This is a genomic window from Mycolicibacterium arabiense (genome assembly GCF_010731815.2).
In the GTDB taxonomy this organism is placed as follows: Bacteria; Actinomycetota; Actinomycetes; order Mycobacteriales; family Mycobacteriaceae; genus Mycobacterium; species Mycobacterium arabiense.
This window is the reverse complement of sequence record NZ_AP022593.1, coordinates 3,038,251-3,151,016: the sequence shown is the minus strand read 5'-3', so window position 1 is coordinate 3,151,016 and position 112,766 is coordinate 3,038,251. Positions and strand designations below refer to the sequence as shown.

Annotated in this window: 110 protein-coding genes and 2 pseudogenes (2 of these 112 only partly in view); 54 read left to right on the top strand and 58 right to left on the bottom strand. The window is 68.6% G+C overall.

Annotated features, from left to right (window positions below):
• Positions 1-560: the 3' portion of a GGDEF domain-containing protein gene (locus G6N61_RS16870; RefSeq protein WP_163919549.1), read on the top strand. The gene continues 553 nt to the left of window position 1, outside the view; the window shows 560 of its 1,113 coding nt (coding positions 554-1,113); the start codon falls outside the window, past its left edge; the stop codon is at positions 558-560.
• Positions 561-564: 4 nt separating this feature from the next.
• Here the strand turns inward: G6N61_RS16870 and G6N61_RS16865 are convergent, their stop codons facing one another.
• From G6N61_RS16865 to G6N61_RS16845, 5 genes are read right to left on the bottom strand one after another with little or no spacing between them, the layout of a single operon-like run.
• Positions 565-1,221, bottom strand: coding sequence for an enoyl-CoA hydratase-related protein (locus G6N61_RS16865; protein ID WP_163919548.1), 657 nt, complete (start codon positions 1,219-1,221; stop codon positions 565-567).
• 32 nt (positions 1,222-1,253) lie between these two features.
• The gene (locus tag G6N61_RS16860) at positions 1,254-1,874 is read right to left on the bottom strand and encodes a TetR/AcrR family transcriptional regulator (protein WP_163919547.1); all 621 of its coding nucleotides are present in this window, start codon (positions 1,872-1,874) and stop codon (positions 1,254-1,256) included.
• A gap of 48 nt (positions 1,875-1,922) precedes the next feature.
• The gene (locus tag G6N61_RS16855; RefSeq protein ID WP_163919546.1) at positions 1,923-2,624 is read right to left on the bottom strand and encodes a 2OG-Fe(II) oxygenase; all 702 of its coding nucleotides are present in this window, start codon (positions 2,622-2,624) and stop codon (positions 1,923-1,925) included.
• Positions 2,621-3,211, bottom strand: coding sequence for a methylated-DNA--[protein]-cysteine S-methyltransferase (locus tag G6N61_RS16850; protein WP_163919545.1), 591 nt, complete (start codon positions 3,209-3,211; stop codon positions 2,621-2,623). Before G6N61_RS16850 ends, G6N61_RS16855 begins: the two co-directional genes overlap by 4 nt.
• On the bottom strand, positions 3,208-3,690 hold the full coding sequence (locus G6N61_RS16845; protein ID WP_163919544.1) for an RNA polymerase sigma factor: 483 nt from the start codon (positions 3,688-3,690) through the stop codon (positions 3,208-3,210). The genes G6N61_RS16850 and G6N61_RS16845 overlap by 4 nt, the downstream gene beginning before the upstream one ends.
• Positions 3,691-3,849: 159 nt before the next feature.
• On the opposite strand from G6N61_RS16845, the gene G6N61_RS16840 reads away from it, so the two are divergent.
• Complete coding sequence (locus tag G6N61_RS16840; RefSeq protein WP_163919543.1) at positions 3,850-4,332, top strand: hypothetical protein; 483 nt, start codon at positions 3,850-3,852, stop codon at positions 4,330-4,332.
• Here the strand turns inward: G6N61_RS16840 and G6N61_RS16835 are convergent.
• The 4 genes from G6N61_RS16835 to G6N61_RS16820 all read right to left on the bottom strand — a co-directional run bounded on the left by G6N61_RS16835 (position 4,329) and on the right by G6N61_RS16820 (position 9,094).
• On the bottom strand, positions 4,329-5,300 hold the full coding sequence (locus G6N61_RS16835; RefSeq protein WP_163919542.1) for a helix-turn-helix domain-containing protein: 972 nt from the start codon (positions 5,298-5,300) through the stop codon (positions 4,329-4,331). The two genes, G6N61_RS16840 and G6N61_RS16835, sit on opposite strands and share 4 nt — an antisense overlap.
• A 209-nt stretch (positions 5,301-5,509) precedes the next feature.
• Positions 5,510-6,526: a YihY/virulence factor BrkB family protein gene (locus G6N61_RS16830; RefSeq protein ID WP_163919541.1), complete on the bottom strand. Its 1,017-nt coding sequence runs from the start codon at positions 6,524-6,526 to the stop codon at positions 5,510-5,512.
• 163 nt (positions 6,527-6,689) lie between these two features.
• Positions 6,690-7,628, bottom strand: coding sequence for a DUF808 domain-containing protein (locus tag G6N61_RS16825; protein WP_163919540.1), 939 nt, complete (start codon positions 7,626-7,628; stop codon positions 6,690-6,692).
• A gap of 53 nt (positions 7,629-7,681) precedes the next feature.
• Positions 7,682-9,094, bottom strand: coding sequence for an NCS2 family permease (locus tag G6N61_RS16820; RefSeq protein ID WP_163919539.1), 1,413 nt, complete (start codon positions 9,092-9,094; stop codon positions 7,682-7,684).
• A 52-nt stretch (positions 9,095-9,146) separates the two neighbouring features.
• On the opposite strand from G6N61_RS16820, the gene G6N61_RS16815 reads away from it, so the two are divergent.
• A complete protein-coding gene (locus G6N61_RS16815) occupies positions 9,147-9,818 on the top strand; it encodes a hypothetical protein (protein ID WP_163919538.1) in 672 nt (223 codons plus the stop codon).
• Between the two features lie 6 nt (positions 9,819-9,824).
• Here the strand turns inward: G6N61_RS16815 and G6N61_RS16810 are convergent, their stop codons facing one another.
• On the bottom strand, positions 9,825-10,289 hold the full coding sequence (locus G6N61_RS16810) for an acyl-CoA thioesterase (protein WP_163919537.1): 465 nt from the start codon (positions 10,287-10,289) through the stop codon (positions 9,825-9,827).
• 151 nt (positions 10,290-10,440) lie between these two features.
• On the opposite strand from G6N61_RS16810, the gene G6N61_RS16805 reads away from it, so the two are divergent.
• The 4 genes from G6N61_RS16805 to G6N61_RS16790 all read left to right on the top strand — a co-directional run bounded on the left by G6N61_RS16805 (position 10,441) and on the right by G6N61_RS16790 (position 14,971).
• Entirely contained in the window at positions 10,441-11,448 is a 1,008-nt protein-coding gene (locus G6N61_RS16805; RefSeq protein WP_163919536.1) for a LacI family DNA-binding transcriptional regulator, read from the top strand.
• Positions 11,449-11,483: 35 nt separating this feature from the next.
• A complete protein-coding gene (locus G6N61_RS16800; protein WP_163919535.1) occupies positions 11,484-13,274 on the top strand; it encodes a putative bifunctional diguanylate cyclase/phosphodiesterase in 1,791 nt (596 codons plus the stop codon).
• A gap of 23 nt (positions 13,275-13,297) precedes the next feature.
• Positions 13,298-14,164, top strand: a complete 867-nt coding sequence (locus G6N61_RS16795; RefSeq protein ID WP_163919534.1) for a LysR family transcriptional regulator ArgP — start codon at positions 13,298-13,300, stop codon at positions 14,162-14,164.
• A gap of 129 nt (positions 14,165-14,293) precedes the next feature.
• Positions 14,294-14,971 carry a TetR family transcriptional regulator gene (locus G6N61_RS16790; protein WP_163919533.1) on the top strand — a complete coding sequence of 226 codons (678 nt, stop codon included), beginning with the start codon at positions 14,294-14,296 and terminating at the stop codon, positions 14,969-14,971.
• 36 nt (positions 14,972-15,007) lie between these two features.
• On the opposite strand, the gene G6N61_RS16785 is transcribed toward G6N61_RS16790, so the two are convergent.
• The gene (locus G6N61_RS16785) at positions 15,008-16,237 is read right to left on the bottom strand and encodes a fatty acid desaturase family protein (protein WP_163919532.1); all 1,230 of its coding nucleotides are present in this window, start codon (positions 16,235-16,237) and stop codon (positions 15,008-15,010) included.
• A gap of 9 nt (positions 16,238-16,246) precedes the next feature.
• Positions 16,247-17,377 (bottom strand): ferredoxin reductase, encoded by a 1,131-nt coding sequence (locus G6N61_RS16780; protein ID WP_163919531.1) that lies wholly within the window; start codon positions 17,375-17,377, stop codon positions 16,247-16,249.
• A 149-nt stretch (positions 17,378-17,526) separates the two neighbouring features.
• Between G6N61_RS16780 and G6N61_RS16775 the strand changes: the two genes are divergently transcribed.
• The 3 genes from G6N61_RS16775 (at position 17,527) to G6N61_RS16765 (ending at position 18,883) form a co-directional block, all read left to right on the top strand.
• Entirely contained in the window at positions 17,527-17,958 is a 432-nt protein-coding gene (locus G6N61_RS16775) for a VOC family protein (RefSeq protein ID WP_163919530.1), read from the top strand.
• 62 nt (positions 17,959-18,020) lie between these two features.
• Entirely contained in the window at positions 18,021-18,191 is a 171-nt protein-coding gene (locus tag G6N61_RS16770; RefSeq protein WP_163919529.1) for a hypothetical protein, read from the top strand.
• Positions 18,192-18,214: 23 nt separating this feature from the next.
• Positions 18,215-18,883 carry an NAD(P)H-binding protein gene (locus tag G6N61_RS16765; protein WP_235887152.1) on the top strand — a complete coding sequence of 223 codons (669 nt, stop codon included), beginning with the start codon at positions 18,215-18,217 and terminating at the stop codon, positions 18,881-18,883.
• 102 nt (positions 18,884-18,985) lie between these two features.
• On the opposite strand, the gene G6N61_RS16760 is transcribed toward G6N61_RS16765, so the two are convergent.
• Positions 18,986-19,441 carry an STAS domain-containing protein gene (locus tag G6N61_RS16760; protein WP_163919527.1) on the bottom strand — a complete coding sequence of 152 codons (456 nt, stop codon included), beginning with the start codon at positions 19,439-19,441 and terminating at the stop codon, positions 18,986-18,988.
• 123 nt (positions 19,442-19,564) lie between these two features.
• Positions 19,565-20,812: a DNA polymerase domain-containing protein gene (locus tag G6N61_RS16755; RefSeq protein ID WP_163919526.1), complete on the bottom strand. Its 1,248-nt coding sequence runs from the start codon at positions 20,810-20,812 to the stop codon at positions 19,565-19,567.
• 81 nt (positions 20,813-20,893) lie between these two features.
• On the opposite strand from G6N61_RS16755, the gene fadD2 reads away from it, so the two are divergent.
• Together fadD2 and G6N61_RS16745 are read left to right on the top strand one after the other, a co-directional pair.
• Positions 20,894-22,678, top strand: coding sequence for a long-chain-fatty-acid--CoA ligase FadD2 (gene fadD2, locus G6N61_RS16750; RefSeq protein ID WP_163919525.1), 1,785 nt, complete (start codon positions 20,894-20,896; stop codon positions 22,676-22,678).
• Positions 22,679-22,743: 65 nt separating this feature from the next.
• Entirely contained in the window at positions 22,744-23,532 is a 789-nt protein-coding gene (locus G6N61_RS16745) for an SDR family NAD(P)-dependent oxidoreductase (protein WP_163919524.1), read from the top strand.
• An 18-nt stretch (positions 23,533-23,550) separates the two neighbouring features.
• Here the strand turns inward: G6N61_RS16745 and G6N61_RS16740 are convergent, their stop codons facing one another.
• From G6N61_RS16740 to G6N61_RS16700, 9 genes are all read right to left on the bottom strand, one after another.
• Entirely contained in the window at positions 23,551-24,321 is a 771-nt protein-coding gene (locus G6N61_RS16740) for a 1-acyl-sn-glycerol-3-phosphate acyltransferase (RefSeq protein ID WP_163919523.1), read from the bottom strand.
• Positions 24,322-24,365: 44 nt separating this feature from the next.
• On the bottom strand, positions 24,366-24,563 hold the full coding sequence (locus G6N61_RS16735) for a ferredoxin (RefSeq protein WP_163919522.1): 198 nt from the start codon (positions 24,561-24,563) through the stop codon (positions 24,366-24,368).
• 2 nt (positions 24,564-24,565) lie between these two features.
• Positions 24,566-25,873: a cytochrome P450 gene (locus tag G6N61_RS16730; RefSeq protein ID WP_235887151.1), complete on the bottom strand. Its 1,308-nt coding sequence runs from the start codon at positions 25,871-25,873 to the stop codon at positions 24,566-24,568.
• A 117-nt stretch (positions 25,874-25,990) separates the two neighbouring features.
• A complete protein-coding gene (locus G6N61_RS16725; RefSeq protein WP_235887646.1) occupies positions 25,991-28,258 on the bottom strand; it encodes a thiamine pyrophosphate-binding protein in 2,268 nt (755 codons plus the stop codon).
• A 90-nt stretch (positions 28,259-28,348) separates the two neighbouring features.
• Positions 28,349-30,139, bottom strand: a complete 1,791-nt coding sequence (locus G6N61_RS16720; RefSeq protein WP_163919521.1) for an FAD-dependent monooxygenase — start codon at positions 30,137-30,139, stop codon at positions 28,349-28,351.
• 3 nt (positions 30,140-30,142) lie between these two features.
• Positions 30,143-30,829 (bottom strand): VOC family protein, encoded by a 687-nt coding sequence (locus tag G6N61_RS16715; RefSeq protein WP_163919520.1) that lies wholly within the window; start codon positions 30,827-30,829, stop codon positions 30,143-30,145.
• Positions 30,830-30,844: 15 nt separating this feature from the next.
• Positions 30,845-31,804, bottom strand: a complete 960-nt coding sequence (locus G6N61_RS16710; protein ID WP_163919519.1) for a fumarylacetoacetate hydrolase family protein — start codon at positions 31,802-31,804, stop codon at positions 30,845-30,847.
• Between the two features lie 100 nt (positions 31,805-31,904).
• A complete protein-coding gene (locus G6N61_RS16705; protein ID WP_163919518.1) occupies positions 31,905-33,215 on the bottom strand; it encodes a PucR family transcriptional regulator in 1,311 nt (436 codons plus the stop codon).
• The gene (locus G6N61_RS16700) at positions 33,212-34,534 is read right to left on the bottom strand and encodes a cytochrome P450 (protein ID WP_163919517.1); all 1,323 of its coding nucleotides are present in this window, start codon (positions 34,532-34,534) and stop codon (positions 33,212-33,214) included. The genes G6N61_RS16705 and G6N61_RS16700 overlap by 4 nt, the downstream gene beginning before the upstream one ends.
• Before the next feature lie 151 nt (positions 34,535-34,685).
• Between G6N61_RS16700 and G6N61_RS16695 the strand changes: the two genes are divergently transcribed.
• The gene (locus G6N61_RS16695) at positions 34,686-35,294 is read left to right on the top strand and encodes a TetR/AcrR family transcriptional regulator (RefSeq protein WP_235887150.1); all 609 of its coding nucleotides are present in this window, start codon (positions 34,686-34,688) and stop codon (positions 35,292-35,294) included.
• Between the two features lie 14 nt (positions 35,295-35,308).
• Here the strand turns inward: G6N61_RS16695 and G6N61_RS16690 are convergent, their stop codons facing one another.
• The 9 genes and pseudogenes from G6N61_RS16690 to G6N61_RS30880 all read right to left on the bottom strand — a co-directional run bounded on the left by G6N61_RS16690 (position 35,309) and on the right by G6N61_RS30880 (position 44,204).
• Positions 35,309-35,533, bottom strand: coding sequence for an acyl carrier protein (locus tag G6N61_RS16690; RefSeq protein ID WP_163919515.1), 225 nt, complete (start codon positions 35,531-35,533; stop codon positions 35,309-35,311).
• Positions 35,534-35,666: 133 nt separating this feature from the next.
• Complete coding sequence (locus G6N61_RS16685) at positions 35,667-36,683, bottom strand: aminotransferase class IV (RefSeq protein ID WP_163919514.1); 1,017 nt, start codon at positions 36,681-36,683, stop codon at positions 35,667-35,669.
• A gap of 22 nt (positions 36,684-36,705) precedes the next feature.
• Positions 36,706-38,208: an APC family permease gene (locus G6N61_RS16680; protein WP_163919513.1), complete on the bottom strand. Its 1,503-nt coding sequence runs from the start codon at positions 38,206-38,208 to the stop codon at positions 36,706-36,708.
• Between the two features lie 98 nt (positions 38,209-38,306).
• Positions 38,307-39,008 (bottom strand): LysR family substrate-binding domain-containing protein, encoded by a 702-nt coding sequence (locus tag G6N61_RS16675; RefSeq protein WP_235887149.1) that lies wholly within the window; start codon positions 39,006-39,008, stop codon positions 38,307-38,309.
• Between the two features lie 51 nt (positions 39,009-39,059).
• Positions 39,060-39,215, bottom strand: a pseudogene (locus G6N61_RS31145) (helix-turn-helix domain-containing protein); the annotation flags it as partial.
• Positions 39,216-39,340: 125 nt separating this feature from the next.
• Positions 39,341-39,778 (bottom strand): thiol-disulfide oxidoreductase DCC family protein, encoded by a 438-nt coding sequence (locus G6N61_RS16670; RefSeq protein ID WP_235887148.1) that lies wholly within the window; start codon positions 39,776-39,778, stop codon positions 39,341-39,343.
• A gap of 80 nt (positions 39,779-39,858) precedes the next feature.
• On the bottom strand, positions 39,859-42,051 hold the full coding sequence (locus G6N61_RS16665) for an acyl-CoA dehydrogenase family protein (RefSeq protein WP_163919511.1): 2,193 nt from the start codon (positions 42,049-42,051) through the stop codon (positions 39,859-39,861).
• Positions 42,052-42,105: 54 nt separating this feature from the next.
• Positions 42,106-43,071 (bottom strand): 2-hydroxyacid dehydrogenase, encoded by a 966-nt coding sequence (locus G6N61_RS16660; protein WP_407666241.1) that lies wholly within the window; start codon positions 43,069-43,071, stop codon positions 42,106-42,108.
• Positions 43,068-44,204, bottom strand: a complete 1,137-nt coding sequence (locus tag G6N61_RS30880) for an alpha/beta hydrolase (RefSeq protein ID WP_235887147.1) — start codon at positions 44,202-44,204, stop codon at positions 43,068-43,070. Before G6N61_RS30880 ends, G6N61_RS16660 begins: the two co-directional genes overlap by 4 nt.
• A 98-nt stretch (positions 44,205-44,302) precedes the next feature.
• Here G6N61_RS30880 and G6N61_RS16655 point away from each other — a divergent pair, with 98 nt between their 5' ends.
• Entirely contained in the window at positions 44,303-44,869 is a 567-nt protein-coding gene (locus tag G6N61_RS16655) for a VOC family protein (RefSeq protein ID WP_163924884.1), read from the top strand.
• Positions 44,870-44,871: 2 nt separating this feature from the next.
• Here G6N61_RS16655 and G6N61_RS16650 read toward each other — a convergent pair whose 3' ends face one another.
• Entirely contained in the window at positions 44,872-45,507 is a 636-nt protein-coding gene (locus G6N61_RS16650; RefSeq protein ID WP_163919509.1) for a TetR/AcrR family transcriptional regulator, read from the bottom strand.
• 83 nt (positions 45,508-45,590) lie between these two features.
• Here G6N61_RS16650 and G6N61_RS16645 point away from each other — a divergent pair, with 83 nt between their 5' ends.
• From G6N61_RS16645 to eccE, 13 genes are all read left to right on the top strand, one after another.
• A complete protein-coding gene (locus G6N61_RS16645) occupies positions 45,591-46,484 on the top strand; it encodes an oxygenase MpaB family protein (protein WP_163919508.1) in 894 nt (297 codons plus the stop codon).
• A gap of 115 nt (positions 46,485-46,599) precedes the next feature.
• The gene (locus G6N61_RS16640; protein WP_163919507.1) at positions 46,600-47,511 is read left to right on the top strand and encodes a class I SAM-dependent methyltransferase; all 912 of its coding nucleotides are present in this window, start codon (positions 46,600-46,602) and stop codon (positions 47,509-47,511) included.
• 132 nt (positions 47,512-47,643) lie between these two features.
• On the top strand, positions 47,644-49,455 hold the full coding sequence (eccA, locus tag G6N61_RS16635) for a type VII secretion AAA-ATPase EccA (protein ID WP_163919506.1): 1,812 nt from the start codon (positions 47,644-47,646) through the stop codon (positions 49,453-49,455).
• Positions 49,452-51,035, top strand: coding sequence for a type VII secretion protein EccB (gene eccB / locus G6N61_RS16630; protein ID WP_163919505.1), 1,584 nt, complete (start codon positions 49,452-49,454; stop codon positions 51,033-51,035). Before eccA ends, eccB begins: the two co-directional genes overlap by 4 nt.
• 30 nt (positions 51,036-51,065) lie before the next feature.
• Entirely contained in the window at positions 51,066-55,073 is a 4,008-nt protein-coding gene (eccCa, locus tag G6N61_RS16625; RefSeq protein WP_163919504.1) for a type VII secretion protein EccCa, read from the top strand.
• Complete coding sequence (locus G6N61_RS16620) at positions 55,070-55,378, top strand: PE family protein (RefSeq protein ID WP_163919503.1); 309 nt, start codon at positions 55,070-55,072, stop codon at positions 55,376-55,378. The genes eccCa and G6N61_RS16620 overlap by 4 nt, the downstream gene beginning before the upstream one ends.
• A gap of 1 nt (position 55,379) precedes the next feature.
• Positions 55,380-56,963 carry a PPE domain-containing protein gene (locus G6N61_RS16615; protein ID WP_163919502.1) on the top strand — a complete coding sequence of 528 codons (1,584 nt, stop codon included), beginning with the start codon at positions 55,380-55,382 and terminating at the stop codon, positions 56,961-56,963.
• 67 nt (positions 56,964-57,030) lie between these two features.
• Positions 57,031-57,324 (top strand): type VII secretion protein EsxS, encoded by a 294-nt coding sequence (locus G6N61_RS16610; RefSeq protein ID WP_163919501.1) that lies wholly within the window; start codon positions 57,031-57,033, stop codon positions 57,322-57,324.
• A 31-nt stretch (positions 57,325-57,355) separates the two neighbouring features.
• Complete coding sequence (locus G6N61_RS16605; RefSeq protein ID WP_163919500.1) at positions 57,356-57,649, top strand: WXG100 family type VII secretion target; 294 nt, start codon at positions 57,356-57,358, stop codon at positions 57,647-57,649.
• A gap of 21 nt (positions 57,650-57,670) precedes the next feature.
• Positions 57,671-58,567 (top strand): ESX secretion-associated protein EspG, encoded by an 897-nt coding sequence (locus G6N61_RS16600; protein WP_163919499.1) that lies wholly within the window; start codon positions 57,671-57,673, stop codon positions 58,565-58,567.
• On the top strand, positions 58,540-59,991 hold the full coding sequence (eccD, locus tag G6N61_RS16595) for a type VII secretion integral membrane protein EccD (protein WP_163919498.1): 1,452 nt from the start codon (positions 58,540-58,542) through the stop codon (positions 59,989-59,991). Before G6N61_RS16600 ends, eccD begins: the two co-directional genes overlap by 28 nt.
• Complete coding sequence (gene mycP / locus G6N61_RS16590; protein ID WP_407666240.1) at positions 59,988-61,370, top strand: type VII secretion-associated serine protease mycosin; 1,383 nt, start codon at positions 59,988-59,990, stop codon at positions 61,368-61,370. Before eccD ends, mycP begins: the two co-directional genes overlap by 4 nt.
• A complete protein-coding gene (gene eccE / locus G6N61_RS16585) occupies positions 61,370-62,311 on the top strand; it encodes a type VII secretion protein EccE (protein ID WP_163919497.1) in 942 nt (313 codons plus the stop codon). The genes mycP and eccE overlap by 1 nt, the downstream gene beginning before the upstream one ends.
• A gap of 11 nt (positions 62,312-62,322) precedes the next feature.
• Here eccE and G6N61_RS16580 read toward each other — a convergent pair whose 3' ends face one another.
• Together G6N61_RS16580 and G6N61_RS16575 are read right to left on the bottom strand one after the other, a co-directional pair.
• On the bottom strand, positions 62,323-63,531 hold the full coding sequence (locus tag G6N61_RS16580) for an alpha/beta hydrolase family protein (protein ID WP_163919496.1): 1,209 nt from the start codon (positions 63,529-63,531) through the stop codon (positions 62,323-62,325).
• A 22-nt stretch (positions 63,532-63,553) separates the two neighbouring features.
• Positions 63,554-64,433: pseudogene (locus tag G6N61_RS16575) on the bottom strand (amidohydrolase family protein).
• Between the two features lie 82 nt (positions 64,434-64,515).
• On the opposite strand from G6N61_RS16575, the gene G6N61_RS31245 reads away from it, so the two are divergent.
• A complete protein-coding gene (locus G6N61_RS31245) occupies positions 64,516-65,958 on the top strand; it encodes a serine/threonine-protein kinase (protein ID WP_163919495.1) in 1,443 nt (480 codons plus the stop codon).
• 36 nt (positions 65,959-65,994) lie between these two features.
• Positions 65,995-66,759: a trans-aconitate 2-methyltransferase gene (locus G6N61_RS16565; protein ID WP_163919494.1), complete on the top strand. Its 765-nt coding sequence runs from the start codon at positions 65,995-65,997 to the stop codon at positions 66,757-66,759.
• 10 nt (positions 66,760-66,769) lie between these two features.
• Here the strand turns inward: G6N61_RS16565 and cysC are convergent, their stop codons facing one another.
• The 4 genes from cysC to G6N61_RS16545 all read right to left on the bottom strand — a co-directional run bounded on the left by cysC (position 66,770) and on the right by G6N61_RS16545 (position 71,803).
• Entirely contained in the window at positions 66,770-68,659 is a 1,890-nt protein-coding gene (cysC, locus tag G6N61_RS16560) for a sulfate adenylyltransferase subunit CysN (protein WP_163919493.1), read from the bottom strand.
• A complete protein-coding gene (cysD, locus tag G6N61_RS16555; RefSeq protein WP_163919492.1) occupies positions 68,659-69,576 on the bottom strand; it encodes a sulfate adenylyltransferase subunit CysD in 918 nt (305 codons plus the stop codon). The genes cysC and cysD overlap by 1 nt, the downstream gene beginning before the upstream one ends.
• On the bottom strand, positions 69,573-70,373 hold the full coding sequence (stf0, locus tag G6N61_RS16550; RefSeq protein ID WP_163919491.1) for a trehalose 2-sulfotransferase: 801 nt from the start codon (positions 70,371-70,373) through the stop codon (positions 69,573-69,575). Before stf0 ends, cysD begins: the two co-directional genes overlap by 4 nt.
• 65 nt (positions 70,374-70,438) lie before the next feature.
• Positions 70,439-71,803, bottom strand: a complete 1,365-nt coding sequence (locus G6N61_RS16545) for a sulfatase family protein (protein ID WP_163919490.1) — start codon at positions 71,801-71,803, stop codon at positions 70,439-70,441.
• A gap of 258 nt (positions 71,804-72,061) precedes the next feature.
• On the opposite strand from G6N61_RS16545, the gene G6N61_RS16540 reads away from it, so the two are divergent.
• The gene (locus G6N61_RS16540; RefSeq protein WP_235887146.1) at positions 72,062-73,501 is read left to right on the top strand and encodes an HNH endonuclease signature motif containing protein; all 1,440 of its coding nucleotides are present in this window, start codon (positions 72,062-72,064) and stop codon (positions 73,499-73,501) included.
• 14 nt (positions 73,502-73,515) lie between these two features.
• On the top strand, positions 73,516-73,908 hold the full coding sequence (locus G6N61_RS16535) for a YchJ family protein (protein WP_163919489.1): 393 nt from the start codon (positions 73,516-73,518) through the stop codon (positions 73,906-73,908).
• On the opposite strand, the gene G6N61_RS16530 is transcribed toward G6N61_RS16535, so the two are convergent.
• Together G6N61_RS16530 and G6N61_RS16525 are read right to left on the bottom strand one after the other, a co-directional pair.
• Positions 73,905-74,387 (bottom strand): hypothetical protein, encoded by a 483-nt coding sequence (locus tag G6N61_RS16530; protein WP_163919488.1) that lies wholly within the window; start codon positions 74,385-74,387, stop codon positions 73,905-73,907. The two genes, G6N61_RS16535 and G6N61_RS16530, sit on opposite strands and share 4 nt — an antisense overlap.
• A gap of 51 nt (positions 74,388-74,438) precedes the next feature.
• Positions 74,439-76,094, bottom strand: a complete 1,656-nt coding sequence (locus tag G6N61_RS16525; protein ID WP_163919487.1) for a purine-cytosine permease family protein — start codon at positions 76,092-76,094, stop codon at positions 74,439-74,441.
• Between the two features lie 42 nt (positions 76,095-76,136).
• Here G6N61_RS16525 and G6N61_RS16520 point away from each other — a divergent pair, with 42 nt between their 5' ends.
• Complete coding sequence (locus G6N61_RS16520) at positions 76,137-76,811, top strand: phosphatase PAP2 family protein (RefSeq protein ID WP_235887145.1); 675 nt, start codon at positions 76,137-76,139, stop codon at positions 76,809-76,811.
• Here the strand turns inward: G6N61_RS16520 and G6N61_RS16515 are convergent.
• Positions 76,765-78,252, bottom strand: coding sequence for a bifunctional phosphatase PAP2/diacylglycerol kinase family protein (locus G6N61_RS16515; RefSeq protein ID WP_163919486.1), 1,488 nt, complete (start codon positions 78,250-78,252; stop codon positions 76,765-76,767). The genes G6N61_RS16520 and G6N61_RS16515 overlap by 47 nt on opposite strands.
• A 58-nt stretch (positions 78,253-78,310) precedes the next feature.
• Here G6N61_RS16515 and G6N61_RS16510 point away from each other — a divergent pair, with 58 nt between their 5' ends.
• From G6N61_RS16510 to G6N61_RS16500, 3 genes are read left to right on the top strand one after another with little or no spacing between them, the layout of a single operon-like run.
• Entirely contained in the window at positions 78,311-78,895 is a 585-nt protein-coding gene (locus tag G6N61_RS16510) for an ArsR/SmtB family transcription factor (protein ID WP_163919485.1), read from the top strand.
• 11 nt (positions 78,896-78,906) lie between these two features.
• On the top strand, positions 78,907-79,713 hold the full coding sequence (locus G6N61_RS16505) for an SRPBCC family protein (RefSeq protein WP_235887144.1): 807 nt from the start codon (positions 78,907-78,909) through the stop codon (positions 79,711-79,713).
• Between the two features lie 33 nt (positions 79,714-79,746).
• Positions 79,747-80,400 carry a L,D-transpeptidase family protein gene (locus G6N61_RS16500; RefSeq protein WP_163924879.1) on the top strand — a complete coding sequence of 218 codons (654 nt, stop codon included), beginning with the start codon at positions 79,747-79,749 and terminating at the stop codon, positions 80,398-80,400.
• A gap of 18 nt (positions 80,401-80,418) precedes the next feature.
• Here G6N61_RS16500 and G6N61_RS16495 read toward each other — a convergent pair whose 3' ends face one another.
• A complete protein-coding gene (locus G6N61_RS16495; protein WP_163919484.1) occupies positions 80,419-80,880 on the bottom strand; it encodes a nuclear transport factor 2 family protein in 462 nt (153 codons plus the stop codon).
• 45 nt (positions 80,881-80,925) lie between these two features.
• Here G6N61_RS16495 and G6N61_RS16490 point away from each other — a divergent pair, with 45 nt between their 5' ends.
• Both G6N61_RS16490 and G6N61_RS16485 read left to right on the top strand, forming a co-directional pair.
• Complete coding sequence (locus G6N61_RS16490; RefSeq protein ID WP_179973470.1) at positions 80,926-81,672, top strand: DUF3159 domain-containing protein; 747 nt, start codon at positions 80,926-80,928, stop codon at positions 81,670-81,672.
• 91 nt (positions 81,673-81,763) lie between these two features.
• Positions 81,764-83,530, top strand: coding sequence for an Hsp70 family protein (locus tag G6N61_RS16485; RefSeq protein ID WP_163919483.1), 1,767 nt, complete (start codon positions 81,764-81,766; stop codon positions 83,528-83,530).
• A gap of 3 nt (positions 83,531-83,533) precedes the next feature.
• Here the strand turns inward: G6N61_RS16485 and G6N61_RS16480 are convergent, their stop codons facing one another.
• From G6N61_RS16480 to G6N61_RS16440, 9 genes are all read right to left on the bottom strand, one after another.
• A complete protein-coding gene (locus G6N61_RS16480; protein WP_163919482.1) occupies positions 83,534-84,514 on the bottom strand; it encodes an ABC transporter ATP-binding protein in 981 nt (326 codons plus the stop codon).
• Positions 84,511-85,512, bottom strand: a complete 1,002-nt coding sequence (locus tag G6N61_RS16475; protein ID WP_235887143.1) for an ABC transporter ATP-binding protein — start codon at positions 85,510-85,512, stop codon at positions 84,511-84,513. Before G6N61_RS16475 ends, G6N61_RS16480 begins: the two co-directional genes overlap by 4 nt.
• Positions 85,509-86,471: an ABC transporter permease gene (locus G6N61_RS16470; RefSeq protein ID WP_163919481.1), complete on the bottom strand. Its 963-nt coding sequence runs from the start codon at positions 86,469-86,471 to the stop codon at positions 85,509-85,511. Before G6N61_RS16470 ends, G6N61_RS16475 begins: the two co-directional genes overlap by 4 nt.
• A gap of 1 nt (position 86,472) precedes the next feature.
• Positions 86,473-87,510 (bottom strand): ABC transporter permease, encoded by a 1,038-nt coding sequence (locus tag G6N61_RS16465; protein ID WP_163919480.1) that lies wholly within the window; start codon positions 87,508-87,510, stop codon positions 86,473-86,475.
• Positions 87,511-89,157 (bottom strand): ABC transporter substrate-binding protein, encoded by a 1,647-nt coding sequence (locus G6N61_RS16460; protein ID WP_163919479.1) that lies wholly within the window; start codon positions 89,155-89,157, stop codon positions 87,511-87,513.
• A 141-nt stretch (positions 89,158-89,298) separates the two neighbouring features.
• Positions 89,299-90,378: a DNA cytosine methyltransferase gene (locus G6N61_RS16455; protein WP_163919478.1), complete on the bottom strand. Its 1,080-nt coding sequence runs from the start codon at positions 90,376-90,378 to the stop codon at positions 89,299-89,301.
• Between the two features lie 46 nt (positions 90,379-90,424).
• Positions 90,425-91,174: a type II restriction endonuclease gene (locus G6N61_RS16450; RefSeq protein ID WP_235887142.1), complete on the bottom strand. Its 750-nt coding sequence runs from the start codon at positions 91,172-91,174 to the stop codon at positions 90,425-90,427.
• 9 nt (positions 91,175-91,183) lie between these two features.
• Complete coding sequence (locus tag G6N61_RS16445) at positions 91,184-91,627, bottom strand: hypothetical protein (protein WP_163919476.1); 444 nt, start codon at positions 91,625-91,627, stop codon at positions 91,184-91,186.
• Positions 91,618-92,178 (bottom strand): RNA polymerase sigma factor, encoded by a 561-nt coding sequence (locus G6N61_RS16440; protein WP_163919475.1) that lies wholly within the window; start codon positions 92,176-92,178, stop codon positions 91,618-91,620. Before G6N61_RS16440 ends, G6N61_RS16445 begins: the two co-directional genes overlap by 10 nt.
• Positions 92,179-92,352: 174 nt before the next feature.
• On the opposite strand from G6N61_RS16440, the gene G6N61_RS16435 reads away from it, so the two are divergent.
• The 6 genes from G6N61_RS16435 (at position 92,353) to G6N61_RS16410 (ending at position 95,080) form a co-directional block, all read left to right on the top strand.
• Complete coding sequence (locus G6N61_RS16435; protein ID WP_163919474.1) at positions 92,353-92,826, top strand: Asp23/Gls24 family envelope stress response protein; 474 nt, start codon at positions 92,353-92,355, stop codon at positions 92,824-92,826.
• Positions 92,827-92,831: 5 nt separating this feature from the next.
• Positions 92,832-93,119: an Asp23/Gls24 family envelope stress response protein gene (locus G6N61_RS16430; RefSeq protein ID WP_163919473.1), complete on the top strand. Its 288-nt coding sequence runs from the start codon at positions 92,832-92,834 to the stop codon at positions 93,117-93,119.
• Positions 93,120-93,428: 309 nt separating this feature from the next.
• Positions 93,429-93,608: a hypothetical protein gene (locus G6N61_RS16425; RefSeq protein WP_163919472.1), complete on the top strand. Its 180-nt coding sequence runs from the start codon at positions 93,429-93,431 to the stop codon at positions 93,606-93,608.
• Positions 93,601-93,996 carry an Asp23/Gls24 family envelope stress response protein gene (locus G6N61_RS16420; RefSeq protein ID WP_163919471.1) on the top strand — a complete coding sequence of 132 codons (396 nt, stop codon included), beginning with the start codon at positions 93,601-93,603 and terminating at the stop codon, positions 93,994-93,996. The genes G6N61_RS16425 and G6N61_RS16420 overlap by 8 nt, the downstream gene beginning before the upstream one ends.
• On the top strand, positions 93,993-94,517 hold the full coding sequence (locus tag G6N61_RS16415) for a DUF6286 domain-containing protein (protein ID WP_163919470.1): 525 nt from the start codon (positions 93,993-93,995) through the stop codon (positions 94,515-94,517). The genes G6N61_RS16420 and G6N61_RS16415 overlap by 4 nt, the downstream gene beginning before the upstream one ends.
• Positions 94,514-95,080, top strand: a complete 567-nt coding sequence (locus G6N61_RS16410; RefSeq protein ID WP_163919469.1) for a hypothetical protein — start codon at positions 94,514-94,516, stop codon at positions 95,078-95,080. Before G6N61_RS16415 ends, G6N61_RS16410 begins: the two co-directional genes overlap by 4 nt.
• A gap of 8 nt (positions 95,081-95,088) precedes the next feature.
• Here G6N61_RS16410 and G6N61_RS16405 read toward each other — a convergent pair whose 3' ends face one another.
• Positions 95,089-96,894 carry a diguanylate cyclase gene (locus G6N61_RS16405; protein WP_163919468.1) on the bottom strand — a complete coding sequence of 602 codons (1,806 nt, stop codon included), beginning with the start codon at positions 96,892-96,894 and terminating at the stop codon, positions 95,089-95,091.
• Positions 96,895-97,608: 714 nt separating this feature from the next.
• Here G6N61_RS16405 and G6N61_RS16400 point away from each other — a divergent pair.
• The gene (locus G6N61_RS16400) at positions 97,609-98,412 is read left to right on the top strand and encodes a hypothetical protein (RefSeq protein WP_179973469.1); all 804 of its coding nucleotides are present in this window, start codon (positions 97,609-97,611) and stop codon (positions 98,410-98,412) included.
• A 143-nt stretch (positions 98,413-98,555) separates the two neighbouring features.
• The gene (locus G6N61_RS16395; RefSeq protein WP_179973468.1) at positions 98,556-99,239 is read left to right on the top strand and encodes a VldE C-terminal domain-containing protein; all 684 of its coding nucleotides are present in this window, start codon (positions 98,556-98,558) and stop codon (positions 99,237-99,239) included.
• 15 nt (positions 99,240-99,254) lie between these two features.
• Here G6N61_RS16395 and G6N61_RS16390 read toward each other — a convergent pair whose 3' ends face one another.
• Both G6N61_RS16390 and G6N61_RS16385 read right to left on the bottom strand, forming a co-directional pair.
• Positions 99,255-99,413, bottom strand: coding sequence for a hypothetical protein (locus G6N61_RS16390; RefSeq protein ID WP_163919466.1), 159 nt, complete (start codon positions 99,411-99,413; stop codon positions 99,255-99,257).
• A gap of 125 nt (positions 99,414-99,538) precedes the next feature.
• A complete protein-coding gene (locus G6N61_RS16385; RefSeq protein ID WP_163919465.1) occupies positions 99,539-101,290 on the bottom strand; it encodes a PGRS repeat-containing protein in 1,752 nt (583 codons plus the stop codon).
• A gap of 217 nt (positions 101,291-101,507) precedes the next feature.
• On the opposite strand from G6N61_RS16385, the gene G6N61_RS16380 reads away from it, so the two are divergent.
• From G6N61_RS16380 to G6N61_RS16355, 6 genes are all read left to right on the top strand, one after another.
• Complete coding sequence (locus tag G6N61_RS16380) at positions 101,508-102,011, top strand: helix-turn-helix domain-containing protein (protein WP_163919464.1); 504 nt, start codon at positions 101,508-101,510, stop codon at positions 102,009-102,011.
• Positions 102,012-102,578: 567 nt separating this feature from the next.
• Entirely contained in the window at positions 102,579-103,433 is an 855-nt protein-coding gene (locus tag G6N61_RS16375) for a glycoside hydrolase family 26 protein (RefSeq protein WP_163919463.1), read from the top strand.
• Positions 103,430-104,671, top strand: coding sequence for a PP2C family protein-serine/threonine phosphatase (locus G6N61_RS16370; protein ID WP_163919462.1), 1,242 nt, complete (start codon positions 103,430-103,432; stop codon positions 104,669-104,671). Before G6N61_RS16375 ends, G6N61_RS16370 begins: the two co-directional genes overlap by 4 nt.
• Positions 104,668-106,644: a glycosyltransferase gene (locus G6N61_RS16365; protein WP_163919461.1), complete on the top strand. Its 1,977-nt coding sequence runs from the start codon at positions 104,668-104,670 to the stop codon at positions 106,642-106,644. The genes G6N61_RS16370 and G6N61_RS16365 overlap by 4 nt, the downstream gene beginning before the upstream one ends.
• Positions 106,644-106,979 carry an STAS domain-containing protein gene (locus G6N61_RS16360; protein WP_163919460.1) on the top strand — a complete coding sequence of 112 codons (336 nt, stop codon included), beginning with the start codon at positions 106,644-106,646 and terminating at the stop codon, positions 106,977-106,979. The genes G6N61_RS16365 and G6N61_RS16360 overlap by 1 nt, the downstream gene beginning before the upstream one ends.
• Entirely contained in the window at positions 106,972-107,376 is a 405-nt protein-coding gene (locus tag G6N61_RS16355; RefSeq protein ID WP_163919459.1) for an ATP-binding protein, read from the top strand. Before G6N61_RS16360 ends, G6N61_RS16355 begins: the two co-directional genes overlap by 8 nt.
• A gap of 7 nt (positions 107,377-107,383) precedes the next feature.
• On the opposite strand, the gene G6N61_RS16350 is transcribed toward G6N61_RS16355, so the two are convergent.
• Positions 107,384-108,367 (bottom strand): glycoside hydrolase family 26 protein, encoded by a 984-nt coding sequence (locus G6N61_RS16350; protein WP_163919458.1) that lies wholly within the window; start codon positions 108,365-108,367, stop codon positions 107,384-107,386.
• Between the two features lie 36 nt (positions 108,368-108,403).
• Here G6N61_RS16350 and G6N61_RS16345 point away from each other — a divergent pair, with 36 nt between their 5' ends.
• The gene (locus G6N61_RS16345; protein ID WP_163919457.1) at positions 108,404-108,781 is read left to right on the top strand and encodes a hypothetical protein; all 378 of its coding nucleotides are present in this window, start codon (positions 108,404-108,406) and stop codon (positions 108,779-108,781) included.
• A 124-nt stretch (positions 108,782-108,905) separates the two neighbouring features.
• Here G6N61_RS16345 and G6N61_RS16340 read toward each other — a convergent pair whose 3' ends face one another.
• Together G6N61_RS16340 and G6N61_RS16335 are read right to left on the bottom strand one after the other, a co-directional pair.
• A complete protein-coding gene (locus G6N61_RS16340) occupies positions 108,906-110,000 on the bottom strand; it encodes a zinc-dependent alcohol dehydrogenase (RefSeq protein ID WP_163919456.1) in 1,095 nt (364 codons plus the stop codon).
• Positions 109,993-111,024 carry a Gfo/Idh/MocA family protein gene (locus G6N61_RS16335; protein ID WP_264076648.1) on the bottom strand — a complete coding sequence of 344 codons (1,032 nt, stop codon included), beginning with the start codon at positions 111,022-111,024 and terminating at the stop codon, positions 109,993-109,995. Before G6N61_RS16335 ends, G6N61_RS16340 begins: the two co-directional genes overlap by 8 nt.
• A gap of 51 nt (positions 111,025-111,075) precedes the next feature.
• Between G6N61_RS16335 and G6N61_RS16330 the strand changes: the two genes are divergently transcribed.
• Positions 111,076-112,116, top strand: coding sequence for a glucosyl-3-phosphoglycerate synthase (locus G6N61_RS16330; protein ID WP_220101427.1), 1,041 nt, complete (start codon positions 111,076-111,078; stop codon positions 112,114-112,116).
• Positions 112,113-112,766 carry the 5' portion of a glycosyltransferase gene (locus tag G6N61_RS16325; RefSeq protein WP_163919454.1) on the top strand. Its footprint extends 507 nt past the window's final position, so 654 of the gene's 1,161 nt are visible here — the first part of the coding sequence; the start codon lies at positions 112,113-112,115; the stop codon falls past the right edge of the window. The genes G6N61_RS16330 and G6N61_RS16325 overlap by 4 nt, the downstream gene beginning before the upstream one ends.

Sequence of the window (112,766 nt, the reverse complement as noted above, 5' to 3'; positions counted from 1 at the left end):
GGCTGATCGCCCACGATGCCGCGCACGGCGACCTCGAGCCGGTCACCGGTCTGCTGAACCGCGACGGCTTCTACGAGCAGGTCGCCGGTCTCATCGGCGCCCGGAGTCGCGACGACGACCGGCGCCTCGTCGTGCTGGTGGTCAACCTCGACGGCTACTCGCTGCTGGCCAGTGTGCGGGGCCCCGCCGGGGTGGACAGTGCCCGGGTCGCGATCGCCCGCAGCCTGCGCGAGACCGCGCGTCGCGATGCCGTCATCGCCCACACCGGCGACGCCGAGTTCTGGATCGCAGACCTGTTCACCAATGCCGACCCCAACCCGCTCGCCGAACGCGTCCGCGGCGCGATCGCCAGTTCCCCACCCGCGCTGACCGCCAGCGTGGGCGTGGTCTGTACGCCGCTGGTGCCGTTGGCCGCCGCACCCGCGTACGACGCCGTCGAGGAGCTGCTCACCATCGCCGTCACCGCGATGTTCGAGGCACGCGCAGCCGGTGGCAATCAGACGCGCGCCGCCATCGACCCGGCGCTCAGCGTGTTGAGGAGCCCGGCCCGCGACGACTGAGGGCCTACTGCTCGACGCGCAGCGCGTCGGTCACCGCCGCATACATGGTGGTCTTGATGGCGCCGAGCGTGCCCTGATCCTTCCCGAGAATCGGCTGCACTCGGTCGACGGCAGCGCCGACCAGGTCGGCCTCCGGTGCGGTTCCGTCGACGATCCCGGCGACGTGCGCCTCCTCGCCGCCGTAGCGGTGGCCGGTCGTCATGGCGGTGACCGCGGTCTGCGGTAGCAACTTGGCCTGGATGAGGGCGGCCATCCCCGGAGTGAAGGGGATGTTGATGTCCACCTCGGGGAAGCAGAAGTAGCCGCGGTCGTTGCGCATGAACCGGTAGTCGTGGGCCACGGCCAGCATCGACCCCGCGCCGAAGGCATGGCCGTTGATGGCAGCGACCGTGGGTAGCGGGAACGTCAGAATCCGGGAGAACAGACTCTGCACCCGGCCGACGTACCACTGCAGTCGGTCGCCGTGGGCGCCGAGCCACTCGAGGTCCAGGCCGTTGGAGTAGAACTTTCCGACGCCGGTGGTGATCAGTGCCTGCGCGTTGGCCACGACGTCGTCCAACTGCGCGTCGACGGCGTCGAGCCAGTCGGGGGAGAAGCGGTTCTCGTCCTCGCCGAGGGTCAGCACGGCGATCGTGTCCTGGTACTGCAGGGTCGAGGTCATGTCGGTTCCTTCTGGGTCGTGATCGGTCTGGTCTAGCGGGTGGACGGCGGGATGGTCAGTACTGCGCGGACTGCCGCGGCGAGCCGGTCTCGTGCTGCGCGATCGCCAATCCGGTTGCCCCGCAACAGCAGTGCGGTGGGCAGGTGGACGACGCAGTCACGGACGAGTGCGAGGGCGCGCTTGTCCTCGCGGTCCCAGAGACGAAGCGCCAACCCGACGAAGATCGCACCGAGCGCGTCGTCGAGCCTGCGTAGCTCGTCGGCGACGTCGGCAGGCACGTCTCCCGACCGGAGGAGTTCCTCGCGCCGAACGGTGAGCAGGAATCGAGCCGACGTCGGGTTCTGCTCGAGGAACCACGCGGGACACAGCGCGGCGGCGACGACGGCCTCCGTTGCATCCCCGTCCGTGTCGGCTTCGCCCAGGGCCTGCTCCACGGCGGTGCGTTGGAGTTCGAGGAACCGCTCCGCCGCTCGCACCCACGCCCGGCCGAGCAGGCCCGCCCGCGTCCCGAATGCGTGATAGAGCGCGCCGTTCGACACCGAGGTCGCTTCCGACAGCGCGCGGATCGTCACGGCGCCAGGCCCTTCGGCGACTGCTAGTCGCTCGGCGACGTCGAGCACGTGCTCGAGGTCGTGCACCCGCGGCCGTGGCATCGCAGAACCATAACAGAGCGGGTGCTCTGGAATGGCGGCCCCGGTGGGTCAGGCGGCGTCGTGGAACACCAGCCCGAGCGTGAACCGCAGGCCGGAACGCACCGTCGACACGCCGTGACGTACCGGGGCCGCCGACCATCCGCGACTGGACCGCACTGGCCGCTCACGGGTGGTGAACACGAAGCCGTGGCCGCGGGGAATCGTGAACGACGATCCGCGTGATTGCGCGCGGGGGCGCTGCTCGAGGAGCAGGAACTCCCCGCCGGTGTGGTCGACGCCCGGTTCGCTCAGGTTGACGACCACCTGCAACGGAAAGATCATGTCGCCGTATAGATCTCGATGGAGTGCGTTCCAGTCTCCCGGACCGTACTTCAGCAGGATCGCCGTGGACTTCGTCTGCCCGGCCGCATGGCAGGCGGCCAGCCAGCCGTCGAGGTGATCGGGCCACGGCGATGGACGCCCCAGCCTGGCCCACCAGTCCCTGGCGATGGGCAGCAGGCGCGGATAGAGCGCCTGCTTGAGCCGCTCGAGCGGCTCTGGGTAGGGCGTGGCGAAGTACTTGTATTCACCCGAGCCAAACCGGTAGCGCGCCATGTCGACGGTGCTGCGGAACCGGTCGGCCTCGTACTCGGCGCGCAGCTCGGCGGCCTCGGACGGCGGCGGCAGCAGGGCTCCGCCGTGTTCGTCGACGTCGGCCGTGATCGCCTGCCAATCGGCGTCGGCAACCCGTTGCGCCCACGCGTCGGTCATGCCGCCCGCTCCAGCGTCAGCAGTGTGGTCTTGGCTTGCGGTCCGCCCACGTAGCCGCCGAGGCTGCCGTCGCTGCGAAGCACGCGATGGCACGGCACGACCACCGGCAGCGGGTTGGTGGCGCATGCGCTGCCCACCGCGCGGACGGCCTTTGGATTCCCGACTGCCGCCGCGACCTCGCCGTACGTGGCGGTGTGGCCGTAGGCGATGTCGGGCAGCCAGCCCTGCACGGTTCTGCGGAATCCTGCGGACAGGGCGTGGTCGAGGCGTAGGTCGAACGCCCGTCGGTGGCCGGCGAAGTACTCGTCGAGCTGGCGGGCTGCGTCGTCGAGTCGCGCCGGGCTGCGCAGGATCCGGGGGCTCAGCCGCTCGGCGAGGGTGCCGAGCACCGCGTCGAAGTCCTCGCGCTCGTAGGCGACCCGCACCAGCCCGGCATCCGTCGCTGCGAGCAGCAGGGGGCCCACCGGCGTGTCGACGGTGCGGTAGGCGACGTCGAGTAGTCCGTCGCGTCGGGCGGCCTCGACCACCCGGTCGTGCAGGGCGTCGAGTGCCCGGGGATCGATGGGGAACAGTTCGGTGGCGTTCATGGCGTGTCCTTCGAGTGGTCGGCGAGTGCGCTTCGCAGCGCCTTGATGCCGTCGGCGGCGGCACGGCGTACCGCTGCGGGCGTGCTGCCCGTCAGCTCGGCCGTCTCGGTGTGCGGCAGTCCGCCGAGATAGTGGTAGGCGACGGCAAGGCGCTGTCGCTCCGGCAGTTTCGCGACGACGTGCCACACCTCGGCGTCGTCGGTGACGGTGGGCTCGCGGTCCGGGACCGCCGCGCTGGGGATGGCGCGGCGTGCCCGTGCGCGGATGACGTCGACGGCCTTGCGCTGCGCGACCCGGACCAGCCACGCCTCGACGTTGGTGTCGTCGGCGAGGTCCGGCCACCGCCGCAGCGCGGAGAGGAACGCCTCGGAGTAGGCGTCCTCGGCGTCGGGGCCTGGTCCGAGCACCGCGGTGCACACCCGCAGCACGGTCGGCCCGTGGTCTGCCATCGCCCGCTCGAACGGAATCTTCGTCGTCATCACCCCGTAGACGCACCGGCCGCCCCGAACGTGAGGTGGACGGCGTCAGGATATGCGCGCGGTGTCGGGCGCCGGACGTGTGCACCGGAGGAAACGAAGGCATCGCGGTTCGGTATCAACGCTCGCGTAACCGGACCGTCCGTGGTCTGGTGGACGGTGATGTCTTGCTTCCGAATTCCCTTGGCCGCCGCGGCGGGTCTGACCCTTCTGGCGCTCGGTGTCCCCTCCGCAGCCGCGGCGCCGGACTTCGACGATCAGGGCTACCTCGATTCGACGGCCCGGTGCAGCTCGACGAACACCGCGATCGAGTTCGGCAGCACCGAGGCCTCGCGCGTGGCGATCTGTGCGGGCCCCGATGGGGACTATCAGTACCGCGGCGTGCGGGTGCGCGACGGCGCGAGACTGATCCTGTCCGCCGAGCGGACCGACAGCGGGGCGTTCGTCGCGGAGAACGAGGGCGTCGAGTACACCGTTGCCGCGAAGTCCTTGATCATCAGCATCGGTGAGAAGGTCATCCGCGAGGAACCGTGGGTCGACTTCCACACCCCGGGCAGCACCACCTCTACGACACCCTCGACGTCGCCGACCAAGACCGCGCCGCTGCCCCCACCGCTGCCCGCCGAGGAAGGTGGCGGCGGCTAGGCCGAGCGCTCGGCGAAGCAGTTGCGATAGTCGCTCGGCGTCGTCTTCACGCTGCGTCCGAAGTGGTGGCGGTAGGTCACGGGTGACTCGAACCCCACCCGCGCGGCGACCTGCTCGATCGACAGCGACGACGACTCCAGCAGCGCCAGGCTGGCCTGAATGCGTTGCTCGATCAGCCACTTGATCGGCGTGGTGCCGGTGGCACTGGCGAACTGGCGGAGGTAGGTCCGCCTCGACATCGACGAACGGCCGGCCATCTCGTCCAGGGTGATCGGGCGATCGAGGTGTTCCAGCGCCCACTCCATGCTGGCCGCGATGCGGCCGTCCGTCGTCGGCTCGGGCACCGGGCTGTCGACGAACTGGGCCTGACCGCCGGCCCGGTGCGGCGCGACCACCAGGCGCCGCGCCACGTCGTTGGCCACCTTGGCCCCGTGGTCCGATCGCACCAGATGCAAGCAGAGGTCAAGTCCCGCAGCACATCCCGCGCTGGTGAGCACCGATCCCTCGTCGACGTACAGCGGTGCGGGATCGACGGTCACCATGGGGTGGCGCGTCCTGAGCAGGTCGGCGTAGATCCAGTGGGTGGTGGCCGAACGCCCGGCGAGCACGCCCGCGGCGGCCAGTGCGAACGCGCCGGAGCAGATCGACACCAGCCGGGCGCCGCGGTCGTGCGCCGCGCGGATCGCCTCGAGCAGCTCCGGTGAGGGCGGCACGTTCACGTCGCGGACGCTCGGGATGATGACGGTGTCGGCGGCCGCGAGGTCCGACAGTCCGTACGGAGTCGTCAGCGTCGCGCCGCCGATCATCCCGATCTCGGGCGTCTCGGCGCACAGTCGCACGGTGTACCAAGGCCGCGCGATGCCTGCCGAGAACGCCTCGGACAGCTCGGTCATGCCGAAGATCTCCGCGGCGAGACCGGATTCGAAACCCGACATCCGGTCGTAGGCGAGGATCGACACCGTGTGCATGGCACTATCTTAGCGATACGCGGCGCTAGGGCCACTCGTTCACGCGCTCCAGCAAGGCAAAGCTGGAGTCATGCTCAACGAAACCCGCCTCGTGTCCTTGCGCCGCAACGCGCTACGAACCATGGTCCGCTTCGCCGCTGGTGTTCACGCCGCGAACGGGGTGGCACACGGCGTGCCGCCGACTCCAGGCTCGCCTGCAAGCGCGCCGATCACTTCGACGGATCGGCCGTCTCGGCGTCGTGCTGCACCGCGTCATCCGTCGACACCGGGTCGCGCTGCGGATCGAAGCGCACGCTGACACGCTGAAAGCCCTTGACGCGCTCGGCTTTTGCCTTGCGCGCGTAGGTCTTGCGGTCGGCCGGCGTGAGGTCGACGTGATCGGTGAACGGGGTCAGCAGCGCACGCGGGTGTAGCCGGTCGACCTTCACCACGTTGATCTCCGCGCACATGACGAGGCTCACCGAGACCAGGAACAGGAACGCCAGCAGGCCAAGCACCAACGCGAAGACGCTGTTGGTGGCGCTGGCGTTCTTGGTGACGTGCGAGACGTAGCTCGCGCCGAACGACTGGAGCAGCTGCCAGATCACCGCGGCCGTCAGCGCACCCGGCAGCACCTGGCGGTAGGTCAGGTGGCGCGCGGTGGTCACCCGGAAGGCATACAGGCAGATGACCGCGTTGATGGCGACCGCCGCCACGATGAGGACCGCCTTGCCGAACCAGCCGAGTGACTCCGTCGCGCGGCCTGCCGCCGACAACCCGGTTGCGGTGAAGGCGGCCGTGCCCAGGACGAGGAGCAGCACCAGGCTGCGCAACCGCGACCGGATCGGGTCGCGCCGGTCGTTGCGCGGCACCGCCCACACCGTGTCCATGGCGTTCTGCACGGCCTGCCCGACGCCGAGGCCGCCGTAGATCGCGCCGGCGATGCCGACGACGACGGCGACGGTGCCGCCGCTGAGCTGCTCGGGACGCTCCAGCTGACTGCCGATGACGGGGAACTGCGTCAGCGCCGTCTGCAGAACCTGCTGCTGCAGGTCGGGGTGGCCGGCGAGGACGACGCCCAGGGCGGTCGTCAGGAGCAGGAGCAGGGGGAACAGCGAGACGAACGCGTAGTAGGTGATGAGCGCGGCGAGATACCCGCCCTGATCGTCGACGTACTTGTACACGACTCCGACCGCGAAGCCGATGCCGCGGTGTCGCCGCTGCAGCCTGTCGAGCCACTCCACCACGTCCGGCGCTCCACTTCCGAGGTGCCTCGATTGGCGGAACCGCTCAATCGCGCCCGAAGTACCCCGCATCAGCCTCGCTCAATCGCGAGCGTGGGGGCTGTGCACGCAAAACGGGCCGCACGCGTGCACGAGGCCCACGGTCGCGGTGCGCGCGGCGATCCCGCTAGTGCTTGGCCTTCTTGCCGAACGGCAGCACGTGCACGATCGCGACGACGATGGCGCCGACGACCAGGCCGATGACGGCCGAGACCCCGGTGTTGAGCAGCCACGCCAGCACGCCACCGACGCCTTCGACGGCGTGGTGGACGCCTTCCTCCCAGTGGTGGACCGTGCCGTACGGCCAGTGCCAGCCCAGCTTGTCGGATTGCACCAGCAGGATGTGGCCGCCGACCCAGAGCATCGCGACGGTGCCGATCGCCGAGAGCGCGGCCAGCACCTTGGGCATCGCGGTGACCAGACCGCGGCCGAACTTCTGCGCGAACGTCGACGACCGCTGCGCCAGGCTCAGCCCGACGTCGTCCATCTTGACGATCACGGCCACCACGCCGTACACGGCAGCGGTGATGACGATGGCCACGACGATGAGGATGACCAGCCGCGACCAGAACGCCTGATCGGCTACCTCGTCGAGTGCGATCACCATGATCTCGGCCGACAGGATGAAGTCGGTGCGGATCGCGCCCGCCGTCATGGTCTTCTCGGCGTCCTCGCCGGCGACGGCTGCGGGCGCGGCATGCGCGTCGTGGCCCCGGATCCGGCCCCACACCTTCTCCGCGCCTTCGAAGCACAGGTAGGTGGCGCCGATCATCAGGATGACCGGGAGCAGCCAGGGCGCGAACTGACTCAGGAGCAGCGCCGCGGGGAGGATGAACAGCAGCTTGTTGCGCAGCGATCCGATCGCGATGCGCCTGATCATCGGCAGCTCGCGGTCCGCCGTGATGCCCGAGACGTACTGCGGCGTGACCGCCGTGTCGTCGATCACCACGCCGGCCGCCTTGGCGGTCGCCCGCCCCGCGGCGGCGCCGATGTCGTCGACGGATGCCGCCGCGAGCCGGGCCAACGCCGCTACGTCGTCGAGAAGCCCGAACAGACCCGCACTCATGGCCGGAAGGCTACCCGCACAGCGAACTCTCAGTCGCGGTCAGAGCTTCGGATTCACAACCCGATGAGCGATTCGATCCACCCGCGGGCGAAGTAGACCACGAAGCCTGCCGTCACGATCCACAGCAGCGGGCTGATCTCGCGGGCCTTGCCCGTCGCCGACCGCGTCACCACCCAGGCGATGAACCCGATGCCGATGCCGTTGGCGATCGAGTAGGTGAACGGCATCGCCGCGACCGTCAGGACGACCGGCAGGGCGACGGAGAACTCGGAGACGTCGATGTGGCGCAGCTGCGACACCATCATCACGCCGACGATCACCAGCGCCGCCGCCGCGACCTCGGTGGGCACGATCGACGCCAGCGGCGAGATGAACATCGCGGCGAGGAACAGCGCGCCGGTGACGAGGTTCGCCAGACCGGTGCGTGCGCCCTCCTCGATGCCCGCGCCCGATTCGATGAACACCGTGTTCGAGGACGCGGACGTCGCACCGCCGACGGCGGCGCCCGCACCCTCCACGATCAGTGACGCGCGCAGCCGCGGGAAGTTGCCCTGTTCGTCGGAGAGGCCGGCCTCCCGGGACAGGCCGGTCAGCGTTCCCATCGCGTCGAAGAAGTTCGCGAACACCAGCGTGAAGATCAGCATGACGGCGGCGAGGGCACCGATGCGGCCGAAGCTCGACAGGCTGAACTCGCCGACCAGCGACAGGTCGGGCAGCGCGAACGGCGAGCCCGTCAGCGTGGGCACCGACAGGCTCCACCCACCGGGCTTGTCGACGGCCGAGCCGAGGTGCCAGATCGCCTCGATGATCACGGCGACGATCGTCCCGGTGACGAGGCCGATCAGGATGCCGCCACGCACCCGGCGTACCACCAGCACCCCCGTGATCAGCAGGGTGAAGACGAAGACCAGCACCGGCACGGTGGTGATCGACCCGACGCCACCCGTGCCGAGGCCGACGGGAGGCGACGGGTTCCCGGTGGAGCCGACGAAACCGGCGTCGACCAGCCCGATGAACAGGATGAACAGGCCGATGCCCGCGGTGATGGCGAGCTTGAGCGCCATCGGCACCGCGTCGAAGACCAGCCGTCGCAGGCCCGTCGCGGCCAGCACCACGATGATCAGCCCGTTGATCACGACCAGGCCCATCGCCTCCGGCCAGGTGACCGTGCCGACCACCGTGGTGGCGAGGAACGAGTTGATCCCCAGCCCCGCCGCGAACGCGAACGGTAGCCGGGCGATCACGCCGAACAGGATCGTCATGACACCGGCGGCCAACGACGTCGTGGCCGAGACCTGCGCGAAGTCGAGCGTGTTGCCCTCGACGTCCTCGGAGCTGGACAGGATGATCGGGTTCAGCACGATGATGTAGGCCATCGCGATGAACGTGACGAGGCCACCGCGGATCTCGGTGCCGAACGTCGACTCCCGGGCGGTGATCTCGAAGTAGCGGTCCAGACGATTCATGCGTCGACCCTAAGTTCGCGGCGGCGATCGCGGGCGGTGGCATGCTGGAAACGTGGGCATTCTGTTCCGGTTGGCCGAGCTGCTGCTCATCCTCGTGCCGCTGGCAGGGGCGCTCTATGCCGGCTGGCGGACGTTCCGGCGCGTCGGCGGTCAGCGGGACGAGATTCCCGGCGACGACGCGCCTGCCGCGCGACCGCTACCCGACGCCGACGCCGGCCGCGACCGGACGGTGCTGTGGCGAACCATCGTCCGCACCGTCGACGAGCACGACCGCATCGATGCGCGCTGGCTCGACTACGAACTCGATGCGGCCAAGCTGCTGGACTTCCCGTTGATGACCGACGTCGGGGACCCGAAGGTGATGGCCTTCCACAAGGCCAAGCTGCGTGCCGATTTGCTGCGGCCTGCGCGGGCAGAGGACCTGCTGGACGACCGCCAGTCCGCCGCGGAGTACCTGAGCGCCGTCGAGGACTACGTGACGGCCTTCAACGCCGCCGAAGCCGAGGCGCAACGCTTGCGCCGCAGCGACTTCTCACGCGAGGCGCAGCAGCGGATGTCGCGCGCGCAGAACCTGTTGCGGGTCGCAGCGGATCCTTCTGCGACGCCACGCGAACGCGCCCAGTCGCTCGAACTCGCCGACCGCGAACTCCAGGGTCTGGTCGTGCTGCCGCAGGCCACCCGACTCGGCATCGAGCGCGGCATCGCGGGCGAACTCGGCCGCTAACGAGCGTCAGTCCGCTGCGGTGAGTCCGAGCGACGCGAGCCGTTCGCGGGCCTCGTCGGGGATCGGCGTCGGGCCGTCGTCGTCCAGCGTCACCAGGACGGTGTCGCACAGGCTCACGCATTCCTCGGCGACGAACAGCGCGGTGGACGCGACGTACGACGTGCGTCCGATCCGGCCGACCCCGATGGCCGTGCCGATCCTCGCCGGCCAGTGCGCCTCCCGCACGAAGTGCACGACGGTGGAGGCGGTGACGATGCGGATCCGACGGCTGGCGAGGTCGTACACGCCGGGGAACACCGTCCGGTTCAGCGTCGCGCGACAGTTCTCGTGCAGTGACGCCAGCGCGAGGTTGTTGAGGTGTCCGTTGGTGTCCATGTCGCCGTAGCGGGCGTCGATGGCGTCGTGCACCGGGTAGGTCTGCGGGAGCAGTCGTGCGGGGTGCGGACGCGGCGCCGTGCCGACCAGACTCATCTGGTCAGCGTAGGACGCACGTAGTCCGGCATCGAGGTGAACCCTGCCTCGGAGGCCAGATCTCAACGGCGGAGCCGAGTTCCGAGCAGAGGGCCAGTTCGGAGCCGCTCGTGGTGCCGCCGATCCATTGGAACGTTCTAAGGTGGGAGCCGTGCATACCCGGCCGACGCTGGACGACGTGGCGCGTCGCGCGGGTGTCTCGCGCGCACTGGTGTCGATCGTCATGCGCGAGGCGCCAGGCGCGAGCGACGCGACCCGCGTCCGGGTTCGCGCCGCAGCCCAGGAGATCGGATATCGCCCCGACCCGCGGGCGCGGCGCCTGCGGCAGTTGCGCACGCGCCTCATCGGGGTCATGTTCGGCGTCGGCCAGGAATTCCACGCCGAACTCGTCGACGGGGTGTACGCGGCTGCCCGGGAGACCGACTACGACGTCGTGCTCAGCGGTGTCACCCCGCATCACGACGAGCGCCGGGCGTTGCACGCGCTGGTCGACGATCGCTGCGAGGGGATCGTGCTCCTCGGCCCTGGCACGTCGGCGCGCGAGTTGGTCGAACTCGACACCCGCGTGCCGGTGGTCTCGGTTGCGCGGCGCATACGAGGCGTCGACGCGGTGCGCAGTGACGACGTCGCCGGCGCAGCACTGGCCGTCGATCACCTGATCGCGCTGGGGCATCGCAGCATCGTGCACCTCGACGGCGGGCGTGCCCCCGGCGCGGCCGAACGCCGTCGCGGGTACGGAAACCGCATGCGGGCAACGGGTTTCGAACCGATTCTGCGCGCCGGAGGCCTGACCGAGCGTGACGGCGCTGCCGCCGCCACCGAACTCCTGGAGTCCGGCGTACCGCTGCCATCGGCGATCTTCGCGTTCAACGACCGCTGCGCGCTGGGTGTTCTCGACGTGCTCGTCCGTGCCCGCGTCGACGTGCCGCGGCAAGTCTCGGTAGTCGGGTTCGACGACAGCCCGTTGGCTCGCCTGGCTCACGTCGACCTGACCACCGTCCGGCAGGAGGCACACGTGCTTGCCCGTACCGCCCTCGCCCGACTGGTCGAGCGGTTGGACGGCGGCGAGACCGGCGCGGCCGCCGTGGACGTCGTCGTCCCGCCCACGCTCGTGGTTCGCGGCAGTACCGCGCCGCCGAACCGAAACGCTGAGATCTAGCCTCATCGCCGACTTTGCCAGGCTACAGTGGCAACGTGGGGTGGGATCCTGGGGGATGGACGGCGCTGACGCGCGTCGACATGTGGCCGGGTATTGCGACGCCCCTGTTGATGACACGCATCGGTGGATCATGCTTCCTGTTCGGAGGCGTGTTGGTGGTGCTGATGACCAGTCTCGCACCGTCGAGTTTCACGAACACCTCCGTGCAGTGCGGCAACGCGGCCGTCGCAGGCGTCGTCGGGTTGGCGGTGTTGCTGTGGGGTGAGCGGCTGCGGTTGTGGCAGTTCCATCTGATGGTGCTGACGGCGACTCTTCAGATAACCGTGTCGGTGTACGAGTCGGCGAACCCGTCGGTGGCGGTCTCCTTCGCCACCCTCTACGTCTTCATCGCCTGCGCGGCGTTCTTCGTCGCCTGGCCCGCGGCGGCTCTGCAGTTGGGCGCGTCGCTGGTGTGCTGCACGACGGCCATGGCGATGACGTCGACCGTGCCGTGGTGGTCCGGTCTGGTCGCATCGGGCACCACGGTGGCCATCGGGATAGTGATCGCCATCCTCGGACGGCTGGTGTTCAACGCCGAACTCGACGACGTCACCGGCCTGCTGAACCGCCGCGGGTTCGATCGAGTCCTCGGCGTCGCCGTTCGACGAGCACGGACGGGCGGGCTTGCGCCTGCGGTCGTGTTCGTCTGTATCGACGGCTACGGCGCCATCCACGACCAATTCGGTGGCCGGGTTGCCGACGAAGTCATGCAGGAGATCGTCGCGGCGTGGCGGAACGTGCTCGAACCCGAACACGTCCTCGCGCGCCGTGGCGCCGACGAGTTCACTGTGCTACTGCCCAACGGCACGGACCAGCAAGCGGTTTCGCTCACCCACCGACTGCGCGACGCAGTGTCGATGGGGTGTTCGGCAGGCGTCACGACGTGGCAACCAGGCGAGTCGGTGTCGGTCGTGGTCGCCCGTGCCGACACCGCGCTACGCCGGGCCAAGCGCAGTGGCCGGAACCGGACGATGGTCGAATCCGCGAACCTGCCACCCGTGGCGGTCGAACTGAGCGACGCGCTCGCCGCCGAGGCGCTCGACGTGCGATATCAGCCCGTCGTGGCGCTCTCGGATGGCGATCTGGTGGGCATCGAGGCGCTGTTGCGCTGGTCGCCGCCGTCACGTCCCGATCTGTCGCCCTACGAGGTGATCCGGGTGGCGGAGGAGAACAACCTCATCGCCGCGCTCGATCACTACGTCCTGCGCCGCGCGTGTCTCGATGCGCAGCGGATCCGAGGCGACGCCCCACACTCGTCGATGTGGTTGAGCGTCAACGTCTCTGGCCTCGAATTGGTTCAAAAGGGCTACGCCAATCAGGTGTTCGATACTCTCGCCGAAACCGGTTGGCCCGCCCAACGTTTGGTGCTCGAGGTCACCGAGAGCGTTATCGACGTCGACCGGCCCTCGGCGCTGGAAGCCCTAACGGCACTGCGCCGGGGCGGCGTGCAGGTAGCCATCGACGACTTCGGCACCGGCTACTCGTCATTGAGCAGGCTGCAGGCCCTGCCCACCGACTTCTTGAAGCTCGACGCGTCGTTCGTGGCGGTGGTGACGCCCACGTCGTGCGAACCGCCGCCGCTCCTGCGGGCAGTCGCGGCACTCGCCGACGCGCTGCACCTGACGGTGATAGCCGAAGGCGTCGAAACGCCGCAGCAGGCGTCGGTTCTGCGGCGTCTCGGAGTCGAGTTCGCGCAGGGCTTCTACTTCGGGAAGGCCCAGCGTCCCGCCGAACTGCTCGACGTCATGGCCCCGGCACCGTCGTGGCGTCCCAACCTCCTGCGTTGAGCCACGTCACATAGCATTTCGACGTGGCGCTCGACGGTGAACAGCTGGCAGCACTCGCCGCCGTCGTCGAGACCGGATCGTTCGACGCCGCGGCGGCGTCGCTGCACGTCACGCCGTCGGCGGTGAGCCAGCGCATCAAGGCGCTGGAACAGCGGGTGGGCCAGGTGCTCGTCCGTCGCGAGCGTCCGTGCACGGTCACCCCGGCGGGGGTGCCTCTGCTGCGCCTGGCGGCGCAGACCGCCCTGCTGGAGGCGGAGGCGCTGGCCGAGGTGGGCGGCGACCAGGTCCCGGCCCCGCGAATCGCGTTGGCCGTCAACGCCGATTCGATGGCCACGTGGTTCCCATCGGTGTTCGAGCGCCTGGACTCCGTCCTGTTCGACCTACGCATCGAGGATCAGGACCATTCGGCGCGACTGCTCCGCGAGGGCGTGGTGATGGGGGCCGTCACGACCGAGCGGGCGCCGGTGCCCGGGTGCCGGGTACAGCGGCTCGGCGTGATGCGGTACGTGCCGACGGCGTCGAGCTCCTTCATGGACCGGTACTTCGGGACCGGTTTCACCGCTCGTAACGCCGCCTCCGCGCCGCACATCGCGTGGAATCGCGACGATGCACTGCAGGAGATGTTCCTGCGCCGAGTGTTCAAGCGGCCGATCGCGCCGCCGACCCACTACGTCCCGACCGCCGAGGGATTCGCCGCCGCCGTCCGCGCCGGTCTGGGGTGGGGGATGTTCCCCCAGCCGCTGGCCGGAGCCGATCGGGAATTGGTCCGCATCTCCAACGCACATCTCGACGTCCCGCTGTTCTGGCAGTGCTGGAAGCTCGACAGTTCCCTGGTCGCGAGGCTGACGGATGCCGTGTGCTCAGCGGCGAACGCCGGCCTGCAGGGCTGATTCGCACCGGCCCGCTCGTACGGGCTGTGATCAACGTCGCTAACCCTGGCGGCTCTGTTTTGGTACGGTGAGTAAACACTCGTACACCGAAAAGCGGTGTCGACCTGCCTACTGGAAGAAGCCAGACACGTGAACACGACGATCGATGACGGTGGACGCCCGTCGGAGAAGCGCGTGCAGACGAGGTCTGTCGTAACGCGTCGCCGGATCGTGGATTCGGCGATCCGATTGTTCGCCGAGCAGGGTTATCCGGCGACCGGGACGCGCGAGATCATCGCCCAGTCGGGGATGACCGGCGGCGCCTTCTACCACCACTTCGGAGACAAGGACTCAGTCGCGAAGGCCATCCTCGCCGAGGCCAACGCCAGGGTCCTTGCGGCGTTCGTCGCGACCGACGCGGGCGGTCCGGCCGTCGAGGCCGCGATCCGGGGTACGTTTGCCGTCGCGTCGCTGCACGTCAGTGATGCGGGTGTGCGCGTGGGATCGCAGCTTCTGCACACCGTCGGCCAGGCGACGGGTCAGGCGGGGCGGTACTTCGCGGCGTGGTCCGACGCATTGGGTGCACAGTTCGACAGGGGGCAGCGCCAAGGCGACGTCCGCAACGATCTGGACCCCGAGGTCGTCGGCCGATCGGTCGCGTCGGCGTCGTACGGTGCGTGGGCCGTTGCCGGTCTGACCCCTGGCGACTCCGACGTGGTCACCCGAATGGCCGACCTGTGGGACGTCATGCTGCCCGCCATCGTCGTTCCCGAGGTGGCCCCACGCTTCCTCGGCTACCTCCGCGAGCAGCGTCGGCAACCCAATTAGTGAACGGCCGTACCGACGCCGAGGCCGAGGCGTCGGCTACGCCGCTCCGGCCGTCTGCAGTTCCCGGATTGCGGTCCGCAGTCCACGGCGCCGCCCCGTAGCGGGATCGACGTAGGCGTTCCGTAGCCGACCCGCTCGGGTGAACTTGCGCTCCGAGTTCGTCTCCGGCGCATCGTCGGACGTCGCCTTGAGGTACTTGTCCGGTAGCGCCAGCTTCGCGATCGTCACGAACGACTGGCCGTACTGCCGCAGGAGGGGCCCCGTCGTGTAGGGCAGGTCGTATTTCTCGCACAGCGCACGCACCCGGACCGCGATCTCGGCGTAGCGGTTGCTCGGCAGGTCGGGGAACATGTGGTGCTCGATCTGGTAGCAGAGGTTGCCACTCATGAACGCCATCAACGGGCCGGCGTTGAAGTTGGCCGAGCCGAGCATCTGACGCAGATACCACTCGGCCTGGGTCTCGTTCTCGAACTCCTCCTTCGTGAACTTCTCTGCGCCGTCGGGGAAGTGGCCGCAGAAGATCACCATGTACGACCAGTAGTTGCGGATCAGGTTCGCCACCGCGTTCGCGCCGAGGGTGTGCTTCCACCCCGGTCCCGCGAGGGCCGGGAAGACGACGTAGTCCTTGCCGACCTGCTTTCCGACCTTCTTGCCGATGATCTTCAGGTCCTTGCGGACCTCGGCCATGGACTTCTCGCCCTTGCGCCACTTGGTGGTCTCGACCCCGTGCAGGGCGACGCCCCACTCGAACAGCGTGCCGAGCAAGATGTTGTAGATCGGGTTGCCGATCATCCACTTCTCCCAGCGCTGGTCGCGCGTGAGACGCATGATGCCGTAACCGATGTCGTCGTCGAGACCGACGATGTTGGTGTACTTGTGATGGATGAAGTTGTGCGACTTCTTCCAGTGCTCCGTGGGTGACGTCGTGTCCCACTCCCATTCGGTGGAGTGGATCTCGGGATCGTTCATCCAGTCCCACTGACCGTGGGTGATGTTGTGGCCCAACTCCATGTTCTCGATGATCTTGCCGGTGGCGAGCATGGCGGTGCCCAGAGCCCAGGCATACCGGTTGCGGCTCGCCATCAGGACCACGCGGCTGCCGACCACGAGGCCGCGCTGCAGCTGGATGGTTCGACGGATGTAGCGGGCGTCGCGCTCGCCGCGCGACTCCTCGATGTCGACTCGGATCGTGTCGAGTTCGCGCCCCAGCTCCTCGACGTCCTCTGCGGACAGGTGGGTGTACTGCTTGATGTCGCTGATGGCCATGTCGTCGCCTTAGATGTCGATGGTGCAGTCGCCGGATGCGGTGGAGATGCAGGTCTGGATTCGGTCGCCTTCGCCGTGCTCGTTGCCCGACCGGATGTCCCGGACGTAACCGGATTCCAGTGGCAGAACGCAGGATTGGCAGATGCCCATGCGGCACCCGAAGGGCATCTGGATGCCGGCGTCCTCGCCGGCCTGCAGCAGCGTGGTCGCGCCGTCCACCTCGACGCTCTGGCCGGACTTCTTGAACAGGACCGTGCCGCCCTCGCCGCCCTTGTCGGTGCGGGCGATGGTGAAGCGCTCGGTGTGCAGGGAGTCCCGAATCCCGGCCCGGGTCCAGGTGTCCTCGGCGGCGTCGAGCATCTCGGTCGGGCCGCATGCCCATGCGGAGCGGTCGGCCCAGTCGGCGACGACCTCGTCCAACTCGGCGAAGTCGATCTTGCCCATCTCCGCCGTCAGCTGGAGGTGCAGGCGGTAGTTGGGCTGCTCCTGCTCCAGCGTGCGCAACTCGTCGTGGAAGATCACGTCCTCGGCGGTGCGGGCGCTGTGGATGTGCACTATGTCTGGCCGTTCGCCGCGCGCCTTGAGCGAACGGAGCATCGCCATGATCGGCGTGATGCCGCTGCCCGCCGTGATGAACAGCAGTGACGGTGGCGCCGGATCAGGCAGCGCGAAATCGCCCTTGGGCGTGGCCAGCCGGACGACGGTGCCCGGCTGCACGCCGTTGACGAGGTGGGTGGACAGGAAGCCCTCGGGAGTGGCCTTGACGGTGATCGATACGTGGCCGCCGTCCTGCCGCGGAACCGAGGTCAGCGAGTAGGAACGCCAGTGCCATCGGCCGTCGACCCGAAGGCCGATGCCCAGGTACTGGCCTGGGAGGTAGTTCCCGCTGAAGCCCCAGCCCGGCTTGATGACGACGGTCGCCGAGTCCTCGGTCTCGCGCCGGACGTCCACGACGACGCCCCGCAGTTCCCGTGCCGACCAGAGCGGGTTGATCAGCTTCAGGTAGTCGTCGGGAAGCAGCGGTGTGGTCGCCCTGGCCGCCAGTCCCCGCAGGACGTTCACCTTCGGCGTGGTCGCCGTCTCGACGTCTCGCGCCGGAGCCACGCTCCACCGCGTCAAACTGCGCAACTTGCCGCCCATGCGTCGCTGCCTCTCCGACCGCGCGTGTGCGGTACCTCACACCACAGTGCCCGTTCCGTCGCGGCGCGACACCTGTATCCGCAGAACATTCGAGGGCAATGTTTTAGGGGTGCTAGCTGCGCGTTTCCTGAAAGCGGAGGATGGCTGACATGACCGTTTTCGAATCACCGATCCCGAGGTTCCACTTGGCCATGCCGGTCGACGACCTGGCTGCCGCACGTCGCTTCTACGGCGAGGTGCTCGGTCTCGAGCAGGGACGCAGCTCGGAGTCGTGGGTGGACTGGAACCTGTTGGGTCATCAGTTCGTCACGCACCTGGCGCCGGGCCGGGTGCGGCCGATCCGCAATCCCGTCGACGGCCACGACGTTCCGGTGCCGCACTTCGGACTGATCCTCGGCGTCGCGGACTTCCACGACCTCGCCGAGCGGCTGCGCATCGCCGACGTCGAGTTCGTGATCGAGCCGTACGTCCGCTTCGAAGGTCAGGCGGGCGAGCAGTGGACCATGTTCCTGCTGGATCCTGCGGGCAACGCCCTGGAGTTCAAGGCATTCGCGGACGACTCCCAGGTCTTCGCATCGTGATGACCCGAAGCCGGCATTAAACGGGGCATCTCGCGGTTGCACTGATCATGATGACGATCCCCATGACCATGACCAAGAGGGACTTCGGCGAGTTCTTGGGAACGGCACTGATGTGCGTCGTGGTGTGCCTGGTGGCCCTCGCGGTCGGCTTCACGGCGCTGCTGATCACGGACTCCGTGTCGAACACGGGTGTCTTCTCGCCCCACGGGCCCACTGGCTCATCGGCCACCTGATGACCGGGCCTACTGTGGGACGGGTGAACAAACACGTGGTCATCGCCGGCGGGCACGGCAAGATCGCCCTGCACCTCGAGCGGCTGCTGAGCGACCGGGGCGACTCGGTCGCGGGATTGATCCGCAACCCCGAGCAGGCGTCCGACCTCGAGGCCAACGGTGCGCGCGCACTCGTGGTGGACCTCGAGAACGCGGGGGTCGACGAGGTCGCCGAGCACCTACGCGGTGCCGACGCCGTCGTGTTCGCCGCCGGCGCGGGCCCCGGTAGCGGCGTCGAGCGGAAGGACACCGTGGATCGGGCCGCAGCCGTGCTGCTGGCCGACGCGGCGATCGCTGCGGGCGTGCGCCGCTACGTGATGGTGTCTGCGATGGGGGCCGACGAGGCGCCAGAGGGTGACGGCGACGACGCGGTGTTCTCGGCCTACCTACGGGCCAAGGCCGCAGCCGACCGTGACGTCCTGGGTCGTCGCGAACTGGCCACGACCATCGTCCGGCCCGGAATGTTGACCGACGAGCCGGCAACGGGTCAGGTGACGGTGGCCGAGAAGACGGGTCGCGGCAGCGTGTCCCGCAGCGACGTGGCTGCCGTGTTGGCGGCGGTGGTCGACGACGACGGGACCGCGGGTGTCACGTTCGAGGTGATCGGCGGGGAAACCCCCATCGCGATCGCCGTCGCGTCGCTGGTGAACTAACTACGGGTGTGCGTGGCCTACGGCTGCGTGATGCCTGCGCCGACCGCGCAGCAGATGGGCCAACCAACGAACGTCGAGCAACATGGTTTCTATCCTTCTCGACTAAGCGGACTTGGTGAGGATGGGCAGGAGGCGCCGACGCTCGTCGGCGACGTCCGAGAAGTGGTGCAGCGCTTCGGGAACCGAGCGGGTGATGGGCAGCTGCGGATCCTGGGCATGCGAGCGCAGGACGCGGGCCAGTTCCTCGTCGGCTACCAGTGACCACTCCACGCCTGCGTCGTAGCAGGCCTGGTCGATCGCGTCGAGCAGTTCGACGCCCGCCTTGGCGAACGACTCCACGCCACTGAGGTCGAGGATGAACGCCTTCTCCGGGATGACGCAGTGCAGAGCACGGTCGACGAGGCAGGCGACATTGGTCGCATCGACGGCACCGGTGATGGACATGACCGAGGCCATCTGCCTGCAGAGCGTGTGAACTTCTGCGCCCTTGCAGTCGATCGTCGGGTTGCCGTACCGGAACGGGGATTTCGAAGCCGGAACGTGGGTGGTGATGCCCATGACCAGTCTCCCTTCGATGCTTGGTCGAAGAGGTCTTCGACGTAGTACCGAAGTTATGGGCCGAAGTTAAGGTACTGGGGAGTCAGCACTAAACAGTTGCTAAGAACTCCCGCGCCGCCCGGATCAGGGCCGTCCCTGCGGTCCGGTGTAGTTCTCCCACGGCGAGTAGTCGGCCAGCAGCGCCTCCTGCGGCGGGCGCTCGTCCTTGGGTACGTGCTGGAGGTTGATCCTGATGCGGTACCAGATCGAACTGGGCCCCCGCATGCCGTCGACGAGCACGTCGACCGGTTTCAGCCGATCCGCGGCCGCGGGGTATTTGCCCTTCCAGGTGTCGAGGGCGGCCATCGCCTCGTCCTTGGTCTTGGTCCGGGCGATCTCGATCAGCGGCATGGGCGAGGTGCGACCGCCGGCGCCGTTCGCGCGCCGTGCGCCGCGCGGTGCCTTCTCGGCCGGGCCGAGTTCCTGCGCGCGCTCGAGGAGTTGGTCGAGGCCGCCGGGCGCGTCGTCCATGCCCTCCCACGGGTCGCCGAGATCGGCGTAGCGGGCAGGCACCGACCGAACGGTGAACTCCTCGGGTCTGCAGGTGGGCACCTCGTCCCACCGCAGCGGGGTGGACACCCTGGCATCGGGTCGCGAACGCACCGAGTAGGCCGATGCGACCGTCCGGTCCTTGGCGTTCTGGTTGAAGTCGACGAACACGCCCTCGCGCTCCTCCTTCCACCATCGGCTGGTGGCGAGGTCCGGCGCGCGCAGTTCCACCTCGCGGGCGATGGTCTCCGCCGCAAGGCGCACCTGCTTGTAGGGCCAGTGCGGCGCGATCCGCGCGTATACGTGGAAGCCCTTGGACCCTGACGTCTTGGGCCAGGCGGTGAGGCCGAAGTCGGCGAGCACGTCGCGGACGACCAGGGCGACGTCGACGATCTGGGGCCACTCGACCCCCGGCATCGGATCGAGGTCCACGCGCAGCTCGTCGGGATGCTCGAGGTCTTCGGCCTGCACGGGGTGCGGGTTGAGGTCGACGCAGCCGAGGTTGACCGCCCACACCAGGCCGGCCGTCTCGCGCAGCACGGCCTCCTTGGCCGACGTGCCCGAGGCGTACTTCAACTCCGCGACGTCGATCCAGTCCGGCCGGTTCTCGGGCGCGCGCTTCTGGAACACCGCCTCCTCGGTGATGCCCTTGACGAAGCGCTTCAGGATCATCGGTCGGCCCGCGACCCCGCGTAGCGCCCCGTCGGCCACCGACAGGTAGTACTGGATCAGGTCGAGCTTGGTGACGCCGGCGTCGCCGTCCTGGCCGGGGAAGACCACCTTGTCCGGATTGGTGATCTTCAGCGTGCGCCCACCGACCTCCAGGGACAGCGCGTTCGCCATGTCGCCATGGTAGGCGCGCAACGGCCAGGAATGGGTCACGGATCCGGCCTCGGCGCGACGCGCGTCACATAGGCTTGCGGCATGGTGAACATCACTGACCTGTCGACGTTGGTGCGCGAGTCCGCCGGGCGGTACGTGGAGCGCGGCGCTGCCGAACTGCACTACGCCCGCAAGATGTTCGAGGCGGGTGCGCTGAAAGTCGAACCGCCGCAAGCCATGGCGGCGATGTTGGCGGACATCCGGCGGTGGGGCGAGTTCGGGATGATCCCGGCGCTGAACGCGCGCCGGTGGCCGCACCGCAAGGCCGTCATCGACGACGACGGCGATCTGAGCTTCGCCGAACTCGACGACGCCGCCAATGCCGTCGCCCATGGACTCCTGGCGAAGGGCGTGCGCAGCGGTGACGGCGTGGCGTTGCTGATCCGCAACCACCGGTGGTTCCCAATCGCCTTCTACGGCGCAGCCCGCGTCGGCGCCCGCATCATCCTGCTGAACAGCGAGTTCTCGGGCCCGCAGATCAAGGAGGTGTCCGAACGCGAGGATGCCAAGCTGATCATCCACGACGACGAGTACACGAAGGCGGTGTCGGCGGCCGATCCCGAGCTGGGCAAGCTGCGCGCGCTGCCGACCAACCCGGACAAGTCCGACAGCGCGGATCCATCCGGCGAACAGCCCCACGAGAGCAACGACGACACGCTCGCCGACCTGATCGAGCGCAACGCCGATGCAGGCCCGGCGCCGAAGGCCGACAAGCACGCGAAGATCATCATCCTGACCAGTGGCACCACCGGCACCCCGAAGGGCGCCAACCGCAGCACTCCTCCGTCACTGGCGCCGATCGGTGGGGTGCTCTCGCACGTGCCGTTCAAGGCAGGCGAGGTGACGTCGTTGCCCGCACCGATGTTCCACGCGTTGGGCCTGCTGCACGCCACCATCGCGGCGATGTTGGGGTGCACGCTGGTGCTGCGCCGCCGGTTCAAGCCCGACACCGTGCTCGCCGACATCGAGAAGCGCAAGGTGACGGCCATGGTCGTGGTGCCGGTGATGCTGTCCCGCATCCTGGACACCCTCGACGGCATGGAGAAGAAGCCGGACCTGTCGAGCCTGCGCATCGTGTTCGTCTCCGGCTCACAGCTCGGCGGTGAACTGGCCACCCGCGCGATGAAGACGCTCGGCCCGGTCGTCTACAACCTCTACGGGTCGACCGAGATCGCCTACGCCACGATCGCGCGGCCGCAGGACCTCGAGATCAATCCCACGACCGTCGGCCCCGTGGTCAAGGGCGTGCGAGTGAAGCTCTTCGACGAGAATGGCCAGGAAGTGCCCCAGGGCGAGGTCGGCCGGATCTTCGTTGGCAACACCTTTCCGTTCGAGGGCTACACCGGGGGCGGGCACAAGCAGATCATCGACGGACTGATGTCATCGGGCGACGTCGGCTACTTCGACGAGCACGGGCTGCTCTACGTCAGCGGCCGCGACGACGAGATGATCGTCTGCGGCGGCGAAAACGTGTTCCCCGCCGAGGTCGAGGACCTGATCAGCGGTCACCCCGAGGTCGTCGAGGCCACGGCGATCGGCGTCGAGGACAAGGAGTGGGGCCACCGTCTGCGGGCGTTCGTGGTCAAGACCGACGGCGCCAGCATCGACGAGGACGCGGTCAAGGCCTACGTCAAGGAGAACCTGGCGCGGTACAAGGTGCCCCGTGAGGTCGTCTTCCTCGACGAGCTGCCGCGCAACCCGACCGGCAAGATCCTCAAGCGCGAACTCGCCAAGCACGAGGTCGACGGCCAGCCCGGCCAGATCGACAACGAGACGGTGCAGCCCGACGACAAGGGATCCGACCCCAAGGGATCCAACGCGGAATAGTCGGGGTCACGCGGTGGTAGTAACGACTCGGCGGGCAGGAGCGAAGCGACAAGGGGAATCACCGGGTGGACATCGACCTCTCAGGCAAGACCGCACTCGTCACCGGCTCGACCCAGGGCATCGGGTATGCCATCGCCGAGGGGCTGGCAGCTAGCGGTGCCCGCGTCGCGGTCAACGGCCGCTCGGCTGACCGCGTCGACGCCGCGGTCGCGGAACTGCGCAAGACGGGCGCCGACGTCGTCGGGGTCGCGGTCGACGTCAGCACCGCCGACGGCGTCGACCACCTCCTGCGCGAACTGCCCGACGTCGACGTCCTGGTCAACAACCTCGGGATCTTCGGCGCCGTGCCCGCCCGCGAGATCACCGACGAGCAGTGGCGGAACTTCTTCGACGTCAACGTCCTCGCCGCGGTCCGGCTGATCCGCACGTACCTGCCGGGAATGGTCGAGCGCGGGTGGGGCAGGGCCATCCAGATCGCCAGCGACTCCGCGGTCGTCATCCCGGAGGAGATGATCCACTACGGCGTCTCGAAGACGGCGCTGCTTGCGGTGTCGCGCGGATTCGCCAAGGACGCGGCGGGTACTGGCGTGACGGTCAACTCCGTGATCGCGGGGCCGACGCACACCGCGGGTGTCGAGGACTTCGTCTACGAACTGGTCGACAAGGACCTGCCGTGGGATGACGCGCAGCGCGAGTTCATGCGCAAGCATCGCCCACAGTCGTTGCTACAGAGGCTGATCGAGCCGAACGAGATCGCCAACATGGTGGTCTACCTGGCGTCGCCGCTGTCGTCGGCCACCACCGGGGGCGCCCTGCGCGTCGACGGGGGCTACGTGGACTCGATCCTGCCCTGACCGTGGCCGGGCGCTCGATCAGCCGATGACGGGTGTGCGACCGGCGGTCAGGGCGTCGATGCGAGTCTGCATGGCGTCTCGGACGCGCTCGGCGAGGTCTTTGTCGGATTCGTGGTCCTGCGACACCATCCCCGGCATGACCGCGGTGACGAGTTTCGTGGGCAGTGGCAGATACGGCACGAGGCCGACCACCCCGAGGTTCAGGCCCCAGGGAATCGAGACGCTGACTGGAAGTGACTTGATTCGCAACAACTTCGGCAACCGGAGCGCCCGTGCGGTTGACTGGCCGTCATTGAGGACCAGAAGCGACTCACCGGCGCCTGCCGTCACGACCGGCACCATCGGAACCCCGTGGTCCTGGGCCAACCGAGCGAATCCCGAGCCGTGGAACGTAATCCTGTTGCGGTGGCGCCACGACTTGCCGGCGTCCACGTCGCCTCCTGGGAAGACGAGGACGTCGTGGCCGGCCGCCAGAGCCTCGTCGGCGGCTGCGCGGCTGCCAGGGGCGCCGCCGAGTCGTTCGACCAGTGAGCCGGCGCCGAGCGTCCACGCGATCTGATGCACCATCGCGGTCACGGGCCGCGTGACCCCCGCGGCCTGCCGTGCTGCGACGAAGGCCGCGACGTTCAGATCGATCACCCCACCGAAGCCGTGATTGCAGACGAACAACACGGGTCCATCGGGTACCGGAGCGTCGATGCGAACCTCGTGCCGGTGGTACACCCTGAGGTAGGTCTGCACTGCCGCCGACAGCCAACCGGGTGGCGTGATCGCCGGCTCGTCACTCATGTAGGCAGATTACGGTGACCCGAGACGTCGTCGGGGACTCGTGGTCAATCCCGTATGCGCAGGGCGGCAACGGGGCACGCCGTAGCCGCTGCCGAAGCCTGCTCGTGCAGGTGGCTCGGGACGGGTTCGTCCTCGTGGGTGAAGGTGAGGTTTCCGTCGTCGTCGAGATCGAACATCTCCGGGGCACGCTCGACGCACAGAGCGTGGCCTTCGCACCGATCCCAGTCGACGTCTACGTGCATGATCAGCACTCCTGTTCTCGAGACTCGGTGGCCGCGGATCGGCGAGGGGTGAGTTCCACCGGCAGTGACTCCCAGCGGTATATGACGTTGTTGATGGCCCTGCGTCCGGTGCCGATGCGGCGGATGCGCTCGACGCGATCGAGCAGGGCGGACAGGATGGCGGCGGTCTCCATCCGGGCCAAGCCCTGGCCGCCGCAGGTATGGGTTCCGTAGCCGAAACCCAACTGGCCGGTGGTGTCGCGGTGAATGTCGAATTCGTCGGGTTCGGGAAACACCGTCTCATCGCGGTTGGCCGAGGCGAAGAGCACGAGGAGCTGCGAACCGCCCGGAATGGTGTGTGTGGCCAGTTCGGTCGCGTGGTGCACGCGACGGGTGAAGGCGCGCAACGGGGAAGCGTGCCGTACCACCTCGTTGACCGCGTTCGGCATCAGCCGGCGGTCGCGGCGCAGTTCCTCGAACTGCTCGGGATGATCGGCGAACAGTTGAACGGCGGCGGCGATGATGCTTGCGGTGGTGTCGATGGAGGGAGCCAGCACGTCGATGAGCAGCAGCGCGCACTGCGACTTCGTCAACGCACCGGAGTCGACGGCCTCGAGCAATTCGGCGGCGATACCGCCGGGCATTACCTCGCGTGTGCGCACCAGCCGTGCGACGAACAGTCGCATCGCGATGACGCCGGGCAGTGATCGCAGGAACAACCGGTTCGCCGGGCCGGCGTAGTCGAATGCCGCCACGCCCCAGGGCAATAGGTGACCGCGTGCGTGCTGCGGCCAGCCCATCATGTCGGGAACGACGGTCAACGGCATCGCCAGAGCCATGTCGGCAACCGCGTCGATGCGGCCCTTGCGCACGGCGCCGTCGACGATTTCCACGGCCATCGCTTCGACGTCGGGCTTGAGGGACCTGAGCGCGCGGGGCGTCAGACGTGACGTGACCAGCTTGCGCCGCGCCAGATGGGCCTCGCCGTCGCACACTATGGTCGTCTTGCGGCCGGTGAGCTGCGCCAGCCGGGTGATGGCCACGGCATCCCCCGACCGGAACGTCTCGTCGTCGGCAAGGGCGGCGCGCGCAGACTCGAACCTCGGAGCGGCGTACATCCGGTGTTTGCTCAACCACACCACCGGTCCCAGCGCCCGCATCGCCGCATAGTGTGGATGGGGGTCGGCAATCGCCGCGGGGGAGTAGAGGTCCTCGTCGTAGACGGGCACCGGTCGTGTCGAGACCAGCCGCGGCGCGGCGGACACTTCGGCTGGGGCACTGGACGAATGCGGACAGTGCGTCGCCTGCATGTCGCGGTGATCGTCGGTCATCGACTCATGAAACCGCTCGCCGGCACGTGGTGTCCTGGACTGCGAGACCAAATTCCCCACTGCGGATTGGACTCGAGTCCGACCGTTGCGGGCTGCCGTCGCCGTGCCGATGGCCGGCTAGCTGCAGACGTCGAGCGCTGCCCGCACGATGCCGTCGGTGTCGATGCCGTGGTGGCGGTACACCGAATCGAGGTCACCCACCTGTCCGAAGGCGTTGACCCCCAACGACTTACACCGGACCCGGTTGACGGTCGCCAGAAAGGTGAGGGTGTGGGGGTGCCCGTCGAGCACGGTGACCATCGGCGCGGCGCGATCGGCGGGGAAGACCTGATCGATGATCCACGACGGGGCTTCGGCGAGCCCGTCCCGGCTCTGCACGGCGCGGTAGAGCAGGTCCGGGCTCGTCACGCAGACGACCTCGGCCTCGACACCCATGTCGGCGAGCCGGTCCGCCGCCAGGACGGCTTCGGTGACCAGTGCGCCCATCGCCACGATGCACACCGCGGGCTTGGTGGCCGACTGCAGTGTGTACGCGCCGGCGAGCACGTGTCGACGGCGGCGTTCCCGAGCGGCGGCATCGGACGGGACGCGGGCCAGTTCCTGCCGTACCGGCCGCGTCGACAGCCGGAGATAGGACGACGTGCCGTCGGGGCGGCCCAGTCGGCTGATGCAGTGCAGCAGAATCCATTCGACCTCGGCGGCGAATGCCGGCTCGTAACTGATGCAACCGGGCTGCTCGAGTCCGATGGACGGCGTCTTGATCGATTGATGCGCACCGCCTTCGGCGGACAGAGTGACCCCGGACGGGGTGCCCACCAGGATCGACTGCCCGCCGGCGTAGATCCCGAAGGACCACGGTTCCAGCGCACGCTCGACGAACGGGTCGTAGAGCACGCCGATCGGGAACAGCGGCTGGCCCCAACGACTCCAGGTGGCGCCCAGTTCGCCGAGCAGCCCGACGAGGTTGACCTCGGCGATGCCGAGTTCCATGTGCTGACCGGTTGGATGTTCGCGCCAGTGCATCAGCGTGTCTCGGTCGTCGGCGAACCAGTCGGGCCGCTCCGACGGCGACCACACACCCACCTTGTTCAGCCATCCCGCCAGGTTCGTGCTGGAGCTGACGTCGGGGCTCACGGTGACCACGCGCTTCGCGACATCGGGTGCGTCCCTGGACAGGTCGAGCAGTGTGCGTCCGAGTGCACTCTGGGTGTTGGACACCGCGGGCGGGGTGCGTCCGATGTCGGTGGGAACCCGTGGCGGTTCGGAGAGGCGAACGTCGTCTCGGCGCAGCCGCTCGGCGACCTGCAGACAGAGCCGGCCGGGTGGGGACTGCGGATCGAACCGTTGGAACGGCTGCTGCGGGTCCTCGCCGAGCGTCTCGGCCAGCTGGACGAATTGCTCGTCGGTCAACAGTGAGGAGTGGTTCTGCGGATGGCCCTGGGTCGGTAGGCCGTAACCCTTGATCGTGTAGGCGAGGATCACCGTGGGGCGGGTGTCGTCGATCTGCCCGTACGCCTCCTGCAGCGTGGCGATGTCGTGGCCGCCGAGATTGCCGATCGCTTGCAGAAGCGTTGCGTCGTCGAGGTCGGCGATCACTGCCGCCACACCGTCTGCGTCCTCGCCGTCACCCGGTAGCCGCGAGCGCAGGTCCTCGGCGGAACAGCGCAGCAGTCGTTGATATTCGGGGTTGGGCATCGTCACGATTCGGGTGCGCAGCGCGTCCCCGCCGGGACGGGTGAACAGCTCCTCGAGCACCTTGCCGAACTTCACCGTCAGCACCTGCCATCCGGCCGCCGCGAACATGTCCTGCAGCCGCCCCGAGGCGATGTGGGGAACGACGCGGTCCAGAGACTGCCGGTTCATGTCGACGATCCAGACGACTTCACCCAGTTCTTGCACCGTGGGGTCCATCACCGCTTCCCAGACGGCGCCTTCGTCCAGTTCGGCGTCACCGACCAGGGAGTACTGACGTCCGGCTCCGGTCCGTCCGAAGGCGGTGTCCACGTAGCGACGTGCGAAGCTCGCCCAGATCGGGGCGGTTGCCCCGATGCCCACCGATCCCGTGGAGTAGTCGACGGGATCGGGGTCCTTGGTGCGACTCGGGTAGCTCTGCAGACCGCCGAACTCCCGCAGAGTCGTCATGTAGCGCTCGTCGAGGTAGCCGAGCAGGTAGTTGATGCCGTGCAACACCGGAGAGGCGTGGGGTTTCACCGACACTCTGTCCCCGGCCTGAAGCTGGTCGAAGTACAACGACGTCATGATGCCCACCATCGATGCCGACGATGCCTGGTGACCGCCGACCTTCATACCGCTGGGATTGACGCGAATCCGGTTGGCATGGTGCACCATTGCGGCCGACAGCCACAGTACGCGGGACGCGATCAGATCGAGATCCGAGCCGGTCGCCGGATGTTCACCAGCCCCAGCGGGCGACGAGGGGTGGGGAACCGTCACGGGTGTCACGCGTCCTTCTGGCTAGGCGATGTGTGGGCTGGCGTCGGCGCTCGCATGCGGATAGACATCCTTCCAGCAGTGTTCGATGAATGTGCGCAGACGGTCGACCGCCGATGGGCCGTTGGTGGTGCGCCATACGACGTGGCCATCGGGTCGCACCACGACGGCACCCTCGTCGCCGACCTCGAACACGTCGATGACGGGTTGATCGTCGTCGCGGGCCAGGGGTACCACCGTCAGCGGAACCGGCATCGGCGTGCGCGTGATCGCCGCGGTCCAGCCGTGCGGATCGGCGGTGAACACGGTGAGTCCCCTGCGCGCGATCGCATCGTGCGTCGACGAACCAGAGGCGTCCTCGCCCCGAATGATCGCGTGCGGCAGGCGAGCGCCAGGGTGGGTGGTGGGTTGATACAGGGCGACGTCGCCCTCTGGGCAACGGCCCTCCGAGGTGTCGATGAGCCGGCTGGCGTAGCCGTAGCCGAACTCCAAGCCGCTGGCCACGAAGTGCTCTTCCTGCCCAGGGATGGCGCAGGCCATCCGTTCTCGCAAACGCCTGCTGCGGGCGCCCTTGCGAAGCAGACGCCTCGTCCGCGACGTCTGAGCGATGGTCAATGCGTCCGCGACTCGGGCGATCACCGGGTCGGGCACCCAGTCCAGGGGCAGCTTGCCCATCATCTCGGTGGCCTGGTGCAGTGAGCGGTTGGTGATGCCCAACGGCCTCGTGACCTCGTCGAGCGTGAAGTGGTTGTGGGTGCTCTGCTCGGCGAACCGCGTGACGACGGGCCGCCTCTCGGCCTCGTAGGTGTCCAGCAGGGAATCGGATGCCCCGTCCTGCACGATGGCCGCTAGCTTCCAGGCGACGTTGTGGGCGTCCTGCACGCCGCTGTTGAGACCGAAGCCGCCGGTGTGGGGGAATCGGTGCGCTGCATCCCCGACGAGTAGCAGCGGCCCCTGGCGGAACCCATCGGCGATCTGCTTGGTCATGGTCCAGGTTCCGGTCGACCGAATGCGGTAGTCGGCGGACCCGATCACCTGCGGGAGAATGCCATTCCAGTAGCGTCGGCTGTCAGCCGCAATCGACTGAGCGGCATGCAGATACGGCGTCATCAGCACGTAGTCGTCATCGGCATGGGCGATCATGACCCCACTGAACCGCGGATGGTAGATCCAGCTGAGCAGGGGTCGGCAAGCCCCATCCGAATGGAGATCGGGTGCGTGGAAGAACACGCTGCCCATGTTCGCCAGTACCGGCCCGGTCATCGTGATGCCCGCAGCGTCGCGCAAACGGCTGTTCGCCCCGTCTGCGGCGATGACGAACCGCGGCGAGACGACGGTCGTCTCGCCGCCCGCCGACCGCAGTGCCAACTTCTCGCCGTCGAGATCGGCACGCCAGCCCCGCCGGAAGTCGATCAGGGGCTCGTCCTCCAACTCCTTCCACAGCACCGGCATGAGCAGATGCTGACCGATGTGGGAGATGAGATGGGAACTGTGCGTGCGCACTTCGGCGAGCCGCTCCGGTTGCGACAACAGGTCGATCTCGCCGATGGGGTCTGACCGCACGTCGGTGCACCAGCGGATGACGTTGACGGTGTCGATGGGCGGGGTGATCGATTCCAGCGCACGTCCCAGGGTAGGAGAGGCCTGGTTCCAGATCTCGAGGGTCCGGGCGTTGATCACGTGCGCGGCCGGATGGACTCGAGTGTTCAGGCGTTCCTCGATGACGGTGCTCGGGATGCCGTAACGAGCCAGCAACAGGGCCAGTGTGGATCCCGAGGCACCGGCGCCGACGATCATCGTTGATTCAGTGAGCATGCCTCACAACGTCTTCCATGTGATGGCCCGCTTGTTCGATCGGGGTTTGGTCCCGGGGCGGGTTCCGGCGCCGCGCTTGAGCAGCTGATCGCGGTCGGTGCCGGCGCGAAGCCGTTCGAGCAGATAGTCGGGATCGATGTCGATGCCGATCGGGTTGTCGTCGAACTCGGCGCTGTTGAAGTACTCCGCGGTCTGCTGGGCGGTGGGGAAGTTCTCCGTCTGGAATTCCAGCCGAATGCCCTCCGGGTCTTCGTAGTACAAACTCGTCGTCGGTCCGTGGTTGATGGACCACACCGGGGTGATGCCCACCTGCTTGAGCCGTTCGTAGGTCAGCAGCAATCTCTCGATCGAGGTGAACGTGAAGGCGAGATGGTCGATGCCGTAGGTCTTTCGCCGCCAGCGCGCCAGCGGAAAGACGTGCCGGAGGGGCGCTGGAAGCTTCACCAACGCCAGCCGGTGGCTTTCGTGGTCCCAGGTGAGGAAGGCGATCTGGCTGTCCTCGTGTACGACGCGGGCACCGAAGACGTGCCCGTACCAGTCGATCATCTCGTCGCTGCGCGCAGTCTTGACCACCCAGTGGGCGATGAAGTCGGGTACGAGGCGATCGGGGAGGTCGTCGAGGTTGGGTGCTGTCGTGGTCTCGGCGTCGTTCGAATCGGGCGGTTGTAGGGGACTGGGTGTAGCACTCATGGCTGTGCTCTCCTCTCAGGGGTTCGCGGCGACGATGGTGTTCCGCTGGGTGCCCAGGTCGAGAGTCCCGGCGGCATGTCGGATGGAGGCGGTGACGACGTCACCGGGCTGCAGATAGGGCTTGCGCTGGTTGAGCTTCACGAAGGCTGCCCACAGCTTGTCCTCGGGGAGCAGCGCCGTGGCCAGTCGACGGACGAACGCCGGGGGCGAACCCGCCACGATGCCGTGCGGGGTCCCGGTCAGCAGGACGTCACCGGGGTCCCAGTTGCAGAATTCGCTCAGCTCGGTCAGCGTTTCGGCAGGCTTGTAGAGCATGTTCGCGGTGCTGTCGGTCTGCCGCAGTGACCCGTTGACCTCCAAGCGGAGTTCGAGGTCGTCGAGCAGGCGTACGTCGTCGGGTTCGAGCACCGCCAGCACGGGCCCCAGTGGGCAGAAGCCGCGGTAACTCTTGCCCTTGAGGAACTGGCCCTGTGGCAACTGGACGTCTCGCGCCGAGAGGTCGTTGCCGATCGTCACGCCGAAGACGTACTCGTGCAGATTTTCGTTGGTGACCGTCGTCGGCTCGGTCACCGTCCCGCGCAGGACCAGGGCCAGCTCGATCTCGTAGTCCAGCAGGGTGACGTGGGCCGGACGGGTGACCGGATCTCGGGGGCCGGTGACGGAGGCATCCGTCTTGTCGAAGAACAGGTTGAACGCACGTGCGTCGGGGTTCATCCCGGACTCGATGGCATGTTGGCGGTAGTTGGCGCCCTGACACATCACCCGGCAGGCAGTGGTGACCGGTGAGAGCAACTGGACATCGGCCGCCGAGACGTCACCGGCGCGCGCTGCCGCAGCGATCCAGTCGGCTCGGCCGTGCTCGATGAGGTCGGCGGTGCGGGGATATTCGCCGTCGAGAGGCGAGATGAGGTCACCGGCGAGGACGCCCCACGACGTTCGCTCGTTGTGCTCGTATCTGACGAGGTGGACGACCATCGACTACTCCACGTCTGCCGGTCGTTCGACCGGCTCAGTGCCTCAGTCAACTGTGTGGCGACCGTCCCGGTCCTGGTCCTCAGTCCAGTTTCGGCGCTACTTACTTGGCATCGGGTCCAACCGAGACGTCGGGCGATCGCAGAACCGCGTCACCGAGTTCTTCGGCGAGGACGAGGGCGGCGTGCAGCTGCAGGCGGCGAACCGTCGCCGGTCGACCACGAAGTCGTTCGGCGCGCTGCACGCGGTAGGCGACGGTGTTGCGCGCGACGTGGAGATCGACGGCGGCTCCGGCCAAGCTCCTGTCGTGGTCGAGGTAGCGCTTCAGCGTGTGGCGCACGGCGGTCACGGATTCCGTGCTGCCGGCCAGGTCTCCGAGTTCGCGTGCGACGAACTCGCGGGCGGCGGGCAAGTCGGTGCTCAACATCGCGACGATGTCGAGATCGTCATAGCGGAACGACCACACGTCACGCGTCGACATGGTGCCGATGCGCGCCGCCTCGGCCGCCTGATGATGACTGTGCCGGAACCCCTCGACACCGGAACCCGCCGTTCCGATCGCGATGCGGACGCCCGGGGCCGGTGGCGTCGCGCCGTCGACCGGTTCCGGTGGGCTCGACGTCCGAGAACCCCAGGCCCACACCCGGTGGGCTCCCACCGGAAGCACCAGCGTCGAGGTGCACCCGGCGGCGGCGAGGGCATCGGACGCCGCGGTTCTCAAGTGCACGGGTTCGGCGGGCGTGGTCGTCGCGGTCCAGACGATCACTGCCAGGTGCCTGCGGCTCAGGTCGTAACCCAGGATCCGGGTGGCCCGGTCCATGGGCACGGCGGTGCCATGCAGCAGGTCCTCGACGATCTCGGCGCGCAGCGCCACCGAGCTGGTCAGCCACGCGTCGTGTGCGCGCGCGTACTCGTCGGCCATCCGTTCGGTCAGGACGCTCACGATGCCGAACAGTGCGTCGTTGATGCGTCTCATCTCGTCGAAGCGCCGGGACGGGGGCACGACTCGTTCGGCGGCGTCGAGCAGCACGCCGGTGGCGGTGCCGTGGGCGACGTGGATGCTGCGCAGCATGTGCTCGATGCCGATGCCGCGCGCCACCACTTCCATGGGTCCTCCCAGTATTTCGGGCATCTCCGCGAGGACCACCTGGTCGTCGAACGCGATCGCGGCCAGAGCGCCAAGGGCTACGGCCTCGCAACCCTTGGCGACCTCGTCGGCGACGCCGTCCACCGCCAACTCGGGGATCGCAGCGATGATGTTCGCCGCCATCGACGCACCCAGTTCGACGGCCCAGCCCGCGGGGCCGGGTCCCAACGACTCCGCGAGCGCTTGCGCGCGGTGAGGCAGCACGGAGTGGTTGGAAAGTCCCCGACGCTCAGTGGGTTCGAGGTCGGCGAACCAGGGACGCGTCATCGGCCGTGTTCGTCACCGCGTCGGTGGACGACGGCGATCGCCCCGGCTGCCGGGGCGTTGGCGATGCCTCGGGACCGTGGTCGTTCGTCGGGCTCCGACGTGGGTTCGAGGGTGAAGGTGCGCAACATCTCTCGCAACGTGATCAGCATTTCGGTGTTGGCGAAAGCTGCGCCGACACAACGACGGACACCGCCCCCGTACGGAATCCACGTGCTGGTGTCAGGTTTCGCATCGAGGAAGCGGGTGGGGTCGAAGCGCCGCGGTTCGGCGTAGTTGTCAGGGGAGGCGTGGGAGAGGGCGATGCTGGCGATCACGCTGTGCCCCGCGGGCAGGACCCATTCACCCAACCGGGTGCGGCGCGTCGTCACGCGCAGGACTCCCGGAATCACCGGTCGGCTGCGTTGCACTTCCCAGACCGTGGCCTGCAGGAGATCCGAACCGCCCGCGTCGACCTCGGCGACCAGCTCGGCCAACACGTCGGGGTGGCGGCGAAGCCGCTCGACGGCCCACGCCAGGGTGGTGGCCGTCGTCTCGTGGCCGGCGGCCAGCAGTGTCTGCAGTTCGTCGATGAGGTGGTCGTCGGGAATCGGTCGACCGGTGTCGTCCCTTGCGGCGACCAGCATCGCCAGCACGTCGGTGCGTTCGTCGAGATCCGGTGAGGTTCTGGCGCGGCGGATGAGGGTGCCGATCAGCTCGTCGCATTCGCGTCGCATCCGCTCCAAGCGCCCCCACGGAGTCCATCGCCCGTAGTCGCGGCGCAGGGCGGCAGGCATGACGGTGAGCCGGGACGCGAGCAGCACCGCCGGGGGAAGCAGTTCGCGCAGGGCTGCCAGTTCAGGTCCTTCGGCGCCGAACACTGCGCGCAGAATCGCATTCAGCGTGATGCGCATCATCGACGGAAGCGTGGCGAAAGGTGTTGCCTCCGGCCACGAGGACAACTCGCGACGCACTTCCTCCTCGATGATGTTCTCGTATTCCTGCATGCGCTTGCCGTGCAGGGGCGGCACGAGCAGTTTGCGCCGGGCGAGATGTGGCGCGCCGTTGAGACTGAAGGTCGACCCCGGGCCGATGACGTCGCCGAGGTTGGTGATCGTCTCGACGAGATCACCGGCGGTGAACACTTCCTTGATCAGATCCGGGTCGCTGAGGATGACGGTGTCGCCGAACAGCGGTAGTGAAGCACTGAACACCGGGCCGTGGCGCCGGCGCGCGTAGTCGAGGGCGCGGGGCCTGTCGATCAGCATCGCTGCGCCCTGGACGATTCGCGGCAGCGTCGGCCCGGGCGGCAAGCGGACGGGGTCGGTGGTGGGCTGAGCCATGTGGAACCTCCTTTGGTACGTGAGTGTACTAGTTTTAGTACGCTGGTGTACCAGAGTCTCGGTCCACGATTCCGTCGTCGTCCCCGCGGAGATGGTGCGACGAGTGGTTCAAGCCGGATCTACCATCAGACCTGGCAGAAAGGTCTCGGGAGTGACTGCAGCGGTATCCGGACGATCCGACGAACGTGGGCCGGAGGTCTACCGGCGCCGCATCCTCGAGGCGATGGCGGAGTCAATCGCGGAAGTCGGTTACGCGAACACGATGGTGGCCGACGTAGTGCGGCGGGCGCGGACGTCGAAGTCGAAGTTCTACGCCGCGTTCGACGGCCGTGAGGCGTGCCTGGTCGCGCTGCTGTCGGAGACCAACGACGCCAACCTCGCGGCGGTCGCAGCGGCGGTCGACCCGGCGACGCCCTGGCAGCACCAAGTTCGACAGGCGGTCGAGACGTGGTTCGACTGGGCCGAACGCCGCAGGCACCTCACCCTCAGCTGGATCCGCGACGTTCCTGCCCTGGGCCTTCCTGCGCGGTCACTCCAACGCGATGCCATGGACCAGTTCGTGCGATTGGTCCAAACCCTCAGCGACACCGAGGAATTGAGGGCCGTCGGCATCAGCCGGATCCCGCATGCCAGAGCGGTGCTGCTGATCGGTGGCCTCCGGGAACTGGCGGCCCACACCGTCGAACACGACCGACCCCTCGCCGACGTCACCGAGGAGGCGGTGCGCAGCGCCGTCGCACTGATCAACCCCCCGGCCTAGGGGGTTGCGGGTCCCTATGCGTCGGAACTTTGTAGCTGCCCTAGGAATTGGTGGCAGCGCGCTGCCCGCTCCGAGTCCTGGGACATGACCTCCTCGAAGAACGATGCCACGTCGTCGAGGCCGGCGTTGCGCGCGTCGCGCACGTACTGCCCGTAGTCGTGGCCCGCCTTGAGTGAGTGGTACTGGACCGAGATGAGATCGAACGTCACGTCGTCGAACCCGGTTTCGCCTGTTGCCATGGTGTTCCTCCTATGACGGTGTCTGATTGGACGCCGCGGGCGGTACCCGGCGACCGGGGCTGCAAACACCACCGCCGATTCGTGGAACATCTCCTGCGGTGAGCGCAGGAAATGCTCCACGAATCGCGTCGGGTCAGTAGTCGATCGCCTCGATCAGGGGGCCCGGCTCGTCCATCAGCGCCCAGAACCGGTCGCGGATCGCCACCGTCATGGGGCCCGGCTCGCCGTTGCCGATCGGCTCGCCGTCGAGCGAGTTGATCGGCGTGACGCCGCCGGCGGTGGTGACGGCCATGATCTCGTCGGCGTCGTACAGCTCGTGGCTGGTGACGTCGCGCAGCGTGGCCTCGATGCCCATGGCGTCGGCGATCTCGAAGACCGTCTTGCGGGTGATGCCCGGCAACGCATTTCGTGACGGGGACGCCAGCTTGCCGTCCTTGACGATGCAGACGTTGAAGCCCGGACCCTCGGCGACGCAGCTGTCGGAGTCGAGCAGGATCGCGGTACGCGCGCCGCGGTCCTTGGCCTCGAAGCTGGCCGCGGTCAGGTCGCCCCACTGGTAGTTCTTGATCGTCGGGTCGACGGTGTTGCGGCCGGCGCGGCGCACGTGCCGCGGCACGATCGCGGTGGTGCCGAAGATCTGCTCGGCGGGCGGGAACGCCCACAGGTACGGGATCGCGTAGATGTAGACCTGGTGGGTCAGCTTGCTCAGGTCCTTCTCGCCCTTGCGCCGTCCGTACCCGCGCGTCACGGTCAGGTTCACGAACGACTCGCGCAGCTGGGACATTGCGATGCACCGCTTGGTGATGTCGGCTAGTTCGTCCTTGGTCATGCCGGCGTCCAGGCGCAGCTTGCGTGCGCCGTCGAGGAGGCGGTCCAGGTGGTCGCCGAGCCGAAAGACGTTGCCGTGCCACACGTGGGCGACGGTGTAGGTCAGGTCGGAGTGGCCGAAGCCGGTGTCGAAGATGGAGATCTTCGCGTCCTCGGCGGGCATGTATTCGCCTTCGATCCACGCCACGCCGCCTGCGAAGGGGCTCGAGGTGTCGAGTTCGTAGTCGCTGTACTGGATCACCGAACCGGGTGGGGTGTCCTCGCGGATGGCGCCGGGTTCGACGGCGACGAGGTTGCTGGTGCCGAGGGAGGTGGAAGTCATGAGGGGTAGGTCCTTTCGGGGATCAGAGGTCGTGGGTCTTGGCGTAGGTGGCACCGGCGTCGCCATTGCGTAGCCGCGACTTGAGGCCGGTGGCCCACCAGATCGCCGCGATGACGACGATGCCGAGGAAGACCCACTTGTTGCTGGTGAACTGCGGGAGGAACAGCAGTGCCACGGCCACGCCGAGGAACACCACGAGGGCGGTGACGTAGAGGGGCAGACGCCAGCGGCCGAGGTCGAACGTGCCGGGCTCCGGTGCGGGGATGGTGCCCTTGCGGTAGCCGACGAGTAGACCGATCGTCTGCAGGATGTAGACGAAGAAGAACAGCAGCGACGCGATGCCGATGATGTAGTTGAACGCCTTCTCGTTGACCAGCGCCGACAACAGCAGCATCGTCGACAGGACGCCGAGCCCAATCACCGCGAACGTGGGCGTCTTTCGCGTCGGCGAGACGTGCCGCCACACCTTGGAGAACGGCAGCATGTTGTCGCGGGCCATCGAGTAGGTGAGCCGCGTCGCGACCAGGATGTTGGCCAGCAGGCAGGCGAGGATGTTGGTGAGCGCCACCGCCACGATGATCTTGGTGACGACCGGCCCGGCCTGCTGGGTGATGATCTCCTCGATCGGTGCCGACGAGTTGGCCTCGACCGCCGCCACGTCCTTGATGGCGAGCACGTAGACGACGTACATCAGCAGCTCGATGACGATCGACGTGACCAGCGCGTAGAACATGGTCTTGGGCACGACGTGGCGCGCGTTCTTGGTCTCCTCGGCGACGTCGGCGCCGGACTCCACGCCGATCAGGCCGAAGAACGGGCCGAGCGCGGCGGCCAGCCAGGCCAGCATGTAGGAGTCCTTGTCGCCGGACTCGCCGCCGGTGAACAGCACCGAGATCGGCTGGTGGTTCTCCGGCGCCGAGAACGCGATGATGGCGATCAGGGCGGTGGCGCCGACGGTGATCACGAGTTCGAGGCTGACGCCGATGTTGTTGACCATCGTCGCGAACCGCACGCCGTAGATGTTGATCAGCACGCAGACGAAGACGACGGCGATCGCGAGCAGGATTTGCGTGCTCTGGGTCAGCGTCCAGCCCATCAGTCCGCCGAGGTACCCGGACAGGATGAAGCCGACCCCGGTCATGCCGCACACCCAGCCCATCAGGGCGATGAAGCCGGTGAACCAGGCGAGGTCGGGACCGTTGATGCGGCTGATCCACTGATAGGAGTAGCCGGCGAGCGGGAGCTTCGCGGTGAGGTCGGCCGCGATGAACGTCCAGAGCGCGAAGACCGCGCCTGCCAACAGCAGCGTCCACACGAACGGTGCACCCGCGGTGAAGTAGCCGGCGCCGAAGCCGGTGAACACCGCGGTGGTGGCGCTGATCGTGGCGAAGCCGATCGCGAACGACGCGAGTGTGCCGACCGAGCGGTCGAGTTTCTGGGTGTAGCCGAGTTCGGCGAGCTTGGCGTCCTCGGCGTTCAGCGCCGGCGGCGCGGGGTCGGTCGGTCGTACGGGTGTGTCGGTCATGAGCACTCCAGTTCAGAGCGGGGTGACGGGACGGAAAAGCGACTGATGACAGGAAAGCCCCGTCAGCCGTTCACCGGAAGTTCAATGATTTGATCTACTCATAACGCGGAGTTATCAATCGGTGCGACGTCGGACGCGTCACCGAAGCTCCACTGCGACTGCACCAGTCTGACCAGGGCTTCCGCCTGCGGCGAGAGCCTGGCGGGATGCCACGCTAGAGCCGTATGGCTGGGCGGCCGATCCGTGATCGGCACGTAAACGATGCCGGGACGGTCGTAGAAGCGGGCCACCGACGACGTCGTGAAGCTGATCCCGAGACCGCGCGCGATCGACGTCGTCTCCGCCTCGTACGTCGCTGCGATCGCTGCAATGGTGGGCGGCCGGTTGCCGCGGACGTCCATCGCCAGCCAGTAGTCCCGCCATGGCCCGGCCGTCAGCGGTGCGCACACGATGGGGTCGTCGAGCAGCTCGGCGATCCGGACCTCGGTGCGCTCGGCGAGTCGGTGGTCACGCGGCAGGCACGCAACCCAGGACTCGGAGTCGAGCATCAGCATGCGGTGTTCGGGCAGGTCGACCGGCGGCCGGATGATCGCCACCTCGGTGGTGCCGTCGCCCAGGCCCGCGGTGGGGTCGCCGAAGTCGTACTCGATCGGCTCGACCGTGACGTCCGGGTAGACGGCCTCGAAGTGCCGGACCATCCGGAACAGGAGATCGGCCCCGGTGCCGATCAAGTACCCCAGCCGCAATACGCCGTGTCGGGTGCCGGACAGCGTGACGAGGTTGGCGACGACGGCGTCCACTCCGGAGAGGGCCTGCTGTACCTGCGGCAGCCATGCCGCGCCGAGATCGGTCAGGGCGACCTCGCGGGTGCTGCGGGTGAAGAGGGTGACGCCGAACGCGTGCTCAAGCGCCTTGATCGCGGTCGACAGCGCGGGCTGGGTGATGAACAGCCGTTCGGCGGCCCGCCGGTAGTTCAGTTCTTCGCCGAGGACGGCGAAGTACCGCAGCTGGCGAAGCGTGACAGCCGACTTGGGGTCGCTCGTCGTACACCTCCTGCCGGCCGACGTCGTACGAATTCTGCCGTAGCGTCGTGCTCAGCGGGCGACAACGGCGGCTGGTCCGACCGAGAGCGTCAGGCGGCGTCGATGAACCGGCTGCGGACCTCCGGCGGCGGGATGGGGCAGGTGTCGTACTGTCCGCCGACGTGATAGCGGACCTCGGCGAAGCGGGCGTAGGCCCAGTCTCGGAGGAAGGGCGGGATCGCACGTGCCGCCAGCGTCAGCCGCCAGGGGCCGCCCAGGTACTCCGCAACCCGGAACATGGCCGCCGACTGGATGTCGACGGTTTCGTCGCTCCCGCCGGGATTGGTCACGTAGACAACGGAATCGACGTCGGCCAATTCTGGATGACGGGCGATGACGCCGCGGGCGAAGTCGCTGTCCAGCGCCGCGAACCGCAACGTGCCCCGCCGGTCGAATCGGAGAATGGTTCGCACCCCGCGGTTGCACACCCCGCAGACCCCGTCGTACAGCAGAACCGGTGCGGTCGAGGCATTCTCGGAGTCACTCACGTCGTCCGCCCTTCGTCGTCGAACAGGAGGTCGTACCTCCATACTCGCGACGTCGGGCGGACGGCGCCAGCAGATGTGATCTACGGATCGCGCGGCAGACCGAGCAGACGCTCGGCGATGATGTTCAGCTGCACCTCGGACGTGCCGCCGTAGATCGTCGTGGCGCGACCGGCGAGCAGGTACTCCGCCCACTTGCCGGACGCTTCGCCCTGATCGCCGATCACCGCGTCGGTGCCGAACGAGGAGACGCCGAACTCGGCGTAGCCCTGGCCGGTCTTCATCGACAGCAGCTTGCTGATCGCGGCTGCGGGCATCGGGTCACCGCCGGCCAGCGTCAGCAGCGTGGAGCGCATGTTCAGCAGCTTGGCGGCGTGTCCCTCGGCGATCAGCCTGCCTGCCTCGTGCTGCTCGATCTGGTCGAAGTGCCCCTCGGCGAGGAATGCCACGAACTGGTCGAGGCTCGCCAGGAACGGCGGCTCGCTGCCGCCGATCGACACCCGCTCGTTGGTGAGGGTGTTGCGGCTGACCTCCCAGCCGCGGTTCACCTCGCCGAGCACGAGCTCGTCGGGCACGAACACGTCGTCGATGAAGACGGTGTTGAACATCGCGTTGCCGGTCAGCTCGCGCAGCGGCTTCACCTCGACGCCCTCGGACTTCATGTCGAGCAGGAAGTACGTGATGCCCTGGTGCTTCGGCGCGCTGGGATCGGTGCGAGCCAGGAGCGCGCCCCACTCGGAGTACTGGGCACCGGTGGTCCAGATCTTCTGGCCGGTGATGCGCCAGCCGCCATCGACCTTGGTGGCCTTGGTGGTGAGGCTCGCCAGGTCGGAACCGGCGCCGGGCTCGGAGAACAGCTGGCACCAGATCATCTCGCCGCGGAACGTCGGCGGGAGGAAGCGCTGCTGCTGGTCGTTGGTGCCGAAGGCGACGATCGACGGGATGATCCACGCGGCGATGCCCATCTGCGGGCGCTTGACGCGGCCGGTGGAGAACTCCTGGGCGGTGATGATTTGCTCGATCGGGCTGGCGGAGCGGCCCCACGGCTTGGGCAGGTGTGGCTGCACCCAGCCGCCCTCGGCGATCGCGGTGGTGCGGTCCTCGCTTGGCATCGCCTTCAGCGCAGCGACTTCCGCGCGGATCTCTTCGCGCAGCTTCTGGGTGTCGGAGTCGAGGTCGACCTCGATGGGGCGCATACCGGTCGACGTGGCGACGTCGACGACGCGCTGCGGGTAGTCGGCGGCACGGCCGAACGACGCCGCGAGCACGATCGCGCGCCGGTAGTAGACGTTGGTGTCGTGCTCCCAGGTGAACCCGATGCCGCCGTGCACCTGGATGCAGTCCTGCGTGGTGTGCAGGGTGGCAGCGGGAGCCAGGGTGCCGGCCACGGCTGCGGCGAACTCGAACGCGCTGCCCTCGGCGCCCTTCTCGGCCAGCTCGTCGATGGCGCGGGCGGCGTCCCATACGGCGGCGGTGGCGCGCTCGGTCTCAGCGATCATGTTGGCGCACTTGTGCTTGATGGCCTGGAACTGACCGATCGGGCGGCCGAACTGCTCGCGGATCTTTGCGTACTCGGCGGCGGTGTCGGTGGCCCAGCGTGCGACGCCGATGGCCTCCGCGGACAGCAGCGTGGTGATGAGTGCACGGGCCAGCGGCCGGCTCAGGTTGGACAGGACGCGGTCATCGGCGACCTCGACGGCGTTGGCGCGCACGTGTGCGACCGGACGCAGTGGGTCGACGCTCGCGACCGCTTCGATCTCGACCTGGTCGGCGTCGAGGACCACCCACTCTTCGCCGCCATCGATGGCGACCGGCAGCACCAGAACCGACGCCTGCTCGGCGGCGGGCACGGCGCGGACCTCGCCGCGGATGACGAGGCCACCGCCCTGCTTGGTGGCGGTGAGCGTGGAGTGCAGAGCGTAGGCGGCGATGACCTCACCGGAGGCCAGGCCTTCGAGGCGTTTGTCCGCCGGGTCGTTGGCGCTGATGAGCGCGCTGGCGATGGCCGATGGGACGAACGGGCCGGGCACCGCGCCGTAGCCGAACTCCGCGAGCACGATCGCCAGTTCGAGGATGCCGAAGCCCTGGCCGCCGACGTCCTCGGACAGGTGGACGCCCTGCAGCCCCTGCTCGGAAGCGCCCTTCCAGTAGGTGGGCGGGTTGGGGATCGGGTTCTCCAGCGCTTCGTGGAGGACCTCCGACGGGGCCACCCGCTTGACGAACGAGCGCACGGACTCGGCTAAGTCGGTGTGCTCGGACAGGATCGCTATGGGCATCGTCGCCTCCTCTGGATAACTAACCGGTCGGTTGGGTCCGAGGGTACCCGGCGCTCACCCCGGTCCGTCAGGCACCTCGTTCACCAGGTTCACCAGGTGCCGCCCGTCTCGCAGACGCTCGCAGTTGTCCACGGCGTGGACCAGGTAGCGGCGCATCGTGTCGGCCGTGTACCAGGTCACGTGGGGCGTGACGACGACGTTGTCGAGGCGCAGCAGCGGATTGTCGGCCTCGACCGGTTCGGTGGCGAAGACGTCGAGACCGGCCGCGGCGAGACGGCCTTCGCGCAGCGCGGCCATCAGGGCCGCCTCGTCGACGATCGCGCCGCGCGAGGTGTTCACCAGCACCGCGTCGGCCTTCATCGTCGCCAGCGCTTCGGCGTCGATCATGCCCTCGGTCGCCGCAGTCAGCGGCAGGTGCAGCGACACCACGTCACTGGTGGCGAGCAGATCGGACAGGGAGCGCCATCCGGGATGGCCGTCATCACGCGTACTGGTGTGCACCACGTCGGCACCCATCGCGGTCAGAAAGGTCTCGACGCTCTTGGCGACGTTGCCGTACCCGACCAGGCCGACGGTGCACCCGCCGATGTCGCGGACGGTCTCGCCGAGCGACGGGTCCGACGGCCAGCCCCGCCCGGCCCGGGTTGCCCGGTCCAGTTGGGGCAGGCGACGCAGCGCAGCCAGCATCAGCAGCAGCGTGCCCTCGGCGACCGACGCAGCGTTGGCGCCCGGCATGTTGGCCACCGCGATCCCGTGGCGCGTGGCGGCGTCGACGTCGATGGTGTTGACCCCGGCGCCCAGCTTGTGGATCAGCCGGCACCGCACGGCCCGCTCGACGTCGGCTCCCGACAGCGGACGCAGTACGTGCCAGATGACGTCGGCCTCGGGCAGCTCGCGCTCGAACGTCGCATCGTCGTCCTCGGCGCAGAACCGGACGTCCAACCAATCCGCTTGTTGCGCAACGAAGTCGAGCACCTTGTCGCCCGGCACGAAGTGGGCGAGCACGCGTACGGGTTTCACCGCCACCGCTTGCCGATCCACTTGGCGATGACGTCGGCCTGCTCGCTGCGCGCGCCTGGCGTCGTGAAGTAGTGGTCGGAGTCGATGACGCACATCGTCTTGTCGGTGCTCGCCAGCGCGTCGTAGATCCGCTTGGCGTCCGACGGGAAGACGCCGGTGTCCTGTTCGGCGTTGATGACCAGGGCCGGGCATTCGATGCGGGCGAGGTGCGGCTCGGCGCGGGTCTGGGCGTGGCGCAGGCTCCACATGCCCATCCAGTTGCGCAGCGTGCATGCGGCGGCGATCCCGCGTGCCGAACGGTTGGCCCGCACCGGCTCGCCCGCATAGCAGGTGTTCGCCGGGCGCTTCGTAGGCTCGATGGTGGGGTCCACCATGCGCGGATCGGCCCAGGTGCGGTGCACGGTGAATGGCCTATCCGAGAAGCCCGCTGCACGAACGCGTTTCAGCTCGTCCTCGGCCCACTCGGTGATTGCGTGATTCCGGGCCACCTGCGCGGCGCGGTACCGCTTGATGAACTCCGGCGCATACGGCGGGCCGTTGGACTCGTCGAACAGGTCGAGGTCGGGATCGCTTGCCACGGGGTCGGCTTCGTCGATGACCGCGCCGTCCATCCAGGCGGTGAGCACCTCGGGCCTGCCAGGATGCGCGGCGCTGGCGACGTACCCGTCGGCGGCCATCAGGTCGCCGAGGCCCGCGGCCGGCCGCATCCCGCCGACGGGCACGACGTGCGGGTCGACGGCCTGCGCCTGGTATGCGGCCATCAGCGACCCACCGCCGGAGTTGCCAAGTAGGACAATGGATTCCACCCCAGCAACCTCGCGCAGCCAGCGGACGCCGACGCCGATGTCGACGAGCGCGTGGTCGAGTAGGAAGCTGCTCTCGAATCCGCGGAACCTGGTGTTCCAGCCGAGGAACCCGATGCCGCGGGTCGCCATGTACTCGGCGAGGTAGTGCTCGGAGAAGTCCACCTGATAGTGGGCGGCGATCATGCCCACCTTGGGCTTGCGGCCGACCCCGCGGTAGTAGACGCCCTGGCAGGGGTGCCCACCGGAGCCGGCACGTCGAGCAGACGGTGAGTCCAGTCCGATGAACTCGCGTGTGACGCCGGGTGCGGTCCCTGGATTCCTGCTCATGTCGACGGCATCCCCTCGTGCTGGCTGGCGCTGATGTTAGATTCAGAATCCGGTCGTGACCAGACCCGGACTCCGGAGGCGCGATGACCAAGCCCGACATGATCAAACCTGCCGGCCGCAACGCGGAGTTCGAACTCGGCGGCATCAACCACGTCGCCCTGGTGTGCTCGGACATGGCGAAGACCGTCGACTTCTACTCCGGTGTCCTGGGCATGCCACTGGTGAAGTCGCTGGATCTACCCGGTGGCATGGGGCAGCACTTCTTCTTCGACGCAGGCAACGGCGACTGCGTGGCGTTCTTCTGGTTCACCGAGGCGCCCGACGGCGTGCCCGGCATCTCGCAGCCCTCGGCCATTCCGGGAATCGGCGAGATCGTCAGCGGCGTGGGGTCGCTCAACCACCTGGCCTTCCACGTGCCTTCGGAGAAGTTCGACGAGTACCGCAAGCGGCTGAAGGACAAGGGCGTGCGGGTGGGCCCGGTGCTCAACCACGACGAGAGCCCGGCCCAGGTGTCGGCGACGCTCCATCCCGGCGTGTACGTGCGGTCCTTCTACTTCCAGGACCCCGACGGCATCACGCTCGAATTCGCCTGCTGGACCAAGGAATTCGACGACTCCGACACCGGCACCGTGGCGCGCACCGCCGCGGACCGGCGAGTGCCCTGAGATCAGTCGCCGCCATGCAGGCGCGGGCGGGTGATGGTGTCGAGAATCGCTGCCAGCTGGTCGACGAGTTCGTCGGGAGTCAGGTCGACGTCACCTGCCAGCCAGGCGCTGATGGTCTGCCCAACGCCGCCGACCGCGAAGTGGGCGGTCGCCATGCCCTTGCGGCTGGCCCGTTCGCCCTGATCGACGCGTAGCGCCATGCCGATCTCGCGGCCGTAGAGCATCGCGAGCAGCACCCCGGACTCGGCGCGCTTGGCCGCCACCACCGAATTCGACAGCTGCGCGCTGAAGAGCAGTCTGCCGATCCGGGCGTCGGAGGCCACGGCATGCACGATGTTGGCCATGCCCGCCCGGTTCTGTTCGGCGCACTGCGCTGCCGCGACGGCGGCCTGCGTGGTGGCGGCGAGTTCGGCGATCACGGCGTCGAAGACGGCGCCGACGAACTGGTCCTTGTCGGTGAAGCCCTCGTAGAAGTAGCGCGCTGCCAGTCCGGCCTCGCGGCAGATCGCCCGGACCGTCAGATCGGCGGGCACGGCCTCGCCGCCGAGCAACTCCAGGCCGGCGTCGATGAACCGTCGTCGACGGTCGGCGAGACGTTCTGCCGCCTCGACGCCGCCGTACGGCCTGACTTGAGCCATCGCTCCATCTTGACACCTGTCCACGATGAGCGGCAATATCAGGAAACACGCGTTCGCAGATTTACGGGGTGGAGGGTCGGTCGATGACGATCAGCGAGAATCCGGTGGAGTGGCCGGTCAGCGCACCGGAGCCCGGCAAGGCCGGCCCGACCGGCCGGCGCGGGGCAAGCTTCGACGACGGACTGATGGGCGTCGCGCTTCTCGCCGGTCCGGCGAACGTCATCATGCAGCTGGCGCGCCCCGGCGTCGGCTACGGCGTGCTCGAGAGCCGGGTCGAGAGCGGCCGCGTCGACCTGCACCCGATCAAGCGGGCACGCACCACGTTCACCTACCTTGCCGTCGCGACGAAGGGCACCGAGGCGCAGAAGGCCGCGTATCGCAGGGCGGTCAACAAGGCGCATGCGCAGGTCTACTCGACCGACGACAGCCCGGTGAAGTACCACGCCTTCGACAAGGACCTGCAGTTGTGGGTCGCGGCCTGCCTCTACAAGGGCGGCGTCGACGTCCACCGGCTCTTCGTCGGGGAACTCGACGCCGAGAAGGCCGACCAGCACTACTCCGACGGCATGAACCTCGGCACCACGTTGCAGGTGCCACCGGAGATGTGGCCACCCAATCGCGCCGCGTTCGACGAGTACTGGCAGCGCTCACTGGAACGGGTCCACATCGACGACACCGTCCGCGACTACCTCTATCCCATTGCCGCCAGCCGGGTTCGGGGCGTCAAGCTGCCCGGGCCGATCCAGCGCCGATCCGAGGACTTCGCGCTGCTGATCACCACTGGGTTCCTGCCGCAGCGATTTCGCGACGAGATGCGCCTGCCCTGGGACGAACGGCGCCAGCAGCGATTCGACCGGGTGATCGCCGTCCTGCGAGCGGTCAACGACGCCGTGCCTGCCTTCGTCAGGCAGTTCCCGTTCAACGTTCTGCTCAAGGACGTGGACCGGCGGATCCGCAAGGGCATCCCGCTCGTCTGAGCCGGCGCCTCGGCTCGAACGTGGACTTTCCGTGGAAACCACCCGCACTTCTGCCCGAGAACTCGACGCTCGCGGCAGCAGGGCCTCGTCAGGTCCCGGGCGTAGCCTCACGCGCATGCGACCTACGGGAGACGACCGCGACACCTGGGACATCACGACCAGCGTCGGATCGACGGCGCTATTCGTCGCCGCCGCACGGGCGCTCGAGGCGCGCAAGCCCGACGCGCTTGCCGTCGATCCCTTCGCCGAGGTGTTCTGCCGAGCGGCAGGAGGGACGTGGGCGCAGGTCTTCGACGGTGCCACCGGCGAGCAGGGCGCGCTGCGGCTGAACTCGGACTTCGGCGCGCACTTCGTATCCTTCCAGGGCGCGCGCACCCGTTACTTCGACGCGTACTTCGCCCGCGCCGCAGAGGCCGGTGTCGATCAAATCGTGCTGCTCGCCGCGGGCCTGGACTCGCGCGCGTATCGACTGCCATGGGCGGACGGCACCGTCGTCTACGAGCTGGACCAACCGCAGGTGCTCGACTTCAAACGCGAGGTGCTGGCCGCCCACGGCGCCGAACCCCGGGCGCAGCGCCGTGAGGTGGCCGTCGATCTGCGCGACGACTGGCCGGGCGCGCTGCGCAGTGCGGGGTTCGACGCGTCGCGGCCGTCGGCGTGGATTGCCGAGGGCTTGCTCATCTACCTGCCGGCGACCGCCCAGGAGCAATTGTTCGGCGGTATTGACGCATTGGCTCATCCCGGCAGCTGGCTCGCCGTCGAGGAGGGCAGGCCGATGCCGGCCGAGGCCTTCGCAGCAAAGCAGCAGGAGGAGCGGGACGCGGGGGCTGCTGGCTCGTTCTTCACCCTGGTCTACAACGAGCAAGCGGCGCAGGCCGGCGACTGGTTCGGCGGCCGCGGATGGGCTGCGGAAACGACAGCACTGCCCGTTTTCCTCGAAGAACTGGGCAGGCCGATCCCCGCCGACGATCCGGAGGCCGGCCCGATGGCGTCCTCGATCAGCCTGGTGACCGCCACCAAGGGGTGACCGGGGTCACGCACGCTGCCTCCAGCAACGCGAGACGTGCGTCTCGACAGTTAAGTTATGCAATGCTAACTTCGCCGGGTTAGCTTAGGCATACATAAGGAGATGGCGGGGGCGTTTGCCTTCGTGACGCATATGGGCAGTGACACGCTTGCGGGGGCGCGGGTCGACCGCGATGTTCTGAGTCGTTTTGCGACGTGCAGCCGGACGCTCGGGCTGACCGTCCACGACCGGCGTCGCCCAGTCGACCTGGCGGCAGCGCGCACCGGCTTCGCCGAGTTGACGCGCATCGCCCACGAGCAGTGCGACGCCTGGACGGGACTGGCCGCGGCAGGCGACACCAGCGCACGCGTCGTGGAGTCCGTGTGGCGCACGGTCGGGACCGCGGGGGTGCTGCAGCGTCAGCTCGAGATGACGCCTGGCGATCTCGGCTTCGACTACGACACCGGTCTCTACCTGAAGTTCCGTGCCACGACGGCCGACGACTTCCAACTCGCCTACGCCGCAACGCTGTCCGATCGCGGCGACTACGCCGAGGCCGACCGCCTGGTCGAGCAGCTGATCCAGCGCAAGCCGAGCTGGCTGAACGCCCGCTGGGTGCGCGTCGCCATGTACTACCGCACCGAGCGGTGGTCCGACGTCGTCCGGTTGCTCACCCCGGTGGTCAACGATCCCAAGCTCGACGCGACGTACGCCCACGCCGCCCGCGTGGCGCTGGGCACGTCACTGGCCAGGCTCGGCATGTTCGCCCCGGCCCTGTCCTACCTCGAGGACCCGTCCGGCCCGGTCGAGGTCGCGGTCGTCGACGGCACGCTGGTCAAGGCCCTTTCGTTGCGCGCCCAGGGCGAGGACCTCGACGCCGCCGACACCCTGGCCGAGCTGTACGCCGCCAACCCCGAGCACGAACAGGTCGAGGTGGCGCTGTCGGACACGTCCTACGGGATCGTGCCGACCACCGCGGCCCGCATCGAAGCCCGCCTCGACCCGTGGGACCCCGCGACGGAGCCGACCGAGGTCGACTTCGTGGATCCGGGCGCCAAGGAACGCAAGGCCCACCTGCTCGTCGAGGCCGAGGCCGAACTCGCGGAGTTCATCGGACTCGAAGAGGTCAAGTACCAGGTGGCCCGGCTCAAGTCGTCGGTCGCCATGGCGATCCGCCGCCAGGAGCGCGGCCTGGCGGTCGCGCAGCGAACCAACCACCTGGTCTTCGCGGGCCCACCCGGTACCGGTAAGACCACCATCGCCCGCGTGGTCGCCAAGATCTACTGCGGTCTCGGCATCCTGAAGAAGGAGACGGTCCGCGAGGTGCACCGCGCCGACCTGATCGGCCAGCACATCGGCGAGACCGAAGCCAAGACCAACGCGCTCATCGACAGCGCCCTGGACGGCGTGCTCTTCCTCGACGAGGCCTATGCGCTGGTGTCGACCGGCGCGAAGAACGACTTCGGTCTCGTCGCCATCGACACGCTGCTGGCACGCATGGAGAACGACCGCGACAGGCTGGTCGTCATCGTCGCCGGCTACCGCGCCGACCTCGACAACTTCCTCGACACCAACGAGGGCCTGCGTTCGCGCTTCACCCGCAGCATCGACTTCCCGTCCTACTCGTCGCACGAACTCGTCGAGATCGCGATGCGCATGGCTGAGAAGCGCGACAGCATCTTCGAAGAAGCCGCACGCGAGCACATGGAGAGACTTTTCGCCCACCTCGCGACGGCCACCATGCCCGACGCGAACGGGGTTGCCCGCCGCAGCCTCGACATCGCGGGCAACGGCCGCTTCGTCCGCAACCTGGTCGAACGAGCGGAGGAGGAGCGCGAGTACCGGCTGGACCACTCCGACTCCGAGGACTTCACCGACGACGAGTTGATGACCATCACCGACACCGACGTGAACAACTCGGCCATTCCGTTGCTGCGCGGCCTCGGCCTCGAGGTGCCCGCATGAGCGAGCAGCAGGGCGACCGCCGCACGTTCACGTCGCGCACGCCGGACAACGACAACCCCGAGCGGGTGGCCTACCGTCGCGGTTTCGTCACCCGCCACCAGGTGTCGGGATGGCGATTCATCCAGCGCCGCATCGCATCCGGAGTCGCACTGCACGACACGCGGATGCTCGTCGATCCGCTGCGGACCCAGTCCCGTTCCGTGCTCGTCGGCGCGCTGCTGCTCATCACCGGCCTGGCGGGATGCTTCATCTTCTCGCTGATCCGGCCCGCGGGCGATGCGGGCGACAGCGCCATTCTGGCCGACCGGGACACCGCCGCGCTGTACGTGCGTCTCGGCGAGCAGGTTCATCCCGTGCTCAACCTGACCTCGGCCCGCCTCATCGCCAACCGGGCCGACAACCCGACCATGGTCAAGAGCAGCGAGATCGATCAATTCCCGCGCGGCAACCTGATCGGCATTCCCGGTGCGCCGGAGCGAATGGTGCAGAGCACCGCGAGCGACGCCGACTGGACGGTGTGCGATGCCGCCTCGGGTTCCGCCGTGGGCGTCACGGTGATCGCTGGGCCCTTGGCAAACGACTCGGGCGCGGACGACAGCGAGCGTGCCGCCACACTGCCGGACCAGGATGCGGTGTTGGTCCGCAACGACGGTGGCCCCAACGCGGGCACCTGGCTGCTGTGGCAGGGCCGACGGAGCCAGATCGATCTCAACGACCGCGCCGTGACCGGCGCGCTGGGCCTCAACGCCGATCTGCCCGAGCCTCGGGCGATTTCGCCGGGCCTCTTCAACGCCGTGCCCGAGGCGCCGGCACTGCGCGTGCCGGCCATCCCCGGAGCCGGTTCGCAACCGGGCTTCCCGGTGCCCGCGCCGGTCGGCGGTGTCGTCGCCGCCTTCGACGCCGACAACACGCTGCGCCACTACGCAGTGCTCACCGATGGGCTGCAGCCGATCTCGCCAGTGGTGGCGGCCATCCTGCGCAACAGCGATTCCCACGGGCTGGACCAGCCGCCGCGGCTCGGCGCCGACGAGGTCTCCCGGTTGCCGGTGTCCCGCGCCATCGACGTCGACGCCTATCCCAGTGAGCCCGTCACGCTGGTGGACGCGGCCGCATCGCCGCTGACGTGCGCACACTGGGACCACCCGGTCGACGCGACGAGTGGTTCGCTCGAACTGCTGTCCGGCGCAGCACTTCCCGTAGAGGACGGGCTGCGCCCGATCCAGCTCGTTGGCGCAGGCACGGGCACGACAGCCAACCGCGTGGTCGCCGCACCCGGCACCGGCTTCCTGGTGCAGACCGTCGGGCAGGACGTCCGGCAGCAGCCGGCTTCGCCCGCTGCCGGATCGGTGTTCTGGATCAGCGACACCGGGGTGCGCTACGGCATCGATCAGGACGCCGCCGGACAGGACGGAACCGACGCCCTCTCGGCACTGGGTCTGACGACGCCTGCTCTGCCCATTCCCTGGGCGATGCTTAGTCAATTCGCGGAAGGACCGACGCTGTCGCGCGCCGATGCGCTGCTCGCGCACGACGGGCTGGCACCCGATCCGAGTCCCGCCGTGGTGAGGGAGACGCCGTGATGATCAGCGAGAAGCGGAGCGGGATCGCGCATGTCTAGGTTGATCTTCGAGGCACGCCGCCGCATTCCGGTGCCTGCCACCCGCAAGGGCACCATCACCATCGAGCCGCCGCCGGAGCTGCCGCGACTCGTCCCCCCGTCGCTGCTGCGCCGGGTGCTGCCCTACCTGATCGTGCTCCTCATCGTCGGCATGATCGTGGCGCTGTTCGCGACGGGCATGCGGCTGATCTCCCCGACCATGCTGTTCTTCCCGTTCGTGCTGCTGCTCGCCGCCACCGCGATGTACCGCGGTACCGACGGCAAGATGCGCACCGAGGAGGTCGACGCCGAACGAGCCGACTACCTGCGCTACCTGTCGGTGGTCCGGGACAACGTCCGGGCTCACGCCGCCGAACAGCGCGCCGCGCTCGAGTGGTCGCATCCCGATCCGGCGCTGCTGGCCGAGGTGCCCGGCACCCGCAGGCAGTGGGAACGCGACCCCAACGATCCCGACTTCCTGGTCGTACGCGCGGGGTTGCACGACGCTCCCTTGAGCGCGAGCCTTCGGGTGAAGGACATCGCCAACGAGATCGATCTGGAGCCGGTGTCGCACACGGCGCTTCGGAGTCTGCTCGACGTGCAGCGCACGGTGCGCTCGGTGCCCGCGGGCATCGACTTGGCCGAGGTCTCGCGCATCACGGTGGTCGGCGAGGCCGTCGACGTCCGCGGCGCACTGCGGGCCTGGATCGCGCAAGCCGTGACGTGGCATGACCCCGCGGTGCTCGCCGTCGCGCTCGCCGCCCCTGATCTCGAGGGCGACGACTGGTCGTGGCTGAAGTGGCTGCCGCACGCCGACATCCCCGGCCAGGTGGACGGCGTCGGCCCCGCGCGTTACCTCGCGCCCAACGTCGCCGAACTCCGCGACCTGCTGGCGCCCGCCCTAGACGACCGGGACGTCTTCGGTGCGACGGAGTCGGTGGCCAGGCATCTGCTGATCGTGGTGGACGATCCCGACGCCGACCCCGAGGTCGTCGTGCCGCGGTCGGGTCTGGCCGGCGTCACCGTCGTACACCGGTCGACGGAAGAGCCGCACCGGGAACAGTATTCGGATCCGGAGCGTCCCGTCCTGCGTCTGGTCGACGGCACGCTGGAGCGCTGGCAGCCTGGCGGCTGGCAGCCCTACGTGACGGTGGCCGACCACTACTCCAGCGCCGACGCACGGCACGTCGCACGACTGCTGTCGCGGTGGGACACGAACCCGCGCCAGGCCAGGACCAGCAGTTCGGGTGTGGCGACGTTCGGCACGCTGCTGGGCATCCCGGACGCGGCCGCACTCGACGTCGCCGATCTGTGGGCGCCGCGCAACCGGCAGGACGAGCTGCGCGTGCCGATCGGCGTGACTGCCACCGGTGAGCCGATGATGTTCGACCTCAAGGACGAGGCCGAGGGCGGCATGGGCCCGCACGGCCTGATGATCGGCATGACCGGCTCGGGCAAGTCGCAGACGCTGATGTCGATCCTGTTGGCGCTGTTGACGACTCACTCGGCCGAGCGCCTCATCGTGATCTACGCAGACTTCAAGGGTGAGGCGGGGGCCGACATCTTCCGCGACTTCCCGCAGGTGGTCGCGGTCATTTCGAACATGGCGGAGAAGAAGTCGCTGGCCGACCGGTTCGCCGACACGCTGCGCGGTGAGGTCGCCCGCCGCGAGAAGCTCCTGATGGAGACGGGCCGCCGCGTCCAAGGCAGCGCCTTCAACTCCGTGCTCGAGTACGAGGCGGCCATCGCCGCCGGTCACGACCTACCGCCCATGCCCACGCTGCTGGTGGTGGCCGACGAGTTCTCGCTCATGCTCGCCGACCATCCCGAGTACGCGGATCTCTTCGATTACGTTGCGCGCAAGGGCCGGTCGTTCCGCATCCACATCCTGTTCGCGTCGCAGACCCTGGACGTCGGGCGGATCAAGGACATCGACAAGAACACGTCGTACCGGATCGGACTGAAGGTCGCCAGCCCCAGCATCAGCCGGCAGATCATCGGCGTGGAGGACGCATTCCACATCGAGGCGGGACCCGAGCACAAGGGCGAGGGCTTCCTGGTTCCCACGCCCGGCGCGATGCCCGTCAAGTTCCGCAGCACCTACGTCGACGGCATCTACGACCCGCCGCGCAAGCCGAAGTCGGTGGTGCGGCACAGCATCCCCGCGCCGCAACCGTTCACGGCCTCGTACGTCGAGGCGCCTGCGGACACCGTGGTGGTCACCGGTGGGTCCGATACCGATCACCTGCCCCCGCGCAAGTTGGTGGCCACGATCGGCGACCAGCTGTCGCACTACGGTCCCAAGGCGCCGCCGCTGTGGCTGGCTCCGCTCGACGAGCCGATCCCACTGGCCGAACTCCTGCACCGGGCGGGCGTCGAGGGCAGGCAGTGGCGGTGGCCGCTCGGCGAGATCGACCGGCCGTTCCAGATGCGGCGCGACCCGCTGATCTTCGACGCGACCTCGTCGGGGGCCAACCTGGTGATCCATGGCGGCCCGAAGTCGGGCAAGACCACGGCGCTGCAGACGTTCATGTTGTCCGCGGCCGCGCTGCACTCACCGCACGACGTCACGTTCTACTGCCTGGACTACGGCGGCGGTCAGCTGCGCGAGATGGGCGCCCTCGCCCACGTCGGCAGTGTCGCCTCACCGCTGGAGCCCGAACGCATCCGCCGCACCTTCGGCGAGCTGGAGCAGCTGCTACTGGCCCGCCAGCGCCGCGCGGCAGGCGGCGCGAGTGGCGCCCAAGCAGACGGCTACGGCGAGGTCTTCCTGGTGATCGACAACCTGTATGCCTTCAGCCGGGACAACACCGACGCCTACAACACCCGTAACCCCCTGCTGGCCAGGGTGACCGAGTTGGCCAACACCGGCCTGTCCTACGGCATCCACGTCGTGATCACCACGCCGAACTGGCTCGAGGTGCCGCTGGCGATGCGCGACGGCCTCGGCATGCGGTTGGAACTCAAGTTGTCGGACTCCCAAGACAGCAACGTCCGCGTGGTCGGCGCCCTGCGCCGGGCCGCCGACGGTGTCCCGGCCGATCAGCCGGGCCGGGGCCTCACGATGGCAGCCGAGCACTTTCTGTTCGCGGCACCGGGACCAGTTCCGGCGAGCAGGAGCGGAGCGACCGGGGGATCGATGGAGGCGCACATCGCCGAGATCAACTCGCGCTACCCGGGACAGTCGGCACCGCCGGTGCGGCTGCTGCCGAAGGTGCTGCTGCCCGAAACCGTTGCGCCGCTGTACCGCGGTCCCGAACGCATCGTCATCGGCCAACGCGAAGAGGATCTCGCTGCCGTCGAGGTCGACTTCGCGAACAACCCGCTGCTGATGGTGTTCGGCGACGGGAAGTCCGGCAAGTCCACGCTGCTGCGTCACCTGATCCGCACCATCCGCGAGAACTCGACGCCCGACCGCGTCGCGTTCACGGTGATCGACCGCAGGCTGCACCTCGTCGACGAGCCGCTGTTCCCGGACAACGAGTACACCCCCAACATCGACCGCGTGACACCGGCGATGCTCGGACTGGCAGCGCTGCTCGAGAAGCGCCGTCCCCCAATGGGACTGTCCTCCCAGCAGCTGAAGGACTGGACGTACCGGTCGGATCAGGACGGGCATACCCACTACCTGATCGTCGACGACGTCGACCAGATCCCGGACGCCCCCGCGGTCAGCGGGCCCTACGTGGGGCAGCGCCCGTGGACGAACCTGATCGGCCTGCTGTCCCAAGCCGCCGAACTCGGGTTGCGCGTGATCGTCACCGCCAGGGCCGCCGGGTCGGCGCACGCGATCATGACCGCACCCCTGCTCCGGCGACTCAACGAGCTGCAGGCCACCACCCTGATGCTGTCCGGCAATCCGCAGGACAGCGGAAAGATCCGGGGACAGCGCTTCACCCGCATGCCTGCCGGCCGGGGCATCCTGCTCGACGACGGCGATACCCCGACGTTCGTCCAGCTGGTCAATCCGTTCGCCGACGAGGCAGCACGCACCAACCAAGGAAGGGAGTTCAACCGATGACTCTGCGAGTGGTTCCCGAAGGCCTCAACGCCGCAGGCGCACAGGTCGAGGCACTCACCGCGCGGCTGGCGGCTGCCCATGCCGCTGCCGCACCGATGATCGCGGCCGTCCTGCCCCCGGCAGCCGACCCGGTGTCGCTGCAGACGGCGGTGTCGTTCAGCACGCACGGCGCGTCGCACGGCGCCGTCGCCGCCCAGGGCACCGAGGAACTCGGCCGCTCGGGCATCGGCGTCGCCGAGAGCGGCACCAGTTACGCCACCGGTGACGCCATGGCTGCAAGCTCGTACCTCATCGCAGGCAGCTGACATGACCGCCCCCGTCTGGATGGCGCTACCGCCTGAGGTGCATTCGGGGCTGCTCAGCAGCGGTCCCGGGCCCGGGTCGATGCTGGCCGCCGCGGGGGCATGGCAGTCGTTGAGCGTCGAGTACTCCACCGCGGCAGCGGAGTTGACGGCTCTGCTCGCCGCCGTGCAGTCGGGTGCGTGGGAGGGGCCGAGCGCGGAACAGTACGTCGCGGCGCATGCGCCGTACCTGACGTGGCTGGCGCAGGCGAGTGCGAACAGTGCGGCCGCAGCGGTCCAGCACGAGACGGCGGCGGCTGCGTATACGACGGCGCTGGCGATGATGCCGACGCTGCCCGAACTCGCGCTCAATCACACGATGCACGGCGTGCTGATGGCGACCAACTTCCTCGGCATCAACACGATCCCGATCGCCCTGAACGAGGCCGACTACGTACGCATGTGGATACAGGCGGCGACCACGATGAGCACGTACCAGGCAGTCGCGGGAGCCACGGTCGCGGCCACGCCTGCCACGCCGCCGGCGCCGTTCCTCCTCGCGCCTGGCGTTGGCGAGGCAGGCGATGCCGGGGCGACGTCGCGCCAGGCCATGGCGCAGGTGCAGGCTGCCGACGCCGGGGGCGCGCTGAATAACGCCGACTTCCTGCAGCAGCTCCTGCAGGCAATCAACCAGTTCTTCCAGGCCTACACCGACTACACGAACTCGCTCTTCGAGCCCATCACGAAGTTCCTGCAGGACCCGATCGGCAACAGCATCGACCTGATCACGGGCCTGCTGACCAACCCGGGTCCCACGCTGGTCGAGTACGGTCCGTTCCTCTTCGCCGTTGCCTACCAAGCCATTTCCTGGGTCGGCGCCACGCTCACCTACCCGCAGCTGCTGCTGCAGCCGCTGCTGGCAATCGGCCTCGGCGTCGGCGGGTACTTCCTGCAGGAGTACCTGAACAGGCCCCTCGCCCCGGAGCCGGTGCCCGAACCCGCACCGGCCGCGGCGCCGCAGCAGGTCCAGGCGCCGCGTGCCGACGTGCAGAATCCGCTGCCCGCCGCGACCGTGGCGCCCACGGTGCCGAGCGCCCCCGCCGCGCCCGCGGCCTCGGTGGCCGCAGGTACCGCGCCGGCCCCCGCCGCCCCCGCAGCGGCCGCAGCCCCGTTCGTGCCGTACGTGGTCCCGGGCGGCGGCCCCGGCCCCGGTGCGTCGCCGACGTTCCGCGAGGGCAGCGGTGCCAAGGCCCCCGCCTCCGACATCGCAGCCTCGTCCGCCGCGGCGGCTGCCGCATCCTCGCTCGCGAAGCGCAAGGCGCGGCGCAAGCGCGGCGCCGAAGTTCACGAACGTGGCTATGCCGACGCCTACATGGACTACGAACCGGGCCCCGACTCCGAAGCGACACCGCGACCCGCGCCGCGCGTCGGCGCCTCGTCGCGGGGTGCGGGTGCGGTCGGATTCACGGGAACCATCACCGCCGAACGGGCCGACCAGGCCGACCGGTCGCGGGGACTGACCCAGTTGCCGGAGGACCCCTACGGCGGCGGACCGGTCGATCCGCTGCTGCCGGGCAACTGGGACCCGGAAGGGGGACGGCCCACCTGAACAGATCCGAGAGTCGAAACACGTCAACCGATAACCAACAGCAGTCGAAGATCCGGAAGGAAATCCCATGAGCCTCCTCGATGCTCACATCCCCCAACTCGTCGCCTCCGAGGCGGCGTTCTCCGCCAAGGCGGGACTGATGCGCAGCACCATCGCCCAGGCAGAGCAGGCAGCCCAGGCGTCGCAGGCGTTCCACCAGGGCGAGTCGGCCGTCGCGTTCCAGGCGGCGCACGCCCGCTTCATCGAGGTGTCGGCACGGGTCAACGCCCTGCTCGACATCGCGCAGGCCAACATCGGCGACGCCGCTTCGACGTACGTCGCCGAGGACGCTGCCGCGTCCAGCACCTACACCGCAATCTGATTCGCCGAGCAGAGCTGAAGGGACACAACACATGTCGCAGATCATGTACAACTACCCGGCCATGCTGGCGCTGGCCGCCGAGATGAACGGCTACTCGGGAGCCCTGCACGCCGTCGGCGCCGACGTCGCGAGCGAGCAGGCCGCACTGTCGGCAGGCTGGCAGGGTGACACCGGCATGTCGTACCAGGCGTGGCAGGCGCAGTGGAACGCCAGCCTCGAGGAACTGGTCCGTGCCTACCGCGCGATGTCGAGCACCCACGAGATGAACACGATGTCGATGAGTGCTCGGGACGCGGCGCAGGGCGCCAAGTGGGGCGCGGCCTGATGGATTCGGGCCTGATGAACAGTGGGCGCTAACGCCGTCGAGCTGACCGCGGAACAGGCCTGGTTCGTCGCCGAATCGGCTGGGGCGGGGTACTTCCCATGGGTGCTTGCCATCACGCCGCCGTACGCCGATGAGTCCCTTCGCCCCGTGTTCGAGGCGCGCATGCGTGCCGAGCTGTCCGAACTCGGGGTGATGGTGACCGACCGCGTCACTGCTCCCGTCACCCGGTGGGTCACCACAGCGTGCCGTCCGACGCGCTGGCTCGAACTGCGCTTCGTCTCGGGATCGGGAGACATGTTGCGGGGGCTGGTCGCTCGCCGCGGACGGCAGGAGCGTGACGGGCACAGCGGTGACGACGTGGTCGTCGCACTTCGCAACGGCGGGTTGGTGACCTTCAGCCACGTCGACGTCGACCATCCGCAGGCGCTGGTTCCCGTGCTGACGGCCGGGCTGTCCGGGAGGCCGCCGGCGTCGTTCGCCGAATTCGCCGTCGCGGCGCGGATCGGTGCGAAGGCCGACGAACGGCTCCGCAACGGGGCGGCGCTCGCCGACGTGGTGGAGAACCTCGGCATCCCGGCCGGCGCCCGGCACGTGGTGGAGGCCGCCTTCGCGCCTGACCGCTGTTACGTCGAGATCGTGGCGGGTGACCACCGCGACGGTCACCGGGTCAGCACCGAGGTGGGCGTCAGCATCGTCGACACCAGCGCCGGACGCGTGCTCGTCAGCCCCTCGAAGGCCTATGACGGCGAGTGGGTGTCGACGTTCGCGCCCGGCACCCCACTGGCGATCGCAGCGGCCGTCGAACGCCTCACCGCCACCCTGCCCGACGGGGAGTGGTTCCCCGAAGCCCACCTCACCAGAGACTTCGACCAGAGAACGGAAGACCAAAGATGTCCGACACCCTCACGCCGGGCCTGACTTCGCCCGGTGTCCCATCCGGTGCCGCACCGGGATCCGCGGTGGTGCCCATCGTGCGGGTCGCCGTGCTCGCCGGCGGCGACGGCGGTGGTCGGCTCGTCGACATGGCGCTGCCCACCGAGCTGCCGCTGCGCGAGATCCTGCCTGCGGTACGGCGTATGGCGCTGCCGGCCGGCGACGACGCCGACGCGCCCGTGCAACTGTCGCTCGCGCCGGTCGGCGGAGCGCCCTTCAGCCTGGACGCGACCCTCGACACCGTCGGCGTCGCCGACGGAGATCTACTGGCGCTGCAGCCGGTTCCGGTCGGGCCGCCCGCCCCGCGCATCGTCGAGGACATCGCCGACGCGGCGGTGATCTTCTCCGCCGCGCGCGAGAAGCCCTGGGGGACAGATCACGTCGAGCGTGGCGCATCGGTCGCCGTGATCGGCCTGATCCTGCTCGCCACGGTCGTCGCCACGCTGCACCGCCTGGCCACCGGCGACCACGCCGGACTGTTCACCGTCAGCGGCGTCGCCGCGCTGACCGTGCTCGGCGCGCTGGTGACCCGGTCCCGATCGCCCCGACTCGCGACTGCACTGTCGGTCACCGCGCTGCTTCCCGTCGCCGCGGCGTTCGCCCTCGCCGTGCCGGGCGACTTCGGCGCCGCGCAGGTGCTGCTGGCCGCGGCCGGGGTGGCGGCGTGGTCGATCATCAGCATCACCGTGGCCGAGCGGGCCATCGCGGTGTTCACCGCCGGGGCCGCAGTCGGAGCCGGTGCGGTGATCGTCGCGGGCGCAGCATCGCTGTGGTCGCTCGACTCGATCGTCATCGGCTGCGCGCTGATCGTTCTCGGCCTGCTCGTCACCGTCCGGGCCGCGCAGCTGTCGGCACTCTGGGCGCGCTTCCCGGTGCCGGTCATTCCCGCACCCGGTGACCCGGCGCCCGATGCACCCCCGCTGCGCGTCCTGACGGACCTGCCGCGCCGGGTCCGGGTGAGCGACTCCCATCAGACCGGCTTCATCGCCGGTGGCGTGCTGCTCGCCGTCGCCGGATCGCTGTCGCTGGTCGTACCCGAGGGCGCGTCGCCGTGGGCGTGGTACATCGTGGCGGCGGCCGGCCTGGGCGCTGCTCTGCGCGCACGGGTCTGGGACTCGGCGCCGTGCAAGGCGTGGCTGCTCGCTCAGCCGTACCTGGTCACGCTCGCCCTGGCGGTGACGTACCTCGTCGACGAGCGGTATCAGGCCGCCTGGTGGGCGCTGATCGCGCTGGCCGTGCTGACGATCGCGTGGGCGGTTGCAGCGCTGTACCCGAGCGTCGCCGCACCCGACACCTACTCGCTTCCGATGCGACGGATCGTCGGCTTCCTCGCCTCGGCATTGGACGCGTCGCTGATCCCCGTCATGGCCTACCTCATCGGTCTGTTCGCCTGGGTGCTGGATCGGTGACGCATCGGCGAGTGCGTGCGGGTGTCGCGACACTCGCCGTGACCGTCGCCGTCGCAGTGACGAGTTGTCCTGCGGCAGGCGCCATCACACCACCGGAACTCGACCCGGGGGCGGCGCCGCCCGCCGGTACAGCAGGTCCCGTGCAACCGATGGCGCAGCGCGGCCCGTGCATCGCGTCGGGTCAGCTGCCCGGCACCAACCCCGGCGCAGCCAGCCCCAACGACCAGTTGCTCAACCTGGCCGGGGCGTGGCGGTACAGCCGCGGCGAAGGACAGACCGTTGCGGTCATCGACACCGGCGTCCGGCCGGGACCGCGACTGCCCAACGTCGAGCCGGGCGGTGACTTCGTCGAGTCGGGCGACGGGCTCACCGACTGCGACGGCCACGGCACCCTGGTCGCCGGACTCATCGCTGGCCAGCCCGGGCCCGACGCCTTCTCCGGAGTCGCGCCGAACGCCCGGCTGATCTCCATCCGGCAGACGTCGGGCCGCTACTCGCCACGCGCCACGGGTGACGACCCCGCCCTCGTGCTGGCGACGATCGACGTGGCGACCCTGGCCCGCGCGGTCGTGCGGGCCGCCGACCTCGGCGCACGGGTCATCGCGATCTCGACGGTGACGTGCCTGCCGGCCAACAAGACCGTCGAGCAGACCGAACTCGGTGCGGCCCTGCGCTACGCCGCCGTCGAGAAGGACGCCGTGGTGGTCGCGGCAGCGGGCAATAGCCGCGCCGGGCTGAATGCGGGCACGGCCTGTCCGTCGAACCCGCTGTCGGACCCGGGCCGTCCGGAGGACCCACGCAACTGGTCGGGCGTCACCTCGGTGTCCATCCCGTCGTGGTGGCAGCCCTACGTGCTGTCGGTCGGATCGGTCGGCCCGCAGGGCCGTCCATCTGAATTCACCACGGCAGGGCCGTGGGTCGGGGTCGCCGCTCCCGGTGAGAACGTCGCCTCGGTGAGCAACGCCGACGGCGGGGGGCTTGCCAATGCGCTGCCCAACGACCGCGGCGAGATGTTCGGTCTCAACGGCACCAGCTATGCCGCCGCATACGTGTCCGGCGTGGCTGCCCTGGTACGCAGCAGGTTTCCCGAACTCAGGGCCGAGCAGGTGGCTCGCCGCATCACCGCGAGCGCACACGGGGCCGCCCGCGCGCCGTCCAATCTGACCGGAGCGGGGGTCGTCGACCCGGTTGCCGCGCTGACCTGGGACGTCGACGAATCCGCCGACGCGCAGCCGCCACGGTCGATGCCGGTTGCCGCACCGGCGGAACCCAACTCCACCGATTCCACCCCGCGCACCATCGCATTCATCGGCGCCGGCGTGCTGACGCTCGCGGCGGCCGTGACGGCGATCGCCGCACACCGACGGAAGGAGGGCTGATGACAGCCCGAATCGCATTGGCCCTCTTGGTCGTCATCCCGGCCGCGATGGCCTACCCATGGCACACACCGACGCAGCGCTGGGTGCTCGGTGTCGCCGTCGCCGTCGTACTGCTGACGTTCGCCTGGTGGGGCGGCATGTTCCTCACCACGCGGATCGGCAGACGGCTTGCGGTGTGGCGACGCAACCGTGGCACGTCGGAACCAGCGCCCACGAACGAGGTCGCGGTGCTGCTGTCCGTCGAGGCGCCTGCGGGCACGACGGTGCCGCTGCACCTCGTCGCCGGGTACGTGGACCGATTCGGGATCCGGTGCGCGAAGGTGCGCGTGACGAACCTCGACGTCTCGGGAATTCGACGGACGTGGATCGGAATGACGTTGGCCGCCAACGACAATTTGGCTGCTCTGCGGGCGCGATCACCCGAGCTGCCGCTGTACGACACCGCGGAGGTCGTCGGCAGGCGACTGTCGGATCAACTGCGCGAACTCGGCTTCGACGCCACGATCGTCGACACGGCGGAGGCGCCTTTGAATCCGAATGACCCGGGCGCACGCGAGACGTGGCGCGGAATGCAGGACGCCGACGGGCATCTGGCCGCGTACGCGATCCCGGTCGACGGCGACCTGGCGGCCCGGCTGACGCACGTGTGGTCGCACACCAACCGGGCGACGTGGACGGCGATCGAGTTCAGCGGCACCGCGACCCGCCCGACCGCCGCCGCACTGTGCGCCATCCGCACCGACGACGCACCGAGTGCCGTTCCCGTGCCGGGCCTGCGCGGCCAGAACGGCAGGCACCGGCCGCTGCTGACCGCGCTGGACCCGCGGTCGGTCGAGCGTCTCGACACCGGCGCGGTGCCCGTGCCCGCGACCCTGCTCGACGAAGTCGAGTGGCCCGTCGGCTCGAGCAGTTCGACGGTGGGAGCGCATGCCCGGCCGTAGCGGTCGTGGCGTCAGACGAACATGACGTCCTTCATGAACCGGGTCATCCGGCGCAGGTAGTCCGGTTGGCTCACGTGCACGATGTGATTGCCGGGAAACCAGTGGAAGGCGCAGCGATCCCAGTGTTCCCAGAGCATCTCGGCCTGTTCCGGCGGAGCCAGTCGATCGCCGAGGCCGGTGATGATGAGCCTGCGGTCCTTCGGCACCAGCGGCTGATAGCTCAGCGGTGAGTGGAATGCCGACGCCGCGGCCATCAGGTCCTTGTCGGTGCGGGATAGACGATTGCCCAGCTTGACCAGGACGCTCGCAGGGAACCAGTCGTCGAACGCCGCGTCGGGTGTCACCACCGGCACGTTCGGTATGACGGCCTGCAGGCGGTCGTCGACGCCCGCGATCAACGCAGAGGTGTAGCCGCCCAGCGACATTCCGGTCAGGGCGATCCGATCCACCCCCGTGTACTCCAGATAGTCGAGCACCGAGCGGAAGTCGTACACCGCCTGCGCCATCGCCTCGGCGAATCCGGCGAGGCCGTCGGCGAAATAGCCGTAGCCGCTGTAGGGCGAACCCTTCTCGGCGCGGCGGCCGTGGAAGGGCAACGTGTAGAGCAGGACGTCGTACCCGGCCCGGTAGAACCACGGCAGGGAGAAGAACAGGCCGTTGAACAGATACGCCGAACCCATGAATCCGTGGATGACGCACAGTGTGGGGTGTGGCCCGTCGTCGTGGCGCCAGTGCTGGGCGTGGACGACGTTGTTGCGCAGATAGCTTCGACGGTGGTCGCGCATGGCGGGATTGACCGCCTCGAAGCTGCTCGTGAACCGGATGTTCTCCACCCGCCCGTGTGCCATCCACTCGGCGACGGGGTTCGCCGGACGCGTCGAGACGCGGGGGAGTTCGACCGGTGCGGGGAAGGCCTTCGCCGGATCCCTGGCCGCGGCCATCTCGGCATAGAACTCCAGGGCGTCCCGCTCGGCGCGCACCTGCGCCGGACGCAGCGCCGCCATTGCCATGCGGGGCAGCATCGCGGCGCCGATCACCGAGGCGAGCGTGGTGCGCAGACCGAGGTCCGCGATCGCAGACGAGTCGACGATCAGCTTCTGCTCCCAGGTCAGGTCCTCCCGCCGGGGGAGCCCGCCCTTGGTCGCGTCGGCGCCGGGGACGTCCGGGAACGGGATTGGCGGGTCGACCGGAGCGGCATCGCTGGGCGGGGAATCGACCACACGCGATGTTAGCCCGTGTGGGCTAGTTCAAACCGAACAGTCGCACGGCGTTGTCGTGCAGGACACCTCGCCGCCAGTCGACGTCGAAGCCGTCCAGTCGAGTGACCGATCGGACGGCGTCGACGTAGCGGTAGGGGATGTTCGGGAAGTCGCTGCCGAACAGGATGCGGTCGCCGACGTTGCGCAGCCGTGGGTACGCGTCGGCGGGGATCGGCATCGTCTCCTCGGAGAACGGCGTGAACGCCATCGTCGTGTCGAGGTGGACGCCGTCGTGCCGCTCGCAGACGTCGAGGAACTCGGCGTACTCGGGCATGCCGAGGTGGGCGATGATCAGGCGCAGCCGCGGGTGCGCGGTCAGCAGCGTCCGAATCGGCCCGGGGCCGGTGTGTTCACCCGGCTGCGGACCGGAGCCGCAATGGATCACCACGGGCACCCCTGCGTCCTCGATGACGCCCCACGCCCCGTCCAGCAGGGGATCGGTGGGGTCGTACCGGCCGACCTGGACGTGGGCCTTGAACACCCGGGTACCGCGCTCGATCGCCTCGGTGACGTAGTGGGCGACGCCCGGTTCGGGGTAGAGCGTCGCCGTGGCGAGGCAATCGGGGGGTTCGATCGGCGAAGTCTGCCGCCCACTGGTTCAGCCACGCCGCCATCTCCGGCTTGTGCGGGTAGACCAGCGAGGTGAAGGCCCTGACGCCGAACGAGCGCAGCGCCTCGAGTCGTTCCGCCTCGTTGCTGCGGTAGGTGATCGGCCACGGCCGCCCGACCAGCGGACCGGCGGCGTCGAAGTACTGCCACACCTTGTCCATGACCTGCTTGGGCATGAAGTGGGTGTGGACGTCGACGATGCCGGGCAGCCCAAGGGCCTCCCAGGTCTGACGGACGGCCTCCGATTCCTCCATGGCCTGTGATGATCGCAGGCCCGTGGGGGCGGGCAACCGTCGGGCGCGGAGAGCCGCGGCAGGCGATCGGTAGGATCACCTGATGCCGTTGACCAGCGGTACGGACTTCGCGGGGTTCCGGATCCTCCGGCAACTCGGGTCCGGGGGGATGGGCGAGGTGTACCTCGCCCAACATCCGCGGCTCCCGCGGCAAGAGGCGCTCAAGGTGCTGCCACGGGCACTGTCGGCCGACGCGGTGTTCCGTGAGCGGTTCAGCCGTGAGGCCGACCTCGCGGCCAAGCTCTATCACCCCCACATCGTCGGCGTCCACGATCGTGGTGAGTTCGACGAGCAACTGTGGATATCGATGGACTTCATCGACGGCACCGACGCCGCCCGCCTGCTCGAGCACTACCACCCGTACGGCATGCCGCTGCCCGAGGTCCTCGAGATCGTCGGCGCCGTCGCCGATGCCCTGGACTACGCCCATGCCAACGCGATGCTGCACCGCGACGTCAAACCCGCGAACATCCTGCTGACCCGGCCCGAGCGTGGGCGGCGACGAATCCTGCTAGCGGACTTCGGCATCGCTCGCAGCCTCACCGAGGTGTCGCGCCTGACGCAGACCAACATGGCGATCGGCACCGTCAACTACGTGGCCCCCGAGCAGTTGACGGACGCATCGGTCGACGGCCGGGCCGACCAATATGGCCTGGCCGCAACCACTTACCATCTGTTGACCGGCACCGTGCCCTTCGACCACTCCAACCCGGCAGTGGTCATCAGCAGCCACCTCACCGCTCCACCGCCGTCACTCGCCGAGCGCAGGCCGGACCTCGCGGCACTCGATCACGTCCTGGCCGCCGGTATGGCGAAGGACCCCGCCGACCGGTTCCGCTCGTGCGAGGCCTTCGTCCGGGCACTGTCCGCGCCACCCGCTCCCGGTCATCCGCCGCCTCCGCCCGTGCATGCCGGACCGGTGCGCCGGGGCTCGACCGCCATGCTCCCGACGCCGCCGCCCGCCGCTGCGCCACCCACGTCATCGCCACCGCGACCCGCGGCACCGAAGTCGACGTCGCGACTGCCCGCGGCGGTGACCGTGCTCGCCGTGCTCCTGCTCGCCGCCGTTGCGTTCGTGGTCGTCACCCTCGACCCGTGGGGCCAGGACACCACGGCGACACCGCGTCTCACGCCGACGAGTACGGCACCCACCACGTCCTCGACGACGGGCGACGCGGGCTTCGAGGGCATGCGCGACTTCGTGATCGACTACTACGCGCTGCTGCCCGCGAACGCCGACGAGGCGTGGACGCGGCTGGATCCGAACTATCAGGCCACCACGAATCTGCGGGACTACCGCGACTTCTGGTCGGGCATCCGGTCCGTGGCGATCTCCGACGTCAGCCTCAGCTCGGACACCAGCGTGACCGCCCGGGTGTCCTACACGCTGGCCGGTGGCGGAACCGACACGGAACGCAGGTCGTTCGAGATCAGCTCGGACGGCGGCCAGATGCGCATCTACGACTCGCAACGCATCGGCGGATGAGCCGGCCCAAGATGAGCCCAGGAGGATGATGATCGCGTGTGGAACCCGGACGTCTACCTAGCCTTCGCCGACCATCGCGGCCGGCCGTTCTTCGACCTGCTGTCGCGGGTCGGAGCGCAGAACCCGCGCCGTGTGGTCGACTTGGGTTGCGGGCCAGGCAATCTGACCGTCACGCTGGCCGAGCGGTGGCCCGGCGCGGTGGTCGAGGCCGTCGACAGCTCGCCGGAGATGGTCGCCGCTGCCCGTGAGCGCGGGCTCGACGCGACCCTGGGCGGCATCGCCGAGTGGGCGCCGCGGCCCGACACCGACGTCGTCGTGTCGAATGCGGCGCTGCAGTGGGTGCCCGGGCACGCCGACCTGATGGTGCGCTGGGCGGGCGAACTCCCCTCGGGGTCGTGGATCGCGATGCAGGTGCCGGGCAACTTCGATGCCCCGTCACACCAGGCCGTGCGCGACGTCGCCAAGAGCGCCGACTTCGCCGACGCACTGGCGGACATGCCGTGGCGGGAGGCCGACGTCGTCGGCACGCCCACCGACTACGCCGGCCTGCTCGCCGACGCCGGTTGTCGGGTCGACGCGTGGGAGACCACCTACGTGCACCAGTTGTCAGGCGCGACACCGGTGTTGGACTGGATCACCGGAACCGCGCTCACCCAGGTCAGAAGCAGGCTGTCCGACGAAGCGTGGCAGCAGTACCGGCAGGCCATCATCCCGGTGCTGGCCCGGGCGTATCCGATGCGCGCCGACGGCACGACGTTCTTCCCGTTCCGGCGGGTGTTCGTGGTGGCCCAGGTGAGCTGAGCCGCGTGAGCTAGCTGCCGTCCCTGGCGGCGTGCAGCGCGTCGAGCACCTGGGCGACCAGCGCGTCGATGTCTGCGCCCGTCGTATCCACCACCAGGTCGGGGTTCTCCGGCGACTCGTAGGGCGCGTCGACGCCCGTCAGCCCCTTCAGCTCGCCCGCTCGCGCCCGCGCGTACAGGCCCTTGGGGTCCCGCTTCTCACACTCGGCCAAAGACGTCGCGACGTGCACTTCGATGAACGGCAGCTTCGCGGCCTCGTTGAGCGTCCTGGCGATCTCGCGATCCGAGTTCAGAGGCGACACCAGCGACGCCAGAGCGACCACGCCCGCGTCGGCGAGCAGTCGGGTGAGATGCCCGACGCGCCTGATGTTCTCGGCCCGGTCGCCCGCGGAGAAGCCGAGGTCGTCGGACAGCCCGTGCCGGATGTTGTCGCCGTCGAGCAGGTAGGCGACGTCACCGGACTCGACCAGTGCCCGCTCCACCGCGACGGCGAGGGTGGACTTGCCCGACGCGGGAAGTCCGGTGAACCAGATGGTCGCCCCGCGCTGACCCGTCTTCTGCCACCGGTAGCCCCGATCCAACGAGGACGGGTGCCAACGGATGTCGTTGCGGGTCTGCTCGCCGGGCTTGATCTCGCGCGCCTCGGTGACGGTGCCCGCGCCGACGGTGTCGTTGGACGTCTCGTCGATCAGGATGAACGCGCCGCTGTCCCTGTTGTCGGCGTACGGGTCGGCGACGACCACGGAACTGGTGCGCAGCGTGACCGCGCCGATGTCGTTGAGACCCAACTCGACCGGACCGTCGAGATCGTCGAGCGTCTCCGGGTCGAGCCGGGTGTGCAGCTCCTGGACGGTGGCCCGAACGGTGCGTGCGCCCTGCTTGAGCGCCAGCCGGTCGCCCGCCCGCAGCGGGGTGTCGGCGAACCAGCAGATGGTGGCGAACAATTCGCGGGCCAGCACCGGGTGAACCGCGGCATCTGCTTCCGGGGCGCCGCTGACGAACACGTCGCCGCGGCCCACGTCGATGTCGTCGGCGAGTTCGATCGACACCGACAGCGGTGCAACGCCCGTCGTCCTGGCGTCGTCGAGGGTGTCGAGCGCCGTCACCGTGGATCGCGTCCCGGCAGGCAGCGAGAGCACCGGGTCACCGACGCGCAGCGTTCCCGCCGAGATCCGGCCGGTGTAGCGGCGGCGCTGCTCGGCGGTCGGCCGCGACACCCACTGCACGGGCAGTCGCAGCTTCGTCGGCTCCGGTTGTGGCGCAGACAGTTCGATGCCCTCGAGATACTCGAGCAGCGTCGGACCGTCGTACCACGGGGTCTGATCCGAGCGGTGCACGACGTTGTCGCCGTGCTTGGCGGCGATGGGGATGACGGCCAGGTCCGCGTTCGACACCGAGAAGCCCAGCCGGTCGGCCACCTGCTGAAGCTCCGCGCGCACCTCGTCGAAGCGGTTCTGGTCGAAGTCCACCAGGTCGATCTTGTTCACCGCGGCAACGAAGTGCTTGATGCCCAACAGCTTTGCGATCCGGGCATGCCTGCGGGTCTGCCGCAGCACGCCTGCCCTGGCGTCGACGAGCAGGATCGCGGCGTGGGCATTCGACGCCCCGGTGAACATGTTGCGCGTGTACCGCTCGTGGCCGGGGGTGTCGGCGAGGATGTAGCTGCGGCGCTCGGTCGAGAAGAACCGGTACGCCACGTCGATCGTGATGCCCTGCTCACGCTCGGCACGCAGTCCGTCCGACAGCGCTGCCAGGTCGGCCACACCCGCTTCGTCGGTCACGGCGTCGAGGTGATCCAGCGGCAGGCTGTCCGTGTCGTGCATGAGCCTGCCGATCAGCGTGCTCTTGCCGTCGTCGACCGACCCCGCCGTGGTGATGCGCAGCAGCTGCCTAGCGCTCATCAGAAATACCCCTCGCGCTTTCGATCCTCCATCGCCGCCACCGAAGTCCGGTCGTCGGCACGGGTCTCGCCTCGCTCGGACACCGTCGCCGCCGAGATCTCCTCGATGACACCGGCGATCTCGGTCGCCTTCGAGCGCACTGCGCCGGTGATCGTCAGGTCACCCACCGTGCGGTAGCGCACCCACTCGACCGCGGCGGTCTCCCCGTCCCTGGGCTGCACGTACTCCGACACCGCGAGCAAGATGCCGTCGCGCTCGACGACCTCGCGTTCGTGGGCGAAGTAGATCGACGGGAGTTCCAGGCCCTCCAGCTCGATGTAGCGCCAGATGTCCAGCTCGGTCCAATTGCTCAGCGGGAACACGCGGACCTGTTCCCCCTTGCGGATCCGGCCGTTGTACAGCGACCACGGCTCCGGACGCTGCGCCCTGGGGTCCCACTGCCCGAACTCGTCGCGGAAACTCAGGATGCGCTCCTTGGCGCGGGCGCGTTCCTCGTCGCGTCGCGCACCGCCGAACGCGGCGTCGAAACCGCCCGCCTCCAAAGCATCGAGCAGAGTCCGGGTCTGCTGCCGGTTGCGTGACGCACCTGGCCCAGGATCGGGCACGCGTCCGCTGTCGATGGTCTCCTGCACCGAACCGACGATCAGCTTGTGCCCGTGCTCGTTCAGCCTGCGGTCGCGGAACTCGATGACCTCGGGAAAGTTGTGGCCGGTGTCGACGTGCAGCACCGGGAACGGCAGCGGTGATGGTCGAAATGCCTTCTCCGCCAGTCGCAGCAGAACGATGGAGTCCTTGCCCGCGGAGAACAGCAGCACTGGTCGCTGCAGTTCGGCCACGACCTCGCGGATGATGTGCACGGCCTCGGCTTCGAGCACGCGCAGCTCGTCGACGTGCGTGTCCACGGTCGGTGTCGTCATACCGGATAGCCTTCCCGTTCCGCATCGGCGCGGTAGCGCTCGACCCACTCGTCGGACCGGTGATCGGCCTGACGTTCCAGCACCGGCGCGGGCGCCAGCCGTGGATCGAGACCGAGCGCCTCGAGCACGGTGCCGACCACCTCGGTGAGGTTTCGCCACAACACCGGATACGACACGTCGATCGGGTTTATTCCCTCCTCGGCGAACCAGGCGCGCCAGCCGGCCTCCTGGGCCTGCAGCATCCCGACGACGTGGGCGATGGCACCCGCGTGGTACTCGGCGCGGGCGTCGCGGACCGGATCGGGCCGTCCGCGCCACACCCGCGTCTGCACCGCTCGCCAGAACGACACGGCCTGGGAGACGACGTCGGGCCGGTACACGTGCACCAGCACGGGGTCGCTGCCGACGACGTCGCGGATTGCGGCGAGCAGCCCGTCCCCCGACCGGTCGGGCAGTCCCTTCGCCCGCTCGGTCAGCAGGGGCGTCTGGTTCCACATGAGCTTGCCGCCCCAGACGCCGTTCGGCGTGCGGCCGACCGTGCGGATGTAGTCCCGCCAGATCTCGGCGGGCGCGATGTCCGGCTTGCCCTCGTCGAGCGGATCCAGCAGCTGCAGGATGGACTGATCCTCGACGCCTGCGAACCACTCGCGGGGCTGCGGCGACTGGCTGGTGGTCGGCAGGTATTGGAAGAACTCCTGCGGCTCGCCGGCGACGCCGGTCGCGCGCAACGACTCGACCAGCAGCGTGCTGCCGCTGCGTTGCGAGGCGAGCACCAGGTATGCGGTCGGGGCGGCCATGCGCGGAAGCCTAACCGGTGATCAAAAGTGCTGCCAGAGGGGCTTTTTGATCAGGTTGAGCAGAACTATTGGCGGTCGTCTCGAATGCCGCGGTCGGATGCCAGCGCAGATCGGCTGGGCAGCGGGCGTCCGAGAATGCTGAGGTAGGTGTGGGTGTAGCGCTCGGAGATGCGGGTGCCTGCGAAGTCCGACGGGATGACGTCGTTCGTCTTCTTCCGCCAGTCGTCGAGTAGTAGGGCGAGGTCGGCGGCGACGGCCTCGTGCTCCGCGGACGGTTCGCCGTCGAGCAGGTTGGTGCTCTCGCCGGGGTCGGCGATCAGGTCGTAGAGTTCGCGCCCCGGCCGAGGCCCTCGGGTCAGCGGTCCGACCACCTGCCCGGGCGCGCTGTCGGCGATGTCCCATGGCAGGTCGAGCACCGGGCGCGGCGCGTAGTTCTCGATGTAGCTGTACTCCTTGGTCCTGATCGCGCGGATCGGGTCGAAGGAGTCGTGATAGGTCTTCGTGGTGTAGACCTCGCTGCGGGCAGGCTCCGGCTGGGGCCGACGCAGCGCAGCGGCGTGCGAGATGCCCTGCACCTCGTCAGGGGCGGCGACCCCGAGGAGGTCGAGCAGTGTCGGCACCAGGTCGACACCGCTGAACATCTCGTCGTACACCAGGGGAGCGATGCCGGACCGCTTCGGCGGACGGACGATGAACGCGATGCCCGTGCCCGCGTCGTACAGCGTCGACTTCGCCCGCGGCATCGCCGGTCCGTGGTCGGTCATGAACACCACCCAGGTGCTCTGGTCCAGCCCCGTGGTCTCGAGTGCGTCCAGGATCTGGCCGACGGCGGCGTCGGCGACCGCGATCGATCCGTAGAAGTCCGCGAGGTCCTGCCGCACGTCCTCGGTGTCGGGCAGGTAGTCGGGCAGCGTGACGGCGTTCGCGTCCGCCGGCGTGTACCGCTCGTGGGGGTACGGCCGGTGGGTCTCGAAGAACCCGGTGGTCAGCAGGAACGGCTCGGCGGGTGCCGCGGTCAGCCAGTCGACCGCCTCGTCGACGACGTACTCGCAGAACGAATTGCTGACGTCGTAGGTGTCGAAGCCGAGCCGCGCCGGGTAGGAGGTCTCGTGCTGCATGCCGAACAAGGCGGTGCGCCAACCAGATTGGGAGAGTAGCTCGGGCAGGGTCCGGACGTCGGCCCGGTACTCCCAGCCGTGGTGCGCCAACCCGATCAGCCCGTTGCTCTGCGGGTATCGCCCGGTGAACAACGATCCCCGCGACGGTGAGCACAGCGGCGCAGTGGCGTGGGCGCGGGTGAACAGGATGCCCTCGGCGGCGAGTCGATCCAGGCGTGGGCTCGACACGTCGGCATGACCGTAGGCGCCCAGGTGCCTGCCGAGGTCGTGCCAGTGCACCAGGAGCACGTTGTCGCGCTGGGCTTCGCTCACTCGTCGTCCTTCACTAGTGGACCACCAAACACGCCTGGAGCCAGTCGGGCAACCGTTGCGCTCGTCACGAGCAACTTAACGACGTCCTGGAGTTGGCTGGATCGCCGGGGTTGGTTGGCGCTGGGGCGTTAGCATGGGGCTCCGACACTTTCGGCGTCGAATGGGCCTGCGCGCGCGAATCATCCACAGTCAGTGATTCATCCCCAGATTGGCTATGGGTGCTGGCGGGTTGACCGCTGGGCGAGAAGAATCGAATACGTGTTCGACGAATTCGAGGTCCTCGACGACGGGGCGTTGCTCGCGGTGATGGGCGACTCGCTGCACGCCGAACGCGCCGCTGCCGCCCGCCGCTTGGTCGCGGCCGGCGTGTTCGCCGCCCGCCACGACGCCGGCCCCGGCTCGGAGACCGAACGCTGGTGCGTCGAGGACTTCACTGCTGCTGCCGCCGAAGTCGGGGCCGAACTCGGCCTGAGTCGCTTCCGCGCCGAAGCCGACATGTCCTGCGGCCTGACCCTGGTCCAACGGCTACCCCGGCTGGCGCACCGGTTCCTGGCCGGCGAGGTCGATCCGAGGGTGATCGCGATCGTCGACCACCGCACCACCCTGGTCCAAGACCCCGGGGTCCTCGCCGAGCTGGACGCCAGGCTGGCCGAGGCCGCACCCCGCTGGAACGCCCTGTCCCAGGCGAAGCTCACCGAGGTCGTGGACTGGCTGGTCGTGCAACTGGACCCCGAGGCCAAGCGGGTCGCCCGTGACCGTCGAGACGATCGCCACGTCGAGATCACACCGGGCGAGCACGGGCTCAGCGAGATCCACGGCCGCCTGAGCGCCGTCGACGGGGCCGCGTTGGACAAGCGTCTCGATGCGATCGCCGCCACGGTGTGCCGTGACGACCCCCGCACCGCGGCCCAACGCCGCGTCGACGGCCTCATGGCCCTGTCCGAACGTCGGGAGTCCCTGGACTGCCGGTGCGGGCAAGACCAGTGCCCCGCCGGGGGCGAGACCGACGCTCCCAGGCCAACCCCGGCTCCCGCGCCGACGCAGGTCATCGTGCACGTACTCGCCGAACAGGCCACCGTCGACGGTTCCGGTGACACCCCGGCCTACCTACCCGGCCACGGCCCCGTCCCCGCCGCCACGATCCGCGAACTCGTCGACACCGGCCGCGCCACGACCCGGCCGCTGACCATCCCCAGCCCCGACACCCCGCCCGAACCTGGCTATCGGCCCTCCCGCGCACTGAGCGCGTTCCTGATGTTCCGCGACCTCACCTGCCGGTTTCCCGGCTGCAGCCATCCCGCCCAGAAGTGCGACTACGACCACACCGTGCCCTGGCCCCACGGCCGCACCCACCCCTCCGACCTCAAGGCATACTGCCGCCACCATCACCTGCTCAAGACGTTCTGGGGCGGCCCCGGCGGGTGGAACGACACCCAATACCCAGACGGCACAATCGAGTTCACTTCACCCAGCGGCCGCCGCTACACCACGACCCCACTCGGTGCGTGGTTCTTCCCCCGGCTGGCCACCCCGACCGGCGAGCACCGCCCACGCGGCGCACCCCCACCCGACACCCACGCCAAGACGTGGGCCATGCCGCTACGACGACGCAGCCGCGCCGCCGACAAAGCCGCCCGCATCGCCCAGGAACGCGCGATCAACCGCGCCATCATGAACGCCCACGCACCACCGTTCTGATAGGGATGTGAGTCATGGCCTCCGCGATCGACTGCCCGTGCGGCAGCGGCGTCGGCTACGCCGCCTGCTGCGAGCCGCTGCACGACGGGGCGCGCGAGGCGGCGACGGCCGAACAGCTGATGCGATCGCGGTACTCGGCGTACGCCCGCGGGCTGCCGGACTATCTGTTCCGCACGTGGCACCCGAGGACCCGTCCGGCCGACGTCGCGATCGAACCGGAGATCGAGTGGACGGGCCTCGACGTCATCGACGCCGCTGCCGGCGGCCCGGACGACGACTGGGGCGAGGTCGAGTTCACCGCCCACTACCGAGAGGCCGGCGGGCAGCACGCCATGCGCGAGCGCAGTCGGTTCGAGCGGCGCGCAGGGCGCTGGTTCTACACCGACGGCGACGCTGCGGACGGCTAGGCCCGAGGGACCCCACAGGCCGAGTAGACGAACTTGGGCGGCACGTCGTAGCCCAGCGTCCGCTGCGGCACCCGCGCCAGCACGTCCTCGGACAGGGCCGACTTGAAGTGCAGTGACATCGACCCGGCGAATGACGGGTCCACCACCGAGATGTCCGGCACGTCGAGCGTCAGCCCGGACGCGTCCAGCGTCGCGGTGACCATCGACCCGGAGTCGTAGCTCCACGCGTGGTCGATGGCTCGGCCGGCCTTCTTCGGCACCGTGGACAGCGTGCCCAGCAGCCGCCGGTTGGTCAGCACCAGCGCGCCGACGTAGCTGCGGATGTTGCCCTTCGCCGTCTTCCCTGGCACCTTGCCGGAGAACTTGAACGTCACCGGGACGAACTCGGCCAGGTGGATCACACCCTCCGCCTCGACCTGCTCCCGGATGTCGTCGGGAAGCTTGCCGATGCCCAGCATCTTGCGCAGCAGGACAGCCATACCGCGACAGTAATCCTCGACCGCGCCGCGTGTCCGGGTTCGAACCGCCGGCTACGTCTGAGCGGGCAGCACGTTCTCGCCGGTCTTGTCGGTCGACAGGCACAGCGAGCAGATGAAGCCCTCTGAGCCGGCCGCCTTCAGCATGTCTGGCCGCTCGTAATCGTGATGGCAGACATCGCATTTCAGGTGGTCGTCGGACGGGTTGCCGAACTCGTCGAGCATCGGCAGGTCGATGCCGTCGTCGGTGCGGCGCAGGTAGTACCTACCCTTGGTCGCGACGGCGATGATCGGCGGCAGCACCAGCCCGAGGACGATCGCGACCAGCGGTGAGTACGGCCGGATGGCCTCCCCGAGTCCGCCGAAGAACGCCAGGATGGAGACACCCGCGGCGGCCAGCATCGACACGAACCCGACGGGGTTGAAGTCGTAGAGCATGCCGCGGCGGAACTCCGGCTGCATGGGCGAGAGCTTCAGCAGGAACTTGTTGAACACGATGTCCGAGGCGACCACGACCACCCAGGCGATGCCGCAGTTGGCGTAGAAGCCCAGGATGGTGTTGAGGAAGTCGAACATGTTGGCTTCCATCAGCACCAGGGCGATCAACAGGTTGAAGGCCAGGAACACCAGCCGACCCGGGTAGGTCTTGGTGATGCGGGTGAACGAGTTGGTCCACGCGAGCGAGCCCGAGTAGGCGTTCGTCACGTTGATCTTCACCTGGCTGATGACGACCAGGATCACCGCCAGCGTCATCGCCAGCCACGGAGGCAGGAAGTTCTGGTAGATCTCCAGGAACTGGTGCACCGGCTGGTTGGCGATGCCCGCGCCATCGGCGACGTTGGCGATCAGATAGACGGCGAGGAACAGGCCGACGATCTGCTTGATGGCGCCGAAGATGACCCACCCCGGACCGGCCAGGAACAGCCACGTCCACCAGCTCCGGCTGTTCTCCGGCGTGCGGGGCGGCATGAACCGCAGGTAGTCGTTCTGCTCGGCGATCTGGGCGATCAGCGACAGACACACGCCCGCGGCCAGCAGCGTCGAACCGAGGTCGAAGCCCTGAACGCCGTTCTCACCCTGGTAGGCGAAGAAGGAGCTGACCGACTCCGGATGGCTGACGACGAGGTAGACGAAAGGCGCGACCATGAGGACCAGCCACAGCGGGGTGGTCCAGACCTGCAGTGTCGACAGGACTTTCATGCCGTAGATCACCAGCGGGAAGATGATGAACGTGGAGACCGCGTAGCCGATCCACAGGGGTATCCCGAGACCGAGTTCGAGCCCCTGCGCCATGATCGAACCCTCGAGGGCGAAGAAGATGAACGTGAACGTCGCGAAGATGACGTTGGTGACCACCGAGCCGTAGTAGCCGAATCCACTTCCGCGGGTGACCAGGTCGAGGTCGATGTTGTAGCGCGCCGAGTAGTAGGCGACGGGGAAGCCGGTCAGCATCACGACGACGGCGAAGATCAGGATGCCCCACAGCGCATTCGTGGTGCCGTAGGCGATCCCGATGTTGGCGCCGATCGCGAAGTCCGCCAGGTAGGCGATTCCGCCCAGTGCCGATATGCCCACCACCCGCGTCGACCACTTGCGGTAGCTACGCGGCGCGAACCGCAGCGTGTAGTCCTCCAAGGTCTCCTTGGTGGCAGTCATGGTGTCGTGCTCTACTGCGGCCCCCGGTGCGGCGTCCTGCGCCTCCTGCGTCATGGTGGCAAAGTAGGTTCGCGTTGTTTCCGTAATGTGTCGGTGGTGTTCCCAACGCGAGCCAAATGGACCGTCGCTTCGGCCGTGCTGGCCGTGGCGGTCTACGTGGCGATGTGGATCGGCTGGACGTCGCCGTGGAACTGGATCTCCGACGTCGACTCCTCGACGCTGGCTACCGCCTTCCGCTTGGCGTCGGAGCACCCGGCGTGGGTCGGGACGTGGGACGCCATCTGCACGCTGTTCTCGCCGTTCGTGTTCCGGGTGGTGGCGGTCGGAGTGATCGTGCACGCGTTCATCCGCAAGAAGTGGCGCACCGCCGTGTTCCTGCTGCTGGCCGTCGAACTGTCCGGCCCGCTGACCGTGCTGGCCAAGTGGGTGGGTGACCGGCCCCGTCCCGACACCGCGATGGTGGCCGCGTCGTCGACGTCGTTCCCGTCCGGCCACGCCGTGGGCGTCATGGCGAGTGTGCTGGCGTTCGCCGTCGTGCTCGCGCCCTACGTGCGCCCCCATCTGCGTCGCGTGCTCGTCGTCGCGGGCGTGATCGTCGTCGTCGCCGTGGGTGTGGGCAGGGTCGCGCTCAACGTGCACCACGCGTCGGACGTGGTGGCCGGGTGGGCGCTCGGCTACCTCTGGTTCCTCATGTGTCTGGCCGTGATTCGGCCCATCGCACGGGCTAGGGCAGTGGCCGGAACACCGGCAGACCCCGGTATCGCACGCTGAAAGTCGCCTCGTCGAGGACCATCTCGACCTCGCCGTCGTGCGCGAGCGGCGTCGGGCCGTCGACCGCCTTGAACCGGAACTCGGGTACGCGCATCTCGTGGTAGAGCGGGCTCCTGGTCAACCGGCCCAGCGCCAGCGCGGTGACGATGCGGAGCCGCGCGAACGGTCGTCCGGTCTCGAGGATTCGGACGTCGATGAGCCCGTCGTCGAGGCGGCCGCGTCGCGACGGCGCGAAGCCCGACGGCAGGTACACCGAGTTGCCGAGGAAGAACAGCGACGTCTGCAGCACCTGGTTGTCGAACGCGATGCGCACCGGTTCTTCGCGTCGCAAGGTGTGGAACAGCGCGTACGCGCCGGCCAGCGGCTTGCCGATCTTGTGTTCGAGTTTCTCGCGGGTGCGCACGAACGCCGGGTACGCGCCGATGCTCGCCGTGTTGATGACGGTGCCCGTCTCGTTGACGCGCAGCACGTCGACGCCCGTGACGGTGCCTTCGCGGATCGCCTCCACGGTCCGCTCGACCGTCTCGCAGCCGATGTCCTTCGCGAAGTGGTTGAACGTTCCGCCCGGGAACACTGCCAACGGCACCCCGGTGTCCACGGCTATCCCGGCAGCGCAGGACACCGTGCCGTCGCCGCCGCCGACCGCGAGTACCTCGCCCCGTTCGGCGGCGTCGCGCATGACGGCGGCTACGTCGTCGTCCTCGGTGAGTTCGACGATCTCCGTGGCCGGAAGTGCCTCACGCACCTCGTCGATGACGCGGGCGCCGGTTCCGCTGCCGGACGCCGGGTTGATGACGAGGACCACGCCGGCACCGTCGGGCCGCGCCGGAGTGTCCACGCGCAGCGGCGCGGCGGTGGCAGGCATCCGGACTTCGACGACCGGAGGCACGATCTTGCCGCCGACCACCGCGATCGCGGCGCCCAACCCCAGGCCGGCGAGTACGTCGCCCGGGTAGTGCGCTCCGGTGGCCACCCTCGACATGCCGACCAGGCCCGCCAGGAGCGACAGGCCCAGTCCTACCGAAGGGCTCTCCAGACCGACGCCGACCGCGAACGCGGCGGCGCTGGCCGAGTGGCCGGACGGCAGCGAATTGGACGTCGGCGTCCGCACTGAACGGCGGATCAGCGGCACGGTCAGCACGTTCGGCCGAGCCCGCTTCCAGATCCGCTTCGCGCCCTGGTTGGTGATCAGGCTGGTGAACGCGAGGGTGGCGACGCCGCGGGCCGCACCGCGGCGCACCGCCGGCTTCCCGGTCGCGGTGAGGACCGCCGCGATCGCGAACCACAGCTTCGAGTGGTCGGCCGCGGCGGTCAGCTTGGGCATCACCGCGTCCAGTAGTGGGCTGGGCGACTCCGCGATCGCCTCGTAGACCTCGCGGTCGAGGGTGCCGAGCCCCTTGCCGATCTGCCGAATGCCGCGGTGTCGCTGCCACAGGTCCATGGCCCCAACGTAGCCGCCACCCTTGACAAGTAATCCTGTCAAGGGTCACGATCGGACGATGCTCGACGTCGAGGTGATCTCCGACCCGGCCGCAGCCATCACTGCGCTGGACCCCGTGCGCACCAGACTCCTCGCCGAACTGGGCGAACCCGCTTCGGCGGCCACGCTGGCGACCCGCACGGGCATCACGCGACAGAAGGTCAACTACCACCTGCGTGCGCTCGAGCACCGCGGCCTCGTCGTCGCCGCGGGGGAGCGCAAGTGGGGTGGTCTCACCGAGCGGCTGATGGTGGCGTCGGCGTCGTCGTACGTCGTGTCGCCCCAGGCGCTGGGGCCAGTCGGCGCCGACCCCGCACGATCCGGCGACCGGCTGTCGGCGAGCTACCTCGTCGCACTCGCCGCCCGTTCCATCCGGGAGGTCGGCGAACTGTGGCGGCGCTCCCGCGACGCCGACAAGCGACTGGCAACGCTGTCGATCGACACCGCCGTCCGATTCGCATCGCCGTCGGAGCGCGCCCGGTTCGCCAATGACCTGACCGACGCCGTCACCAGCCTGGTCGCGCGCTACCACGACGACACCGCACCCCGCGGCCGCACCCATCGCCTGGTGGTTGCCGCCTACCCAGCACCCGCCACCGACTGAAGGGACACGACATGCCCGTGCGTAGAGACGACTCCGGCCGCCGATGGGTCGAGATGGAATTCCTGGTTCCCGGCACCCCTGAGGACGTGTGGAACGCGATCGCCACCGGACCGGGGATGAGCGCCTGGTTCACCCGCGCCGAGGTCGACGAATTCGTCGGTGGCGAGGTCACCTTCCACTTCGGGGGTGACGCCACCTCGACGGGGCCCGTCACCGCCTGGGAGCCGCCGGCGCGCTTCGGCTACGAGGAAGTGGGGTGGAGCGGCGAGGCGCCGCCCGTCGCCACCGAGGTGGTCGTGACCGGTCACAAGGGTGGCCAATGCGTCGTGCGCATGGTGCACAGCCTCTTCACCGACCGCGACGACTGGGACGACGAACTCGAGAGCTTCGAGGGCGGTTGGCCGGTCTTCTTCGCCATTCTGCGGCTCTACCTGCGGCACTTCGTCGGCCAGCCTGCGGCCGCCGTCTCGGTGATGATCCCGTCCGAGGTCGACGGAGCCCTGGCGTGGAGCGAGATCACCGAGGCGCTGAACCTGGCGGGCGCCAACGTCGGTGATCGCCGATCCGCCCCGGCCGGGGCGCCCGCGTTGAGCGGGGAGGTCGAACTGCTCCATCAGGATCGCGACAACCGCTACGTCATGCTGCGCCTCGACGAGCCCGCCGACGGCGTCGCCGTGATCGGTGCGCACTGCGCTCCCGGAGTCGCGATGGTGACCGCGAGCCTGTTCTTCTACGGGCCGGGGGCGACCGACCTCGCCGCCGAGCAGGAGGCCGCGTGGTCCCGGTGGATGCCCGATCGTGTCCGTTCGTCCACTTGATCCGTGACTGCATCGCTGCACACGATGGAGGGCATGCGCCGACTGCTGACCTCGTTGTGCGTCGCGGTCATTGCGCTCGTGGCGGCGCCGCAGGCCCGTGCCGAACTCGTCCCGTGGTTCGCCAACCAGGTGGGTAACGCCACGCAGGTGGTTTCCGTTGTCGGCGTTGGTGGTTCGGACGCCAAGGTGGACGTGTACGAGCGGACGTCGTCGGGCTGGCGCGCGGTGGGGGCGGGCATCCCGGCCAAGATCGGCTCGAAGGGCATGTCGCCCGAGCACTACGACGGGTCGATGCTGACGCCGATGGGCGTCTACACCCTGGACTTCGCCTTCGGCACGCAACCCAATCCCGGTGGCGGTCTGCAGTACGTGCAGGTGGGTCCGAACCATTGGTGGGACGGCGACATGAAGAGCCCGACCTACAACACGATGCAGGTGTGCGAGAAGGCCAAGTGTCCCTTCAGCACCGCGCTGAGCGATGGAACCGAAAACCTCGACATCCCGCAGTACGCCCATGCCGTCGTGATGGGCGTCAACAAGCAACGCATCCCCGGCAAGGGTGGCGCGTTCTTCCTGCACACCACCGACGGTGGGCCCACCGCCGGCTGCGTCGCCATCGACGACGAGATGCTCGTGAAGGTCATGCAGTGGCTGCGCCCCGGAGCGCTGATCGCGGTCTCCAAGTAGTCGCGGTCTGCGTGACTGCTACAGCGCGGCGATGGCGCGCCCGGCCTTCACCTTGAAGTCCAGCTCCTTGGTGGACAGCGACGCGTCGTAGGTGCGGTCGTATCCGGTGGCGCTGATCTTCCAGCCGTCGGCCGTCCGGCGGTACCTGTCGTGGTAGAAGCCCGCGCCGATCAACATGAAGTCGAACGCCGGAACGATCACCTTGTCCTGCAGGTACCAGATCCCGGTCGCCTCGTCGCCGTCGACGACGATCTCCGGGTGCGTCACCCGGTGCTCGGTGATGACCTCGGCGGGCATCGAGGTGACCATGAACTCGACGAGGGAGGCGCGGTCGGTGAAGTGGTGCTCCTCGCCGAGCGACTCGCCGTAGTCGCCGACCACGTCCTCGGTGAGCGTGTCGGCGAAGTCGTCCCAGTGCTTGGTGTCGAGCGCACGCAGGTAGCGGTACTTCACTTGCTGGATCTCGTCGATGTCACCCATGGCGACATAGAAACACACCGGTGGGCTCGCGCATATGATTCCGGCGTGGGATTTATTGACGGATACGTGAAATCGCCGTTCGCCGGCATCGCCCCGTGGATACTCCTGTCCGTCCTCTCGGGTCCGGGGCGGTTCGAGGAAGCGGCCTCGGCAGCGCTGGGGCTGTCGCTGCTGACGCTGTGGGTCGGGTGGCGACGAGCCATTCCCGTGCACCTGCTCGAGGTGTTCGGCGTCGCGTTCTTCGGCGTCATGGCCGGACTGGGACTGGTCGCCTCCGACGGAATGATCCAGTGGCTCGAGTCGTGGGCCGGCGAGGTCAGCAACGTCGCCCTCGCCGGGTTCGCGATCATCACGCTGCTGATCAAACGGCCGTTCACCGTGGCGTACGCCAAGGACACCACGCCCGAGGAGTATTGGGACACAGCGCAATTCCTGAAGGTGAACTACGCGATCTCCGCGGTATGGGCGGCGGCGTTCACCTTCTCGGCGATCGTCGGCGCGATCGGCGGCATCGTGTTGCACGGCGAGGCCGACTTCTGGACGGGCTGGATCCTGCCCATCGGGGCGATGCTCTTCGCGGTCGAGTTCACCGAGTTCTACCCCGACTACGCCGGCGCCGACGAGCCCGAATCCCGTCTTCGACTCCTCGACTGGCTGCCGCCATTCGTCCTGGTGGTCGGCATCGTGGGCTGGGTGTCGGAGTCGACGTCGGCCGCGGTGGGGATCACGCTGATCGTCGTCGGGATCGCCGGATCGGCGCTGATGGGGAAGACTCGGCGGGTCAAAACCTAGACGTCAGAACACCGTTCGCGTGCCACGCATCACCGCGCGGCGGAGTGTCCCGGCTCGAGCGCCCGCCCCCGGCGGTTATGGTGGCTTGATCATGAGCGAGCCGCTGGGGTTGTCGATCGGCACCACCAGCATGGTCGCGGCTCGGGTGGGCAGCACACCCGTCAGCCGCCGATCGGTGCTGACGGTGTCCGGTCAGCCGCTGGGCGGGTTCGTGGAGCGCGCCGGAGACCCCGTACCGCTGGTCGCTGCCGACGGGTCGAGGCATCTGGCCGACGACCTGATCGTCACCCTGCTCGACGAGATGGCCCGGAGTGACACCGCCCCGATCGCGATCGCGGTCCCCGCGCACTGGAACGGCGCGACACTGCGCGCGCTGCGCTCCGCGATGCGCAGCAGACCCAACCTGGCGCCGGGCGGCGTGCCCGCCCGCCTGGTGTCCGACGCCGTCACCACGCTGACCGCACTGCACGCCAGCCCCGGTCTGCCGACCAGCGGCGTGGTGGCCCTGATGGACTTCGGCGGCGGAGGGACCACCATCACCCTGGCCGACGCCGCATCGTCCTTCGAAGCGATCGAGACGCGGCGGATCGCGGACTTCTCCGGCGATCAGATCGACCAGGCACTGATGACCGACGTCCTGGACCGGATTGCCGGCGCCGGCGGTGTCGACCCGGCGGGAACCGCAGCCGTCGGCTCGCTCGCCCTGCTGCGGGACGAGTGCCGGCGCGCTAAGGAGCGACTCTCCGAGCAGGCAGCCACGGACGTGGGTGTTCAACTGCCCGGTCACCGCTCGACCGCGACGGTCACCCGCGACGACCTCGAAACCGTGCTGGACGGTCCGATGACCGCGTTGCTCGCCGAACTCGACGATCAGCTGTCCCGCAACAGGATTCACTGGTCCGACGTGACGGCGGTCGCGCTGGCCGGCGGTGGTGCGCGGATACCATTGATCGGTGCGCGACTCGCCGAGCACACCCGGTCCCCGGTGATCGCCACCCCGCAGCCCGCACTCGACGCTGCGGTGGGCGCCGCGGTGTTCGCCGCGCACGCTGCCGACTCCGATGCCCAGACCGGCGTTGCTCACGCGGCGGTCGTCACCGAGGCGATCAGCCAGGCGGCACCAGGGACCGCGACCTTCCGGGCGCTGGCGTGGTCGCAGGATCAGGACACCGAGGACCCGGTGCCCTACACCGGCCCCGACACCTACGTCCGCGAGGATCCCTACGGGCCGCCGACCGGCGCGACCGACGCAGTGCCGCAACACGTTCCGGATCGTAGTGAATACAGGGCATACGACGACGAGCCGCGCGCCTGGCAACGGGTACCGCAACTGGCGTTCGGGGTCGCTGCCGCCGTGGCGCTGATAGCGGTCGGAGGCGTGGCGATCGCGCTGACCAGCGGCACCGACGAGACGCAACCCAGCCCGAGCACCGCGCCGCTGACCGCGACGTCGACGGCGCCACCGATCACCTCCGAGCCCCAGCCGCCGCCGTCCGAACTGCCCCCGCCAGCGGCGGAACCGCCGCCTGCGCCCCCGGTCACCGAGGTGCCTCCGCCGCCGCCCGAGACCGTCACCGTGGAGCGGCCGGTCACCACGACGCCACCCACCACGACCACCACGACGACGACCACCACGACCACCACGACGACGACGACCACGCCATCGACCACCACGACGACGCCGTCCACCACCACCACGACCACCACGCCGCCAACCACCAGGACGACCACGACGCCGCCGATGACGACGAGCTACATCACGGTGCCGTTCGTGCCGGTCCCCATCCCGGTTCAGGTGCCGAACACCCCCGTGCCGCCGCCGGTGTACCAGCAGCCGCCGCCGCTCTTCCCCTACTGAGGCCTACAGCAACGGGTGATGGCACGCCGCAACGTGATTCGGGACGAGTTCACGCAATGCGGGGTCGTCCACCCGGCAATCGTCACCGACGCGCGGGCAGCGTGTGTGGAAGCGACAGCCCGGCGGTGGGTCGATCGGGCTCGGCGGATCGCCCTCCAGCACCAGACGCTCCCGCGCCGCGTTGGCTCTCGGGTCGGGCACCGGGACCGCCGACAGCAGCGCGTGCGAGTAGGGATGCAGGGGGTGCTCGTACAGCCCGGCGGCCGTGGCGCTCTCGACGATCCGGCCCAGGTACATGACCGCCACGTGGTGCGACACGTGCCGCACCACGCCGAGGTCGTGGGCCACGAAGAGGTAGGCCAGCCCCAGTTCGTCCTGCAGGTCCTTGAGCAGGTTGACGATCTGCGCCTGCACCGACACGTCGAGCGCGGAGACTGGTTCGTCGGCGATGATCAGGCTGGGTTCCAGTGCCAGAGCACGGGCTATGCCGATGCGTTGCCGCTGCCCACCGGAGAATTCGTGCGGGAAGCGCTCGCCGTGCTCGGGCCGCAACCCCACTCGGTCGAGCAGGTCGCGCACCCGTGCCTCGACGTCGCGGCCCGACGCGAGCCCGTGCATCTCCATCGGATCGCCGATGATCTGACCCACGCGCTTGCGCGGATTCAACGAGGCATACGGGTCCTGGAAGATCATCTGCATCCGCCGGCGGAACGGCCGCATCTGGCGCCGGTTGCGCCCGACGAGTTCCTCGCCCTCGAACCGCACCGACCCCGAGGTCGGATCGACCAGCTGCAGGATGGTGCGGCACAGCGTCGACTTGCCGCAGCCGGATTCCCCGACCAATCCCAGGGTTTCGCCCTTGCGGAGTGACAGGCTCACGCCGTCGACCGCGCGTACCTTGGCGACCTCGCGTTCGACCACGACGCCGGACCTGATCGGGAAGTGCTTGACGAGGTCGGTGACCTCGAGCAGCGGTTCGCTCACGTGCTCACCACCCGTTGCAGGCCGATGCGTCCGTCGACGTCGCGCAGCAGGCGCTTCTGGTCGAGATCCAGCCAGCAGCGGTCGCGGTCCAGCTCCGGCGGGATCGTGCACGCGTCGAACTCGTGCGGGCAGCGCGGCGCGAACCGGCAACCCGTTGGCGGGTGCAGCAGCGACGGCGGTTGCCCCGGGATCTGGGGTAGGCGATCGGGATTCGGCTGATCGAGCCGTGCCAACGAGCCCAGCAGACCCCACGTGTACGGGTGGCGCGGATCGTAGAACAGGTCGTCGAGCCGAGCGTTCTCCACGATCTGCCCGGCGTACATCACCGCCACGCGGTGGGCGATCTCCGCGACCACGCCGAGGTCGTGGGTGATCAGGACGACCGCAAGCCCCCGCTCCCGGTTGAGGTCGGTGAGCAATCGCAGGATCTGCGCCTGGACCGTCACGTCGAGCGCGGTGGTCGGCTCGTCGGCGATCAGGACGTCGGGGTCCAGGGACAGTGCCATCGCGATCATCACGCGTTGGCGCATGCCGCCGGAGAACGAGTGCGGGTAGTCGCGGACGCGTCGCTCGGGATTCGGGATGCCCACCGTGCGTAGCAAGTCCACCGCGCGGTCACGGGCGTCGCGCTTCGACACGTCGCGGTGGGCGCGGATCATCTCCACCAGCTGGTCGCCCACCCGGTACACCGGATTCAGCGACGTCATCGGGTCCTGGAAGATCATCGCGATCCGCTCGCCGCGGACCGCCCGCAGCCGCTCGTCGTCCAGCTCGGTGAGGTCGAGGCCGTCGAAGCGGACCGAACCCGTGATCGTCGCGTTGGGAGCGCGCGTCAGCCCGATTAAGGTCTGCGCGGTGACGCTCTTGCCGGAGCCGGATTCGCCCACTATGGCCAGGATCTCGCCCGCGTCGAGCGCGAACGACACCCCGTCTACGGCTTGCACCACGCCGCCGTCGGTGGCGAAGCCGACCCGCAGGTCGTCGACTTCAAGGATCACGAAGGTGCCGCCTCTCCCAGTCGGATGCGTGGATCGAGGAACGCGTAGGCCAGATCCACGAGGGTGTTGAACAGCACGATGAAGAAGGCGCCGAAGATGGTGACGCCCATCAGCGGCGGCAGATCGAGACTTCCGATGGCCTGCCCGGCATAGAGGCCGACCCCGTTCAGGTTGAACACGGTCTCGGTGAGGATGGCCCCGCCGCCGACGACGGCGCCGAAGTCGAGGCCGAACAGCGTCACGACCGGGATCATCGAGTTCCGCAGCACGTGGCGCATCCTGACCTGACGCTCGCTGATGCCCTTGGCGCGCGCAGTACGCACGTAGTCCTCGTTCATCACGTCGAGCATGTTCGAGCGCAGCACGCGGCTGTAGAAGCCGACGTAGAGCACCGCCAGGGTGAGCCACGGCAGGATCAGGTGATACGCCCAGTCCACCGGGTCCCTGCCCAGCGGAACGTAACTGCTGGTGGGGAACAGCTGGGCCTTGAAGCTGAGGTAGTACAACAGGATCGCCGCGAGCCAGAAGACCGGGACGGAGATGCCGACCAGCGACAGGATCGTCAACGCGCGGTCGGTGAACTTGCCGGCATGTACGGCACTGAGATAGCCGAACACCAGTGCCAGCGCCATCCAGATCACCGCGGCGCCGATGCACAGCGACAGCGTGGCAGGCAGACCCTTCCAGATCTGCTCGACGACGTTCTGCGAGCTGGCGTACGACGTCAGTTCCCCGGTGAAGATCTGCCTCATCATCGTCACGTACTGCTCGGGCAGCGGCTTGTCGAGGCCGAGATCCGCTGTGACGCGCGCGATCAACTCCGGATTGGCGTTCTTGCCCGCGATGCGTGCTGCGGGGTCGGAGTTCGGGATCACGTTGAAGATCAGGAACACGATGACCGAGATCGCGAACAGTACCGCGAGCATGCCGAGTAGCCGCCGTACGACGAAGCGCCCCATGTCAGTGCTCCAGCCTGATCTTGGCGCGCGGATCCAGCGCGTCGCGCAGCCCGTCGCCGAACACGTTGAGCGCCAACACTGTAAGCACGATCATAACGCCCGGCACGATCGTCAGGTGCGGCGCGGTGTAGATCGTCTGGTACCCGTCGGCGATCATCGTGCCCCACGACGCGTTCGGCGCGCGCACACCGGCGCCGAGGAACGACAGCGACGACTCGAGCAGCATGTTGTTGGCGATGTTGAGCGTGAAGAACACGATGATCGTGGACATCACGTTGGGCAGCAGCTCGGCGACCATGATGCGCAGCGGCCCCGAACCCTGCGCCACCGCGGCCTCGACGAACTCCTTCTCGCGCAACGCCAGGATCTCGCCGCGGATGGGACGCGCCATGTACGGCACGTACACCAGACCGATGATGAAGATGGGGATCCACAACGAATCACCCGCGACGACCAGTCCGCCGATCTTCAACCCGCCCAGCGCCAGTGCGGTGCCGAGCGCAATGCCGAGCAGCAGGACCGGAAAGGCCCAGACCACGTCCATGATCCGCGACAGGATCGCGTCGATCCAGCCGCGGTAGTACCCGCAGAGCAGCCCGACGAGCACGGCCAGGGCCGTGGTCACCACCGCGGCGGCGACGCCGATGAAGATCGACGTCCGGCCGCCGTAGAGCAGTCGCACCATCACGTCGCGCCCATTCTGGTCCGCGCCGAGCAGGTAGCGGCCGTGCAGGCCGGGGCCCAGCGGCGTCCCGTCCGGTGACACGACGTAGGTCTCCTGCCCGTCGATGAGCACCTTGTCGGTGATGTGGTTCTGGTTGGGGCCGGTGTGCGCGACGTGCTCGGCCCACAGCGGCGCGGCCAGGCACAGCAGCACGATCAGCACGAACAGCGCGCCGAACACCAACGCCATCTTGTTGCCGCGCAACCGAAGCCACGCCAGGTACCAGGGGCTGCGGCCACGGATCGACTCACTGGGGACGCCGACGGGTACCGGAATCTCGCCCGGTGCCTCGACGTCCCCGATCGGGGCGCCCATCTACTTCAGAGCCAGGGCCGAGTAGTCCTGATTGAAGAGCAGATGGTTGTAGGCCTTGTCGAAGTCGATGCGTTCCGACACGAAGGTGGCGAACTGCTCGTTGCCGTACGGCGCCCACGCCGCCTGCTCCATGAACGACTTGTCGAGCGCTGCGTACTGCTGCTCGACGCCGCCGTCGGAGAGCTGCTTGGCCAGGAGTTCGTCCATCTTGGCGTCGAGGCCGGGGATGCTGACGCGGGAGAAGTTGTTGCCGTTGGTGGGCAGGATGCTCGCGCCATTGAGCAGCGGCCGGAAGAAGTCGTCCGGGTGCGGGAAGTCCTGGAACCAGTTGGCGAACCCGGTGTCGAGGTCGGGAGTGGCCTGGTTGCCGATGGTGGTGAAGTAGACGTCGCCTGCGATGACCTTGAGCGTGGCGTTGAACCCCAGCTGGATCAGCAGGTCGTGGTAGTACTCGCCGATGCGCTTGCGGTCCGGCTCGTCGTTGGTCCACACGGTGATGTCCTTGTCGGCCGGGTTCGCCTCGGCCAGAAGCGCTTTGGCCTTGTTCATGTCCGGACCGGGGTACAGCTCGTACTCCTCGTACCCGGGCATGCCCGGCGGCAGGATCTGCTGCGTCGGGTGCATCCGTCCACCGAAGACGCGGTTCAGCGCCTCGGGGTCGATGGCGTAGTTGATCGCCTGGCGCACCCGCACGTCGTTGAACGGCGCCGTCTGGTTGTTCATCCAGAAGTAGTAGGTGTTGATCGACTCCTCGAGGCGGAACCGTTCCCCGAAGCGCGTCTTGACCTCCTGGAGCCGATCGGCGTCCGGCGGGTCGACCATGAAGTCGATGGTGTTCTGCTCGACGCCCGTGACCTGGGCCGAGTTGCTCTTGTTCTGGGTGATCGTGATCTTGTCGACGGCGGCATCGGCGACTTCGGTTGCGCCGGCGTCCTTCACGGTCTGGAAGTTCGGATTGCGTTCCATCGTCAGCGTCTGCGGCGCCTCGACACTGGAGATCATGAACGGTCCGCTGGACGGCGGCGGATCGTTGGTCGCGTCCTTGTCGAGCGGAGTGCTCGGCGGAACGGGCGCCGAGAACGGCAGACCGAGGACGTTCTCGAAGGTGCCGTTGGGCTCGGTGAGGGTGATGGTGATGTCGCCGGTGCCGTCGTTGGTGGTGATCCCGGCGATCCGGTCGGCCTTGCCGTCGGCGTAGTCGCTCGCGCCCACGATCGGTTCGAAGAAGACCGAGCCGCCCGAATCCGCCTTGAACAGGCGCTGAACGGCGTAGGCGAAGTCGGACGCCTTGATCGGGGTGCCGTCGGAGTACTTCATGTTCTGCCGCAGCTTCAGTTGGTAGGTCTTGCCGTCGGCGGAGATCGTGGGCATCTCCGATGCCAGGCCGGGTACTACCTCGGTGCCCGCCTCTCCCTTGGCGTGCTTGTACGTCAGCAGCGGAACGTAGGTGTTGTACAACACCTCCCAGCCCTCGACCGTGTATGACAGCTGCGGGTCGATGTAGTCGGGGAACGACGTCATGGTGACGTTGATGTCGCCTCCGGTGCCCCCACTGCCCGACGAGCCCTCGTCGCCACCGCATGCGCCGAGCCCCAAGGTCAGGGCCGTCACGCAGACGACGGCGGAAAGCTTGCGCACTGTGCTCATCGAGTCTCCTCCGGTGGACCGGGGCTGTCCGGTCGGTGTCCTAAAGCTGTACGCCTGTCGACGTGTCCGTAGAGCATCTTCACCGAAATTCGGTGGATGGCAACTCGAACATTCAGGAAGATGACAGATTTACCGGAAGTATTACGGGCGCAGCGAACGTTTGACCGAAAGGAACACTTGACGGGCAAGCAAGGGCGGCACCGAGTTCCCCAGCTGCGCCTGCACACTGGCCCTGCTCCCGACGAGTTCGAACTCGTCGGGGAACGTGAACAGCCGCTTCACCTCGGCGGCACGCAACCTCCGGTTGCTCCAGTGGAACGGCCCGACGTTGGGTCCGGGCTGGGCCTGAATGGTCGGTGACGGTTTGGCCGGGTCCAGCTTCAGCAAAAAGGACCAGTAGCGGCTACGCCACTCGAACTTGGGCGCGGGGTGTCCGCGTTCTGCCGTGTAGTGCAGGTAATTCCCACCGGGCGGGATCTCCCCGAGCAGGGGTGCGTACTGGCCGCGGAGCACTTCCTCGGGTTCGGGGTCGCAGATCAGGCCCTCGAGCGCCTCACCCGCCGTGACGAACGGACGCTCGCCGTTGCCGGTGTCGCGCCGCTCCCAGCGGCCGCCGTGCGTCGGCACCGGAAGCGCGGGCGTCGGCTTGTCCTTCGGGGCGCCGACGATGAACAGCCGCGGGCGAGCCTGTGGCACACCGAAGTTGGCGGCATGCAGGACGTCGAGGTGGTAGGCGTAGCCGGCTTCGTCTATCTCGCGGAGTAGCCGCAGCAGCGCAGGCCGGCTCGCGCGGTTGTCGTAGGTGAGTGCGTACACGTTCTCCAGCACGAAGGCGCGCGGCCTGGCCTCGCGCAGCACCCGGGTGTACTCCTGCAGCAGCGATGCGTCGGGATCGAGCCCCGAACGCTTCCACTCCAGCCAGAAACCGCTCTTCGAGAAGGGGGTGCACGGCGGCCCGCCGAGCAGCAGGTCGGGGCGCTGCCCCTTGCGCAGTCCCGCCGCGCGCAGGATCTCGGCAGTGCTCGTCTCCAGGATGTCCTTCTGGATCACCGGCGACGCCAGTCCCGAGAAGTTCTTCTCCATCGTCAGCGCCGCGTCGCGATTGCGTTCGACCGCGGCCCGCACGTCGAAGCCGGCGGCTTCGGCACCGTGGTCGAGACCGCCCGCACCGGAGAACAGCGAGATCGCCGTCGCCCTCCTGGTGCTCGCCGTGCTCGCCATGGCAAGAGCATCCCACGACCCACCGACGAAACCTGGGTAGCCGGGCCTACCTGTCGAGTTCCTTGGCCAGCAACAGTTCCACCGCGCGTGCCGTCTTGAACGGGAACTTGCGCCAGAACGCATAGAACTCCGACTCGGTGTCGAACTCGCCGCGGCCCGCCCGCAGATCCTCGATCCTGTCGACCGCGCCGATGTACTCGCGGGTGGTCGACGACCGGTGCCTGCTCGCGATCCGCCACGGCTGCTGCACGATGAGTTCGAGGTCCGCGACCCGGCCGGGGCCCGTCTCGTCGAGCGTGTAGATGCCCAGCACGTCGAGGTGGGACGCGTAGTCCGCGAAGGGCCGCATGACGCCGGGGAACGAGATGCGTGGATGCCGGAAGTAGGTGTTGCCCGTATAGAGGGTGATGCGGCTCTGCGTCCGTCCCAGCGGATTGCCCCGCGCGCCGACCGCCCGCCTGGCGACCTTGATGTCGACGGCGTGGAAGCCGCCGCCGAACGCGTCTCCGCCGAACTCGACGTCCGGGTAGCCCCGCTCGGTGCCGCGTGCCGCCGTCGCTCCCGGCACGTCCTCGGCCCGATCCATCAGGAAGCTGACGATGCCCACCTCGAGCACGTTGGCCAGTGCTGCCGGTTCCTTCGGAAGCGGCAGGATGTGCCCACCGGCGGTCAGCTGCTCCTCGAGGTCCTCGGGGCCGTGCGCGATCACCGGCCAGGCGTGATCACCGCGGCTGCGGAACACCCCGCCCAGACCCCAGCCGTAATCGGCGCACTGCTCTCGCAGCCATTGCTCCACCAGCACGGGTTAGCGGTGCACGTCGGTGACGGTCGCCTCGATGCTCGCGCTGGTGGGGCCGACGACGTCGGCGACGACTCGGGCGCAGATCCGCTCGACGCGCGCCACGACGTCGCGCAGGTCGACGCCGTAACGGCCGGACAGCGAAACGGTGACCGAGACGAGTTCCCCGTCGCGGACGTCGGCGGCGACGTCGAGCAGCCAGCTATCCGGGTCGGGCCGGATTGCGCGTGACAGCGCGGTGCGCAGCGCAAGGTCGCTGACCGCGAGCGTGCCCAGCTCGGATCGCCCGGTCGGATCGGTCACGGTGATCGGCCAGCCGCCGCGCGGGGTGTCGCGGACCGCGCGAATGATCCGGTCCTCCATGGCATTCCAGCCATGCTCGGGCACCGCGCGCAGTGCGCGCCCGGCGTGCGCGAACGTACCCATCGAGTCGTGGTCACCTATCGCCATCGTTGAAGCCTCTGCTGGAGGGTGGCGCGTGCGCGGTGGTGCTGACCGCGCGCGCTGTCGGGGCTCAAGTCGAGGATGGTCCCGATCTGGGGGAACGTCAATTCCTCCACTTCTCTCAACAACCAGGCCGCCCGCTGCCGGGGCGGCAGTTCACCGAGGGCCGCCTCCAGTGCGTCGAGGAACTCCTCGTTGGACACGCTGGCGAACGGATCCGACGTCGGCGACGGGTCAGCGGGTTCGATCAGGCGGTCGTCGATGGGGATGGCGCGCTTGACCCGGTGCGAGTCGACGACCTTGCGGGCGCAGATCGTGAACAGCCACGTGCGGACGGTGGATTCGCCCCGGAACGTGCCGATCTGGCGCCACGCCGCGATGAACGTCTCCTGCAGGATGTCGTACACCGCATCGGCGTCGCGCGTCATCCGCCGCGCGTAGCGGTGCAGTGCAGGCCCGTGCAGGCGGATCAGTTCCTCGAAGGCCGCCCGGTCGCCGGCAACGGCAGCCGCCGCCAGCGCTCGCTCCTGCCCACCGTCGGTCGTGGTGTCGAGCATGGTTGCCGGTTCCCTCCCAAATGCGTGCGCAGTTGCGCCTTTGGCGAGCGCACCAAGATCATTCGGCGCCGACGGCGCTCGGGTTGCTGTGGTGAGGACCACACCGACCGGGTATGCGGTTTACCAACTACGCCCCGTCTTACCAGGCGTACCCATCGAAAGGACACCGAACAGATGACCAGCGCCAAGGAATCCACCACCACATCCGAGGGCACCTCGGCAGTCGCCAAGGGCGGCAGCGGCACGATCACCACTAGCCAGGGCAAGACCGTGATCGCCGACGTCGTCGTATCCAAGATCGCCGGCCTGGCTGCACGCGAGGTCAACGGCGTGTACGCCCTTGGCGGCGGGGCCAGCCGCGCCGTCGGCGCGCTGCGCGAGCGCATCCCAGGCGCATCCGTCAACCACTCGCAGGGCGTATCCGTCGAGGTGGGAGAGACCCAAGCCGCCGTCGACATCGACATCGTCGTCGAGTACGGCGTCTCGATCTCCGACCTCGCATCGGGCATTCGCCGCAACGTCATTGCCGCCATCGAGCGCATGACCGGCCTGCAGGTCGTAGAGGTCGACATCACGGTGCACGACATCCACGTCGCGGACGGCTCCGCCGAGGAGAGCCCAGCCGGCGGGTTGACGCGCGTCGAGTGACCGACATGTCCGAGACGGAACTCGCCGATTCGATCGCCGAGGCGATACTCGCCGTACCCGGTGTGGCTGGGCTGCACCCCGGAATGTTCGGCGAGGTCGGCACCTACCTCCCGGGCCGCCGGGTGACCGGGGTGCGCATCACCGACGACGGGGTCGACGTGCACGTCACGGTGCACGAGGGCGTCGACGTCCGCAGGACCGCAGTCGCGGTCCGCGATGCCGTGGCCCTGGTGGCGCCGGGCTCGACCGTGGACGTCACGGTCGAGGACATCGCTCCCGCCGTCCGCCCATGACGTCGGAACGGCGGCGGGCTGCGATCCGCCGCCACCACCCCGCCGTCCGCCCATGACGTCGGAACGGCGGCGGGCTGCGATCCGCCGCCACCACCCCGACGTCGGCGGCGATCCGGAACTCCTGATCGCCGCACTCGCCGGCGCTCCATTCAACGACGGCGCCCCAGTGGTCGTCGTCGCGACCGCGAGGGGTCGGCTGGCCCGCACCCGTCGCCGCGCCACGCGGTGGTGGAACCGCCGTCGGAACTCCGGGCGCTTCGCGCGCCCATTCGACCAACCACGAACGTTCGATCACCAACGGAGGAAACAATGACCACCGCAACTGCCGGCTTGCTCGCCGGTCTACTGCTTGGAGTGGCGGCGGCCGCAGGCGGCTTCACCGGCTTCCTGCTTGCCCTCGTATTGGGAGCCATCGGCTACGCCGTCGGTGGACACCGCGACGGCGAATTCGACGTCGTCGCACTGCTGCGGGGGCGGGGTCGTGGCTGACACCGGCGCAGCCGCCGAGGCGCCTGCCCTCGCCGACGACGCGGGCGAGCGCGGCAGCTTGACCGTGCGCGACCGGGCCGTCGAGCGGCTGGTGATCGCGGCGGCACTGGACTGCGATGGCGTCGACCGCCGCAGTACCGGAGTCGACCGGATCACCGGTCGCGAACTCCCCAGGGCCGACGTGGTCGTCTCCGGCGATCACGTCCGTGCGGCCGTGGCGGTCGCCGTCGAATGGCGCCGTCCACTCGCAGAGACCTCGAGCGCGGTGGCGCAGAGCGTGACTCATGCGCTCGCCACGATGAGCGGACTCGTCGTCGACGGCGTCGACGTGCACGTGGCCACCGTCCTTCCGCCCGGCGCCGGTACACCGAAGCGGAGGGTGTCATGACGACCGCGACCGCACCGAAGCAAGCAGCGGGGGCGAGCTACCTCGCCGCCCTGATGGCGGTGCTGCTCATCGGTGTGGGCGCCGTCGGCGTTCGCGACGCGCTCCTCGGAGCAGGCGTGATCGACGGCTCGGCGTGGATCCCTGCCGTCCTCAGACTGTTCGACGGCCTCGTCGCCGGCTCGTGGCTGCTGCCGGTGGGCGTGGTCGCGCTGGTCCTCGGCCTGTTCTGCGTGGTCCTCGCACTCAAGCCGCGGCGCAGACGCACCGTCGACGTCGACGCCGACTCGGCGGTGTACCTCGACGTCCGCGAGGTGGCCCGAATCGCCTCTGCCGCAGCAGAAACCGTATCCGGGGTGCTGAAGGCCAACAGTTCCGCCACGCGCCGACGGGTCGCGGTCCGCTGCCTCGTCACGGGCCCGGTGTCGCGAGAGGTCATCGAGCAGGCGATCAGCAGCGAGCTGGCCGCGCTCACCCATCCCGTACGCATCCGCGTCAAGACCCGAACGGAGGCGACCACGTGACTCGCCGAGCCGAGTTCTTCGACCGACTGACCGTACTGCTGCTGGGCCTCGGCCTGGCGGCCGTGGGCTTGGCCGCGGTGTCGTGGCGGACGAGGTCCGATGGCGCGACCGAGACCCTCTCGATGGCACCGTCCCTGGATGCCGCCGCACAACCGTGGTGGACGTGGGCCTGTGGTGTCGCGGGTGTCGTGCTGATCCTCGCGGGCATGCGCTGGCTCGCGGCACATCGGCGTGCCGCCAAGCCGCCCCCGGTCCGGCTCGAGGCAGCAGGCGCCCCCGCCAACGCGATCCTCACCGCCGACGTCGCGGGCGTGGTCGACGCCGCCACCCAGGCTCTGCGGGACGAACCCGCGGTGCTCAAGGCCAACGCCAAGGCAACCAGGGAGCGCGGTACGCCGACGGTCACGTTGGACGTGACGGTCGCTGCGCGACAGGGACTCGTCAGTGGTGTGCGAGCCGCCGACGACGTCGCCGGGGCGCTGCGGGAGATGCTGGGTGACGCGGTGGCCGTGCGCACCCGACTGCGGGTCGACGCCAAGCGGACACACGCCGCGGAACGCTGATCGCAGGGTCAGCGCTGCGAGAAGACGCTGACCTTGCGACCGGTCGCCTTCGCGGCGTACATGGCTGCGTCGGCGTCCCGCAGTAGCGTCGCCGCGTCGCGCGAATCGTCGCGGTGAGTGTCGATGACGCCGATGCTGGCCCCGAGATGCAGTGTGCCCCCTGGTATTTCGATGGGCTCGGTCAGCACGTCGCGGATGCGGCTGACGAACCGCTCGAGTGCGCCGTCCTCCAATTCGCCGATCAGCAGTGCGACGAACTCGTCACCCGCCAGCCGGCCGACGATGTCGTTCTTGCGGACTGCCGTGCACAGCCGGTTCGCCGTGGCCTGGAGTACCGTGTCGCCGACGTCGTGCCCCAGGGTGTCGTTGACCGTCTTGAGGTCGTCGAGATCGATGAACAGCACGGCCCGCAGGAGTCCGGCTCTGCGGTGCAGCGCGTCGATGGTTTCCATGATGTGGGCGCGGTTCGGCAGGCCGGTCAGGCCGTCGTGCGCGGCTTGGAACGCCAGGTGCTCGGTGGCCGCCCGCTGCGAGGTCACGTCCGTGAAGGAGACGAGTACCGGCGACCGGTCGGGCGAGTCTGGGTGCAGCAACTGGCAATTCGCCGACAGCCAGACGCGCCGCCCGTCTGGCCTGTCGATGCCCATGATGCGCCCGATCGTCGGCAGGCCGGTGGTGAACGCACGCGCGATCGGCCGCTCCCCGGGCCGCAGCAGCGCGCCGTCCGCGTCGTAGAGGGGGAGGTCCTGCACGCTGAAGTCCTCCGATTGACCGTCGAGACCGAGGATCCGGCGCGCGGCCGGGTTGATGGTGAGCATCCAGCCGTTCTCGTCGATGACGAAGATGCCCTCGGGTAGCGCGTTGATGACGGTGCGCAGATTGCGCGACGCGCGGCGGAGCGCCGTTTCGTCCGAGCAGATCAGGACGAAGCCGTCGTCGTACTCGGTCACCGACACCCGCATGGTCCGCACGGTGCCGTCCATCGCATAGTGCGAGGCGTGGGCCACCCCGCCGTCGCGTACGACGGCGGCCGGGTCGATGGACGCCCCGACGGCGATCTCCAGGGGGAGGGCGAGGGCACGGTGGGCCGGTCGCAGGTAGACCCGTTCGGCTGCCGGGTTCCAGCTGGTGACCATGCCGGCGCGGGTCACGGCGATGATGGCGTCGCCGGCGTTCTCCACCAGCGCCGCCTGCTGCGCGAGTGCGTCCTGAGTGGCGCGGACGTCGGTGAGGCCCCGCAGGATCAGCTGGTAGGCGGTCGCGCCCTTCCACGTCGTCATCACCGACAGCACCTCGACGTGGATCTCGGCGCCGTCGACGCAGACCATCGTGGCCCGCAACGGCAGGGACGCGTCGCCGGGACGGCGCAGTGCGGCCGTCCGACCGACGACCTGGGGTACCGACCTGGCGTGCACGAACCGGGACACCGCGTGGCCGAGGAGTTCGCGTGCACTCCGCGCGCCGAGTCGGCGCACCGCGACGGCGTTGAAGAAGACGAACCGCCCGTCCTGGTGAATGCAGATGGCATCGGGGCTGTGGTCGATGATCTGCGCGAAGGCGTCGCTGCCGGCGTCCGGACCGCGGGGTTCGTGGGTGGGGGGCCGGTGAGTGGGGGTTGGCATCGGCGCGTCGATGCGGAGATTCGGGGGAGTGTGCGCCCGGCCGTTCGACCGAGCCTCGGCGGCGGGATGCGGCCGACCGTTCTGCCCGGTTTCCCGTTGACCGTTGCGGGTCGGCGCGTTGACGAACGGCTCGATCGCGACCGGACCCGTACCCGGATCCTCGTCGCCGACGAACGGCTCGCGATGCCTCATTGGGTGCCCCCGCACACCGAAATCGCCATGACAGTTTCCCCGACGTCCGACGGCTCGGCGCCCAGCCACCTTCGTTGCTTTGCTATCGAACTTCGCTTGGTGAATGTGAAAGTTTGCTCAACGTCTGAACCGGTGCGGCTGGAAAACCCGACCCTACCCGATTGGCCACCCCTTTCCCGAACTTGGGAGCGGACACGCTCCGTTAGCCGGTTATTGGCGCCACCGTCGTTTCTTCGCTAAACCCCCACCACCCGGTCCGATAGTCCTTGCCGTCCCGCATGTTCGGCGTGTCGGGGCCGCCGCCGGGGTGTCCAGCAACGGGGTTGCTCAGCGTCTCCCCAGCGGGATGGCGGTGACACGTTGCGAGAACCCGCGACCCCCCGGCGTTGCTCGGCGGGCGGACCCCCGCGCACCGCCGGTTGATCTTGATCGGCCGAAGTCGTTCGCCGACAACTCGATTCGTCGCCACCCGCCAGGGGGCGGGGTGCCAGTCGGCGGGAGGCGGATGCATAGCCCGTCGCCGGCGCCTGCGGTTCCATGCGTGCGGGGTGATGCAGGGCTGATCGATGCCTAGCAACTTACGTTGCTAAACAATAACTCTGTGTATGAAATACCAGCTAGATAGCTAAAAATACGAAAAGTATGGTATTGCTATAACGACCATACGGATCGCGTTGCACCGTCCGGTGCATGCCGCCAGAGAGGGATGACTCTGTGAAGCTTGACGAGGCGACGGTGTTCGACGGATTCACACGGGCTGCGTGCTGGGATCCGGTGGCGGAATGCACGATGGTGATGGCGACGCCCGAGGCGGAACCCGAACTCTTCGCCGACTATCACCGCGGTGCCGTGGCGAGTTACGCGCGCTTCGGCGTCAGCGATGCCCTGGACTCCGACCGGGCGCAGTGCGCCGATGACACCGGGTTGTTCTGGGCGTTGACCGACGTCGACGGCCGCGTCGTGGGTGGCGTCCGGGCGAAGGGCCCGCTGCGTTCCGCGGATGACTCACATGCGGTGGTGGAGTGGGCAGGCCAGGACGGCGAGAACGAGGTGCGCGAGATGATCGACGAGCGCGTACCGCTGGGCATCCTCGAGATGAAGGCCGCCTGGCTGGCGAAGGACCCGACCGGGGGGCGGCACCGGGCGAAGATGATCGCCCGCAGCGGCTTCCATGCGATGGCCATCTTCGACGTGAACTACTGCATGGCCACGACGGCAGCCCACATCCTCGAGCAGTGGCGCTCGTCGGGCGGTGTGGTCGCAGCGATCCCGGCTACTCCCTATCCCAACGAGCAATACCAGACCCAGATGATGTGGTGGGACCGGCGCACGTTCGCCGCGCACGGCGAATCCGACCAGATCGAGGCCATCATCAGGGAGATGGCGCAGGTGCGCCGGTCGCTGCAGTCCCAGGACACCGGCCTGGTAGCGGCCACGACGTCGTACCGCTCGGTGCGCGAGCGCTCGCGGTCCCAGTGGGGCAACTGGCAGACGATGGGTGAACTCGCCAACGTCTAGCGATCGTGACCTGCTCGAATGTTCACCAGACGGTTGCGGCATCAAAAGACGCGCAGCTATAGTCACGGTTCTGTAACAGCGAGCGAACGGTCCGGTATCGGGATTTGCCAGTCGAACCCCGATTCAAACGTAGGGTGCTGCCAGTGGGACGACACGCGTTAGCCAGTAAGCGGCGGACGTCGTCGGTTCTGGCTGCCACGGTGATCGGTCCGATCGCGGTTCTCCTCGCCTCGGCGGGGGACGTGCAGCCCCAACCCGTCATGGTCGAGGCCAAGCCGGCGCCCATGACGCCCGTGGCCGCCGTCGCGCCCTGCTGCCTGGAGGTCGTCTCCGCCCCGGACGAGTTCGTTGCTGCGCCGGTCGTCGCTCCGCAGGAGGGCGCACAGACAGGTCCCGCGCAGTTGGTGTCGTCGTCGCGGTGGCGAACGGCCGCCAAGCCGCCCGAACTGCTGCCTGCCGGCCTCGCCCCGGAGAGCGGCCTGCAGATCAAGACGATCCTGGTGGCCCGCGCCATCAGCAAGGCGTTCCCGGAGATCACCAGCATTGGTGGACATCGCTCCGACCCGCTGCCGTGGCACCCGAACGGTCTTGCGATCGACGTGATGATCCCGAACGCGAGTTCGGCATCCGGGATTGCGCTCGGCAACGAGATCGTCGCGTTCGTGCTGAAGAACGCCAAGCGATTCGGCATGCAGGACGCGATCTGGCGCGGGGTGTATTACACGCCCGGCGGCCCGTCCGGAGGCGGGGCAGGCCATTTCGACCACGTGCACATCACGACCACCGGCGGGGGATACCCGACCGGTGAGGAGCTGTACTACCGCTGAGCCGTAGTCGCGGGACTAGAAGACGATGGTCTGGTTCCCGTAGCGGACGATGCGGTTCTCGCAGTGCAGCAGCAACCGGCCCACGTCCCGAACTCGTCGGGTCTGAAGACCAGGGTCGGGATGGCGCCCGCCGCCCTGCTCTGCCGCTACGTTCGCGTCCGCTCGATCCGTCATGACCAAACCCCCTGTCGACCGACTTCCCCGTGACGTGACACCAGGGGCGCCGGCATGGCCGACGCCCCTGGTGTCTTGGCAGTGCTGACCCGTGGAGGTCGTTGGCTACCGGTTGTGCGGACCCGCTACGAGGAGGCGCCGTCAGCGCCGTCGGCACCGTCGCTACCACCGGCGCCGGCAGTGCCGGACCCGCCAGTCGCTCCGGTTGCGCCGGTCGCTCCGGTGCTACCGGTCGCTCCGGTTGCGCCGGTCGCTCCGGTCCCACCCGTGGCGCCGGTGGTACCGGCCCCGCCGGTGTGCCCGAACAGGCCGCTGCCACCGGCAGTGCCGGTTGCGCCGCCGGTCCCGCCGGTGCCCCCGGTCCCGCCTGCAGCACCGGTGCCCCCGGTCCCGCCGGACCCACCGGTTCCACCCGCTCCGCCAGCGCCGGCCGGGCCACCCGATGCGCCCGAACCACCCTCGCCGCCGAGTCCGCCGACACCGGTGCCACCCACACCCGTGCCAGCGCCGCTGGCTCCGCCGACGCCGCCGTTACCGCCGACATCGCCGTCACCACCGGTTCCGCCGGTGCCGCCGGTTCCGCCCGTGCCGCCGTCACCGCCCGCTTGTCCGGTACCACCCGCGCCGCCGGTTCCGCCCGTGCCGCCGCTACCGGCCGCACCACCGCCACCGAACAGCCCGCCGCTACCGCCGTTGCCGCCTGCGCCTGCCGCGGTGCCCGCGGTACCCGCAGTTCCGACGACGGTGCCGTTGGTGCCTGCCGTCCCGGTGCCACCGGTACCGCCGGCAGTGCCGGCCCCACCAGCGGCTCCGACCCCACCGTCACCGCCGTCTGCGCCGGTGCCGCCGATAGCCGGGCCCGAGACGCTGACCGCAGCGCCGCCCGCGCCGCCCGCGCCACCGTTCGTCGCGCCGGTTCCGCCGTTGCCGCCTGCGCCGCCTGCGCCGCCGATGGCCGTAGCGCCAGTGCCTGTCGTGGACGAGGCGCCGCCTGCGCCGCCCTCGCCACCATTGGCGCCCGCCGTCCCGGCGCCACCGGCAGCGCCGGCGCCTCCGGTCGCGATGGGTGCCGTACCTGCCACTGCGCCGCCGGCTCCGCCCGCTCCGCCGGGGTTACCGGGAGAGCCCGGGAGGCCGTCACCACCGGTCACGGTGCCCGCAGCGCCTGCAGCACCCGCAGTGCCTGCCGGTCCGCTCGGCGGCACGTTCGTCCCGTTGGTGCCGGTCGTTCCGTCCGCTCCGGTCGTTCCCGTCGTGCCATTTGCAGCTGCCGCCCCTGCTGATGTGCCCGGCGTGCCGGGTGTGCCTGCGCCACCGAGGCCGCCGTCACCACCATGTCCGAACAGCGCCAGGAGTCCGGCGTTACCGCCGTTGCCGCCGGTGGCACCGAGTCCGCCAACGCCGCCGTTGCCTCCGTTGCCGAAGAACAACCCGCCCTGGCCGCCGTTGCCGCCTGCAATTCCGGGGGCTGCGGAGGCGCCTAGGCCGCCGTAGCCAAGGAACAGACCTGCGTTGCCGCCGTTGGCTCCCGTGCCCGCTGCACCGTCGACCCCGTTGCTCACGAAGATGTTCAGGATCGGGATGATGCCGGCGATGCCGATCAGTCCGTAGAAGGGATCGTTCGAGTAGAAGGTGTGGAAGGGCTCGACCGGCCCGAAGGTGATGGTCGATGCCGCCGCCAATGCGTTGGGAACGAAGGAGAGGCTGGCGCCCAGCGTCTGCGTCCCGCACTCGGTGGGCGCGAGAACGCACTGTGACGACACGGGTGCCAACGGGGCGACCTGGGTCGGCGCGGCCTGGGCCGTGCCCGCGGCGAGGACGCTGAGCGCGCCGGCGCCTGCGATTGCGATGCCCGAGGCGTAGAGGGAATTCTTCATGTCAAGCTCCTAATTGGGCTCGTCAGAGCCAGTAACGCGGTGTTGTCGAATGACAGGTCATGCACGCCGATGGCTGTCGCGAATTGGTCGCGAGCCGAGCCTCCCTTGGTCCCAGTCCTACGTGTATGCGTTTGAGCCTACACCTATGCGTGCTTGCACGCATAGTGCGATGCATGTAATCATGAGGTCGTCCGGCGGGCTAGGGAGGTCAGGGGTCATGGCAGACGATCTGGCGGGCGAGACGTCACCCGAATCCGGTGCCGGGGTGCCATACGCTGACCCGGTGACACCGGGCGCAGAACCACAGGCTGGCGCGACATGGTGGCGCTACGTGGTCACGGTGACGGGCGACGTCAGCCAGAAGGAGATCGCCAACGCCACGGGCATCGACCAATCGAGCATCTCGCGCTGGCAGCGTGGCACCAGTACGCCTCGGGCCGAGGCCGTCGTCGCGCTCGCGCGGGCGTATGGCCGGTCGCCGGTGGAGGCCCTGGTCGCCGCGGGTTACCTGTCCAGCACCGAAGTGGGCGTCGTCGAACTCACGACTCTGACCGGCGATCTCACCGGGGTGTCGGTCGACTCGCTGCTGAACGAACTACGTCGCCGGGTCCTCGCTGCCGGCGGTCAACAGTCGGAGAGTTGGCCGGTTGGCTGGTCCTCCGACAACCCGGCAGTCAGCGGGCCGGAGGACGTCCAGGAGAGCGGCGACCTCATTGGTTGACAGGTCGTCGGGCCGCACTCGCGACATGACGCGTTGCAGTTCACCGCGCAATCCGGACGAGCGAAACGCCTCGTCCGTCGGCACGTAGTCGACGCCGGCATCGACGTCGTGGGTGTCCTGCGACCGAACGGTGTCGGACATACCATTTCCCCGTTTCCCCCGTGCCACTCGTGCGCTCCATGAAATCGAGCCTCTTATCGCAGCGAACCCGTCCGCTGCGCCGCCTCAATAGTGCGCTCTCCGTTGACGCTTGCGCAAGCAATCTCGAAATGCGGCAACTTGATGCAGGTATGGCAACTGAAATGATCACCTAACGGGCTGTCCAGAACGTCTTTTGCAAACATCCGCAAATTAGCCAGACCATTCGTCGGCAAACTAAATAACGGGTCCATCGACTGCGGGTGAACGTCATTGCCTGCAAATTAAGCAACACACGCGCGTTGACCTTGAAAATACTGGGTCCGAAATCCCCGACCTGCCCCTGCCGGGTGCCACGCGTTTGGCCTACGCTCGCGTTCCCCGGTGCCTAAGGTTGCCTCGGTGTCTGCCGGAAGAGGTGGGATGCGCATGGACCGACGTCTGCGCTTTGGAGTCAGCACGCTCGGAGGAGCATGGGGGCTCGACGAGGTCGCAGATATCGCCGCGGCGGTGGGTCGCCGGCCCGACATGGTGCTGTGGTTCGAGGACTTCGCCGCGGGGCCGCCGGTGCGTGAGATCGGGAGGGTTGCCGCGACGGGCGCGATGCCGGTGATCACCTGGGAGCCCTGGCTGTGGCGCACGGACCGGCAACGCGACGCCGGTGCGCTCGTGCCCCAGATCGTCGCCGGTGAGCACGACGCCCACCTGATCGCGTGGGCCGATGCCCTTGCCGGAACCCAGTCCCCGGTAATGATTCGCCTTGCCCACGAGTTCAACGGGGACTGGTATCCGTGGTCCCCGGCCGGCGGCACCGCACCGGAGGTCTACGCCGACGCGTGGCGTCACGTCCACGACCTGTTTCGAGCCCGAGGGGCCGACCGCGTGCAGTGGATGTGGGCACCCGACGCAGCCAACTCCACCGACCACGCGCTGGAGGCGTGGTACCCGGGCGACGCATACGTCGACGTCATTGGAATAGACGGCTACAACTGGGGAATCACCCAACCATGGAGTCGCTGGATGCCGCCGACGGAGATCTTCGCCCCGACGCTCGCCGCGGTTCGGCAAATCGCCGACAAGCCGGTTCTGATGGCAGAGGTGGGCTGCGCAGAGGCGGGCGGCGACAAGGCGCACTGGATCGGCGAGTTCATCGAGTGGCTGACCGCCGAGGACGTGGCCGGCTTCGTCTGGTTCGACCACGACAAGGAAACCGACTGGCGGATTCGCAGCACGCCCCGATCCGCTGCGGCGATGGCCGCGGCACTGAGTGAGGTCGAGACATGACGGTCGAGGCTCTTCGAGCGAGCTGGGAGCTACCGCCTGAGGTCGAGGACGCGCGAGTGCGCTCACTCGCGCAGTTGCAGCTGCTCGACTCGCCGCCCGACGACCGCTTCGGCCGGATCACGCGGATGGCCCGCATCGCGATCGGCGTGCCGATGGCCGCGGTGGCCCTCGTCGACCGGGATCGGCAGTTCTTCAAACAAGTCGACAACCTCGACATCGGCATCAATCTGCCGCGCACGAAGACCATCTGTCAGGCCACGATCGCGCGGACCTACGAGAGACCGGACGACCCGGCGTTGATCATCGAGGACGCGGCCGCCAGGCCCGAGTTCGCGATGGTCCCCGGCGTCGGACAACCGGGTGGCATCCGGTTCTACGCCGGCTATCCGCTGTACGGACCCGGTGGCCATCCGGTGGGGACGTTCTGCATCTACGACACCGAGCCGCGAGTTCTCGACGACCAGCAACTCGAGACCTTCAACGAACTCGCCGCCTGGGCGCAGCGTGAACTCGAGCAGTCCGACGACCTGGAGCGAGCAGCCGACGTGCAACGCCACCTGCTGCCGCTGGCCATCGGCGACCTCCCGGGTTACTCCGTGTGCGCGATGTGCCTGCCGGCGTACGCCGTGGGTGGCGACTTCTACGACCACTATGCGATCGAGGGCGGCGCGGCGTTCACCGTCGCCGACGTCATGGGCAAGGGCCTGGGTGCCGCGATCCTGGCGGCCAGCGTCCGATCGGCGTTGCGCGGCGCGTCCCGCGCCGTCGACGAAGTCGAGTGCAGCACCGACCCCGCCGACGTCGTGAACTCCGTGGCGGACCTCCTCGCCGACGACCTCGGGCGCACCGACACCTTCGTCACCCTCTTCCATGCCCACCTGGACACGACCAACGCCACCGTCCGCTACGTCGATGCCGGGCACGGCTTCGCCGTCGTGGTGCGCGCCAACGGCCGGGTGGACGGGCTGGACAGCGTTGGGCTCCCACTCGGCGTCCTTCCCGGCGATACGTGGAAGGCCGGAGAGGTCGCGCTGGGGGAGGGCGACAGCCTGATCATCGCCTCCGACGGCGTACTGGACCTGATCGGCGACGGCAGCGACGTACGGCCCGCGCTGCAGTACGTCGCCCGCCACGCCGAACCGGCCGACCTGTGCGGGCGGGCGCGTGAGATGGTCGCCGAGAAGGCGCCGCTGGACGACGTGACGCTCGTGGTGGTGCGGCGAGAGCCGACTGGATGAGGCATCAGCTGCCGGATACGCCCAAGGGGAAGTACCCGTCACCCTGGTTGCGGTTGCTGATCCTGTGCACTGCGCTGCTCGGCATCAACTACATCCTCTGGCGGTGGCTGGCGTCGATCAACTGGGAGGCCTGGTGGATCGCGGTACCGCTGGTGGTCGCCGAGACCTACAGCGTCATCGACTCCCTGCTGTTCGGGTTGACGATGTGGAAGGTGTTGCGGCGCAACCCCGCTCCGCCACCTCCCGACGATGCCACTGTCGACGTGTTCATCACCACCTACAACGAGCCGGTCGACATGGTCCTCGAGACGGCCGAGGCGGCGCAACGCATCCGGTTCCCGCATTCGACGTGGATCCTCGACGACGGGGACCGTCACGAACTCGCCGCTGCCGCAGCCGAACGCGGCATCGGCTACATCACCCGCTCGGCGAGCTGGACCGCCGACAAACCGCGTCATGCCAAGGCCGGCAACCTGAACAACGCGCTGTTCGAGACCGACGGCGAATACATCCTCGTGCTCGACGCCGATCAAGTGCCGGAACCGGACATCCTCGACAAGACCCTGGGCTACTTCCGCGACCCCTACATGGCGCTCGTCCAGACGCCGCAGTACTTCCACAACGTGCCGTTCAGCGATCCCCTGGGTAGTCAGGCCCCACTGTTCTACGGTCCGATTCAGCAGGGCAAGGACGGCTGGAACGCGGCGTACTTCTGCGGCTCGAATGCCGTGCTTCGCCGTGAGGCGTTGATGCAGTTGGGTGTTCGCGGATACGTCCGCGCGGTCGAGGACGGCATCAAGCGAACGCTGTACGCCGCCCGCAAGATGATCAGGGCCGCGCGGAAACAGGCCGGCTCCGACCAGCCCGAAGTGGCCGCTGCGCTGGAGTCGGTGCTGCAGGCCGTGCGCGACGCGCGCCGTCAGCTCCGGGACAAACGCGAGCTGGCGGACATCACCTTCGGCTTCCAGCAGCGGGTGGACGCGGCCGCGCGCACGATCGTCGACTCCGACGTCACCGCCATGCGCGCCGACCTCGAGATCATCGCCGCACTGGGCGAGAATCTCGAGAACACTGCGACCGCAGTAGTGTTCGATGACGATGCGCTCGAATCGCTGGCCGGCCGTGAGTGGTCACCGCTGGGTGCGATCGAGTCGATCAGCGCGATGATCCGCGCCGTCGACGTGGGCCGCGACGACGAGGCGCAGCCCATGCTGCCGATGGCGACGATCTCGGTCACCGAGGACATGGCGACCTGCATGCGCCTGCACGCCATGGGGTGGCGCTCTGCCTACCATCACGAGGTCCTCGCCCGCGGCCTGGCGCCCGACGACGTGCGGACGATGCTGACTCAGCGGCTGCGGTGGGCGCAGGGGACCGTGCAGGTGATGCTGCGGGAGAACCCCTTCGTGCAGAAGGGGCTGTCGATCGGTCAGAAGTTGATGTACTGGTCGACGATGTACAGCTACCTGGCGGGTTTCGCTGCGCTGGCCTACTTTGCCGCCCCGGCCATCTATCTGATCTTCGGCGTCCTGCCGGTGTCGGCGTACAGCTGGGACTTCTTCGGCAGGCTGATCCCGTTCCTGCTCCTCAACCAGCTGATGTTCATCGTCATCAGCCGCGGCACCCCCACCTGGCGGGGACAGCAGTACAGCCTTGCCCTGTTCCCGGTGTGGATTCGTGCGTGCTACACCGCGTTCCTGAACGTGGTCTTCGACCGGCCGTTGGGCTTCGCGGTGACACCCAAGACGCGCCAGGACGTCGGCGCCATCCCGTGGCACCTGGTCAAGTGGCAGCTCGTCGTCATCGTCGTCCTGGTGATCGCGTCGATCATCGGCATCGTGCAGCTGTACTTCGGCGCCATCTCGGTGCTGGGCGTCGGGGTCAACGTGTTCTGGGTTCTGTTCGATCTGTTGATACTCAGCGTGGTGTTTCAGGCGGTGCGGTACCGCGGGCACCAGCCGGAAGGAGAGTGATGAGTCATTACGAGACGCGTACAACGGATTCGGGTGTGACCGTGGTGCGCCCCGATGGGCGTCTGAACATGGTTGCCGCGCCGGCTCTGCGCAAGCAACTCCACGAACTGGTCGAAGGAGGCAACGCGCGCGTCGTCGTCGATCTGAGCGCCACCGAGTTCATCGACTCCTCGGGTCTTGGCGCACTGATCTCGGGCCTCAAGGTCGCCCGCCAGGCCGGCGGCGACCTGCGCATCGCCGCTCCCACCAAGCAGGTCGTCACGGTGCTCGAGCTGACGAATCTCAATCGCGTGCTGCGCGCGCATGATTCAGCCGACAGTGCGTTCGATGACTGAATCGGTGGTGCTGGACACCACGACCGGGCCGGACACCCTCGACGAGATCCAGGCCACGCTCGACCGGCTCTGGGAATCCCACGACGTCGACGACGTGGTGCGCATGCACATGGACCTCGCGGCCGGCGAGATCGGCGCCAACATCGTCGAACACTCGGGTGGAAATCAGCCCATCCGGCTGCGCCTGGAGGTCGAACTCCTCCCCGACGTCGTGCGGGCGACGTTCTTCGACGAAGGACACCCCTCGCCCGTCGACCTGGGCGGCGTCCGCATGCCCGACGAGATGTCCGACCGTGGACGAGGCCTCGCGATCGCACACCGGGTGCTCGACGAGCTGTCCTACCGCCGGGGCCGGGACGGCAATCACTGGACGCTGGTGCGCAGCCTCGAGCCCTAGAACGTCGTCAGCCGGACGACTGCTTGGCCACCGCTTGCTTGAACGCCTCCTGCGCCTGAGGCGACGAATTGAACCGCCAATCCCGCTCTTTGACGGCCTGGAACCAGACCAGGCCGCGCACCCGCTCCTGGGTGGCGAGGAAGTCGAACAGGCCGTAGATCCAATCCGCCTTGTCCGTTCCCGAAACGGGCCCCTCGGCGCTGGCCGTCTCGGCGATCAGGATGTCGTGCTCCCCGTCCACGCCGCGAAGCCGGTCGAGCGCCTGACCGAAGACGTCGCCCGGCGAACGCCACGATTTTCCGTCTCCGTCGCCCCAGTTGTAGCCGTCCAGTCCGAGCACCTCGACGCTGTCCACACCGGGGAAGGCGGCCACCATGTCGTCGGCACCCTCGGAGGTGGCGTCGGGGCACCACATGAACGAGACGCGGTCGGCCTTGGCGATGACGAAGCGCTCTCGGATGTGCTTCCATGCCGCGACGGAGTCCTTGGCGGTGTTGCCGTTGACGCCGACCGACCACGGATAGTGCGGGGCATTCATCTCGTGGTTGACCCGCAGGATCACCGGCTGCCCCCAGCCGGCCAGCTCGCGCGCCCACCGATCCAGTTGGGCGTCGAAGTCACCGGCCGTCACGCGGCGCAGTGCGTATGCGGGTTGCTCGACGCCCGCACCGGGCTGCCACATCTCGAGCGTGAGGATCGGCAGGGCGCCTGCGGCCTGGGCCGCGCCCAGCTTGGCGAAGGGAACCGGATCGTCGATTGCCGCGAACTGGAGCAGGTAGCGCGGTGGTGCCCCGGCCATCTGGGTGACCACGGACAGTGCGCTCGACCCGGATGAGTCGTCCGGCAGGAACACGCCCCAGCTCACCGGATGTGCCGGTACGACACCGGACGATTGAGCCGCGGGCTGCGAGGCGCATCCCACGCCGAGCCACAGCGACGCCGCCAACAGGCCCGTGACGAGCCGACGCGCGTAGCGCCGCGTCGCAATCATCCGCCGGGCGGGGGTGGGGGTGCCGTCACCGTCGTCGTGCTGACCGTCGTACTGACGGAGGTGCTGGTGACCGTGCTGGTCACGGTGCTCGTGGTGGTCGATGGCTCCTGCGACGTGGTCGTCTCGATGGTGGTCGTCGGCGTTGCCGAGACGGTGCTGGTCTCGGTGACCGTCGTCGTCTCGGTGGTCGGTGCTGCACTGCGCGGGGTCGTCGTCGCCGACTGGGTGATCGGGGTCAGCGAGGTGTTCGAGGTGGTGTCCGCGTCGTCGGCGTCGCTGCCGAAGACCGACCACACGATCAGCGCCAACACCAGCATGCTCAGCGCACCGGCGGCGAACATCGCGCCGGGAGTCCGGTACCAGGGCACGGGTTGCTCGGGCAACGGCTCCTGGGGTGGCCGTTGGCCGCGGTAGCCGCCGGTCCCGTCGTCGTAGTACCCGCCATCCCCCGGTGGACCGTAGTTCGAGCCAGGTGGGCCGTAGTTCGACATGTTTGCTGATGCTAGTCCGGTGCCCGCCGGCGTCACCCAATCTTCGCTCAGGTGAACACGAGTTGCAGCCCGGCGTGCCGACTGTTGGCCAGTCGGACCAGGGTCTCCGGCGCCTCTGCCAGGGGCGCAAAGTCGGTGATGACGTGCCTGGTGATGTCGTCGCCGTAGGCGGCCAGCAGCGCCAACGTCTCGGCGCTGAGACGTTCGCGGTCCCACAGATGGCTGGTGCCGCGCGGCACCCGTCCGATCTGTGAGCAGCGCAGGCTCAGTCCGTTGTGGTGGAACTCTTCACCTAGTCGCACGTCCTCGGATCCCCCCGGATAGAACGCCAGGTCGATGACGGTCCCCTGGGGGCGCAGCAGGCGCAGCGCCAATGCCAATGCGCTTGCCTGGCCACGACATTGGAACACGACGTCGGCTCCGCGGTCACCGGCCGCGTGACGCCACCGGCTCTTCAGGGTGACGGCTGGGTCGACGTCGTCGGGGTCGATCACCTCCAGGCCGAGGTCGGTCGCGACGCGGCGGCGTGCCGGGGTGGGCTCGACCACCACCACTGATGCGGCGCCGTGCAATCGGGCGAACAGGCCGGTCAGCAGACCCACGACGCCGGCGCCGGTGATGGCGACCCGGCGACCGCGCACCCCGTCGGCGAGACTGCGCACGTCGGCGCCGTGGACGTCGGCAGCAGCGTGCAGGAGCGCGTTGGCGCAAATCGGTCCCATGTGTGCGGCGAAGATGCCGAGCACCGGATCGAGTGAATCGGGCAGTTTCACGAAGCGGTCGGCCAGCGCGTCGGCGCGGTACGCGCTGCGGTGCCCGTAGGTCATCGCGACGAGATCACCTTGCTGCACAGCCGATATCGCGCTGTTCGTGACCCGACCGACCTGCATGTAACCGAACTTCTCGATTGGATAGCCCACGTCTGGGTCGCCCGGCATGAACAGGCCCAGCTCGGAATCCCATCTGCGGTGCAGGGCGGGGTTCGCGCCCTTGACCCAGCTGAGGTCCGTGCCGGTCGACAACCCACTGAACACGGTCTCGACGTCGAACTGGCCGTCGTGTACGGGCGGCGGCGGTGGATCGTCGCGCAGCGTGACGACACCGCGGCGCTCGACCACGACGGTGAAGGCCCGGTCAGTCATGGAGCCTCACAGGACGACCGTTCGCGCCGGAATCCGCAATGGCGCAGGCGAGTTGGTGAGTCCGCAGCGCTTCGTCGTAGTCCACCAGAATTCCCTCGCGAGCCGTCCCGTTGCCGACCACGGCGTCGATGAAGGCGCGATCCGCGGCCAGCTTGGCGTCATCGGGCGCCAGACTGTGCTCCACGGGTCCCTGCGCCGTCGTCGCGACGACGCGGTCTTCGTGAATCGCAATCGACAGGCCGTCGGCGTGTAGTTCGAGACCCGCCCGATGCTTCCAGTCCAAGCAGCATGCGGCGGACACGGTCCCAACCGCTCCGGAGCGAAGCTTCAGGATCGCGACGGTTGCTCCGTCGACGTCGGCGCCCGGAGTGCCCGGCGGCGTGGAGTTGGCGTAGGCGTCGACCTCGACGACGTCGCCACACAGCATCCGCAGCAGGTCGAGTACGTGCACCGCCTGTTCGACGACCTGACCACCCGACATCGCCCGCTTGCTCCACCACGGCACTGGCGGTACGCGGTCGATCCACGACCCCACCGCCAGCCGAACCGGTCGGCCGTCGAGTAGTTCGCGGACGAGGTCGACGGCAGACGAGTACCGCCAGTGATGACCAACCGAGGTCACCACACCGGCCTTGCGCGCCGCGTCGGCTATGCGCTGGGCGGTCGGCAGGTCGGCCGCCAGCGGCTTCTCGACGAACACTGCGGTGCCCGCGCCGAGCAGCCGTTCCTCTATGGGGCCGTGGACGTGCGGGGGAACGCAGACGTACACCGCATCCGGCGATGCGTTCAGGACTGCGTCCAGATCCGACACCGCAGCGGCGCCCGTCATCTCGGCAAAGGACTGTGCCGTCGCCGCAACGGGGTCCGTCACGGCGACGATCCGCACGTTCTCGAGTTGGGCGAGTTGACGCGCGTGTCGCACGGCAACCCCACCGGCTCCTACGAAGCCGACTGTGCAGCGATTCAATGTTCGATCTCCCCGGTTCGGCGATGTGCACCGGATACCCAGACCGGGGGCCGACACTCCACCCCTAGGGGTGGATTCGACGCCGACGTCAATGGCTACCCCAATGACATGCTGGATGCAGACGAACACGCTCCTGCTGGCGTGGACCCCGAGATGTGGGACTGGCTGTCACGGCGCTCCAGTCGCGGAACGTCGTGGACGCTGCAACGGGTCGTGCGCGCCAAGGGCGCCAGGCGGATCAGCGTCGTGCTGCCCGCCCGCGACGAGGACCAGACCGTCGGGGACATCGTCACCCAGATCCGTCGTCGGCTCGTGGAGGACGTCTGCCTGGTCGACGAACTCATCGTCATCGACTCCAGATCGTCCGACGAGACTGCCGCGGTAGCGGCGTCAGCCGGGGCCACGGTGTATCACCAGGACGAGATCCTGCCCGAACACCCGCGAATGGACGGCAAGGGCGACGCGTTGTGGAAGGGACTGGCGGCCAGCACCGGCGACATCGTGCTCTTCGTCGATTCGGACCTACGCGACTTCACGACGGACTTCGTCGTCGGACTGCTCGGCCCACTGCTCTGCGAACCGGGCGTGATGTTCGTCAAGGCGCACTACCTTCGCCCGCTGAAGACCGACCAGCTGACCGTCCCCGGCGGAGGCGGTCGGGTGAGCGAACTGGTCGCGCGGCCCCTGATCAACATGTTCTGGCCACGTCTGGCCGGCTTCGTCCAGCCCCTGGCAGGCGAGTACGGGGGTTATCGGCATGTGCTGGAACGGATTCCGTTCGTCACCGGCTATGGCGTCGAATTCGCCATGCTGATCGACCTACTCGACCTCGTCGGGCTGGACGCGCTCGCACAGGTCGATCTGGGCACGCGGACCCACAGTCACCAAGACATCGAGGCGTTGGGGCGCATGGCCGCTCAGATCATGCAGACCGCCAACGCGCGCCTCGGGCGCGAGTACATCGGTGTCGACGGAGTGCCGACCTCGCGGTGGCTCACCCAGTTTCGCCACGACACGACGACTCCCGTACACCACCAACTGGTGGTCTCCGACGTCGCCGTGCAGGAGAGACCGCCCCTGGCGGACGTGCGCGCCTTCGTGGGCACCGCGCCTGCCCTGAGCACCTCGACGTTCATGGACCAGCCATGAGTCCGACGGTGTTGATCAACGCCGGACCGTGGCTGACGGTTCCGCCGACGGGCTACGGCGGTATCGAGAACGTCATCGCCACGCTGATCCCGCAGCTACGCCGGCGCGGAGTGCGTGTCGTCCTCGCCACCGTGGGTCAGAGCAGCCTCGACGTCGACGAGCGGATTCACGCGTTCGACGAGCCGCAGTTCGCGCACATCGCCGAGCCCTACAACGACGTCGCCGGTGTCGCAGCCGCGCACCTGCAGCGCGTCGTCGCCGAACTGCGATGCCGTTCGGACATCGACCTGGTCCACGACCACATGGAGGTTCTCGGTCCGAGCGTGCTCACCGCCATGGGCGCCGATCGACCGGGGGTGCTGCATACCCTGCACTGGGACCTGACCAAGCACCGCGCCTTCTATGGCGGCTTCGGCAGGCACGAGCACTTCTACGTGAACGGCGTGTCAGCCTCGCAACTGCGGTTCGCGCCGGATGCGCTCCGTCGCCACAGCCTCGGGCACGTCCACCTGGCCACCCCGCTGGCACAGGACGCCACCCGTCGGGCGAATCCGGCCAAGGGCAAGCATCTGGTCCTCGTCGCGCGAATCAACCGGCGGAAGGGTCAGCACGTCGCCGCTCGCCTGGCGCAGCGGTGTGGCTGGGAGTTG

What these genes read in the sequence shown, in the direction of transcription:
- cysC (WP_163919493.1), bottom strand. Translation starts at nt 68,659, where the DNA reads ATGAGCGCTAGGCAGCTGCTGCGCATCACCACGGCGGGGTCGGTCGAC.
- G6N61_RS16485 (WP_163919483.1), top strand. Translation starts at nt 81,764, where the DNA reads ATGAGCGAGCCGCTGGGGTTGTCGATCGGCACCACCAGCATGGTCGCG.
- G6N61_RS16455 (WP_163919478.1), bottom strand. Translation starts at nt 90,378, where the DNA reads ATGGCGAGCACGGCGAGCACCAGGAGGGCGACGGCGATCTCGCTGTTC.
- G6N61_RS16770 (WP_163919529.1), top strand. Translation starts at nt 18,021, where the DNA reads ATGACCATGACCAAGAGGGACTTCGGCGAGTTCTTGGGAACGGCACTG.
- G6N61_RS16505 (WP_235887144.1), top strand. Translation starts at nt 78,907, where the DNA reads ATGCCCGTGCGTAGAGACGACTCCGGCCGCCGATGGGTCGAGATGGAA.
- G6N61_RS16440 (WP_163919475.1), bottom strand. Translation starts at nt 92,178, where the DNA reads ATGCTCGACACCACGACCGACGGTGGGCAGGAGCGAGCGCTGGCGGCG.
- G6N61_RS16525 (WP_163919487.1), bottom strand. Translation starts at nt 76,094, where the DNA reads ATGACGCAGGAGGCGCAGGACGCCGCACCGGGGGCCGCAGTAGAGCAC.
- G6N61_RS16390 (WP_163919466.1), bottom strand. Translation starts at nt 99,413, where the DNA reads ATGACGGATCGAGCGGACGCGAACGTAGCGGCAGAGCAGGGCGGCGGG.
- G6N61_RS16810 (WP_163919537.1), bottom strand. Translation starts at nt 10,289, where the DNA reads ATGAGTCTGGTCGGCACGGCGCCGCGTCCGCACCCCGCACGACTGCTC.
- eccD (WP_163919498.1), top strand. Translation starts at nt 58,540, where the DNA reads ATGTCCGACACCCTCACGCCGGGCCTGACTTCGCCCGGTGTCCCATCC.
- G6N61_RS16340 (WP_163919456.1), bottom strand. Translation starts at nt 110,000, where the DNA reads ATGACTGACCGGGCCTTCACCGTCGTGGTCGAGCGCCGCGGTGTCGTC.
- G6N61_RS16710 (WP_163919519.1), bottom strand. Translation starts at nt 31,804, where the DNA reads ATGGTCGTCCACCTCGTCAGATACGAGCACAACGAGCGAACGTCGTGG.
- G6N61_RS16415 (WP_163919470.1), top strand. Translation starts at nt 93,993, where the DNA reads ATGACGACCGCGACCGCACCGAAGCAAGCAGCGGGGGCGAGCTACCTC.
- G6N61_RS16370 (WP_163919462.1), top strand. Translation starts at nt 103,430, where the DNA reads ATGACGGTCGAGGCTCTTCGAGCGAGCTGGGAGCTACCGCCTGAGGTC.
- G6N61_RS16850 (WP_163919545.1), bottom strand. Translation starts at nt 3,211, where the DNA reads ATGAACGCCACCGAACTGTTCCCCATCGATCCCCGGGCACTCGACGCC.
- G6N61_RS16775 (WP_163919530.1), top strand. Translation starts at nt 17,527, where the DNA reads ATGACCGTTTTCGAATCACCGATCCCGAGGTTCCACTTGGCCATGCCG.
- G6N61_RS16470 (WP_163919481.1), bottom strand. Translation starts at nt 86,471, where the DNA reads ATGGGGCGCTTCGTCGTACGGCGGCTACTCGGCATGCTCGCGGTACTG.
- G6N61_RS16720 (WP_163919521.1), bottom strand. Translation starts at nt 30,139, where the DNA reads ATGCTCACTGAATCAACGATGATCGTCGGCGCCGGTGCCTCGGGATCC.
- G6N61_RS16835 (WP_163919542.1), bottom strand. Translation starts at nt 5,300, where the DNA reads ATGCACACGGTGTCGATCCTCGCCTACGACCGGATGTCGGGTTTCGAA.
- G6N61_RS16820 (WP_163919539.1), bottom strand. Translation starts at nt 9,094, where the DNA reads ATGAATCGTCTGGACCGCTACTTCGAGATCACCGCCCGGGAGTCGACG.
- G6N61_RS16360 (WP_163919460.1), top strand. Translation starts at nt 106,644, where the DNA reads ATGAGTCATTACGAGACGCGTACAACGGATTCGGGTGTGACCGTGGTG.
- G6N61_RS16615 (WP_163919502.1), top strand. Translation starts at nt 55,380, where the DNA reads ATGACCGCCCCCGTCTGGATGGCGCTACCGCCTGAGGTGCATTCGGGG.
- G6N61_RS16715 (WP_163919520.1), bottom strand. Translation starts at nt 30,829, where the DNA reads ATGAGTGCTACACCCAGTCCCCTACAACCGCCCGATTCGAACGACGCC.
- eccB (WP_163919505.1), top strand. Translation starts at nt 49,452, where the DNA reads ATGAGCGAGCAGCAGGGCGACCGCCGCACGTTCACGTCGCGCACGCCG.
- eccCa (WP_163919504.1), top strand. Translation starts at nt 51,066, where the DNA reads ATGTCTAGGTTGATCTTCGAGGCACGCCGCCGCATTCCGGTGCCTGCC.
- G6N61_RS16430 (WP_163919473.1), top strand. Translation starts at nt 92,832, where the DNA reads ATGTCCGAGACGGAACTCGCCGATTCGATCGCCGAGGCGATACTCGCC.
- G6N61_RS16685 (WP_163919514.1), bottom strand. Translation starts at nt 36,683, where the DNA reads ATGACTTCCACCTCCCTCGGCACCAGCAACCTCGTCGCCGTCGAACCC.
- G6N61_RS16380 (WP_163919464.1), top strand. Translation starts at nt 101,508, where the DNA reads ATGGCAGACGATCTGGCGGGCGAGACGTCACCCGAATCCGGTGCCGGG.
- G6N61_RS16350 (WP_163919458.1), bottom strand. Translation starts at nt 108,367, where the DNA reads ATGATTGCGACGCGGCGCTACGCGCGTCGGCTCGTCACGGGCCTGTTG.
- G6N61_RS16330 (WP_220101427.1), top strand. Translation starts at nt 111,076, where the DNA reads ATGCTGGATGCAGACGAACACGCTCCTGCTGGCGTGGACCCCGAGATG.
- G6N61_RS16640 (WP_163919507.1), top strand. Translation starts at nt 46,600, where the DNA reads ATGCGACCTACGGGAGACGACCGCGACACCTGGGACATCACGACCAGC.
- G6N61_RS16425 (WP_163919472.1), top strand. Translation starts at nt 93,429, where the DNA reads ATGACCACCGCAACTGCCGGCTTGCTCGCCGGTCTACTGCTTGGAGTG.
- stf0 (WP_163919491.1), bottom strand. Translation starts at nt 70,373, where the DNA reads ATGGCCGCCCCGACCGCATACCTGGTGCTCGCCTCGCAACGCAGCGGC.
- G6N61_RS16680 (WP_163919513.1), bottom strand. Translation starts at nt 38,208, where the DNA reads ATGACCGACACACCCGTACGACCGACCGACCCCGCGCCGCCGGCGCTG.
- G6N61_RS16730 (WP_235887151.1), bottom strand. Translation starts at nt 25,873, where the DNA reads ATGACCGACGATCACCGCGACATGCAGGCGACGCACTGTCCGCATTCG.
- G6N61_RS16530 (WP_163919488.1), bottom strand. Translation starts at nt 74,387, where the DNA reads ATGGCTGTCCTGCTGCGCAAGATGCTGGGCATCGGCAAGCTTCCCGAC.
- G6N61_RS16865 (WP_163919548.1), bottom strand. Translation starts at nt 1,221, where the DNA reads ATGACCTCGACCCTGCAGTACCAGGACACGATCGCCGTGCTGACCCTC.
- G6N61_RS16705 (WP_163919518.1), bottom strand. Translation starts at nt 33,215, where the DNA reads ATGACGCGTCCCTGGTTCGCCGACCTCGAACCCACTGAGCGTCGGGGA.
- G6N61_RS30880 (WP_235887147.1), bottom strand. Translation starts at nt 44,204, where the DNA reads ATGAGCAGGAATCCAGGGACCGCACCCGGCGTCACACGCGAGTTCATC.
- G6N61_RS16620 (WP_163919503.1), top strand. Translation starts at nt 55,070, where the DNA reads ATGACTCTGCGAGTGGTTCCCGAAGGCCTCAACGCCGCAGGCGCACAG.
- G6N61_RS16375 (WP_163919463.1), top strand. Translation starts at nt 102,579, where the DNA reads ATGGACCGACGTCTGCGCTTTGGAGTCAGCACGCTCGGAGGAGCATGG.
- G6N61_RS16735 (WP_163919522.1), bottom strand. Translation starts at nt 24,563, where the DNA reads ATGCACGTAGACGTCGACTGGGATCGGTGCGAAGGCCACGCTCTGTGC.
- G6N61_RS16760 (WP_163919527.1), bottom strand. Translation starts at nt 19,441, where the DNA reads ATGGGCATCACCACCCACGTTCCGGCTTCGAAATCCCCGTTCCGGTAC.
- G6N61_RS16825 (WP_163919540.1), bottom strand. Translation starts at nt 7,628, where the DNA reads ATGAGTGCGGGTCTGTTCGGGCTTCTCGACGACGTAGCGGCGTTGGCC.
- G6N61_RS16610 (WP_163919501.1), top strand. Translation starts at nt 57,031, where the DNA reads ATGAGCCTCCTCGATGCTCACATCCCCCAACTCGTCGCCTCCGAGGCG.
- G6N61_RS16510 (WP_163919485.1), top strand. Translation starts at nt 78,311, where the DNA reads ATGCTCGACGTCGAGGTGATCTCCGACCCGGCCGCAGCCATCACTGCG.
- G6N61_RS16355 (WP_163919459.1), top strand. Translation starts at nt 106,972, where the DNA reads ATGACTGAATCGGTGGTGCTGGACACCACGACCGGGCCGGACACCCTC.
- G6N61_RS16385 (WP_163919465.1), bottom strand. Translation starts at nt 101,290, where the DNA reads ATGAAGAATTCCCTCTACGCCTCGGGCATCGCAATCGCAGGCGCCGGC.
- G6N61_RS16755 (WP_163919526.1), bottom strand. Translation starts at nt 20,812, where the DNA reads ATGGCGAACGCGCTGTCCCTGGAGGTCGGTGGGCGCACGCTGAAGATC.
- G6N61_RS16840 (WP_163919543.1), top strand. Translation starts at nt 3,850, where the DNA reads ATGTCTTGCTTCCGAATTCCCTTGGCCGCCGCGGCGGGTCTGACCCTT.
- G6N61_RS16465 (WP_163919480.1), bottom strand. Translation starts at nt 87,510, where the DNA reads ATGGGCGCCCCGATCGGGGACGTCGAGGCACCGGGCGAGATTCCGGTA.
- eccE (WP_163919497.1), top strand. Translation starts at nt 61,370, where the DNA reads ATGACAGCCCGAATCGCATTGGCCCTCTTGGTCGTCATCCCGGCCGCG.
- G6N61_RS16500 (WP_163924879.1), top strand. Translation starts at nt 79,747, where the DNA reads ATGCGCCGACTGCTGACCTCGTTGTGCGTCGCGGTCATTGCGCTCGTG.
- G6N61_RS16645 (WP_163919508.1), top strand. Translation starts at nt 45,591, where the DNA reads ATGACGATCAGCGAGAATCCGGTGGAGTGGCCGGTCAGCGCACCGGAG.
- G6N61_RS16535 (WP_163919489.1), top strand. Translation starts at nt 73,516, where the DNA reads ATGGCCTCCGCGATCGACTGCCCGTGCGGCAGCGGCGTCGGCTACGCC.
- G6N61_RS31245 (WP_163919495.1), top strand. Translation starts at nt 64,516, where the DNA reads ATGCCGTTGACCAGCGGTACGGACTTCGCGGGGTTCCGGATCCTCCGG.
- G6N61_RS16365 (WP_163919461.1), top strand. Translation starts at nt 104,668, where the DNA reads ATGAGGCATCAGCTGCCGGATACGCCCAAGGGGAAGTACCCGTCACCC.
- G6N61_RS16860 (WP_163919547.1), bottom strand. Translation starts at nt 1,874, where the DNA reads ATGCCACGGCCGCGGGTGCACGACCTCGAGCACGTGCTCGACGTCGCC.
- fadD2 (WP_163919525.1), top strand. Translation starts at nt 20,894, where the DNA reads ATGGTGAACATCACTGACCTGTCGACGTTGGTGCGCGAGTCCGCCGGG.
- G6N61_RS16495 (WP_163919484.1), bottom strand. Translation starts at nt 80,880, where the DNA reads ATGGGTGACATCGACGAGATCCAGCAAGTGAAGTACCGCTACCTGCGT.
- G6N61_RS16445 (WP_163919476.1), bottom strand. Translation starts at nt 91,627, where the DNA reads ATGGCGATAGGTGACCACGACTCGATGGGTACGTTCGCGCACGCCGGG.
- G6N61_RS16780 (WP_163919531.1), bottom strand. Translation starts at nt 17,377, where the DNA reads ATGGGCGGCAAGTTGCGCAGTTTGACGCGGTGGAGCGTGGCTCCGGCG.
- G6N61_RS16785 (WP_163919532.1), bottom strand. Translation starts at nt 16,237, where the DNA reads ATGGCCATCAGCGACATCAAGCAGTACACCCACCTGTCCGCAGAGGAC.
- G6N61_RS16460 (WP_163919479.1), bottom strand. Translation starts at nt 89,157, where the DNA reads ATGAGCACAGTGCGCAAGCTTTCCGCCGTCGTCTGCGTGACGGCCCTG.
- G6N61_RS16515 (WP_163919486.1), bottom strand. Translation starts at nt 78,252, where the DNA reads ATGGACCTGTGGCAGCGACACCGCGGCATTCGGCAGATCGGCAAGGGG.
- G6N61_RS16690 (WP_163919515.1), bottom strand. Translation starts at nt 35,533, where the DNA reads ATGGCAACAGGCGAAACCGGGTTCGACGACGTGACGTTCGATCTCATC.
- G6N61_RS16650 (WP_163919509.1), bottom strand. Translation starts at nt 45,507, where the DNA reads ATGGCTCAAGTCAGGCCGTACGGCGGCGTCGAGGCGGCAGAACGTCTC.
- G6N61_RS16665 (WP_163919511.1), bottom strand. Translation starts at nt 42,051, where the DNA reads ATGCCCATAGCGATCCTGTCCGAGCACACCGACTTAGCCGAGTCCGTG.
- G6N61_RS16700 (WP_163919517.1), bottom strand. Translation starts at nt 34,534, where the DNA reads ATGGCTCAGCCCACCACCGACCCCGTCCGCTTGCCGCCCGGGCCGACG.
- G6N61_RS16845 (WP_163919544.1), bottom strand. Translation starts at nt 3,690, where the DNA reads ATGACGACGAAGATTCCGTTCGAGCGGGCGATGGCAGACCACGGGCCG.
- G6N61_RS16435 (WP_163919474.1), top strand. Translation starts at nt 92,353, where the DNA reads ATGACCAGCGCCAAGGAATCCACCACCACATCCGAGGGCACCTCGGCA.
- cysD (WP_163919492.1), bottom strand. Translation starts at nt 69,576, where the DNA reads ATGACGACACCGACCGTGGACACGCACGTCGACGAGCTGCGCGTGCTC.
- eccA (WP_163919506.1), top strand. Translation starts at nt 47,644, where the DNA reads ATGGGCAGTGACACGCTTGCGGGGGCGCGGGTCGACCGCGATGTTCTG.
- G6N61_RS16655 (WP_163924884.1), top strand. Translation starts at nt 44,303, where the DNA reads ATGATCAAACCTGCCGGCCGCAACGCGGAGTTCGAACTCGGCGGCATC.
- G6N61_RS16405 (WP_163919468.1), bottom strand. Translation starts at nt 96,894, where the DNA reads ATGAGGCATCGCGAGCCGTTCGTCGGCGACGAGGATCCGGGTACGGGT.
- G6N61_RS16855 (WP_163919546.1), bottom strand. Translation starts at nt 2,624, where the DNA reads ATGACCGACGCGTGGGCGCAACGGGTTGCCGACGCCGATTGGCAGGCG.
- G6N61_RS16605 (WP_163919500.1), top strand. Translation starts at nt 57,356, where the DNA reads ATGTCGCAGATCATGTACAACTACCCGGCCATGCTGGCGCTGGCCGCC.
- G6N61_RS16740 (WP_163919523.1), bottom strand. Translation starts at nt 24,321, where the DNA reads ATGAGTGACGAGCCGGCGATCACGCCACCCGGTTGGCTGTCGGCGGCA.